106 protein-coding genes and 2 pseudogenes (1 of these 108 only partly in view) are annotated in these 111,294 nt (G+C 63.3%); 51 read left to right on the forward strand and 57 right to left on the reverse strand.

Translation table 11 applies throughout. The features are described from left to right. Window positions 1–111: 111 nt before the first annotated feature. A complete protein-coding gene (locus ACIPW4_RS21715; protein WP_400661369.1) occupies window positions 112–870 on the reverse strand; it encodes a Nif3-like dinuclear metal center hexameric protein in 759 nt (252 codons plus the stop codon). Between the two features lie 168 nt (window positions 871–1,038). Here ACIPW4_RS21715 and algW point away from each other — a divergent pair, with 168 nt between their 5' ends. Beyond that, window positions 1,039–2,199 carry a Do family serine endopeptidase AlgW gene (gene algW, locus ACIPW4_RS21720; RefSeq protein WP_400661371.1) on the forward strand — a complete coding sequence of 387 codons (1,161 nt, stop codon included), beginning with the start codon at window positions 1,039–1,041 and terminating at the stop codon, window positions 2,197–2,199. 34 nt (window positions 2,200–2,233) lie between these two features. On the opposite strand, the gene ACIPW4_RS21725 is transcribed toward algW, so the two are convergent. From ACIPW4_RS21725 to ACIPW4_RS21740, 4 genes are all read right to left on the reverse strand, one after another. After that, window positions 2,234–2,998, reverse strand: coding sequence for an amino acid ABC transporter ATP-binding protein (locus ACIPW4_RS21725; RefSeq protein WP_054899237.1), 765 nt, complete (start codon window positions 2,996–2,998; stop codon window positions 2,234–2,236). 10 nt (window positions 2,999–3,008) lie between these two features. Next, window positions 3,009–4,106, reverse strand: coding sequence for an amino acid ABC transporter permease (locus tag ACIPW4_RS21730; protein WP_400661373.1), 1,098 nt, complete (start codon window positions 4,104–4,106; stop codon window positions 3,009–3,011). A gap of 10 nt (window positions 4,107–4,116) precedes the next feature. Continuing rightward, window positions 4,117–5,295 carry an amino acid ABC transporter permease gene (locus ACIPW4_RS21735; protein WP_400661374.1) on the reverse strand — a complete coding sequence of 393 codons (1,179 nt, stop codon included), beginning with the start codon at window positions 5,293–5,295 and terminating at the stop codon, window positions 4,117–4,119. Between the two features lie 67 nt (window positions 5,296–5,362). Further along, window positions 5,363–6,391 (reverse strand): amino acid ABC transporter substrate-binding protein, encoded by a 1,029-nt coding sequence (locus tag ACIPW4_RS21740; protein ID WP_400661375.1) that lies wholly within the window; start codon window positions 6,389–6,391, stop codon window positions 5,363–5,365. Between the two features lie 331 nt (window positions 6,392–6,722). Here ACIPW4_RS21740 and ACIPW4_RS21745 point away from each other — a divergent pair, with 331 nt between their 5' ends. After that, complete coding sequence (locus ACIPW4_RS21745; RefSeq protein WP_400661377.1) at window positions 6,723–7,379, forward strand: alpha/beta hydrolase; 657 nt, start codon at window positions 6,723–6,725, stop codon at window positions 7,377–7,379. A gap of 101 nt (window positions 7,380–7,480) precedes the next feature. Then, a complete protein-coding gene (rhlB, locus tag ACIPW4_RS21750) occupies window positions 7,481–8,956 on the forward strand; it encodes an ATP-dependent RNA helicase RhlB (RefSeq protein WP_400661379.1) in 1,476 nt (491 codons plus the stop codon). Between the two features lie 164 nt (window positions 8,957–9,120). Here rhlB and moaE read toward each other — a convergent pair whose 3' ends face one another. From moaE to ACIPW4_RS21775, 5 genes are all read right to left on the reverse strand, one after another. Next, entirely contained in the window at window positions 9,121–9,567 is a 447-nt protein-coding gene (gene moaE, locus ACIPW4_RS21755) for a molybdopterin synthase catalytic subunit MoaE (protein WP_400661380.1), read from the reverse strand. 2 nt (window positions 9,568–9,569) lie between these two features. Then, window positions 9,570–9,815: a molybdopterin converting factor subunit 1 gene (gene moaD, locus ACIPW4_RS21760; protein ID WP_400661546.1), complete on the reverse strand. Its 246-nt coding sequence runs from the start codon at window positions 9,813–9,815 to the stop codon at window positions 9,570–9,572. After that, window positions 9,815–10,285, reverse strand: a complete 471-nt coding sequence (moaC, locus tag ACIPW4_RS21765; RefSeq protein WP_085675049.1) for a cyclic pyranopterin monophosphate synthase MoaC — start codon at window positions 10,283–10,285, stop codon at window positions 9,815–9,817. Before moaC ends, moaD begins: the two co-directional genes overlap by 1 nt. 224 nt (window positions 10,286–10,509) lie before the next feature. Next, window positions 10,510–11,904, reverse strand: coding sequence for a PhoH family protein (locus ACIPW4_RS21770; RefSeq protein WP_400661381.1), 1,395 nt, complete (start codon window positions 11,902–11,904; stop codon window positions 10,510–10,512). Between the two features lie 280 nt (window positions 11,905–12,184). Continuing rightward, window positions 12,185–13,312 carry a polysaccharide deacetylase family protein gene (locus tag ACIPW4_RS21775; protein WP_400661383.1) on the reverse strand — a complete coding sequence of 376 codons (1,128 nt, stop codon included), beginning with the start codon at window positions 13,310–13,312 and terminating at the stop codon, window positions 12,185–12,187. 137 nt (window positions 13,313–13,449) lie between these two features. Here ACIPW4_RS21775 and yaaA point away from each other — a divergent pair, with 137 nt between their 5' ends. From yaaA to ACIPW4_RS21850, 15 genes are all read left to right on the forward strand, one after another. After that, window positions 13,450–14,229, forward strand: coding sequence for a peroxide stress protein YaaA (gene yaaA / locus ACIPW4_RS21780; protein WP_400661384.1), 780 nt, complete (start codon window positions 13,450–13,452; stop codon window positions 14,227–14,229). An 802-nt stretch (window positions 14,230–15,031) separates the two neighbouring features. Continuing rightward, window positions 15,032–16,348: a nucleotide sugar dehydrogenase gene (locus tag ACIPW4_RS21785; RefSeq protein ID WP_400661386.1), complete on the forward strand. Its 1,317-nt coding sequence runs from the start codon at window positions 15,032–15,034 to the stop codon at window positions 16,346–16,348. Between the two features lie 73 nt (window positions 16,349–16,421). After that, the gene (locus ACIPW4_RS21790; RefSeq protein ID WP_400661387.1) at window positions 16,422–17,903 is read left to right on the forward strand and encodes a glycosyltransferase family 2 protein; all 1,482 of its coding nucleotides are present in this window, start codon (window positions 16,422–16,424) and stop codon (window positions 17,901–17,903) included. Between the two features lie 37 nt (window positions 17,904–17,940). Next, entirely contained in the window at window positions 17,941–19,107 is a 1,167-nt protein-coding gene (locus tag ACIPW4_RS21795; RefSeq protein ID WP_400661389.1) for a PilZ domain-containing protein, read from the forward strand. A 12-nt stretch (window positions 19,108–19,119) separates the two neighbouring features. Beyond that, window positions 19,120–20,547, forward strand: coding sequence for an alginate biosynthesis TPR repeat lipoprotein AlgK (algK, locus tag ACIPW4_RS21800; protein WP_400661390.1), 1,428 nt, complete (start codon window positions 19,120–19,122; stop codon window positions 20,545–20,547). Further along, a complete protein-coding gene (locus ACIPW4_RS21805) occupies window positions 20,544–22,022 on the forward strand; it encodes an alginate export family protein (RefSeq protein ID WP_400661391.1) in 1,479 nt (492 codons plus the stop codon). Before algK ends, ACIPW4_RS21805 begins: the two co-directional genes overlap by 4 nt. A gap of 21 nt (window positions 22,023–22,043) precedes the next feature. Further along, window positions 22,044–23,603, forward strand: coding sequence for a mannuronan 5-epimerase AlgG (gene algG / locus ACIPW4_RS21810; protein ID WP_400661393.1), 1,560 nt, complete (start codon window positions 22,044–22,046; stop codon window positions 23,601–23,603). A 13-nt stretch (window positions 23,604–23,616) separates the two neighbouring features. After that, complete coding sequence (locus tag ACIPW4_RS21815; RefSeq protein WP_400661394.1) at window positions 23,617–25,059, forward strand: alginate O-acetyltransferase; 1,443 nt, start codon at window positions 23,617–23,619, stop codon at window positions 25,057–25,059. Window positions 25,060–25,066: 7 nt separating this feature from the next. Beyond that, on the forward strand, window positions 25,067–26,170 hold the full coding sequence (locus ACIPW4_RS21820) for a mannuronate-specific alginate lyase (protein WP_400661395.1): 1,104 nt from the start codon (window positions 25,067–25,069) through the stop codon (window positions 26,168–26,170). A 214-nt stretch (window positions 26,171–26,384) separates the two neighbouring features. Further along, window positions 26,385–27,842 (forward strand): MBOAT family protein, encoded by a 1,458-nt coding sequence (locus ACIPW4_RS21825; RefSeq protein WP_085675037.1) that lies wholly within the window; start codon window positions 26,385–26,387, stop codon window positions 27,840–27,842. Window positions 27,843–27,852: 10 nt separating this feature from the next. Next, window positions 27,853–29,010, forward strand: a complete 1,158-nt coding sequence (locus tag ACIPW4_RS21830) for an alginate O-acetyltransferase (RefSeq protein WP_400661396.1) — start codon at window positions 27,853–27,855, stop codon at window positions 29,008–29,010. A 20-nt stretch (window positions 29,011–29,030) separates the two neighbouring features. Beyond that, window positions 29,031–29,678: an alginate O-acetyltransferase AlgF gene (locus ACIPW4_RS21835; RefSeq protein WP_400661397.1), complete on the forward strand. Its 648-nt coding sequence runs from the start codon at window positions 29,031–29,033 to the stop codon at window positions 29,676–29,678. A gap of 35 nt (window positions 29,679–29,713) precedes the next feature. Then, complete coding sequence (locus ACIPW4_RS21840) at window positions 29,714–31,168, forward strand: mannose-1-phosphate guanylyltransferase/mannose-6-phosphate isomerase (protein ID WP_400661547.1); 1,455 nt, start codon at window positions 29,714–29,716, stop codon at window positions 31,166–31,168. A 152-nt stretch (window positions 31,169–31,320) separates the two neighbouring features. Next, on the forward strand, window positions 31,321–31,785 hold the full coding sequence (locus tag ACIPW4_RS21845; RefSeq protein ID WP_400661399.1) for a multidrug transporter: 465 nt from the start codon (window positions 31,321–31,323) through the stop codon (window positions 31,783–31,785). A gap of 152 nt (window positions 31,786–31,937) precedes the next feature. Beyond that, window positions 31,938–32,750, forward strand: a complete 813-nt coding sequence (locus ACIPW4_RS21850) for an SDR family oxidoreductase (RefSeq protein WP_400661401.1) — start codon at window positions 31,938–31,940, stop codon at window positions 32,748–32,750. 113 nt (window positions 32,751–32,863) lie between these two features. Here the strand turns inward: ACIPW4_RS21850 and ACIPW4_RS21855 are convergent, their stop codons facing one another. From ACIPW4_RS21855 to ACIPW4_RS21875, 5 genes are all read right to left on the reverse strand, one after another. Next, window positions 32,864–33,658 (reverse strand): SDR family NAD(P)-dependent oxidoreductase, encoded by a 795-nt coding sequence (locus ACIPW4_RS21855; RefSeq protein ID WP_400661402.1) that lies wholly within the window; start codon window positions 33,656–33,658, stop codon window positions 32,864–32,866. A 140-nt stretch (window positions 33,659–33,798) separates the two neighbouring features. Next, window positions 33,799–35,238 (reverse strand): efflux transporter outer membrane subunit, encoded by a 1,440-nt coding sequence (locus ACIPW4_RS21860; RefSeq protein WP_400661403.1) that lies wholly within the window; start codon window positions 35,236–35,238, stop codon window positions 33,799–33,801. Next, window positions 35,235–36,296: an HlyD family secretion protein gene (locus tag ACIPW4_RS21865; RefSeq protein WP_400661405.1), complete on the reverse strand. Its 1,062-nt coding sequence runs from the start codon at window positions 36,294–36,296 to the stop codon at window positions 35,235–35,237. The genes ACIPW4_RS21860 and ACIPW4_RS21865 overlap by 4 nt, the downstream gene beginning before the upstream one ends. A gap of 27 nt (window positions 36,297–36,323) precedes the next feature. After that, on the reverse strand, window positions 36,324–37,850 hold the full coding sequence (locus ACIPW4_RS21870) for an MFS transporter (RefSeq protein WP_400661407.1): 1,527 nt from the start codon (window positions 37,848–37,850) through the stop codon (window positions 36,324–36,326). A 109-nt stretch (window positions 37,851–37,959) separates the two neighbouring features. Beyond that, complete coding sequence (locus ACIPW4_RS21875) at window positions 37,960–38,868, reverse strand: LysR family transcriptional regulator (protein ID WP_400661408.1); 909 nt, start codon at window positions 38,866–38,868, stop codon at window positions 37,960–37,962. Window positions 38,869–39,114: 246 nt separating this feature from the next. On the opposite strand from ACIPW4_RS21875, the gene ACIPW4_RS21880 reads away from it, so the two are divergent. From ACIPW4_RS21880 to ACIPW4_RS21890, 3 genes and pseudogenes are all read left to right on the forward strand, one after another. Then, entirely contained in the window at window positions 39,115–39,561 is a 447-nt protein-coding gene (locus tag ACIPW4_RS21880; protein ID WP_400661409.1) for a universal stress protein, read from the forward strand. A gap of 92 nt (window positions 39,562–39,653) precedes the next feature. Further along, window positions 39,654–39,980 (forward strand): type II toxin-antitoxin system PrlF family antitoxin, encoded by a 327-nt coding sequence (locus ACIPW4_RS21885; RefSeq protein ID WP_400661411.1) that lies wholly within the window; start codon window positions 39,654–39,656, stop codon window positions 39,978–39,980. A 30-nt stretch (window positions 39,981–40,010) separates the two neighbouring features. Further along, window positions 40,011–40,205 (forward strand): annotated as a pseudogene (locus ACIPW4_RS21890) (type II toxin-antitoxin system YhaV family toxin); the annotation flags it as partial. A gap of 57 nt (window positions 40,206–40,262) precedes the next feature. On the opposite strand, the pseudogene ACIPW4_RS21895 reads toward ACIPW4_RS21890, so the two are convergent. The 5 genes and pseudogenes from ACIPW4_RS21895 to ACIPW4_RS21915 form a co-directional block, all read right to left on the reverse strand. Continuing rightward, window positions 40,263–40,601 (reverse strand): annotated as a pseudogene (locus ACIPW4_RS21895) (DUF1016 N-terminal domain-containing protein); the annotation flags it as partial. Window positions 40,602–40,796: 195 nt separating this feature from the next. Continuing rightward, a complete protein-coding gene (locus tag ACIPW4_RS21900) occupies window positions 40,797–41,657 on the reverse strand; it encodes an efflux RND transporter periplasmic adaptor subunit (protein ID WP_400661412.1) in 861 nt (286 codons plus the stop codon). Between the two features lie 10 nt (window positions 41,658–41,667). After that, window positions 41,668–41,868 (reverse strand): DUF1656 domain-containing protein, encoded by a 201-nt coding sequence (locus tag ACIPW4_RS21905; protein WP_008097766.1) that lies wholly within the window; start codon window positions 41,866–41,868, stop codon window positions 41,668–41,670. After that, complete coding sequence (locus tag ACIPW4_RS21910; protein ID WP_400661414.1) at window positions 41,858–44,035, reverse strand: FUSC family protein; 2,178 nt, start codon at window positions 44,033–44,035, stop codon at window positions 41,858–41,860. The genes ACIPW4_RS21905 and ACIPW4_RS21910 overlap by 11 nt, the downstream gene beginning before the upstream one ends. Beyond that, window positions 44,032–45,561: an efflux transporter outer membrane subunit gene (locus ACIPW4_RS21915; protein WP_400661416.1), complete on the reverse strand. Its 1,530-nt coding sequence runs from the start codon at window positions 45,559–45,561 to the stop codon at window positions 44,032–44,034. Before ACIPW4_RS21915 ends, ACIPW4_RS21910 begins: the two co-directional genes overlap by 4 nt. 180 nt (window positions 45,562–45,741) lie before the next feature. Here ACIPW4_RS21915 and ACIPW4_RS21920 point away from each other — a divergent pair, with 180 nt between their 5' ends. Next, complete coding sequence (locus ACIPW4_RS21920) at window positions 45,742–46,689, forward strand: LysR family transcriptional regulator (protein WP_400661417.1); 948 nt, start codon at window positions 45,742–45,744, stop codon at window positions 46,687–46,689. 80 nt (window positions 46,690–46,769) lie between these two features. Beyond that, entirely contained in the window at window positions 46,770–47,744 is a 975-nt protein-coding gene (locus ACIPW4_RS21925) for a 2-hydroxyacid dehydrogenase (protein ID WP_400661419.1), read from the forward strand. A 119-nt stretch (window positions 47,745–47,863) separates the two neighbouring features. Here ACIPW4_RS21925 and ACIPW4_RS21930 read toward each other — a convergent pair whose 3' ends face one another. From ACIPW4_RS21930 to ACIPW4_RS21945, 4 genes are all read right to left on the reverse strand, one after another. Then, window positions 47,864–48,802, reverse strand: coding sequence for a glycosyltransferase family 2 protein (locus ACIPW4_RS21930; protein WP_400661420.1), 939 nt, complete (start codon window positions 48,800–48,802; stop codon window positions 47,864–47,866). Next, window positions 48,799–49,167, reverse strand: coding sequence for a GtrA family protein (locus tag ACIPW4_RS21935; RefSeq protein ID WP_400661422.1), 369 nt, complete (start codon window positions 49,165–49,167; stop codon window positions 48,799–48,801). Before ACIPW4_RS21935 ends, ACIPW4_RS21930 begins: the two co-directional genes overlap by 4 nt. Continuing rightward, on the reverse strand, window positions 49,164–50,594 hold the full coding sequence (locus ACIPW4_RS21940) for a glucosyltransferase domain-containing protein (protein ID WP_400661423.1): 1,431 nt from the start codon (window positions 50,592–50,594) through the stop codon (window positions 49,164–49,166). Before ACIPW4_RS21940 ends, ACIPW4_RS21935 begins: the two co-directional genes overlap by 4 nt. Before the next feature lie 150 nt (window positions 50,595–50,744). Then, a complete protein-coding gene (locus tag ACIPW4_RS21945; RefSeq protein ID WP_400661425.1) occupies window positions 50,745–51,644 on the reverse strand; it encodes a DMT family transporter in 900 nt (299 codons plus the stop codon). Between the two features lie 184 nt (window positions 51,645–51,828). Here ACIPW4_RS21945 and ACIPW4_RS21950 point away from each other — a divergent pair, with 184 nt between their 5' ends. Beyond that, window positions 51,829–52,704 carry a helix-turn-helix domain-containing protein gene (locus ACIPW4_RS21950; protein WP_400661427.1) on the forward strand — a complete coding sequence of 292 codons (876 nt, stop codon included), beginning with the start codon at window positions 51,829–51,831 and terminating at the stop codon, window positions 52,702–52,704. A gap of 74 nt (window positions 52,705–52,778) precedes the next feature. On the opposite strand, the gene ACIPW4_RS21955 is transcribed toward ACIPW4_RS21950, so the two are convergent. The 6 genes from ACIPW4_RS21955 to ACIPW4_RS21980 form a co-directional block, all read right to left on the reverse strand. Further along, window positions 52,779–55,169 (reverse strand): TonB-dependent siderophore receptor, encoded by a 2,391-nt coding sequence (locus ACIPW4_RS21955; protein ID WP_400661428.1) that lies wholly within the window; start codon window positions 55,167–55,169, stop codon window positions 52,779–52,781. 102 nt (window positions 55,170–55,271) lie between these two features. Continuing rightward, window positions 55,272–56,252, reverse strand: a complete 981-nt coding sequence (locus tag ACIPW4_RS21960; RefSeq protein ID WP_400661430.1) for a FecR family protein — start codon at window positions 56,250–56,252, stop codon at window positions 55,272–55,274. Next, on the reverse strand, window positions 56,249–56,800 hold the full coding sequence (locus ACIPW4_RS21965) for an RNA polymerase sigma factor (protein WP_400661431.1): 552 nt from the start codon (window positions 56,798–56,800) through the stop codon (window positions 56,249–56,251). Before ACIPW4_RS21965 ends, ACIPW4_RS21960 begins: the two co-directional genes overlap by 4 nt. Window positions 56,801–56,804: 4 nt before the next feature. Beyond that, on the reverse strand, window positions 56,805–57,131 hold the full coding sequence (locus ACIPW4_RS21970) for a DUF3325 domain-containing protein (protein ID WP_400661433.1): 327 nt from the start codon (window positions 57,129–57,131) through the stop codon (window positions 56,805–56,807). Then, a complete protein-coding gene (locus ACIPW4_RS21975) occupies window positions 57,131–58,705 on the reverse strand; it encodes a PepSY-associated TM helix domain-containing protein (RefSeq protein WP_400661435.1) in 1,575 nt (524 codons plus the stop codon). Before ACIPW4_RS21975 ends, ACIPW4_RS21970 begins: the two co-directional genes overlap by 1 nt. Then, the gene (locus tag ACIPW4_RS21980; protein ID WP_400661436.1) at window positions 58,702–59,007 is read right to left on the reverse strand and encodes a DUF3649 domain-containing protein; all 306 of its coding nucleotides are present in this window, start codon (window positions 59,005–59,007) and stop codon (window positions 58,702–58,704) included. Before ACIPW4_RS21980 ends, ACIPW4_RS21975 begins: the two co-directional genes overlap by 4 nt. Before the next feature lie 162 nt (window positions 59,008–59,169). Between ACIPW4_RS21980 and ACIPW4_RS21985 the strand changes: the two genes are divergently transcribed. The 5 genes from ACIPW4_RS21985 (at window position 59,170) to ACIPW4_RS22005 (ending at window position 64,042) form a co-directional block, all read left to right on the forward strand. Then, on the forward strand, window positions 59,170–59,664 hold the full coding sequence (locus ACIPW4_RS21985) for a sigma-70 family RNA polymerase sigma factor (protein ID WP_400661437.1): 495 nt from the start codon (window positions 59,170–59,172) through the stop codon (window positions 59,662–59,664). Next, window positions 59,661–60,590, forward strand: coding sequence for a FecR domain-containing protein (locus ACIPW4_RS21990; RefSeq protein WP_400661439.1), 930 nt, complete (start codon window positions 59,661–59,663; stop codon window positions 60,588–60,590). Before ACIPW4_RS21985 ends, ACIPW4_RS21990 begins: the two co-directional genes overlap by 4 nt. 81 nt (window positions 60,591–60,671) lie before the next feature. Next, a complete protein-coding gene (fecA, locus tag ACIPW4_RS21995) occupies window positions 60,672–63,002 on the forward strand; it encodes a TonB-dependent Fe(3+) dicitrate receptor FecA (protein ID WP_400661440.1) in 2,331 nt (776 codons plus the stop codon). Window positions 63,003–63,267: 265 nt separating this feature from the next. Continuing rightward, a complete protein-coding gene (locus ACIPW4_RS22000; RefSeq protein ID WP_400661442.1) occupies window positions 63,268–63,615 on the forward strand; it encodes an HPF/RaiA family ribosome-associated protein in 348 nt (115 codons plus the stop codon). Window positions 63,616–63,739: 124 nt separating this feature from the next. Next, window positions 63,740–64,042 carry a DUF3509 domain-containing protein gene (locus ACIPW4_RS22005; protein WP_400661444.1) on the forward strand — a complete coding sequence of 101 codons (303 nt, stop codon included), beginning with the start codon at window positions 63,740–63,742 and terminating at the stop codon, window positions 64,040–64,042. A 3-nt stretch (window positions 64,043–64,045) separates the two neighbouring features. Here the strand turns inward: ACIPW4_RS22005 and ACIPW4_RS22010 are convergent, their stop codons facing one another. Then, on the reverse strand, window positions 64,046–64,516 hold the full coding sequence (locus ACIPW4_RS22010; protein ID WP_400661446.1) for a phosphate-starvation-inducible protein PsiE: 471 nt from the start codon (window positions 64,514–64,516) through the stop codon (window positions 64,046–64,048). 294 nt (window positions 64,517–64,810) lie between these two features. Between ACIPW4_RS22010 and ACIPW4_RS22015 the strand changes: the two genes are divergently transcribed. Continuing rightward, entirely contained in the window at window positions 64,811–65,077 is a 267-nt protein-coding gene (locus tag ACIPW4_RS22015; protein WP_400661447.1) for a YebG family protein, read from the forward strand. Between the two features lie 24 nt (window positions 65,078–65,101). Here the strand turns inward: ACIPW4_RS22015 and ACIPW4_RS22020 are convergent, their stop codons facing one another. Further along, complete coding sequence (locus ACIPW4_RS22020; protein ID WP_400661448.1) at window positions 65,102–65,359, reverse strand: hypothetical protein; 258 nt, start codon at window positions 65,357–65,359, stop codon at window positions 65,102–65,104. 234 nt (window positions 65,360–65,593) lie between these two features. Between ACIPW4_RS22020 and ACIPW4_RS22025 the strand changes: the two genes are divergently transcribed. Next, the gene (locus ACIPW4_RS22025) at window positions 65,594–66,469 is read left to right on the forward strand and encodes a WYL domain-containing protein (protein ID WP_400661449.1); all 876 of its coding nucleotides are present in this window, start codon (window positions 65,594–65,596) and stop codon (window positions 66,467–66,469) included. Window positions 66,470–66,487: 18 nt separating this feature from the next. On the opposite strand, the gene ACIPW4_RS22030 is transcribed toward ACIPW4_RS22025, so the two are convergent. Beyond that, on the reverse strand, window positions 66,488–67,507 hold the full coding sequence (locus tag ACIPW4_RS22030) for a Leu/Phe/Val dehydrogenase (protein ID WP_400661451.1): 1,020 nt from the start codon (window positions 67,505–67,507) through the stop codon (window positions 66,488–66,490). Between the two features lie 127 nt (window positions 67,508–67,634). On the opposite strand from ACIPW4_RS22030, the gene ACIPW4_RS22035 reads away from it, so the two are divergent. Beyond that, window positions 67,635–68,441, forward strand: coding sequence for a SirB1 family protein (locus ACIPW4_RS22035; RefSeq protein ID WP_400661453.1), 807 nt, complete (start codon window positions 67,635–67,637; stop codon window positions 68,439–68,441). Here the strand turns inward: ACIPW4_RS22035 and maiA are convergent. Genes maiA through hmgA form a run of 3 tightly spaced genes read right to left on the reverse strand, consistent with a single transcriptional unit; the run spans window position 68,435 to window position 71,676 of the window. Next, window positions 68,435–69,067: a maleylacetoacetate isomerase gene (gene maiA / locus ACIPW4_RS22040; protein WP_400661455.1), complete on the reverse strand. Its 633-nt coding sequence runs from the start codon at window positions 69,065–69,067 to the stop codon at window positions 68,435–68,437. The genes ACIPW4_RS22035 and maiA overlap by 7 nt on opposite strands. An 11-nt stretch (window positions 69,068–69,078) precedes the next feature. Then, window positions 69,079–70,371, reverse strand: coding sequence for a fumarylacetoacetase (gene fahA, locus ACIPW4_RS22045; RefSeq protein WP_400661457.1), 1,293 nt, complete (start codon window positions 70,369–70,371; stop codon window positions 69,079–69,081). Between the two features lie 3 nt (window positions 70,372–70,374). Further along, window positions 70,375–71,676: a homogentisate 1,2-dioxygenase gene (gene hmgA / locus ACIPW4_RS22050; RefSeq protein WP_400661459.1), complete on the reverse strand. Its 1,302-nt coding sequence runs from the start codon at window positions 71,674–71,676 to the stop codon at window positions 70,375–70,377. A gap of 113 nt (window positions 71,677–71,789) precedes the next feature. On the opposite strand from hmgA, the gene ACIPW4_RS22055 reads away from it, so the two are divergent. Beyond that, window positions 71,790–72,572, forward strand: a complete 783-nt coding sequence (locus ACIPW4_RS22055; protein WP_400661461.1) for an IclR family transcriptional regulator — start codon at window positions 71,790–71,792, stop codon at window positions 72,570–72,572. Window positions 72,573–72,849: 277 nt separating this feature from the next. On the opposite strand, the gene ACIPW4_RS22060 is transcribed toward ACIPW4_RS22055, so the two are convergent. Both ACIPW4_RS22060 and ACIPW4_RS22065 read right to left on the reverse strand, forming a co-directional pair. Further along, window positions 72,850–73,755, reverse strand: coding sequence for an alpha/beta fold hydrolase (locus ACIPW4_RS22060; protein WP_400661463.1), 906 nt, complete (start codon window positions 73,753–73,755; stop codon window positions 72,850–72,852). Window positions 73,756–74,007: 252 nt separating this feature from the next. Continuing rightward, the gene (locus tag ACIPW4_RS22065) at window positions 74,008–74,463 is read right to left on the reverse strand and encodes a flavodoxin (protein ID WP_400661464.1); all 456 of its coding nucleotides are present in this window, start codon (window positions 74,461–74,463) and stop codon (window positions 74,008–74,010) included. A 107-nt stretch (window positions 74,464–74,570) separates the two neighbouring features. On the opposite strand from ACIPW4_RS22065, the gene ACIPW4_RS22070 reads away from it, so the two are divergent. Continuing rightward, window positions 74,571–74,999, forward strand: a complete 429-nt coding sequence (locus ACIPW4_RS22070; RefSeq protein WP_400661466.1) for a PAS domain S-box protein — start codon at window positions 74,571–74,573, stop codon at window positions 74,997–74,999. 60 nt (window positions 75,000–75,059) lie between these two features. Further along, window positions 75,060–75,680, forward strand: coding sequence for a hypothetical protein (locus ACIPW4_RS22075; RefSeq protein WP_400661467.1), 621 nt, complete (start codon window positions 75,060–75,062; stop codon window positions 75,678–75,680). Here the strand turns inward: ACIPW4_RS22075 and ACIPW4_RS22080 are convergent. Beyond that, window positions 75,665–76,597, reverse strand: a complete 933-nt coding sequence (locus ACIPW4_RS22080) for a MerR family transcriptional regulator (RefSeq protein ID WP_400661468.1) — start codon at window positions 76,595–76,597, stop codon at window positions 75,665–75,667. The two genes, ACIPW4_RS22075 and ACIPW4_RS22080, sit on opposite strands and share 16 nt — an antisense overlap. A gap of 199 nt (window positions 76,598–76,796) precedes the next feature. Between ACIPW4_RS22080 and folM the strand changes: the two genes are divergently transcribed. Genes folM through ACIPW4_RS22095 form a run of 3 tightly spaced genes read left to right on the forward strand, consistent with a single transcriptional unit; the run spans window position 76,797 to window position 78,129 of the window. After that, window positions 76,797–77,489 carry a dihydromonapterin reductase gene (gene folM / locus ACIPW4_RS22085; RefSeq protein WP_400661469.1) on the forward strand — a complete coding sequence of 231 codons (693 nt, stop codon included), beginning with the start codon at window positions 76,797–76,799 and terminating at the stop codon, window positions 77,487–77,489. 9 nt (window positions 77,490–77,498) lie between these two features. Next, window positions 77,499–77,795, forward strand: a complete 297-nt coding sequence (locus tag ACIPW4_RS22090; protein ID WP_400661470.1) for a DUF1244 domain-containing protein — start codon at window positions 77,499–77,501, stop codon at window positions 77,793–77,795. Then, window positions 77,788–78,129, forward strand: a complete 342-nt coding sequence (locus ACIPW4_RS22095; RefSeq protein WP_400661471.1) for a HopJ type III effector protein — start codon at window positions 77,788–77,790, stop codon at window positions 78,127–78,129. The genes ACIPW4_RS22090 and ACIPW4_RS22095 overlap by 8 nt, the downstream gene beginning before the upstream one ends. Before the next feature lie 32 nt (window positions 78,130–78,161). Here the strand turns inward: ACIPW4_RS22095 and ACIPW4_RS22100 are convergent, their stop codons facing one another. The 4 genes from ACIPW4_RS22100 to ACIPW4_RS22115 form a co-directional block, all read right to left on the reverse strand. Continuing rightward, window positions 78,162–79,070, reverse strand: a complete 909-nt coding sequence (locus ACIPW4_RS22100; RefSeq protein WP_400661473.1) for an alpha/beta fold hydrolase — start codon at window positions 79,068–79,070, stop codon at window positions 78,162–78,164. Between the two features lie 77 nt (window positions 79,071–79,147). Then, complete coding sequence (fabV, locus tag ACIPW4_RS22105; RefSeq protein WP_400661475.1) at window positions 79,148–80,359, reverse strand: enoyl-ACP reductase FabV; 1,212 nt, start codon at window positions 80,357–80,359, stop codon at window positions 79,148–79,150. 207 nt (window positions 80,360–80,566) lie between these two features. After that, window positions 80,567–81,091, reverse strand: a complete 525-nt coding sequence (locus ACIPW4_RS22110) for a cytochrome b/b6 domain-containing protein (RefSeq protein WP_400661477.1) — start codon at window positions 81,089–81,091, stop codon at window positions 80,567–80,569. Beyond that, on the reverse strand, window positions 81,091–81,357 hold the full coding sequence (locus tag ACIPW4_RS22115; RefSeq protein ID WP_400661479.1) for a PepSY domain-containing protein: 267 nt from the start codon (window positions 81,355–81,357) through the stop codon (window positions 81,091–81,093). Before ACIPW4_RS22115 ends, ACIPW4_RS22110 begins: the two co-directional genes overlap by 1 nt. 177 nt (window positions 81,358–81,534) lie before the next feature. Between ACIPW4_RS22115 and ACIPW4_RS22120 the strand changes: the two genes are divergently transcribed. Continuing rightward, on the forward strand, window positions 81,535–82,713 hold the full coding sequence (locus tag ACIPW4_RS22120; RefSeq protein WP_400661481.1) for an acetyl-CoA C-acetyltransferase: 1,179 nt from the start codon (window positions 81,535–81,537) through the stop codon (window positions 82,711–82,713). On the opposite strand, the gene ACIPW4_RS22125 is transcribed toward ACIPW4_RS22120, so the two are convergent. Continuing rightward, a complete protein-coding gene (locus tag ACIPW4_RS22125; protein WP_400661482.1) occupies window positions 82,714–83,523 on the reverse strand; it encodes a 5-methyltetrahydropteroyltriglutamate--homocysteine methyltransferase in 810 nt (269 codons plus the stop codon). It abuts the gene before it with no gap. Between the two features lie 215 nt (window positions 83,524–83,738). On the opposite strand from ACIPW4_RS22125, the gene ACIPW4_RS22130 reads away from it, so the two are divergent. Beyond that, a complete protein-coding gene (locus ACIPW4_RS22130) occupies window positions 83,739–85,226 on the forward strand; it encodes a methylenetetrahydrofolate reductase C-terminal domain-containing protein (RefSeq protein WP_400661484.1) in 1,488 nt (495 codons plus the stop codon). Here ACIPW4_RS22130 and yjiA read toward each other — a convergent pair. The 3 genes from yjiA to ACIPW4_RS22145 form a co-directional block, all read right to left on the reverse strand. Then, window positions 85,186–86,163 carry a GTPase gene (gene yjiA, locus ACIPW4_RS22135; RefSeq protein WP_400661486.1) on the reverse strand — a complete coding sequence of 326 codons (978 nt, stop codon included), beginning with the start codon at window positions 86,161–86,163 and terminating at the stop codon, window positions 85,186–85,188. The two genes, ACIPW4_RS22130 and yjiA, sit on opposite strands and share 41 nt — an antisense overlap. A 202-nt stretch (window positions 86,164–86,365) precedes the next feature. Beyond that, the gene (locus ACIPW4_RS22140) at window positions 86,366–86,563 is read right to left on the reverse strand and encodes a YbdD/YjiX family protein (protein WP_400661488.1); all 198 of its coding nucleotides are present in this window, start codon (window positions 86,561–86,563) and stop codon (window positions 86,366–86,368) included. A gap of 13 nt (window positions 86,564–86,576) precedes the next feature. Continuing rightward, window positions 86,577–88,643 (reverse strand): carbon starvation CstA family protein, encoded by a 2,067-nt coding sequence (locus ACIPW4_RS22145; RefSeq protein ID WP_400661490.1) that lies wholly within the window; start codon window positions 88,641–88,643, stop codon window positions 86,577–86,579. A 167-nt stretch (window positions 88,644–88,810) separates the two neighbouring features. On the opposite strand from ACIPW4_RS22145, the gene ACIPW4_RS22150 reads away from it, so the two are divergent. Together ACIPW4_RS22150 and ACIPW4_RS22155 are read left to right on the forward strand one after the other, a co-directional pair. Continuing rightward, on the forward strand, window positions 88,811–89,176 hold the full coding sequence (locus tag ACIPW4_RS22150; protein WP_400661491.1) for a PilZ domain-containing protein: 366 nt from the start codon (window positions 88,811–88,813) through the stop codon (window positions 89,174–89,176). 260 nt (window positions 89,177–89,436) lie between these two features. Beyond that, a complete protein-coding gene (locus ACIPW4_RS22155) occupies window positions 89,437–90,954 on the forward strand; it encodes a nucleobase:cation symporter-2 family protein (RefSeq protein WP_400661492.1) in 1,518 nt (505 codons plus the stop codon). 59 nt (window positions 90,955–91,013) lie between these two features. Here ACIPW4_RS22155 and radA read toward each other — a convergent pair whose 3' ends face one another. Then, a complete protein-coding gene (gene radA, locus ACIPW4_RS22160; protein ID WP_060485566.1) occupies window positions 91,014–92,381 on the reverse strand; it encodes a DNA repair protein RadA in 1,368 nt (455 codons plus the stop codon). 176 nt (window positions 92,382–92,557) lie between these two features. Here radA and mscL point away from each other — a divergent pair, with 176 nt between their 5' ends. Next, window positions 92,558–92,977, forward strand: a complete 420-nt coding sequence (mscL, locus tag ACIPW4_RS22165) for a large-conductance mechanosensitive channel protein MscL (protein ID WP_400661494.1) — start codon at window positions 92,558–92,560, stop codon at window positions 92,975–92,977. Between the two features lie 35 nt (window positions 92,978–93,012). Here mscL and ACIPW4_RS22170 read toward each other — a convergent pair whose 3' ends face one another. Next, window positions 93,013–93,789 carry a ferredoxin--NADP reductase gene (locus ACIPW4_RS22170; protein ID WP_400661495.1) on the reverse strand — a complete coding sequence of 259 codons (777 nt, stop codon included), beginning with the start codon at window positions 93,787–93,789 and terminating at the stop codon, window positions 93,013–93,015. A 207-nt stretch (window positions 93,790–93,996) separates the two neighbouring features. Between ACIPW4_RS22170 and ACIPW4_RS22175 the strand changes: the two genes are divergently transcribed. Together ACIPW4_RS22175 and ACIPW4_RS22180 are read left to right on the forward strand one after the other, a co-directional pair. Next, window positions 93,997–94,707, forward strand: a complete 711-nt coding sequence (locus ACIPW4_RS22175) for an autoinducer binding domain-containing protein (protein WP_400661497.1) — start codon at window positions 93,997–93,999, stop codon at window positions 94,705–94,707. Window positions 94,708–94,800: 93 nt separating this feature from the next. Beyond that, complete coding sequence (locus ACIPW4_RS22180) at window positions 94,801–95,925, forward strand: methyltransferase (RefSeq protein ID WP_400661499.1); 1,125 nt, start codon at window positions 94,801–94,803, stop codon at window positions 95,923–95,925. A gap of 33 nt (window positions 95,926–95,958) precedes the next feature. Here ACIPW4_RS22180 and ACIPW4_RS22185 read toward each other — a convergent pair whose 3' ends face one another. The 3 genes from ACIPW4_RS22185 to ACIPW4_RS22195 are packed head-to-tail and all read right to left on the reverse strand — an operon-like array spanning window position 95,959 to window position 98,570. Beyond that, on the reverse strand, window positions 95,959–96,114 hold the full coding sequence (locus ACIPW4_RS22185) for a DUF2474 domain-containing protein (RefSeq protein ID WP_060508707.1): 156 nt from the start codon (window positions 96,112–96,114) through the stop codon (window positions 95,959–95,961). Window positions 96,115–96,122: 8 nt separating this feature from the next. Next, window positions 96,123–97,130: a cytochrome d ubiquinol oxidase subunit II gene (gene cydB, locus ACIPW4_RS22190; RefSeq protein ID WP_400661501.1), complete on the reverse strand. Its 1,008-nt coding sequence runs from the start codon at window positions 97,128–97,130 to the stop codon at window positions 96,123–96,125. Window positions 97,131–97,133: 3 nt separating this feature from the next. Further along, window positions 97,134–98,570 (reverse strand): cytochrome ubiquinol oxidase subunit I, encoded by a 1,437-nt coding sequence (locus ACIPW4_RS22195; protein ID WP_400661502.1) that lies wholly within the window; start codon window positions 98,568–98,570, stop codon window positions 97,134–97,136. A gap of 345 nt (window positions 98,571–98,915) precedes the next feature. Between ACIPW4_RS22195 and ACIPW4_RS22200 the strand changes: the two genes are divergently transcribed. The 3 genes from ACIPW4_RS22200 (at window position 98,916) to trmA (ending at window position 102,666) form a co-directional block, all read left to right on the forward strand. Then, window positions 98,916–100,136: an MFS transporter gene (locus ACIPW4_RS22200; RefSeq protein ID WP_400661504.1), complete on the forward strand. Its 1,221-nt coding sequence runs from the start codon at window positions 98,916–98,918 to the stop codon at window positions 100,134–100,136. Between the two features lie 152 nt (window positions 100,137–100,288). Continuing rightward, window positions 100,289–101,584: an NCS2 family permease gene (locus tag ACIPW4_RS22205; protein ID WP_400661506.1), complete on the forward strand. Its 1,296-nt coding sequence runs from the start codon at window positions 100,289–100,291 to the stop codon at window positions 101,582–101,584. Then, window positions 101,581–102,666, forward strand: coding sequence for a tRNA (uridine(54)-C5)-methyltransferase TrmA (gene trmA, locus ACIPW4_RS22210; protein ID WP_400661508.1), 1,086 nt, complete (start codon window positions 101,581–101,583; stop codon window positions 102,664–102,666). Before ACIPW4_RS22205 ends, trmA begins: the two co-directional genes overlap by 4 nt. Before the next feature lie 123 nt (window positions 102,667–102,789). Here the strand turns inward: trmA and pcaG are convergent, their stop codons facing one another. Next, window positions 102,790–103,395: a protocatechuate 3,4-dioxygenase subunit alpha gene (pcaG, locus tag ACIPW4_RS22215; RefSeq protein WP_400661510.1), complete on the reverse strand. Its 606-nt coding sequence runs from the start codon at window positions 103,393–103,395 to the stop codon at window positions 102,790–102,792. A 10-nt stretch (window positions 103,396–103,405) separates the two neighbouring features. Beyond that, window positions 103,406–104,125, reverse strand: coding sequence for a protocatechuate 3,4-dioxygenase subunit beta (gene pcaH / locus ACIPW4_RS22220; protein ID WP_400661512.1), 720 nt, complete (start codon window positions 104,123–104,125; stop codon window positions 103,406–103,408). A gap of 187 nt (window positions 104,126–104,312) precedes the next feature. Here pcaH and ACIPW4_RS22225 point away from each other — a divergent pair, with 187 nt between their 5' ends. Both ACIPW4_RS22225 and ACIPW4_RS22230 read left to right on the forward strand, forming a co-directional pair. Then, entirely contained in the window at window positions 104,313–105,197 is an 885-nt protein-coding gene (locus ACIPW4_RS22225) for a neutral zinc metallopeptidase (protein WP_400661514.1), read from the forward strand. Window positions 105,198–105,493: 296 nt separating this feature from the next. Beyond that, window positions 105,494–107,413: a methyl-accepting chemotaxis protein gene (locus ACIPW4_RS22230; RefSeq protein WP_400661516.1), complete on the forward strand. Its 1,920-nt coding sequence runs from the start codon at window positions 105,494–105,496 to the stop codon at window positions 107,411–107,413. A gap of 129 nt (window positions 107,414–107,542) precedes the next feature. Here the strand turns inward: ACIPW4_RS22230 and ggt are convergent, their stop codons facing one another. The 3 genes from ggt to ACIPW4_RS22245 form a co-directional block, all read right to left on the reverse strand. Then, entirely contained in the window at window positions 107,543–109,210 is a 1,668-nt protein-coding gene (gene ggt, locus ACIPW4_RS22235) for a gamma-glutamyltransferase (protein WP_400661517.1), read from the reverse strand. A gap of 117 nt (window positions 109,211–109,327) precedes the next feature. Then, window positions 109,328–110,224 (reverse strand): LysR family transcriptional regulator, encoded by an 897-nt coding sequence (locus ACIPW4_RS22240; protein WP_400661518.1) that lies wholly within the window; start codon window positions 110,222–110,224, stop codon window positions 109,328–109,330. Window positions 110,225–110,254: 30 nt separating this feature from the next. Continuing rightward, entirely contained in the window at window positions 110,255–110,845 is a 591-nt protein-coding gene (locus tag ACIPW4_RS22245) for an NAD(P)H-dependent oxidoreductase (protein ID WP_400661520.1), read from the reverse strand. A gap of 170 nt (window positions 110,846–111,015) precedes the next feature. On the opposite strand from ACIPW4_RS22245, the gene ACIPW4_RS22250 reads away from it, so the two are divergent. Next, window positions 111,016–111,294, forward strand: the 5' portion of a protein-coding gene (locus tag ACIPW4_RS22250) for a putative quinol monooxygenase (protein WP_400661522.1). Its footprint extends 36 nt past the window's final position; the window shows 279 of its 315 coding nt (coding positions 1–279); it begins with the start codon at window positions 111,016–111,018; its stop codon lies off the right edge, out of view.

The raw sequence follows: 111,294 nt of genomic DNA on the forward strand, positions 1-111,294 counted from the left end.
AGTTGGCACGGGCTTCGCCCGTGTTCGCGGGCAAGCCCGCTCCCACAGGGGCCGCGCAAGCTTTTCAAATTTCGAGCAAGACAGTTGCTCCCACAAGGTTCCGTGTCGGTCTCAGATCGGATTCGGGCAATCGATGAACAGGTGCTCCAGGGCAAAGCGCCGCGCCAGGTAATCACCCAAAGCCTGCACGCCATAGCGCTCGGTGGCATGGTGCCCAGCGGCCATGAAGCTGACCCCGTTCTCCCGGGCGCTGTGATAGGTCTGCTCTGACGCCTCGCCAGTAAGGTACAGGTCCACCCCCGCCGCAATCGCCGTGTCGATGTAGCCCTGCCCGCCTCCGGTGCACCATCCAACCCGGCGAATCATCTCGCTCCCTTCGACCAGCAACGGCTCGCGGCCCAGCACCTCCTGCACCCGGCGGGCGAAATCGCGTGCGGTCACAGGCTCCGCCAATGAACCCACCAGCCCGACCACCTTGGGGTTTTCCGGGTCCAGTGGCCCTTCGACGGTGATATCCAGCTGCCGCGCCAGCTGCACGTTGTTGCCGACCTCAGGGTGTACATCCAGCGGCAGATGAAACGCCAGCAGGCTGATGTCGTGCTTGAGCAGTGTTTTCAGGCGGCGCTGACGAATGCCGGTGACGCACGGGTTCTCGCCCTTCCAGAAGTAACCATGGTGCACCAGGATCAGGTCGGCCTCGGCTTCGACCGCGGCATCCAGCAGCGCCTGGCTGGCGGTGACGCCGCTGACGATACGACTGACCTGCGGCCGGCCCTCGACCTGCAGGCCATTGGGGCAATAATCCTGGATCTTCGCGCTGCCCAGGTAGCGTTCGGCTTCCTCGACCAGTGTGTTGAGAGCGACGGCCATGAAAATCTCCTCGAAATCTGCGCTTTTCTCGGGCGCAACGCCTGAAGAACGCCCGTATAATGCCGGCCATTATGGGCCGTCGCCGGCATCGGGGGAACCGGTGCATGATCGCGCGCGCTCATGCCCCACTGCGCGGCCACTGGCCCCCGCTCTTTTCAGGACTCGTTCATGTTCAAGGCTTTGCGTTACTTTGGCTGGCCCCTGCTCACCGGTATTCTGATCGCCGTACTGATCATCCAGCGCTACCCGGAATGGGTCGGCCTGCCCAGCCAGGACGTCAACCTGCAGCAGGCTCCGCAAACCTCGCGAATCATGCAGGGCCCGGTTTCCTACGCCGATGCCGTGAGCCTCGCCGCCCCCGCAGTGGTCAACCTGTACACCACCAAGGTGGTGAACAAGAGCGCCCACCCACTGTTCGAAGACCCGCAGTTCCGCCGCTTCTTCGGTGACAACCTGCCCAAGCAGCGCCGCTGGGAGTCCAGCCTGGGGTCGGCGGTGATCATGAGCCCGGAAGGCTACCTGCTCACCAACAACCACGTCACCAGCGGCGCCGACCAGATCGTCGTGGCCCTGAAAGACGGCCGCGAGACCCTGGCGCGGGTGATCGGCAGCGATCCGGAAACCGACCTGGCGGTACTGAAGATCGACCTGAAAAGCCTGCCGGCGATCACCATCGGCCGCTCCGACACCATTCACATCGGCGACGTGACCCTGGCCATCGGCAACCCGTTCGGTGTCGGCCAGACCGTGACCATGGGCATCATCAGCGCCACTGGCCGCAACCAGCTGGGCCTGAACAACTACGAAGATTTCATCCAGACCGACGCGGCGATCAACCCGGGCAACTCCGGCGGTGCGCTGGTGGATGCCAATGGCAACCTGGTCGGTATCAACACGGCCATCTTCTCCAAGTCCGGTGGCTCCCAGGGCATTGGCTTCGCCATCCCGGTCAAGCTGGCGCTGGAGGTGATGAAGTCGATCGTCGAACACGGCCAGGTGATCCGTGGCTGGCTGGGCATCGAAGTGCAGCCGCTGAGCCAGGAACTGGCTGAATCGTTCGGCATGCAAGGTCGCCCAGGCATCGTGGTGGCCGGCATCTTCCGCGATGGCCCGGCGCAAAAGGCCGGGTTGCAGCTCGGTGATGTGATCCTGAGCATCAATGGCGAGCCAGCCGGTGACGGGCGCAAGTCGATGAACCAGGTGGCGCGGATCAAGCCGAACGAGAAAATCACCATCGAGGTGATGCGCAATGGTCAGCAGCTCAAGCTGATTGCCGAGGTGGGGCTGCGCCCACCGCCCGCGCCTGCTCCGGCGAAAGATGAGAAATAATGAAAAGGGGCCGCATTAGCGGCCCCTTTCTGCATCAGTGCAGGATCTGGCTGAGGAACAGTTTGGTCCGGTCGCTGCGCGGCCGGTCGAAGAAGTCATCCGGCGCCGCCTGCTCGACGATCTCCCCCTTGTCCATGAAGATCACCCGGTTCGCCACGGTGCGGGCAAAGCCCATCTCGTGGGTCACGCAGAGCATGGTCATGCCGTCTTCGGCCAGGCCGACCATGGTGTCGAGCACTTCCTTGACCATTTCCGGGTCCAGCGCCGAGGTCGGCTCGTCGAACAGCATGATCTTCGGCTTCATGCACAGCGCCCGGGCAATCGCCACACGCTGCTGCTGGCCGCCCGACAACTGCCCCGGGAACTTGTGCGCCTGCTCCGGAATACGCACCCGCTCCAGATAATGCATGGCGATTTCCTCGGCCTTGCGCCGCGGCATCTTGCGCACCCACATCGGTGCCAGGGTGCAGTTCTCCAGAATGGTCAGGTGCGGGAACAGGTTGAAGTGCTGGAACACCATGCCTACCTCGCGGCGGATCGCCTCGATCTGCTTGAGGTCGTTGGTCAGCTCCACGCCATCGACCACGATGCGGCCCTGCTGGTGCTCTTCCAGGCGGTTGAGGCAGCGGATGGTGGTCGATTTGCCCGAGCCGGACGGGCCGCACAGGACGATGCGCTCGCCCTGGCGCACGTTCAGGTTGATGTCCTTGAGCACATGGAACTGGCCATACCACTTGTTCACGCCCTGCATCTGGATGATGCCTTCGGGGCCGGCAGGCTGCTTGATCGCTTCACTCATTTCGAAACTCCTAACGCTTGTGGCCAGTGTCCAGCTTGCGCTCCAGGTGCATGGAGTAGCGGGACATACCGAAACAGAAAATCCAGAACACCAGGGCGGCGAACACATAGCCCTCGGTGGCCATGCCCAGCCAGGCCGGGTCGGCGGCGGCTTGCTTGACGCTGTTGAGCAGGTCGAACAGGCCGATGATGATCACCAGGCTGGTGTCCTTGAACAGGGCGATGAAGGTGTTGACGATGCCAGGGATCACCAGCTTGAGCGCCTGCGGCAGAATCACCAGGCCCATCGAGCGCCAGTAGCCCAGGCCCATGGCCGCAGCAGCTTCGTACTGGCCCTTGGGGATGGCCTGCAGACCACCGCGCACCACCTCGGCGACGTACGCCGACTGGAACAGGATCACCCCGATCATCGCCCGTAGCAGCTTGTCGAAGCTCATGCCTTCGGGCAGGAACAGCGGCAGCATCACCGACGACATGAACAGCACGGTGATCAGTGGCACGCCACGCCAGAACTCGATGAAGGTAACGCAGACCACCTTCACCGCCGGCATCCTCGAACGCCGCCCCAGGGCCAGCAAGATGCCCAGCGGCAAGGCGCCGACGATGCCCACGGTGGCGATCACCAGGGTCAGCATCAGGCCGCCCCACTGGCTGGTCGGCACATTTTCCAGCCCCAGCCAGCCGCCATGCAGCAGCGTATAGGCAAGGAATGGGTAGACCACCAGGAAGCCCAGGCCATAGATGGCCTTGCGCGGGAAGCGTTTGATGAACAACGGTGCGGCACCGAGCACGGCCAGCCATACGGTCAGGTCGACGCGCCAGCGCAGCTCGACCGGGTAGTAGCCGTACATGAACTGGCCGAAGCGCTGCTGCACGAACACCCAGCAGGCGCCCTCCTTGGTGCAATCGGCGCGGGTGGTGCCGACCCAGTTGGCATCGATCAACGCCCATTGCACCAGCGGCGGCACGATCAGCCACATCAGGTACACGGCGAACAGGGTCAGCAGGGTGTTGAGCCAGCTGGAGAACAGATTTGCACGCATCCATGCGAGCACGCCGACGGTTTTTACCGGTGGCGGCATGTCAGGTTTGAAAACATGGGCATTCACGGGCGTATCCTCACCGCTCGATCAGCGCAATGCGCTTGTTGTACCAGTTCATCAGCAGCGAAATGCTGATGCTGATGGCGAGATAGACACTCATGGTGATAGCGATCACCTCGATGGCCTGGCCGGTCTGGTTGAGCACCGTACCGGCGAACAGCGAGACCATCTCCGGGTAGCCGATACCGGCCGCCAGCGACGAGTTCTTCGCCAGGTTCAGGTACTGGCTGGTCAGCGGCGGAATGATCACCCGCAGTGCCTGGGGGATGATCACCTTGCGCAGGGTCGGGCCTTCGCGCAGGCCAAGCGAACGGGCCGCTTCGGTCTGGCCATGGCTGACCGAACGGATACCGGAGCGCACGATTTCGGCGATGAACGCTGCCGTGTAGATGGTCAACGCCAGGGTCAGCGCCAGCAGTTCGGGGATCAGCACCCAGCCACCGACGAAGTTGAAGCCCTTGAGCTGCGGCACTTCCCAGTGCACCGGGCTGCCGAACAGCAGCGCGCAGGCGCCGGGAATGGCAATGAGCAGCGCCAGCCCCACCCAGAACTTGTGGAACGGCTCGCCGGTTTCGTCGAAACGCTTGTTGGCGTAACGCACCATCGCCACGATCGCCACCAGCGCCAGCACCAGGGCAACGACGAACGGCCAGAAGCCCTCCGCCATCGAGGCGCCGGGCATGTTCAGGCCACGGTTGCTGATGAAGAAGGTGTCGTCGAGGTTGATGCTGCCCCTTGGCCCCGGCAGAGTCAGGAACACCGCGAAATACCAGAACAGGATCTGCAGCAGTGGTGGGATGTTGCGGAAAGTCTCCACATACACGGTCGCCAGCTTGCTGATCATCCAGTTCGGCGACAGCCGCGCCACGCCGATGATGAAGCCGAGGATGGTCGCGAGGATCACGCCGATGAAGGTCACCAGCAGGGTATTGAGCAGGCCGATGACGAACACCCGCGCATAGCTGTCGGACTCCACATAGGGAATCAGATGCTGGGCGATGCCGAAGCCGGCGCTGCGCTCGAGGAAGTCGAAACCCGAGGTGATGCCCCGGTGTTGCAGGTTGGTCTGGGTGTTGTGGAACAGGTACCAGCCCAGGCCCACCACGAAGACGATGGTCAGAATCTGGAACAGCCAGGCGCGCACACGCGGGTCGTTCAGGGACAGCCCCTTGGGTGCGCCAATTTGATTTTGCATGAAGTGCCCCGAAAAATAGGGATTCGAACAACCTGCGGCGGCGGGATGCCGCCGCAGGGTGCAGCCATCAGCGCACAGGTGGCGCGTACTGGATGCCGCCGTTGTTCCACAGGGCGTTCATGCCACGGTCGATCTTCAGGTCGGTGCTCTGGCCCAGGTTCTTCTCGAACACTTCACCATAGTTGCCGACCTGCTTGACGATCTGCACTACCCAGTCCTTGGGCAGCTTGAGGTCCTTGCCATATTCGCCATCCGCGCCCAGCAGGCGAGCGACGTCCGGGTTCTTGGTGGCCTTGGCCTCGGCCTCGACGTTCTTCGAGGTGATGCCGGCCTCTTCGGCGTTGAGCATGGCGAACAGGGTCCACTTGACGATGCTGAACCACTCTTCATCGCCTTTACGCACCACCGGGCCCAGCGGCTCCTTGGAAATGGTTTCAGGCAGCACCATGTATTCGGTCGGCGCCGCCAGCTTGGAGCGCTGGGCGAACAGCTGCGACTTGTCCGACGTCAGCACGTCGCAACGGCCGGATTCCAGCGACTTGGCGCTTTCGTCAGAGGTGTCGAAGGTGATCGGGGTGTACTTCAGGCCGTTGGCACGGAAGAAGTCCGATACGTTCAGTTCGGTGGTGGTACCGGCCTGAATGCAGATGGTCGCGCCGTCGAGTTCCTTGGCGCTGGAAACACCGAGCTTCTTGTTGACCAGGAAGCCCACGCCGTCATAGTAGGTGACACCGGCAAACACCAGGCCCATGCCGGCATCGCGCGAGCTGGTCCAGGTGGTGTTGCGCGACAGCACGTCGACTTCGCCCGACTGCAGCGCGGTGAAGCGTTCCTTGGCGTTGAGCTGGCTGAACTTGACCTTGGTCGCGTCACCGAACACGGCGGCGGCCACCGCGCGGCACACATCGGCGTCGATACCGACGATCTTGCCTTGCGCATCAGGTACCGAGAACCCTGGAAGACCGTCGCTGACGCCACACTGGACGAAGCCCTTCTTCTTTACCGCGTCGAGTGTGGCGCCGGCCTGGGCGGTACTCACGGCGCCCAGTGCGGCGGCAGCGGTCAGGACTGCCAGGGTGGTTTTCAACATCTTCATTCACAACCTCCAAATCGCTCTTGTTGTACGAGCCGGAATTGCACCGCACCCTTTTGAGGCGCATCCGACCCTTGTTGGCTTGTTATTGGGTCAATTGGCGCAATGGGCTGTTCTATGACAGCCTTCGCTTACAAAGGGTGTTACCGTCACGGCCTGCCCTTTGCATCAATTGAGCAAGTGCAAAGCGCGTACCAGATTTTCCGGCTGTAGCGTTTAAGCGCTCGTCAAGTAGTGAAAGTTGTATCGTTGCGACATTCTTTTACTGACAATCATTTCCAGCGCCTTCTTTTCACGCACGCCATAACAAGTCCCGCACTCTTTCGGAGCAGTCATGACCCACCCGCTGATTCTCGAACCCCAGAAAACCGCCGACGCCTGTGTGATCTGGTTGCACGGTCTGGGTGCCGACCGTTACGACTTCCTACCTGTGGCCGAATTCATGCAGGAGCGCCTGCTCAGTACCCGCTTTGTCATGCCCCAGGCGCCGACCCGCCCGGTGACCATCAATGGTGGCTACGCCATGCCCAGCTGGTACGACATAAAGGCCATGACCCCGGCTCGCGCCATCGACGAAGCGCAACTGGAAGAATCGGCCGAGCAGATCATCGCCCTGATCAAGGCCGAGCAGGCCAAGGGCATCAACCTGTCGCGCATCTTCCTCGCCGGTTTCTCCCAAGGCGGCGCGGTGGTGCTGCACACGGCTTATATAAAGTGGCAGGAGGCGCTGGGCGGCGTGATCGCCCTGTCCACCTATGCCCCGACCTTCACCGACAGCCACCAGCTGAGCGCCTGCCAGCAACGCACCCCGGCCCTGTGCCTGCACGGCGTGCACGACCCGGTGGTGATCCCGTCCATGGGCCGGACAGCGTTCGAGTACCTCGATACCTGGGGCATTGCCGCCCGCTGGCACGAATACCCGATGGAGCACGAAGTGGTGGTCGAGGAACTGAGCGATATCCACGACTGGCTGAGCAAGCAATTGCAATAAGCCAACCCCATTTGTAGTTGTGGGAGTTTTCCGCTACGCCGCGCCCAAATCTTGCATTACACTGCCCGGCGTACATTCCTTAACCAGTTGATGAGACGATCGTGCTCAAGGCACTCAAGAAAATATTCGGCAAAGGAGACGCCGCGCCGCAGGCCGTCGCTCCCGCTGCCAGCGTGACGCCAGCGGCGCCCGCGCCCACCGCAGAGGCCAGGCCCGAGCCCAAACCCGCCGCGCCGCGCGCCAAGCCCGCCGCCAAGCCAGCCACCCAGGCCGAAGCCGCCGCCGATACACCCTCGCCTGCCGACAAGCCGGCCAGGGACAAACCACGTCGCGAACGCAAGCCCAAGCCCCAGGCGAGCCTGTGGAAGCCGGAAGACTTCGTGGTCGAGCCGCAGGAAGGCAAGACCCGTTTCCACGACTTCAAGCTTTCCAACGAGCTGATGCACGCCATCCATGACCTCGGGTTCCCTTACTGCACGCCGATCCAGGCGCAGGTACTGGGTTACACCCTGGCAGGCCAGGACGCCATCGGTCGCGCCCAGACCGGTACCGGCAAGACCGCGGCGTTCCTGATTTCGATCATTTCCCAGCTGCAGCAGACGCCGCCGCCGAAAGAGCGCTACATGGGCGAGCCGCGCGCGCTGATCATCGCGCCGACCCGCGAACTGGTGGTGCAGATCGCCAAGGACGCCGTTGCCCTGACCAAGTACACCGGCCTGAACGTGATGAGCTTCGTCGGCGGCATGGACTTCGACAAGCAGCTCAAAGCCCTGGAAGCGCGCCACTGCGACATCCTGGTTGCCACCCCGGGCCGCCTGCTGGACTTCAACCAGCGCGGCGAAGTGCACCTGGACATGGTCGAGGTGATGGTGCTGGACGAAGCCGACCGCATGCTCGACATGGGCTTTATCCCCCAGGTGCGGCAGATCATCCGCCAGACCCCGCCGAAGAGCGAGCGTCAGACCCTGCTGTTCTCCGCCACCTTCACCGAAGACGTGATGAACCTGGCCAAGCAGTGGACCACCAACCCGGCGATCGTCGAGATCGAACCGGAGAACGTCGCCAGCGAAACGGTCGAGCAACACGTCTACGCGGTGGCCGGCAGCGACAAGTACAAGCTGCTGTACAACCTGGTGACCCAGAACAAGTGGGAACGGGTGATGGTGTTCGCCAACCGCAAGGACGAGGTGCGGCGCATCGAGGAAAAACTCGTGCGCGACGGTATCAATGCCGCGCAGTTGTCGGGTGACGTGCCGCAGCACAAGCGTATTCGTACCCTTGAGAACTTCCGTGAAGGGCGCATCACCGTGCTGGTGGCAACCGATGTGGCCGGGCGCGGGATTCACATCGATGGCATCAGCCATGTGATCAACTTCACCCTGCCGGAAGACCCGGACGATTACGTGCACCGCATCGGTCGCACCGGGCGTGCGGGCGCTGAAGGTGTATCGATCAGCTTTGCCGGTGAGGATGACTCCTACCAGCTACCGGCGATCGAAGAGCTGCTGGGGCGCAAGATCAAGTGCGAGATGCCGCCGGATGAATTGCTCAAGCCGGTACCGCGCAAGCATCACTGATCTTTGAGTGTGTCACTGCCCCCCCTGTAGGAGCGGCCTTGTGTCGCGAAAGGGCCGCGAAGCGGCCCCAGGACTTCAGCATTAATGCACAGATTGCAGGGGCCGCTTTGCGGCCCTTTCGCGACACAAGGCCGCTCCTACAATAGTGGCCAGTCCAGCCTTGGCTACCAGCGTTCGGCAGCATCCTGGTCACTCTGCCTGCCTTCCACCCATCTAGGCCCTTCCTGGGTATTTTCCTTCTTCCAGAACGGCGCCCGGGTCTTCAGGTAATCCATGATGAAGTTGCAGGCATCGAACGATGCCTGTCGATGGGCACTGGCCACACCGACGAACACGATCGGCTCGCCCGGCTCCAGCGCACCGATGCGGTGCAGCACCTCGACCTTGAGCAACGGCCAGCGCTGCTCGGCCTCGACCACGATCTTGGCCAGGGCCTTTTCGGTCATGCCCGGGTAATGCTCGAGGAACATCCCCGCCACTTCCCGACCCTCATTGAAATCGCGTACATAGCCGACGAAGCCGACCACGGCGCCGACGCCGACATTGGCGGCATGCATGGCATTCAGCTCGGCCCCAGGGTCGAACGCCCCATGTTGCACTCGCACTGTCATGTTCAGCCTCCGGTCACCGGCGGGAAGAACGCCACTTCATCGCCCTCTTCCAGCGGCTCGTCGAGCTTGCACAGCTCTTCGTTGCGCGCACACATCAGGTTCTGCTCGGCCAGCACCGCGTACTGCCCGCCCTTGGCCACCAGGGCCTGGCGCACATCTTCGACAACCTTGAACTCGCCTTCCAGGCGCTCGGCATCGACGCCCAGCAGCTCGCGGTAACGGGCGAAGTACATCACCTTGACCTTCATCATGCCTCCACCTTGTAGTGCCCGCTCTTGCCACCGACCTTTTCCAGCAGCCGCACCTGCTCGATGACCATGCCCTTGTCCACGGCCTTGCACATGTCGTAGATCGTCAGCGCAGCGACGCTGGCGGCGGTCAGTGCTTCCATCTCGACGCCGGTCTGCCCGGCCAGCTTGCAGCGGGCGACGATGCGCACCGCATCCTGGCCTTCGGCGCTCAGCTCGACCTTGACGCTGGTCAGCATCAGCGGGTGGCACAGCGGGATCAGGTCGCTGGTCTTCTTCGCCGCCTGAATCCCGGCAATCCGCGCCACGGCGAACACATCGCCCTTGGGATGCTCGCCGTCGACGATCATCTGCAAGGTCTGCGGCAACATGCGCACCCGCGCCTCGGCCACGGCCTCGCGCTCGGTCACGGCCTTTTCAGTGACGTCGACCATGTTGGCGCGCCCCTGGGAATCAAGATGTGTCAGCACTGCTCTGCTCCTGTGAAGGGAACAGAGAGTGTAAACCCGTGGGTCAGGTTTGCGCAGTGGAATGTATCTGACAGTAATACGCGACCCATTTGTGGGAGCGGCCTTGTGTCGCGAAAGGGCCGCGAAGCGGCCCCAGGTTTTCAGCAGTGATGCTCAGTTTGCTGGGGCTGCTGCGCAGCCCTTTCGCGACGCAAGGCCGCTCCCACACGGCCCGCCGTTGATGTTTACAGGTGAGACTCGGCGTACTCGGCCAGCACCGAGCGTGGCACACCCTGCAAGGTGATGTGCACGCCATGGGGGAAGTCCTTGAAGCGCTCGGTCAGGTAGGTCAGACCGGAGCTGGTCGCGGACAGGTAGGGCGTATCGATCTGTGCCAGGTTGCCCAGGCACACCACTTTGGAGCCGGAGCCGGCCCGGGTGATGATGGTTTTCATCTGGTGCGGCGTGAGGTTCTGACACTCATCGATCAGGATCAGGCTCTGCTGGAAGCTGCGCCCACGGATGTAGTTCAGCGACTTGAACTGCAGCGGTACGCGCTCGAGGATGTATTCGACGCTGCCATGGGTGCTTTCGTCATCCATGTGCAAGGCTTCGAGGTTGTCGGTGATGGCACCCAGCCAAGGCTCCATCTTCTCCGCCTCGGTTCCCGGCAGGAAGCCGATCTCCTGGTCCAGCCCCTGCACGCTGCGGGTGGCGATGATGCGCCGGTAGCGCTTGCTGACCATGGTCTGTTCAATGGCTGCTGCCAAGGCCAGGATGGTCTTGCCGGAACCGGCAGCACCAGTCAGGTTGACCAGGTGGATATCCGGATCGAGCAAGGCGAACAACGCCAGGCTCTGGTGAATGTCCCGCGGCTTCAGGCCCCAGGCTTCCTGGTGCAGCAAGGGCTCCTGATGCAGGTCGAGCAGCAGCAGTTCGTCGTTGCGGATGCCTTTTACCCAGCCGACAAAACCCTGCTCGTCAATGATGAACTCGTTGATGTGCACCGCTGGCAGATTGTCGATCATCTGCACCCGATGCCAGGTACGGCCACGCTCCTGGCGGGTGTCGACCTTGCTGACGCGGTCCCAGAAGGACCCCGTCACCGAGTGATAACCTTTGGACAGCAAAGACACGTCATCGACCAGTTGGTCGGTGCTGTAGTCCTCTGCCGCGATGCCACAGGCACGCGCCTTCAGGCGCATGTTGATGTCTTTGGTGACCAGTACCACGTCCAGGTCGGCGCGGCGGGTACGTACTTCGAGCAGGGTGTTGATGATGATGTTGTCGTTGAGGTTTTCCGGCAACAGCTTGCTGGGTTCGTTGCGCGGGCTCATCAGGATCGACAGGTAACCTTTGGGCCCGCTCTTGCCACGCTGGATCGGCACGCCCTGCTCGACATCGCTGGGCGAAGCGTCACCGAGGGTCTGGTCGATCAGGCGGATGGCCTGGCGACATTCGGCGGCGATGGTCTGTTTACCGGTCTTGAGCTTGTCGAGTTCCTCCAGCACCGTCATCGGAATGGCGACGTGGTGCTCCTCGAAGTTGAGTAATGCGTTGGGGTCGTGAATCAGGACGTTGGTATCGAGCACATAGAGGATTGGCTTGCTGGAGGAAGGGTTGCGTCCTTGGTCATCCATACTCGGTCACCTTATATCGAAGCCACACGGCACGCTCTGTGGTGCCGCAGAGTGACTGCCGTTCTTCCCGTATCCGCGTTGCTACGGGCGGGAAGCGTACCTGGCAAGGTGGGCTGGATGACGCCACCTGTGCTGCAGGAATCGGCTGTCTGCTTTCTTCATACCGCAAAAACGATGACCGAAAAAAGCATTTTTACGTGTTTTTGAAGTTTATTTTTCCGATTGACGATGAGCGCTTGGCGGCAAGGCCAGACGGGGCTACATTCAGAAGTCACACCCTCTATTCACGGTATGCGTAATCGCGGCAATCCTCCCAGCCGATCCCGCTTTGCACCGTGCTGTGCAGCAGCCATTCGACCGCCACCTGTGCCTTGGGAAGGCTGTCATGGAACTGGATCACCCCTTTGCGCCATAGCAGCATCAAGGTCATCACACGTTGGGCCGAAGCTTCGGCAGTCAGCGGGCCATCATCCTGAGCATCGATGTCCCATAGCGACACCCGCAACTGCTGGCTGGCCATGAACGCTTCACCGTCGGCTCGCCGCTGGCCATAAGGCGGGCGGAACAGCGGCACGTATTGCGCCGGCAGGTCGGCCTGGACCCGGGCTTGAGCGCGCTTGATGGAATCCTGCCAACCCTGCCACTGGGCATGAGAGCGATACTCCCAACCCTGGATACCGACGCATTGGCCGGCGTAAAGCTGCCCCAGCGCATTGGCCGCGCCGGTATCGCGCCGTTGCTGCAGGCGATTGCCCAATACGAAGAAGGTGCCCTGCAGCTTCTGCTTGCGCAGGTATTGGGCAAGCATGTCGGTGCTACCGCCGTCGGGCCCGGGGCCACCGACGAAGGTCAGCAGGAACATACGGTCGTTCAGTTCATCGCCATTGCGTTCGCGGCTGGACAGGCGTTCGACCTCGCTGCTGGTCTGCGGCAGCAATGCTGCCTTGCGCAGTTGCTCGTCCAGATACCGAACATGGAACTGATGGCTGGGCTCGATCCAACCCGTGTAGAACGTGCCGACATCGGTAGCGAATGTCGCCGCTCTGGTACGCAAGTCGGCCATGGATTCAAGCAGGTAGCAGAACGAGGCATCCTGCTCGCAGCTGCGCTGGGCCTGCTGGTAGGCCTGCCACAAACGCTGCCACATCTGCGCGCGCACAGCGCGAACCTTCTGCAGGTTGATCTGGCGCAACCCCAACCGCCCGGCCAACGCGCCATCGTCGAGCAGCTCGCTTTCATGCAGCACTTGGGCAAAGGACAGGATCTCGGCCCGCGAGGCGACGTCGAACAGCACCGGGCTGTCCAGCTGCTCGGGCCACTGGCTGCGGTCCAGGCTGGCCGGTGGCAGGGGGGCGGCCTGGGCGGCCAGGCTCAACAAGGTGGCCAGCAAGGCCCCGGCGATGCGCACGATCGGTCTCTCCGTGACAGCCAAAACGGGCACTATAGCGCCTGCTTCGGCGATGGTCTGTGTCTATTGTCGCCATAGTTTGGCGTTACCGGCCCCGATCCGTAGAATTCACCGCAACGATTCCAGGAGCCGACCCGATGCTGACGGTGATTTCCCCCGCCAAGACCCTCGATTACGATACCGCGCCGGTGACCGAGCGTTTCACCCTGCCGCAATACCTGGACGATTCCCAGGAACTGATCCTGCAGCTGCGCGAGCTGTCGCCGGCGCAGATCAGCGAGCTGATGCACCTGTCCGACAAACTCGCCGGCCTCAATGCTGCGCGCTTTGGCAGCTGGACCCCGGACTTCACCCCGGCCAACGCCAAGCAGGCGCTGCTGGCATTCAAAGGTGACGTGTACACCGGCCTGGATGCCGAAACCCTCGGTGAGGACGACTTCAGCTACGCCCAGGAACACCTGCGCATGCTTTCCGGCCTGTACGGCCTGCTGCGCCCACTGGACCTGATGCAGCCCTACCGCCTGGAGATGGGCACCAAGCTGGCCAACGGCCGCGGCAAGGACCTGTATGCCTTCTGGGGCACCCGCATCAGCGAATGGCTGAACCAGGACCTGACCGACCAGGGCGATGACCTGCTGCTGAACCTTGCCAGCAACGAGTACTTCAGCGCAGTCAAACGCAGCGCGTTGAAGGCTCGGGTGATCAATATCGACTTCAAGGACCTGAAAAACGGCCAGTACAAGATCATCAGCTTCTACGCCAAGAAGGCCCGCGGCATGATGAGTCGGTTCGTGATCCAGGAGCGGGTCAATGATCCGGAACAGCTCAAGCAGTTCGATGTGCAGGGCTACTACTACAGTGCCGAGCAGTCCAAGCCGGATCATTTGGTGTTCCTGCGCGACCACCCGTCCGAGTAAACCTGTCACGGCCATTCGCGGGTTTACCCGCGAAGAGGCCAGTAGCCGCAACAAACCTGTCACGCCCTGCAACGGGGCAGGCTTCAAATAGCCACCAAGTCATTATTCTGGCGCCATAAAACCATCACTCACCCACTTATCGCCAAACGCCATAAGACCGTTCGTACTTTTTTGACGAATTTTGAAAAATATTTTTCCATGATGGCATAAAAACATCTGCGCTCAGGCGCGCCCTTTATATACAGGGGTGAAACCGCGGTGTGCTATCAATTTGAAACTATTTGCCACTGAAGAATTATTTAGAAATCTTTCATCCACCCCGATGCCACCCAGGAACTTAACCCACGACCTATCGCTCATAGTGCCGTAACGAATTTCATGCCACAGCGGCGTACGAGATGACTTACAGATGACAACCAGCCGTTAACGAATACCGGCTTCAACAACTTCTACAGGTGCAACGGGTAAGCCCGACCGCCCTGTATACGCAGGAGCGACGCGCCCTTCAAAATCGTCCTAGTGGTTGATTTCAAAGGATTTATCCACTTGAAAGAACAAGCACAGCAAGGCGCCAAGTAGCGCTCTGCAATAAAGACGGCTGCATTTCAGGGCACGCCTCTTAATAGATGGCCTTTAAATGCCAACTTTGAGTGCATAACTTTTTCGCACTCGATTTATTCATGCCTGCGCTCGGTGAAGTGTGCATTCGCCATGGGATCCGTGCGCCTTAAAACTGTTGTTAATCAACCCAGTCCGGCTCTTCCCGGAGGAGCTGGCGTGATAAACACATGAGGTGATAGCGATGCGTATCAGCATCTTTGGTTTGGGTTATGTGGGTGCGGTCTGTGCAGGCTGCCTGACGGCGCGAGGCCATGACGTGATTGGTGTGGACGTGTCCAAGACCAAGATCGACCTGATCAATCAGGGCAAGTCGCCCATCGTCGAACCTGGCCTGGAAGCACTGCTGCAACAAGGCATCGCCAATGGCCGCCTGCGTGGCACCACCGACTTCGCCGAGGCCATCCGCGCCAGCGACGTGTCGATGATCTGCGTCGGCACCCCGAGCAAGAAAAACGGCGACCTGGGCCTGGAGTACATCGAGTCGGTATGCCGCGAAATCGGCTACGTCCTGCGCGACAGCGAGCGCCGTCACACCATCGTGGTGCGCAGCACCGTGCTGCCAGGCACCGTGAAGAACGTGGTGATCCCGATTCTCGAGGACTGCTCGGGCAAAAAGGCCGGTGTCGACTTCGGCGTTGCCGTGAACCCCGAGTTCCTGCGTGAAAGCACCGCGATCAAGGACTACGACCAGCCGCCAATGACCGTCATCGGTGAACTGGACAAGGCCAGCGGCGACGTGCTGCAAGCCCTGTACGAAGAACTCGACGCGCCGGTCATCCGCAAGCCGATCGAAGTGGCCGAGATGATCAAGTACACCTGCAACGTGTGGCACGCCACCAAGGTGACCTTCGCCAACGAGATCGGCAACATCGCCAAGGCGGTCGGCGTCGATGGCCGTGACGTGATGGACGTGGTCTGCCAGGACAAGGTGCTGAACCTGTCGCAATACTACATGCGCCCAGGCTTCGCCTTCGGCGGTTCGTGCCTGCCGAAGGACGTGCGCGCCCTCACCTACCGCGCCGCGTCCCTCGACGTGCGTGCACCGCTGCTCGACTCGCTGATGCGCAGCAACGAGTCGCAGGTGCAGAACGCCTTCGAACTGATCGAAGCCCACGACAAGCGCAAGGTCGCCCTGCTGGGCCTGAGCTTCAAGGCCGGCACCGACGACCTGCGTGAGAGCCCACTGGTGGAACTGGCCGAGCGCTTGATCGGCAAGGGCTACCAGCTGGACATCTACGACGAGAACGTCGAGTACGCCCGCGTCCACGGGGCGAACAAAGAGTACATCGAGTCGAAGATCCCGCACGTCTCCTCGCTGCTCAATGCCGACTTCCAGAAGGTCATCGACAACGCCGACATCATCGTCCTGGGCAACCGTGACGAGCAGTTCCGCGCGCTCGCCGAGCAAGCGCCGGCCGGCAAGCAGGTGATCGACCTGGTCGGCTTCATGGGCAAACCGACCTGCACCACCAGCCGTACCGAAGGCATCTGCTGGTAAGCCCTCGGCCGGGCAGCGGAGGTTCCCCAGCTCCGCTGCCCACCCTTTCCCGAATTCTCGACGGATGCTGAACATGCAAAGGCTCCAGACAGTGCTGTTGCAGTGCGCCGGTTGGCTGCTCTACATGAGCCTGCTCATGCTGATCGCCCTGGCCCTGCCAGCCGATATCTTCGACTCGCAGTCGAAGCACTTCATCTTCCTGGTCGGCGCAGTCGGCATCTGGCGCTATTCCATGGGCGCCACCCATTTCATCCGCGGCATGATCTTCCTCTACGGCGTTTACCCGTACCTGCGCCGCAAGGTGCAGAAAATGGGCGATGCCGCCGCACCCTCGCATGTCTACCTGATGGTCACCAGCTTCCGTATCGAAGCGCTGACCACCGCTCAGGTGTACAGCTCGGTGATCCGCGAGGCGATCGAATGCGGCTACCCCACCACCGTGGTCTGCTCGCTGGTGGAGATGTCCGATGAACTGCTGGTGAAGAGCCTGTGGGCCCGCTACAACCCGCCCGCACACGTCAAGCTGGACATCGTGCGCATCGCCGGTACCGGCAAGCGCGACGGCCTTGCCTACGGCTTCCGCGCCATCTCGCGGATGCTGCCGGACGAGAACGCCGTGGTCGCGGTGATCGACGGTGACACCGTGCTGGGCGAAGGCGTAGTGCGCAAGACCGTGCCATGGTTCAAGCTGTTCCCCAATGTCGGTGGCCTGACCACCAACGAATTCTGCGAAGTGCGCGGCGGCTACATCATGAGCGAGTGGCACAAGCTGCGCTTCGCCCAGCGCCACATCAACATGTGCTCGATGGCGCTGTCCAAGCGCGTGCTGACCATGACCGGGCGCATGTCGATGTTCCGCGCAAGCGTGGTGACCAACCCCGAGTTCATCGCCGACGTCGAAAGCGACTCGCTGATGCACTGGCGCCTGGGCCGCTTCAAGTTCCTCACCGGTGACGACAAGTCCAGCTGGTTCAGCCTGATGCGCCTGGGCTACGACACCTTCTACGTGCCGGATGCCGCGATCAACACGGTCGAACACCCGCCGGAGAAGAGCTTCCTAAAGGCCAGCCGCAAGCTGATGTACCGCTGGTACGGCAACAACCTGCGGCAGAATTCCCGCGCCCTGGGCCTTGGCCTGCGCCGCCTGGGCCTGTTCACCAGCATCGTGCTGTTCGACCAGCGCGTATCGATGTGGACCAGCCTGCTCGGCCTGACCGTGGCGGTGATCGCCAGCCTCAAGTTCGGCATGGCCTACCTGCTGGTGTACCTGCTGTGGATCGGCATCACCCGCCTGATCCTCACCATCATGCTGCTGTGCTCGGGCCACAACGTGGGCCCCGCCTACCCGCTGATTCTCTATTACAACCAGATCGTCGGCGCGCTGATGAAGATCTACGTGTTCTTCCGCCTCGACAAGCAGTCCTGGACCCGCCAACCGACTGCCCTCAAGCGCGACCTCGCCAGTTTTCAACAATGGTTCAACACCTGGTCCTCGCGGACCATGACCTTCTCGGCTGCCAGCATCTTCGTCGCTGTGCTGTTCATGGTCGTGTGAGCCCAACCCGGATCGGAACTAACAGGAACAAACCAAGATGAATACCGCCGTGAACGTCAACGTCGTGCATGAGTCCGAAGCCCAGCGCCAACACGCCCGGGTGCGCATCCCGGCCAAGCTGCGTTTCCTCGACAAAGAGCGTCAGGCCCACGATGTGAAGGTCGACGACCTCTCCGCCGGTGGCCTGAGCTTCCACACCAAACAGCCACTGTCGATCGGTGAAGTGCTGCGCGGTCGCCTGCAGTTCACGGTCGACAACCTCGGCCTGTCGATGGACATCGAGTTCCAGGTACGCGGCTACAACAGCGGCAGCGGCCGCACCGGCGCGCAGTTCCAGAACCTCGAACCGCGCGACATCGCCACCCTGCGCCACATCATCACCACCCACCTTTCGGGTGAGCTGATCACCGTGGGCGACGTGCTCAGCACCCTGCAGCGCGACAACTTCACCAAGGCGCGCAAGCAGAAGGACGGCGGTTCCGGCCTGTCCGCCTTCGGCCGCCTGAAGGCAGTGACCGTGACCCTGGGCGTGTTCGTGGTCGGCGTGGCCGCCTTCGGCTTCGTCGCCAAGTCGCTGTACGGCATGTACTTCGTCAGCCATGCCGAAGCTGGCGTGGTCGCCGTGCCGACCACCACCGTCACCATGCCGCGCGACGGTACCGTCAACAGCCTGGCAGAAACCGGTGGGCAGATCGTCAAGGGCGCGCCGCTGGCAAGCTTCACCACCAGCATGCTGGACATGCTCAAGGGCAACCTGGACGACTCGCAACTGGAGCCGGCAAAGATCGAGGAGCTGTTCGGCAAGCAGCTCTCCGGCACCCTCACCAGCCCTTGCGATTGCGTGGTAGCCCGCCAGCTGGTGGACGACGGCCAGTATGCCGCCAAGGGCCAGCCGATCTTCCAGCTGGTACCGCGCACCACCACGCCGATGGTCGAGGCACGCTTCAGCTACCGCCAGTTCGACGAGGTCAAGCCAGGCACCCGGGTCAACTTCCAGGTGGCCGGCGAAGACGACGTGCGCACTGGCCAGATCGTCAGCAGCGCCAGCCTCAACAGCGATGACCTGGCCTCCGATATCCGCGTGCAGATCAAGCCCGACAGCGCCATGCCGGCTGAGCTGGCCGGGCGCCCTGCCTCGGTCAACAGCGACCGCGGCCCTTCGCTGAACTGGCTGATCGACAAAGCCGTGGCCCGTGGTCTGTAAGAGGATCAGGTGATGATTTCCCATAAGAAAAGCGCAAGCCTGGGCCTCTGTGCCCTGGCTGCGGCGGTCGCCCTGGCCGGCTGTGCGGGCCTGCCCGACCAGCGCCTGGCCAACGAAGCCCTCAAGCGCGGCGACACCGCGCTGGCCGAGCGCAACTACAAGGCCTTGGCCGACCTGGGTTACAGCGACGCGCAAGTGGGCCTGGCCGACATCAAGGTGGCTACCCGTGACCCGGCGAAAATCCGTGAAGCCGAAGCCACCTACCGCGCAGCAGCCGCCACCTCGCCGCGGGCCCAGGCACGCCTTGGCCGCCTGCTGGTGGCCAAGCCCGACAGCACCCAGGCCGAGCGCGAGGAAGCCGAAACCCTGCTCAAGCTCGCCGCCAAGCAAGGTGAAAGCAACACCCTGATCCCCCTGGCGATGCTCTACCTGACCTACCCGCAGAGCTTCCCCAAGGTCAACGCGCAGCAGCAGATCGACCAGTGGCGCGCTGCCGGCAATCCGGAAGCGGGCCTGGCCCAAGTGCTGCTGTACCGCACCCAAGGCACCTACGACCAGCACCTGGGTGAGGTCGAGAAGATCTGCAAGGCCGCGTTGAACACCACCGACATCTGCTACGTCGAGCTGGCCACCGTGTACCAGAAGCGCGCCCAGGCCGACCAGCAAGCCGCCCTGCTCGGCCAGCTGAAATCCGCCTACGCCCGTGGCGCGGTGCCGGCTACCCGGGTCGACAGCGTCGCCCGGGTGCTGGCTGACCGCAGCCTCGGCCAGACCGACGAGAAAACCGCCAAGGACCTGCTCGAGCAGGTCGCCCCGGCCAACCCGGCCTCCTGGGTCAGCCTGGCGCAGTTGGTTTACGACTTCCCTGAACTGGGTGATACCGACCAACTGATGGCCTACATCGACAAGGGCCGCGAAGCCGAACAGCCGCGCGCCGAGCTGTTGCTGGGCCGCCTGTACTACGAAGGCAAGACCTTGCCCGCCGATGCCGTGAAGGCCGAGCAGCACCTGCAGGCCGCCGCCGACGCTGGGGAAATCAGCGCCCACTACTACCTCGGCCAGCTGTACCGCCGTGGCTACCTGGGCAACGTCGAGCCGCAGAAAGCCGTCGACCACCTGCTCGCTGCCGCCCGTGGCGGCCAGAACAGCGCCGACTACGCCCTCGCCCAGTTGTTCAGCGAAGGCCACGGCATCCGCCCGCAGCCGGGCAACGCCTGGGTGTTCGCCCAGCTGTCGCAGGTCAACCCGACGCCGCAGTCCAGCGAACTGCTGCAACAACTCGACCAGCAACTCACGCCTGACCAGCGCAGCCAGGCGCAGAGCCTGCTGGCGCAGGAGAAGCAGGCCCGCGGCAGCATGAGCCAGGGCGCCAACAGCACCCTGGCCCTCGAGGCCCTGCAAGACGATGAAAAAGAAGTAGAAGGTGAGGACTCGCTATGACGCTCAATCCATTCGTGAAAGCCGGCATAGGCCTGAGCTTCGCCCTGCTGTGGTCTTGCCCGACCCTGGCGGAAATGACCGCTGAAAAGAACTTCGGCCTGGATGTGAAGATCACCGGCCAGTCGGAAGACGACCGTGACCTGGGCACCCGCTCCGGCGGCGACGTCAACGGCCTGGGCCTCGACCTGCGCCCATGGGTGTACGGCGAGCGCGGCAACTGGAGCGCCTACGCCATGGGCCAGGCGGTCGCGGCCACCGACACCATCGAAACCGACACCCTGCGCCAGAACGACGATGGCACCACCACCGACACGGGCGACGACAGCCGCAAGCCCGACAAAAGCTACCTGGCCATGCGCGAGTTCTGGGTCGGCTACAGCGGCCTCACCGCCTACCCGGGCGAGCAACTGCGCTTGGGCCGCCAGCGCCTGCGCAGCGACGACGGCATGTGGCGCGACACCAACATCGAAGCGCTGAACTGGACCTTCGACACCACCCTGCTCAAGGCCGACCTTGGCGTGGCCCAGCGCTTCAGCGAGTACCGCACCGACCTCACCGAACTGGCGCCGGAAGACAAGGACCGCACGCACCTCTACGGCAACGTCGCCACGCAGTGGACCCCTGGCCACTGGGTCGGCGTGCGCGCCCACCACACCCATGACAGCGGCAGCCTGAAGAACCCCGGCGAGACCGTCGACGCGCTGGACAAGACCCGCACCGGCGACCTCACCTGGCTGGGCCTGGAAGCCAACAGCGACGCCTACAACTGGCGCAACGACCACACCGTCAACTACTGGGGCAGCGTCACCTGGCTGACCGGTGACCGCGACAAGCTGAGCACCGAGCTGGTCGGCGACGACCAGGTCGCCACCGGCAAGCAGAGCGGCGACGTCAACGCCTGGGCCACCGACCTCGGCATCCGCCTGCGCCTGGACCCGCAGTGGCAGGTCGGTGCGGCCTACGCCCGCGGCAGCGGCGGCGGTGGAGACGACGGCTCGAACAACTTCGAGCAGACCGGCCTTGAGAGCAACCGCTCCAACTTCACCGGCACCCGCTCGCGCGTGCATCGCTTCGGCGAAGCCTTCCGCGGCGAGCTGGGCAACCTGCAGGCGGCCACCCTGTTCGCCTCCTGGCAGCTGCGCGACGACTACGACGCCAGCCTGATCTACCACAAGTTCTGGCGTGTCGATGGCCACCAGAACATCGGCTCCAGCGGCATCAACGCGGCGGTCGACGACAACGGCGTGAACCGCCAGCTGGTCGACGGCGAAAAAGACCTTGGCCAGGAAATGGACGTGGTCGTCACCAAGTACTTCAAGCAAGGCCTGCTGCCGGCGTCGATGAGCCAGGCGATCGATGAACCTTCCGCCCTGGTGCGCCTGCGCGCCGGTGTGTTCAAGCCGGGCGACGCCTACGGCAAGGAAGCGGACTCGTACATGCACCGCGCCTTCGTCGACGTCATCTGGCGCTTCTGAGGCCGGGAGAGGACCTGAGCAATGAACCTTCACCCGCACATACGTCACAGCCTCCTGGCCAGCGCTCTGCTGCTGGCCAGCGGCCTGGTCGCGGCCGCCGAGCCCCAGGTGATCGCCAAGGAGCTGCAGCAGGCCAAGACCTATACCGTGGCCAGCGCGCCAATCGAGCCGCTGCAGATGGACCCGCCGAAGCTGCCCGACCTGACCGGCTACACCGCCGCTGCAGTGCAGAAGAAGATCGACCGCAGCCATAAGGGCAAGGTCAGCCTGCGCCGCATGTTCCAGGAGGACACCCTCAAGGAATTCGTCGGTGGCGACAACAAGGCCGCCGAATGGGTGCAGCGCCAGCACGGTATTCCCCAGGCGATCTTCGTCGATGACGGCCATGTCGACCTGGTCGAGCTGAGCAAGAAGGTGCCCAAGCAGTACCTCAGCGAAGTCGAGCCGGGTGTTTACCTGGCGCGACTGCCGATCGTGGTCGGGCAGAAGGGCATTCTCGAGATCGACGGCAAGGTCAAGCAGCTGCGCCTGTCCCAGGAAGGCGGTTCGTTCCTGGTCAACGACGGCAAGCTGTTCGTCACCGACACCCAGGTGACCGGCTGGCGCGAGAAGGACAACGGCCCGGCGACCTTCCGCTCGCCCAAGGAATTCCGCCCATTCCTGCTGTCGTGGGGCGGTACCGAGACCTACATCGTCAACACCAAAATGGCCAGCTTCGGCTACGCCAAGTCCAAGTCGTACGGCGTGAGCATCTCGCAGTACACGCCGAACATGGCCAAGCGCATGGGCCGCGCCGAACCGACCGGCTGGATCATCGGCTCGGAATTCAGCGACATGTGGTACGGCTTCTACTGCTACGAGACCTCCGACTTCGTGGTCAAGGACAGCACCTACCGCGACAACATCGTCTACGGCATCGACCCTCACGACCGTTCGCACCGCCTGATCATCGCCGGCAACACCGTGTATGGCACCAAGAAGAAGCACGGCATCATCGTCTCGCGTGAGGTCAACGACAGCTGGATCATCAACAACAAGAGCTATGACAACAAGCTCTCGGGCGTGGTGATCGACCGTAACAGCGTCAACAACCTGATCGCCTACAACGAGATCTACCGCAACCACACCGACGGCATCACCCTGTACGAAAGCGGCGACAACCTGATCTGGGGCAACAAGCTGATCAACAACCGTCGCCACGGCATCCGCGTGCGCAACAGTGTGAACATCCGCCTGTACGAGAACGTCGCCATGGCCAACGGCCTGGTCGGTGTGTACGGGCACATCAAGGACCTGTCCGACACCGACCGCGACATCGCCCTCGACCCGTTCGACACCAAGGTGTCGCTGATCGTGGTCGGCGGCGAACTGGCAGCCAACGGTTCCGGCCCGCTGTCGATCGACTCGCCGCTGTCGGTCGAGTTGTACAAGGTGTCCATGCTCGCCCCGCGCAAAGCCAGCGGCATCAGCCTCAACGGCATCCTCGGCGAGCGCCAGGACGAAATCCTCGACCTGCTGGTGCGCCAGCAGAAGGCCGTGCTGATCGACCCGGTCGAACGCCAGACCGAAATGATCGATTAAGGAAGCCCAGACCATGACTCCACACCTGATGAAACTGCTGGGCCTGTCCGCCGCCCTCCTGGCCATCAGCCAGGGCGTGCGTGCCGACGACGTGAAGGCCCCGACCTTCACCGCCGAGCCTTGCTGCCAGCTGTGCCCCGAGGCGCATGACGCCAGCCGCTACACCACCCGCTACCAGCAGAACTTCACCACGCTGGTACAGGCCCAGGGCGACTGGCTGTTCCGTACCCGCGAAGACCTGCGCACCGAGTTCAACACCACGCCGTCCGGTTACAAGCGCCTGCAGCAGGTGCACGACGCGTTCAAGAAGCGCGGTGTGGAGCTGGTCGTGGTCTACCAGCCCACCCGTGGCCTGGTGAACCGCAACATGCTCAAGCCCGAAGAGAAAGCCGCCTTCGACTACCAGAAGGCACTGGGCAACTACCAGGCCATGCTCAAGCGCTTCGCCAGCATGGGCTACAACGTGCCCGACCTGTCGCCGCTGACCAACGAGCAACTGGCTGCCGCCGACCAGGGCAAGGACTTCTACTTCCGCGGTGACCAGCACTGGACCCCTTACGGCGCCCAGCGCGCCGCGAAGATCGTGGCCGACACCGTGCACAAGATGCCGGCCTTCGAAGGCATCCCGCGCAAGGAATTCGAAACCCACAAGTCCGGGCGCATGGGCAAGACCGGAACCCTGCACAACGTCGCCGGCCAGCTCTGCGGGACCAGCTACGCGGTGCAGTACATGGACCAGTTCGCCACCGAACCGAAAGGCTCGACCGGCGGCGGCGACGACCTGTTCGGTGACAGCGGCAACGCGCAGATCACCCTGGTCGGTACCAGCCACAGTGGCAAGAACTACAACTTCAGCGGCTTCCTCGAGCAGTACATCGGCGCCGACGTGCTCAACGTCGCCTTCCCCGGTGGTGGCCTGGAAGGTTCGATGATCCAGTACCTGGGCAGCGAAGAGTTCCAGAACAACCCGCCGAAGATTCTGGTATGGGAGTTCTCGCCGCTGTACCGCCTCGACCAGGAAACCATCTGGCGGCAGATCCTCGGCCTGCTCGACGACGGCTGCGACGCGCGCCCGGCACTGATGAGCGCCAGCACCACGCTCAAGCCTGGCAAGAACGAACTGATGGTCAATGGCAAGGGCGGCGTGATCAAGGACCTGGTCAACCGCAACCTGCAAATGGACGTGAAGTTCGAGGATCCGTCGGTGAAAGTGCTGCAGGCCACCCTGTGGTACCTCAACGGCCGCCATGAAGACATCAAGCTGGAAAAACCGGAGACCTCCGACACCGACGGCCGCTTCGTCTTCCAGATGCGCGAAGACGAAGACTGGGCCAGCCAGAGCCTGCTGGCCTTCGAGGTCCAGGGGCCGGAAAGCGGCACCCAGAAAGTCGAGGCCAAGCTCTGCAAACGCAACAACTTCGCCGTGCCCGCGCAAACCGCGCAGGCCGGCCAGTGAGGCGACCATGACCATGCTCAAGCGAATCTTCCGCCCAACGCTCCTCGCACTCGCCCTGTTCGGCGGCGCGGCGCATGCTGCGCTGGTGCCACCGCAGGGTTACTACGAAGGGATCGAGAAGCTCAAGACCAGTGATGGCAACTTCCGCTGCGAAGCCCCCCCCAAGCCCTACACCGGCGCGCTGCAGTTCCGCAGCAAGTACGAGGGTTCGGACAAGGCCCGGGCGACGCTGAATGTGGCCTCGGAAAAGGCCTTCCGTAAATCCACCGAGGACATCACCACGCTGGAGAAAGGCGTGAGCAAGATGGTCGGCCAGTACATGCGTGATGGCCGCCCGGCGCAGCTCGACTGCACCCTGACCTGGCTCGGCAACTGGGCCCGTGCCGGTGCACTGCTGTCCACCGACTACAACCACACCGGCAAGTCCATGCGCAAATGGGCGCTGGGCAGCATGAGCGGGTCGTGGCTGCGCCTGAAGTTCTCCAATTCGCAGCCGCTGGCCGCGCACCAGGCCGAGGCCGAGCTGATCGAAAAGTGGTTCGCCCGCCTCGCCGAGCAGACCGTGCGCGACTGGAGCGACCTGCCGCTGGAGAAGATCAACAACCACAGCTACTGGGCGGCCTGGTCGGTGATGGCCACCGCCGTGGCCACCGACCGCCGCGACCTGTTCGACTGGGCCGTGAAGGAATACAAGGTGGGCGCCAACCAGGTCGACGACCAGGGCTTCCTGCCCAACGAGATCAAGCGCCAGCAACGTGCCCTGGCCTATCACAACTATGCCTTGCCGCCACTGTCGATGATCGCCAGCTTCGCCCAGGCCAATGGCGTGGACCTGCGCAAAGAGAACAACTTTGCCCTGCAACGCCTGGGCGAAGGCGTGCTGTACGGCGCGCGCGACCCGCGTCATTTCGCTGAACGTGCCGGCAAGAAACAGGACATGAAGGACCTCAAGGTCGACAGCAAGTATTCCTGGCTCGAGCCGTGGTGTGCGCTGTACCACTGCGTCGGCGACACCCTTGAGCGCAAGCATGACATGCAGCCGTTCAACAGCTTCAGGCTCGGCGGCGATGTGACACGGGTCTACGACCCGAACGCGGAAAGCAAGAAATAGGTGTCGCCTGGGTTGGGGCCGCTTTGCGGCCCATCGCGACACAAGGCCGCTCCTACAGGGACGGCGCTGGTTCTGTAGGAGCGGCCTTGTGTCGCGAAACGAGGGCGAAGCCCTCGCCAGCAATATTGAAGTGACAACGGTTTCCTCCGGTCTTGCGCTGGGGGGTTTGGGGGGCGCTTTGCCCCGGATGCTGTGAACAATTAGGAGAACCGGGATGGTCTTCTCGTCCAACGTGTTCCTGTTCCTGTTCTTGCCGATCTTCCTCGGCCTGTACTACTTGAGCGGGCAACGCTATCGCAACCTGCTGCTGCTGGTCGCCAGCTACATCTTCTACGCCTGGTGGCGGGTCGACTTCCTCGCCCTGTTCGCCGGCGTGACCCTGTGGAACTACTGGATCGGCCTGAAAGTCGGCGCCGCCGGCGTGCGCACCAAACCGGCCCAGCGCTGGTTGCTGCTCGGCGTCGGTGTGGACCTGGCGATCCTCGGCTACTTCAAGTACGCCAACTTCGGCGTCGACAGCCTCAACGCGATCATCAGCTCGTTTGGCCTGGAGCCATTCATCCTCACCCACGTGCTGCTGCCGATCGGTATCTCGTTCTACATCTTCGAGTCGATCAGCTACATCATCGACGTGTACCGCGGCGACACCCCGGCCACCCGCAACCTGATCGACTTCGCGGCGTTCGTGGCGATCTTCCCGCACCTTATCGCCGGCCCCGTGCTGCGCTTCAAGGACCTGGTCGACCAGTTCAACAACCGCACCCACACCCTGGACAAGTTCTCCGAAGGCTGCACCCGCTTCATGCAGGGCTTCATCAAGAAAGTGTTCATCGCCGACACCCTGGCAGTGGTCGCCGACCATTGCTTCGCCCTGCAGAACCCGACCACCGGCGACGCCTGGCTCGGCGCCCTGGCCTACACCGCGCAGCTGTACTTCGACTTCAGCGGCTACAGCGACATGGCCATCGGCCTGGGCCTGATGATGGGCTTCCGCTTCATGGAGAACTTCAAGCAGCCCTACATCAGCCAGTCGATCACCGAGTTCTGGCGGCGCTGGCACATCAGCCTGTCGACCTGGCTGCGCGACTACCTGTACATCACCTTGGGCGGCAACCGCAAAGGCACCTTCAACACCTACCGCAACCTGTTCCTGACCATGCTGCTGGGCGGCCTGTGGCACGGTGCCAACTTCACCTACATCATCTGGGGCGCCTGGCACGGCATGTGGCTGGCGATTGAGCGGGCGCTGGGCATCGACACCAACCCGCAGCGCTTCAACCCGGTCAAGTGGGCCTTCACCTTCCTGCTGGTAGTGGTCGGCTGGGTGATCTTCCGCGCCGAGAACCTGCACGTCGCCGCGCGCATGTACGGCGCCATGTTCAGCTTCGGCGAATGGCAGCTGTCGGAACTCAACCGCGCCCAACTCACCGGCCTGCAGGTAGCGACCCTGGTGATCGCCTACCTCACCCTGGCGTTCTTCGGCCTGCGCGACTTCTACCGCAACGCCAAGCCGACCGCCAAGGCCACCCCCGTGCAGGTGAATGCCGACGGCTCGATCGGCCTGGACTGGACCCGGGTGATGACCCGCGCCCTGATCCTGCTGCTGTTCGTGGCTTCGATCCTCAAGCTTTCGGCGCAGAGCTACTCGCCGTTCCTGTACTTCCAGTTCTGAGGTGGATGACATGACCCGGACATTACGCGTCACCTATTCCCTGTCGTTCCTCGGCCTGCTGGTGGGCATGGGCGCCTGGTCCACCGGTGGCTTCGACAGCTTCCACCGTACCGAGCAGATGACCCTGCTCAACGGCAAGCTGGCCAAGGCCGCCGAAACCCACTACGACGACCAGTTCCCGATCAAGCGCCTGGGCACCAACCTCTGGGCCGCGCTGGACTTCAAGCTGTTCAACGAAGGCCGTCCCGGTGTGGTGCTGGGCCGCGACCAGTGGCTGTTCAGCGACGAGGAGTTCAAGCCCACCGCCGGTGCGGATCAGTTGATGCAAGACAACCTGGCACTGATCCGCGGCGTGCGCGACACCTTGCAGAAGCATGGCAGCCAGCTGGTGCTGGCGATCATCCCGGCCAAGGCGCGGGTGTATTCCGAATACATCGGCAAGGAGCAGCCCGCCAGCCTGCATGACGACCTGTACAACCAGTTCCATGCCCAGGCGCGTCAGGCCAACGTGTTCGCCCCCGACCTGATGGCAGCGATGGAACAGGCCAAGGCCCGCGGCCAGGTGTTCCTGCGCACCGACACCCACTGGACGCCGATGGGCGCCGAAGTGGCGGCGCAGGCGCTGGCCGAAGCGGTCAGCCGCCAGAGCCTGCTCAATGGCGAGCCGCAGACCTTCATCACCGAAGCCGGCAACACCGCCCCGTACAAGGGCGACCTGACCAACTTCCTGCCTTTGGACCCGCTGTTCAGCAACCTGCTGCCGACCCCGGACAACCTGCAGCAACGCAGCACCCGTCCTGCCGAGGCCGAAGGCGATGGCGGCGACGCGCTGTTCGCCGACAACCAGATCCCGGTCGCCCTGGTGGGCACCAGCTACAGCGCCAACCCGCACTGGAACTTCCTCGGCGCGCTGCAGCAGGCGCTGCACAGCGACGTCGCCAACTACGCCGAAGACGGCCACGGCCCGCTGCTGCCGATGCTCAAGTACCTGCAGAGCGATGCCTTCAAGAACGCCGCACCACAGGTGGTGGTGTGGGAATTCCCCGAACGTTATCTGCCAATGACCAACGACCTCAGCAGCTTCGACCCGCAGTGGATCGCGCAGCTGAAGAACGCCCGTAAATCCGAAGAAAACCTGGCCTTGTCGTCCACCCGGACGAATCACTGATCGATAGAGAGGAAATGCACATGACTACCAAGACTTCCATTGCCAAAGCCCTCACCCTCGCGGCCGGCCTTTCCCTTGCCTCCATGCAGGCCTTCGCCGGTGCCGACGCCGCGCTGTATGGCCCGAGCGCGCCGAAAGGCTCGACCTTCGTGCGCCTGTACAACGCCGCCAGCGCCCCGGCTGCGGCCAGCGTCGGCAACACCCAGATCAAGCAGGTTGGCGCCCAGGCCAGCAGCGACTTCAGCTTCCTGCCAGGCGGTGACTACACCGCCCAGGTCGGCGGCAAGAGCGTGCCGGTGAAACTGGCCGCGGACAAGTACTACACCTTGGTCAACAGCAGCAGCGGCACCCCGCAGCTGATCGAAGAACCGCCGTTCAAGAACAAGCAGAAAGCCCTGGTGCGCGTGCAGAACCTCAGCGACCAGGCGGTGACCCTGAAGACCGCCGACGGCAAGACCGAAGTAGTGCCGTCGGTGGCCACCAAGGGCCGTGGCGAGCGCGAAATCAATCCGGTCAAGGTCAACCTGGCCTTGTTCGAAGGCAACAAGAAAGTCAGCGACCTGAAACCGGTCGCCCTGGAGCGTGGCGAAGCGGCCGTGCTGTACGTAACGGGTTCCGGCAGCAACTTGTCGCCGGTGTGGGTAACTCGCCCCGTGGCTAGCAACTGATCCCCCTGCCTCATAACGACTATTGGAGAAACATGATGATCCCGGTAATTCTTTCTGGTGGTAGCGGTTCCCGTCTGTGGCCTCTGTCGCGCAAGCAGTTCCCCAAGCAGTTCCTGGCGCTGACCGGTGAACACACCCTGTTCCAGCAGACCATCGAGCGCCTGCGCTTCGAGGGCATGGACACCCCGATCGTGGTCTGCAACAAGGACCACAAGTTCATCGTCCAGGAGCAGCTGGCTGCCCTGAAACTGGAAACCCAAGGCATCCTGATGGAGCCGTTCGGTCGCAACACTGCGCCGGCGGTAGCAATGACGGCCATGAAACTGGTCAATGAAGGCCGCGACGACTTGATGCTGGTGCTGCCCGCCGACCATGTGATCGATGACCAGAAGGCCCTGCAACGTGCCCTGGCCCTGGCCACCGTGGCTGCCGAGCGCGGCGAGATGGTGCTGTTCGGCGTGCCGGCGACCAAGCCGGAAACCGGCTACGGCTACATCCGCTCCAGCCAGGACGCACTGCTGCCTGAAGGCGTGGCCCGTGTCGCCCAGTTCGTCGAAAAGCCCGACGAGAAGCGCGCCGCCGAGTTCGTCGCCGCCGGCGGCTACTTCTGGAACAGCGGCATGTTCCTGTTCCGCGCCAGCCGCTTCCTCGAAGAGCTGAAGAAGCACGACGCGGACATCTACGACACCTGCGTGCTGGCCCTGGAGCGCAGCGATGAAGACGCCGATGTGCTGAGCATCGACGAAGCCACTTTCGCCTGCTGTCCGGACAACTCCATCGACTACGCCGTCATGGAAAAGACCCAGCGTGCCTGCGTGGTGCCGATGTCGGCCGGCTGGAGCGACGTGGGCTGCTGGTCGTCGCTGTGGGAAGTGCACGATAAGGACGCCGACGGCAACGTCACCAAAGGCGACGTGGTGGTACAGGACAGCCGCAACTGCATGATCCACGGCAATGGCAAGCTGGTGTCGGTGATCGGCCTGGAAAACATCGTCGTGGTCGAGACCAAGGACGCGATGATGATCGCCCACAAGGACAAGGTCCAGGGCGTCAAGCAGATGGTCAAGACCCTCGACGAACAGGGCCGCAGCGAAACCCAGAACCACCTGGAAGTGTATCGCCCGTGGGGCTCGTACGACTCGGTGGACATGGGCGGCCGCTTCCAGGTCAAGCACATCACCGTAAAGCCGGGCGCCAGCCTGTCGCTGCAGATGCACCACCACCGTGCCGAGCACTGGATCGTGGTGTCCGGCACCGCCGAGGTGACCTGTGACGAGAACGTGTTCCTGCTCACCGAGAACCAGTCCACCTACATCCCGATCGCCTCGATCCACCGCCTGCGCAACCCGGGCAAGATCCCGCTGGAGATCATCGAGGTGCAGTCGGGCAGCTACCTGGGCGAGGACGACATCGAGCGCTTCGAGGATGTGTATGGGCGTACCTCGACCCCTGTCGAGCGTGGCGTGTCGGTGAAGACCATCGCGCAATGAGTTAGGCCCGGTGGCCGCTTCCACAGGATCATGCGTTCCCCTGTGGGAGCGGCCTTGTGTCGCGAAAGGAGGGCAACGCCCTCCCGCTTTTGAGCCAATACCCATTTAAGGCTACGATGGTCAGACCTGCGCAACCAAGGTCTGCCTGCCCCATGATCATCGGTGCCTTTCTCATCCTCACCTGGCTGGTGCTGCTGTTGCGCTACCCGGCCAAGGCCTTGCCGATTTCCCTGGCCGCTGTCTGTGGCCTCGGTCTGGTCGCACTGATGGTGATCTGGCAGGACACCCGCGAAGCCTCGCAGCTGGCACGCCTGGACCTGCGCCTGACCTACGCCCCCGAACACTGCCCCGCCGACCGTGCCCTGCAAGTGCGCATGAAGAACGGCAACCAGGCACCCCTGACCGAACTGCGCTGGCGCGTGGCGGCCTATGCGCCGGGCGATACCGTGAACCTCGCAGAAAACACTTACAACGCACCGCGCTACCGTGGCCCGGGTGAACTGCAGCCGGGGGCCGAGTGGAAGGACTGCCTGCCACTGCCGCCGCTGCGCTCGGGGTACCGCCCACAGACATTGGAATTCCGTGCAGAGCATCTGCAAGGTACATTTGCCAACTAATCCAGCGCCTGTTCCGGCCCTTTCGCGGGCAAGCCCGCTCCCACAGGTACAGCGTTGCCCTCAGGCTCGGCGCGGTCCCTGTGGGAGCGGGCTCGCCCGCGAAGAGGCCGGCACAGGCTAAACAAACCCCACCTGCAAAACAGGCCTCAAACATGCCCACCGTCCTGATCACCGGTTGTTCCAGCGGCATCGGCCGCGCCCTGGCCGACGCCTTCCGCGATGCCGGCCACCACGTCTGGGCCACCGCCCGCAAAGCTGAGGATGTCGAGCGCCTGAACGCCGCCGGCTTCAACGCCCGGCAACTGGATGTGAACGACAGCGAGGCCCTGGCCCGTCTGGCCGAGGAGCTTGAAACCCTCGACATCCTGATCAACAACGCCGGCTACGGCGCCATGGGCCCGCTGCTCGATGGCGGCGTCGATGCCCTGCGCCAGCAGTTCGAGACCAACGTCTTTGCCGTAGTGGGCGTTACCCGCGCATTGTTCCCGCTGCTGCGCCGCGCACGCGGGTTGGTGGTGAACATCGGCAGTGTCTCGGGTGTGCTGGTCACGCCGTTTGCCGGGGCCTACTGCGCATCCAAGGCCGCCGTGCATGCACTGAGCGACGCCCTGCGCCTGGAGCTGGCGCCGTTCGGTATCCAGGTGATGGAAGTGCAGCCTGGGGCGATTGCCTCGCAGTTCGCCAGCAATGCCCAGCGCCAGGCTGACCAGGTGCTGGCGGCGGATTCGGCGTGGTGGCCACTGCGCGAGCATGTGCAGGCGCGGGCGCGGGCATCGCAGGACAAGCCGACATCGGCGGCGGTGTTTGCCCAAGGGGTGTTGGCAGCAGTGGGCAAGTCGCCAGCACCGGCAGTGGTGCGGTTGGGCAATGGCAGCACGGCGTTGCCGTTGATGGCCCGCCTGCTGCCGCGGCGGTTGCTGGACTGGGCCCTGCGCAAACGCTTCGGGCTGCTGCGCCCGCTTTGAGTCGTTCGTTGCCTGTACCGGCCCTTTCGCGGGCTTGCCCGCTCCCACAGGTATAGCGCTACCCCTGTGGGAGCGGGCAAGCCCGCGAAAGGGCCGGTACAGGCAGCATGAAATCAAGCGATGGAGCGCAGCACCCCGCCATCCACCCGCAACGCGGCCCCGGTAGTCGCACTGGCCTGCATGGATGCCAGGTACACCACCATGTTCGCCACCTCCTCCACTGTCGCCAGCCGCTTGATCAGCGAAGTCGGCCGGTGCTCGGCCAGGAAGTTGGCCTCCAGCTCATCGGTGGAAACACCCTGCTCCTGCGCCAGCTTGGCGAAGAAATCACCCACCCCTTCCGAACGCGTCGGCCCCGGCAGTACCGAATTCACCGTCACCCCGGTACCGGCCAAGGTCTCGGCCAACCCGCGGGACACTGCCAGCAGAGCCGTCTTGGTCATGCCGTAATGAACCATCTCGGTCGGGATCTGCAACCCCGACTCGCTGGACAGGAAGATCACCCGCCCCCACATGCGCTCGGCCATGCCCTGGGCGTAGTGGCGCGACAGGCGCACGGCGCTGAGCACGTTGACGTCGAAGAAACGCTGCCAGTCGGCATCGTCGATCTCGAAGAATGGCTTGGGCTCGAAGATGCCGAGGTTGTTGACCAGGATATCGGTGTGCGGCACCTGCTCGAACAGCTGCTGCGCACCTTCCTGCGTGCTCAGGTCGGCGGCGATGCCGATGATGCGCGCTTGCGGCAATTGCTCGCGCACGGCCTTGAGGGCCTCGTCGACACGGGCCTGGGTGCGGCCGTTGAGTACCACTTCGGCGCCCGCCGCGGCCAGGCCGATGGCGATGGCCAGGCCGATGCCGGCGGTGGAGCCGCTGACGATGGCGCGCTTGCCGTTCAAGGAAATATGCATCTGTGCCTCCTCATCTGTCTGGGAAATCGCCGGGCTGCTTCGCAGCCCTTTCGCGACACAAGGCCGCTCCTACAAGGGACCGCGATCTCCTGTAGGAGCGGCCTTGTGTCGCGAAAGGGCCGCAAAGCGGACCCAGCCTTTCATGCGTTCAGGTCGAATGCCTGCCAGCCACCGCCCAAGGCCTTGTACAGCCCCACCAGGGCCTGGGACACCGCGGCTGAACTGTCGATCCACTGCTCTTCGCTGGCCAGCAAGGCACCTTGCACGGTCAGCACGTTGAGAAAGTCCACCGCCCCTTCCACGTACTGGCGCTGGGCGGTCTCCAGGGCGATGCGGTTTTGCCGCACCGCCTCGGCCAGGTGATCGCGACGCAACTGGCTGGCGTTGTAAAGGCGTAGCACATCGTCGATTTCGTGCCAGGCGCCGAGCACCACCTTGCGGTAGTTCAGCGCCGCTTCCTGTTGCTGCGCCTCGCGCAATTCAAGGGTGCCCTTGAGCCGACCACCCTCGAAGATGGGCAGCGAAAGCTGCGGGCCAAAGGCGAAACGACGCGAATCCCAGCTGCCAAAATCAGCCAGCTGCATGGCCTGGAAGCCGACGCTGCCAGACAGACGGATGCTGGGATAGAAATCGGCCTTGGCGACACCAATGCTCGCGGTGGCAGCATGCAGGCGTGCCTCGGCCTGGCGGATGTCCGGGCGCCGCTCGGCCAGTTCGGACGGCAGGCCGATAGCGAATTGCTGCTGCGGCGCGGGCAACTCGCCGCCTTGCAGCAACTCGGCCTGCAAACTGCGCGGCGGCTCGGCAGCAAGCAGGCTGAGGGCGTTGATCAGGTCGTCGCGCCGGGCTTCAAGGCTCGGCAAGCGGGCCTCGATGGATGCCACCTGGGCGCTGGCCTGGGCCACGTCGAGACGAGTGGCGACACCTTCGGCCTGACGATCCTGCGATAGCTTCAGGCTGTGTCTGGCGACCTTGAGGTTGTCGCGGGTCACGTCCAGGGTGTGCTGCACGGCACGCAGTTGAATGTAGTTCCCAGCCGTTTCCGAGAGCAGCGCCAGCAGCACGCCACGGCGGTCGTTCTCGGCCACTGCCACGCTGGCATCGGCCGCTTCCACCTGGCGCCGTACCCGGCCCCAGAGGTCCAGTTCCCAGCCTGCGACCAGATCACCCTGCCACAGGTTGAAGGCCGATTTACCGGCGTTGCCGGAAGGGTCGCTCAGGCCTTCGGCACTGTTGCGGGCGCGGCTGTAACCGACATTGGCATCGACCGACGGTGTTTCATCGGCCGCCACCGTGCTGCGCAGGGCACGGCTTTGCAGCAGACGGGCACTGGCCATCTGCAGGTCGAGGTTGTTGTCGGCCACGCGCTGGATCAAAGCGCTCAGGCGCGCATCGTGGAAGGTTTCCCACCAGCGCAATTCCAGCGGCTCGGCCTGTGGCTGGCTCGTCGCGGCTTCACCTTGCAGCGCTGCCCATTGCTGCGGCGCCTGGCTGTCCGGGCGCTGGAAGTCCGGTCCGAGGGTGCAGCCGGCCATCAGCACGGCCAGCAGCAGCGGGCTCAAGCGTACGGCAGGTTTCATCGGGCGGTCACCTCTTTGCCGGCCAGCGTATCGCCCTGGGTGTCGATGATCGCCTCGACCGACATGCCCACGCGCAGGCGTTCGAGCAACGGTTGGCCATCATCGAAGACGATCTTCACCGGAATGCGTTGCACCACCTTGGTGAAGTTGCCGGTAGCGTTGTCCGGTTTCACCGCAGCGAAGGTCACCCCGGTAGCCGGAGCGATGCTTTCGACATGACCCTTGAGGGTTTCACCTGAGAAGGTGTCGACGCTGATGCTGACCGGCTGGCCTGGCTGCACATGGGTCAGCTGGGTTTCCTGGAAGTTGCCGACCACATAGGCATGTTGCAGCGGCACCACCGACAGCAAGCGTGCGCCCGGGTTGACGAAGGCGCCGACGCGCAGCGCCCGCTCGCCGACCATGCCGTCTACCGGCGCGGTGATGCGGGTATAGGACAGGTCCAGCTGGGCCTTCTCCAGGCCGGCTTCGGCACGCTTGAGCTGGCCATCGGCACTGGCCACCTGCGCCGTGAGGATGTCCACCTGCTTGCGGGTTGCCACCAGTGCCGCCTGGGCGTTGGCCAGCCGTGCGCGGGCCTGGTCGACCCGGCTGCGCGCCTGCTGGGCGTTCTGCACCGTGCCGGCGCCCTGCTCGGCCAGGCGGCTGTAGCGGTTGACTTCATGGTCGGCGAACGCAGCTTCAGCCTGAGCCGCCGTCACCGCCGCCTGGGCCTGGGCAATCAGTGCGGCCTGGCGCTCCAGGGTGGCGCGGGCATCGGCGCTCTGCGCCTTGGCCACCAGCAACTGGGCCTGGGCGGCATCCAGCGCGGCCTGATAGTCACGAGCATCGATGGTCGCCAGCAACTGGCCGGCCTGCACCTGCTGGTTATCTTCGACCAGTACTTCCTTGATGAAGCCGGCGACCTTGGGTGCGACCACGGTGTAGTCGGCGATCACGTAGGCATCGTTGGTGCTCTGCCGGTGGTCGCTACCGAACAGCCAGGGGCCGACGATACCGGCCAGCACGGCCACGGCGAGTATCGAGCCGATGAAAAGGGTTTTGCGGTTGTTGGTCATGTTCAGTGTCTCGAATTCATCCAGGGTTCAGGCCACCGCGCGCGGCGGATAGACCCGGGTAGGCACGAAAGGAATCAGGCAGATCAAGGCCACGGCGATGCAGGCCATGACCAGGTACAGGTCGGCCGAGGTCAGCACCAGCGCCTGGTCATGGATACGCTTGGCAAGGCCCACGGCGTTGTCGTCGATCAGCGGGGCGTTGCCCAGGCCGTCCACCAGGTGGTTGGAATGGAAGTGCCGGCGCAGGGTGCCCAAGGCATCCAGCAGGCCACCGGCAACCACTGCGGCCAGGCCTTTGACGGTGTTGAACCAGCTGGAGGCGAACGGGCCTTCCTGCGGGGTCATGCCATTGGTGGAAAGCATCAGCAACGGCAGCACGGCCATCGGCTGGCCGAACACCTGCAGCAGGTAGAAGGGATAGAAATCGCCGCGGATCCACTCGCTGGTCAGCAGGCTGCTGCCCGCGCACGACACCGCCAGCATCGCCAGGCCGATCGCCAGCACCCAGCGGCAGTCCACCGCCCGGATGTTGCACAGCGCTGCGGTCAACGGCAGGGCGATCAGCTGCGGCATGGCCACCAGCATCATCAGCGGGCTGGTCTGTGCCGGGCGGTAGCCCTGGATCTGCGCCAGGTATGCCGACGGAATGCTGCCCACGCCAGACAGCACGATCAGCACGCCGGCCAGGGTCACCAGGGCAAAGCTCAGGTTGCGCCGCTGCAGCATGCGCAGCTGGAAGAACGGCAGCGGCTCGGACCATTCGTTGTACATGAACAGCACCAGCAACATCACGCCACCGCCCAGCAGCCAGCAGATCAGCGGCGAATCTAACCAGCCCCAGCGGTCCCCCAGCGACAGGCCGAGAACGATGCAGCTGATCGCCGGCAAGCCAAGCAACACGCCGCGCCAATCGAACTGCTTGAAGCGCTCGAGGCGCAGCGGGTCTTGGGGCAAACCCCAACCCACGCAGAACATGGCCAGCGCCGAGGGCAGGATGATCTGCCAGAACGCCCACTGCCAGCCGACGTACTCGGTCCACAGGCCAGCCAGCGGTGTGCCGAGGTTGGGCCCGAAGGTGGCGGTCAGGGCGTAGCAGGCCAGGCCATAAACCTTGATGCCGGGTGGCAGGAAGCGCAGCGCCACACTCATCAGCATCGGTGGCAAGGCGCCCGAGGCGAAACCCTGCAGGACCCGCAGCAGCATCAGGCTATGCAGGTTGGGGGCGAACGGTTGCAGCAGCCCGAGCACGGCAAACAGGCCGACCGCGCTCATGGTGAAGCGGCGCAGGGAAAAGGTCGTGGCCAGCCACGGGGCGAAGGCCATGGCCGACACCGAGGCGGCGCTGTACACCGCCAGCAGCCAGGCGCCTTCGTCGGCACCAATGCCCATGGCCCCGCGGATGTCGGCAAGGGAAATCTTGGTCACCGACTCGTTGAGGCCGGCACACAGCACCGCTAGCAGCACACCGAACAGCCCGACCACCACCCGCAGGCCGAACGCCGTCTGCGCAGGCGCGGCAGCAATAGCGGCAGTGGGGGCGGACAGGGAATTCATGGGCAGACATCTCCAGCAACAAATTTGCGACTGGGGCAGTCTAAGAAGATCGAATGCTTACGAAAACTGACTTATTGGCAGTTTCAAGTTGCGCGAGACGCAATCCGGCTCAAGGGTCGACGCTGCAGCAGGCCTTCATGGTCTGCCGCAGCCACCGATGTGCAGGGTCGTTATGAAAACGGGGGTGCCAGGCCTGCAGCACCGTCACCCGTTCCAGCGGCACCGGGATCTCGAATGAACGCAACGGCAGCCCGAGCTTATGCACGCTATTAAGGATGTTGGCCGGCATCGGCAGGATCAGGTCGGATTCCGGCAGCGAAAACAGTGCAGAGTGAAAACTCGGGGTAATCAGCGCCACCCGCCGCTGTACTTTGAAATTGGCCAGCTCGACATCGATCGGCCCGTTGGCCCTGCCGCGACGGGACACGCTGATCTGTGGATAACTGGCAAAGCTGTTCGGCGTGATCGGCTGGTCGAAGATCGGATGGTCGCGTCGGGCCAGGCCCACGTAGTAGGTCTGAAACAGGCTCTGCACCTTGATCTCCGGGCCCAGGTCGACGGTCGAGCTGATGATCAGGTCGGTACGCCCATCGCGCAGCACGCTGTCGTCATCGCCACCGGGGCTTTCCGGCACGAAACGCAGCACCGTGCGGGGTGCCTGTTCATGCATGCGCCGCAGCAACTGGGCGCCATACAACGCGATGAACAGGTCATTGGTGCGAATGTTGAAGGCGCGGTCGAGCCTGGGCAGGTCGACGTCATCGGCGCTGCGGAACACCTCGCCGGCCTGCTCCACCAGCGCCGCCACCTGCTCGCGCAAGGCCAGCGCCCGTGGCGTCGGCACCAGGCCACGGCCGGCACGCACCAGGATCGGGTCACCGAGGGCATCGCGGATACGGCCCAAGGTGCGGCTCATCGCCGCCGGGCTCAGGTTCATGCGCTGCGCGGCGCCGACCACGCTGCCTTCATCGAGCAGGGCATCGAGGGCGACGAGCAGGTTCATGTCCGGGAGTTGCATGGCCGTTTTCCGTTACAGCTGTGGGGAAAGGCGATGGTAGCAGGTTGGTCGATTGCATCAGACGCAATGCGCTCGTGCGTGGCGGGGCATTTATTCACTGGCCATGTTCGGCCTTAAATGAACTTTTGGCAGGCCCGGCCCTTTCGCGGGTAAACCCGCTCCCACAGGGACCGCACAGAATTCGGATGCTGTGATGTACCCGCGAAAGGGCCGGGCCTGCAAGCACATATCAGCCAAGGATTCCGCATGCCCAGCCCCGTCCTGATCGCCATCGACGCCTCCCCCGCGTCCACTGCTCTGCTCACCCTCGCCTGCCGCTATTGCCGCCCCAACGAACACGAACTGCACGTGTTGCTGGCAATCGACTCGACCTTCGCCGTGCACGACAAGCCCGCGCCCTATACCGCCGAGGAACTGGAGGAATACCCCGCCGCCTGCGAGGAGCAACGCCTGGGTGATCGCGCCGTGGGCGAAGCCGTTCAACTCCTGCAAAAGGCCGGCTTCAGCAGCCAGGGCTGCATGGTCGCCGGGCAGCCGGTCGAGGCGATTATCGCCAAGGCGCAGGAACTGAACTGCGAGCTGATCATAATGGGCCACCGCCACTTGTCGCGGCTGGGGCGGTTGCTGGACCCATCGATCAGCGCCAAGGTGATCGATCGGGTTGAGGTGCCGGTGTTGGTGGGCGTCGCTTGAACCGTTGATCATCAGGTAATGCAATTGCATTGAACTGGTAATGCGATCGCATTACCTTGATCAGCATCGTTGTAGCTCTATGGACACCACCCATGGCTACCACATTCGAAGTCGAGTCCACGCTCACGGATCGCTACCAGACTACCGTTCCTGAAACCGTTCGCCGTGCTCTGGGTTTGAAAAAGCGTGACAAGATTCATTACTCGATTCGCCCTGACGGAGGGGTAATACTCACCCGCGCAGAGACAACCGAGGACGATCCCGTGCTAGGCCAATTTCTGAATTTTCTGGCCAACGATATCGCAACCAATCCCCAGCGGCTGCAGGTTGCCGATGCCGACCTCATCGCTCGCCTCGACAAGCTCGTGGGTGATGCAGAGGTCGACCTGGATCAACCTCTGTCGGCGCAGGATGAATGAATGATGCGAACAGGAAGCCACTTGTAATTCATGGATGGACGGTATTTGCCCACCCGCTGTTCTTCGCCAGGCTATAGGCGCTTGGCATTTGATGTGATCCCCCAGGACCCGACCAGGGTGGAGTATCGGCAGGGCTCAACGCTTGGTGGTGACCACAAGTACTGGTTCAGGGCGAAGTTCTTCCAGCAATACCGGTTGTTCTTCCGCTTCCACAGCGCCAGTCGGATCATCGTGCTGGCGTGGGTCAATGACGAATCAAGCAAACGCGCCTACGACAGCAGTGACCAGATTATGGCCCCAAGGCAATTGTCCAACAGCCTGTTGGACAATTGCCTCATCTGGCCAAGCTTCAGCAAACGCTCGCATGTACATCAGATTGGCTCGCGAAAAACCCTTCATCGCGGGAAAGGCAGTTTTCAGGTCATGAGCCAGTCGCCCTATGACCTTGGCTCCCCAACCTTGAGCTGCTTGGCGGTCGATAATATCTCGCCCAAGACGCCAATAAAGGCTTACCAGCTCCCGATTCACGGCAAGGCTGGCCTTTTGCTGGGCTTTTTGAATACGGACTTTCAGATCAGCTAGCCAAGTACTGTAACCCTGGGGCGTATCGATCAGGGCCAAAGGTTAATCGGCATGGGGGAGGCTTCCTCGAACAGGCGACGGATTGCTTTGATGGCGTCCCAGACTGCTCCCCTGGAAATACAACGCCAATAGCTGCCCCCATCGACTTTTCCTTGATTCAAGTAGGCTTTTTCCTAAATCCCTCCGAGCCCTCTGTAACGAACAACGTCTACACGGCATTCCATGTGATCAGCTTTATTCCTCGCCCGGCTTCACCACCACCGTACAGGTCGTCCCCGCCGCCAGCAGAAATCCGTCGGGCACCTCATCGATGTGAATCCGCACCGGCACCCGCTGCGCCAGGCGCACCCAATTGAAGGTCGGGTTCACATCGGCGATCAATTCACGGCTCTGTGGGTTGTCGCGGTCGTAGATACCGCGGGCGATGCTCTCCACATGCCCCTTGATACGCTCACCGCTCATCATCTGCAGCTCGGCCGGGTCGCCGACCTTCACATGGGGCAGCTTGGTTTCCTCGAAGAAGCCGTACACCCAGAACGACTGCTCGTCGACCACCGCCATCACCGCCTCGCCGGTGCGGGCATAGTCACCCTTGTGAATATTCAGGTTGGTCACGTAACCGTCCACCGTGGCGACGATGTGGGTGCGCTTGAGGTTCAGCTCGGCCGCCGCCAGTTCAGCCTGGGCCTGCTGGTAATCGGCCAGGGCGGCGTTGGCGATATTGCTGGCGTCGTCGCGGTTTTCCCTGGAGATCACCAGGTTGTCCATGTCGGCGCGGCGCTTGGCATTGACCTTGCGCATTTCCCAGGTGGCCTTGCGCGAAGCGACCATGGCCTTGGCCTGGTCGACCGCCAACTGGTAGTGCGCGGGGTCGATCTGGATCAGCAGGTCGCCCTTCTTCACCCGCTGGTTGTCCTTCACCGGGACGTCCACCACATAGCCGGGCACATCGGCGGCGACGTTGATGATGTCGGCGCGCACGCGGCCGTCGCGGGTCCACGGCGTGGTCATGTAGTGCAGCCACAACTGGCGACCAATCACCACGGCTGCGGTCAGCACCAGCAAGGTGGCGATCAGGCTGAAGAACTTTTTCATCGAAGGTTTCTCACCAGTAGAGCGACAGCGCCAGGGCGCCGAACAGGCAGACGAACAGGCTCAGGCGCAACAGCGCCGGGTGCCAGAAGAAGCGGTAGCCATCATGGCTGGCGATGAACCGGTCCAGGCCCCAGGCCAGGCCCAGGGCGAACAGGAACATCAGGGTCATGGTGGGCATGTACACGCCATGGAAGGCGATTTCACGGGGCATGATGCATTCCTTTCACCGGTGCCAGCGGCGACTGTGGGTCCAGCAGGGATGAACGAATGAAGTGCAGGTAGCTCTGCGCGCGGCGCAGCACCGAGGTGTCGAAGTGCCGGGCAAAGGGTTCGTCGGTGGCCTGTACCCGAGCGATGGCATGGTCCACCGCCACCAGGGCGCGCTCGTGGTTGCTGGCATTGGGCTGCAGGAGCAGCCGGGCCAGGGCACGGCCCATGACACGAATGGCCTGGCGCCACGGCTGCGATTCTGCGTAGGCCGGGTGGATCGGCGCGCGGGCCTGTTCCTTGCGCAGCTCGATGATCGCGTGGCCGATCTCCAGCACGGTGAACATCCAGCCCATCAGCTGGCTCTGCACCTGCGGCTTGCCGGCGGCCAGGCCATAGGCTTGGTGCAACAGGTCGCGGGTACGGCTCTCGAAGGCCGAGCCGATGCCGCGCAGGCGCCCGCTGATGGCGAACAGCACCTGCTCGCGCAGTTCCTGTTCCAGGCGGCTCCACAGCCAGCGGCTGTTCGGCGGCAGGATGATCGCACCCGCCGCCGCGCAGACGAACATGCCGATGACCATGCCGATGTAATCGTTGATGAAGCTGTACGGGTCGTAGACGGTCAGGTTGTTCGGCACCGAGCCGATGGCAAAGAACACCAGCAGGCCGATGCCGTAACCGGCGTAGGCCGGCCGCGACGACAGGAAGGCACCGAGCACGAACACCGGCGCCAGGACCATGCACAGCAACGGGAAACCGTCGATCCAGGGGAACACGAAGAAAGTTTCGAAGAAGCCGACGAAGGCACCGATCGCCGTGCCGCAGGCCATCTGGAACGACATGCGCTTGGGGTTCGGCGAAGCGGCCGAGAGGCCCACGGTGACCGTGGCGATCAGGGTCATCATGGCGCCGCTGGGCCAGTCGCTCATCAGCCAGTAGCTGCCCAGCAGCAACAGCACCGCCGAAGCGCGCACACCGGCGGCCAACGACACCAGCCAGCTGGTCTGCGCCACGTAGGGTTCGTCCCACTGCTCGCGCTCGTGCTTGTGCGCGGCCAGCGAGGCGTGGGTTTCGGCGTAGCTGTACATCTCGTCGACGAAGCGGTAGAGCAGCTCGAACGCGGTGTGGAAATCGAGCAGGTCGGACTCGCTCGGCTGGGTTGCCACATAGTCGCCACGCAAGCCACGCACCTGTGCCTGCAGGCCTTCTTTGTAGGCCGCCAGCTCCAGGGTCAGGCGCAGCGCATCGGCGTCGGTCAGCGCCCGGCCGACATAGGGCTGCAGCAGTTCCACCAAAGTGTTCAGGCCCGGCTCGATGGCGCCGACGATCTGCAGCGGGCCACGGGCGCGCAGGCGCTCCAGCAGGCGGTGCAAGGCGTTGAAGCGCGTGGTGATGGCCATGAACTCGCTGTTCATGCGCACCAGGCGACCCGAGCGGCGACGCATGTGCGGGTCTTCGAAAGCGGTGACGTTGCGCAGGCTCTCCAGCCCTACCGCTTCGGCGACGAAGCGCACGTTGCTGGTTTCGAAACGGTCGCGCTGGCTGTCGCCGCGCAGCGCTTCCACTACCACCCCGGCGAATACGCCAAAACGCTGGTACAAGGCGTTGCGCATGGCGGCACTGGCCGACTGCGGCAGGATCGCGGCGCTGACGAAGGTCGACACCAGAATGCCCAAGGCGATTTCCAGCACCCGCCACACCGCCGCCATGAATGCCTGGTCCGGGTGTTGCAACACGGGCAGGCCGATCATCGCTGCGGTGTAGCCTGCGAGCACGAAGCCATAGGCGCGGAAGGTGCGGTAGCGCATGGCACCGGCCGAGCACAGGCCGACCCACACCGCCAGGCTGGGCAGAAACAGTTCGGTGTTCTGCGGGAAGATGGCAATCAGCGCGACCATCATCGCCGAGCCGGCCAAGGTGCCGAGCACCCGGTAGAAGCTCTTGGCGAACACGTGGCCGCTCTGCGGCTGCATGACGATGAACACGGTGATCATCGCCGTACGCGGTTGCGGCAGTTCCAGGCGCATGGCCAGCCACAGGGTGATGAACGCTGCCGCCAGCACCTTGAAGATGTAGACCCAGGTCACGCCGTCGGTGCGCGCCCAGGCGAAGAAGCCCCGGCGCCATTCCAGATGCTGCAGCCAGCGCACGGGCAAACTGGAAGTGCTCATTCGGCGTTATCCGGCTTCTTGTCGAAAATGGCCAGGGTGCCCGGGGTTTTCGGCGCTGCCTGGCGTTCTTCCTTCGGCACGTCCTGGCCAGCCTGCAGGCCGCCACCCAAGGCGGTGACCAGTTCGGCATGGACGATCAGGCGTGCAGCCTGCACCTGCTGCTGCACCTGCTGCTGGCGGAACAGCAGGGTCTGCGCATTGAGTACGTTGAGGTAGTCGGTCAGGCCGCGCTGGAAGGCCACCGTGGCGATGTCGTAGGTCTTTTGCGCAGCGGCCACCGACTCGGCGGCGAAGTGCGACTGTTGCTTCATCGACTCACGGCGGATCAGCTGGTCGGAGATGTTCTTCAGCGCACCGACCACGGTCTGGTTGTAATGCGCCACGGCCACGTCATAGCCCGCGGAGGCAACGCCGAGCTGCGAGCGCAGGCGGCCGCCGTCGAAGATCGGCAGGCTGATCGCCGGGCCGACGTTGTAGTTGAACTTGCGCCCGGTGAGGAATTCCAGCGGACCACCGCCAGTGGCCATGAAACCCAGGCTGCCGACCAAATCGACGTTGGGGAAGAAGCCCGCGTGGGCGACATCGATGCCACGGGCCTGGGCCGCCACCTGCCAGCGGCTGGCAACCACGTCGGGGCGCTGGCCGACCAGTTCGGCGGGCAGGTTCGATGGCAGCTTCAGTGGCGCTGCCAGGCTCAGGGTCGGGCGCTGCAATTGTGCGCCCTCCCCCGGGCCCTTGCCGGCCAACGCTGCCAGCTGGTTGCGGGTCAGGGCGATTGCTTCATCGAGGCTGTCGAGCTGGCGATGGGTTTCGGGCAGCGGTGCCTCGGCCTGGCTGACCTCGAAATGGGTGCCTATGCCACCGTCCAGGCGACGCTTGGCCAGGGCCAGGATCTGCTCCTGCTGTTCGAGCTCGGCCTTGACGATGTCGCGCCGGGCGAAATGCAGGCTGAGCTGAATATAGGCACGTACCACGTTGTTCTGCAGTTCCAGCTGCGCCTGGCGGGCCTCGGCCACGCTCATGTGCGCCTGGTCCACGGCCTGCTCGCTAGCGTTGCGTTCGCGCCCCCACAGGTCAAGCGCGTAGCTGAAGCCGATGGCGGCGTTGTTGTCCCAGGTGTTGGCGCCTGACAGCGCGCCAGGGCCGTAGAACTGATCCTCGGGCCAGTTGTGCCGCTTGAGCGCGGCGTCACCGTTGACCTGGAGCTTCTCCGCCGACTCGACCACACCGGCCATGGCCTTGGCTTCCCGCACACGCGCCGCCGCCATGGCCAGGCTCGGGCTGCCGGCCACGGCCAGGTCGATCCAGCGGTCGAGCTGCGCGTCCCCATAGGCATGCCACCAGCGCTGCTCAGGCCAGTGCGCGTCGCTGGCCGCTTCGCCAATGGCCGCGTCGGTGCTCAGGGTATTGGCTTGCAGGGTCTTGCTCTGCGGGGCGATGCCCCAGGTTCCGATACAGCCGCTCAAGGTGAGACTAAGGGCACAGGCACTGAACACTTGAAGCGTTCTGATGATGCGACGCGGCACAGCTGCGATTTCCCGAGGAAGAGGTGGAGGGGCCGGGCAATTCTAGGGGGCCGCCGCACTGGCGATAAGCGCATATTCCTGCGAATCTTTGTTACTGAAAAAGCGATAATCCGGCTTTGGTCGAACGCACATCCGCATTACTTCGTGACACAATTTTGTCCTCTACCTTGAGAGTGACCCATGGACACCCTGCAAAACATGCGTGCTTTCAGTTGCGTAGCCCAGCTAGGCAGTTTTACCGCTGCCGCGGCGCAACTGGATACGACCACCGCGAACGTGTCGCGGGCGGTCTCCAACCTGGAAGCCCATCTGCAAACCCGGCTGCTCAACCGCACCACCCGGCGCATCGCCCTGACCGAGGCCGGCAAGCGTTACCTGATGCGCTGTGAACAGATCCTCACCTACGTCGAAGAAGCCGAAGCCGAAGCCAGCGACGCCCATGCCCGGCCTGCAGGCCAGCTGAAGGTGCATTCGATGACCGGGGTCGGCCAGCACTTCGTGGTCGATGCCATCGCCCGCTACCGCGAGTCGCACCCGGACGTGACCTTCGACCTGACCATGGCCAATCGCGTACCCGACCTGCTCGACGAGGGTTACGACGTGTCCATCGTGCTGGCCACCGAGCTGCCGGACTCCGGGTTCGTCTCGCAGCGGCTGGGCATCACCTACAGCATTGTCTGCGCCTCGCCCGAGTACGTGGCCAGGCACGGCTTTGCGCACAAGCCGGTCGACCTGCTCCAGCATGCCTGCCTGCGCATGGTCAGCCCGGTAATCCCGCTGGAGAAATGGCTGTTCGACGGCCCGGAAGGCCAAGAGCTGGTGAACATCACCAGCTCGCCGTTCCAGGTCAACTCGGCAGACGCGATGAAAACTGCGATCCGCAGCGGCATGGGCATGGGCGTGCTGCCGATCTACTCGGTGATCGATGGCCTGCGCGACGGCAGCCTGGTCCGGGTGATGCCGGAGTACCGGCTGCAGGAGCTTAACCTGTATGCCATCTACCCTTCGCGCCAGTACCTGGATGCCAAGATCAAGACCTGGGTCGAATACTTGCGCAACTCGCTGCCGGACATTCTGGCAGCCCACGAAGCCGACCTGAAAACCCATGAATTGCTGATCGCCAACTGAAAAAGCTGCTGCACGGCGGCGGTGGACAATGGTAGGTTGCTAACCAATCAACCCCAGCCACCGCCTTGAGAAGTTGCCCGATGAAAAAGACCGTCCTGGCCTTCAGCCGCATCACCCCGGCCATGGCCGAGCGCCTGCAGCAAGACTTCAACGTGATCGTGCCGAACCCCAAGCTCGGCGACATCAGTGCCCAGTTCAACGAAGCCCTGCCCGAGGCCCACGGCCTGATTGGCGCCGGCCGCAAGCTCGGCCGCGCGCAGCTCGAAGGCGCGGGCAAGCTCGAGGTGGTGTCCAGCGTCTCGGTCGGCTACGACAACTACGACGTCGACTATTTCAACGAGCGCGGCATCGCCCTGACCAACACCCCCGACGTGCTCACCGAAAGCACCGCCGACCTGGGCTTCTCGCTGATCATGGGTTGCGCCCGCCGCACCGCCGAGCTGGACGCCTGGACCAAGGCTGGCAACTGGCAGGCCACGGTGGCACCGACGCACTTCGGTAGCGATGTGCATGGCAAGACCTTGGGCATCGTCGGCCTGGGCAACATCGGCGCCGCCATCGCCCGCCGTGGCCGCTTCGGTTTCAACATGTCGATCCTGTATGCCGGCAACAGCCGCAAGACGGCGCTGGAGCAGGAACTGGGTGCGCAGTACCGCAGCCTTGAGCAACTGCTGGCAGAGGCCGACTTCGTCTGCCTGGTGGTACCGCTGTCCGATGCTACGCGCAAGCTGATTGGCGCCCGCGAGTTGAAGCTGATGAAACCGAGCGCGTTTCTGATCAACATCGCCCGCGGCCCGGTGGTCGACGAGGCGGCGCTGATCGAGGCGTTGCAGAACGGCACCCTTCGCGGCGCAGGGCTGGATGTGTATGAGAAGGAGCCGCTGAGCGAGTCGCCGCTGTTCCAGCTGCCCAATGCGCTGACTTTGCCGCATATCGGCTCGGCGACTGCAGAGACCCGCGAGGCCATGGCCAACCGGGCGATGGAGAACCTGCGGGCGGCGTTGCTCGGCGAGCGGCCGCGGGATCTGGTGAACCCGCAGGTGTGGAAAGGTTGAAGGTTCTCTAGCGCCTGTACCGGCCTCTTCGCGGGCACGCCCGCTCCCACAGGCTCAAGCCTGTGGTGATCCTGTGGGAGCGGGCGTGCCCGCGAAGAGGCCAGTACTAACAACAGATCTTACCTAGGCTGACGCCGACGCCCCAACACCTTGCGCACCACATACCGCGGCCGATGCTTGGTCTCCTGGTAAATCCGCCCGATGTACTCCCCCAATATCCCGATGCCGATCAACTGCACGCCACCCAGGAACAGGATCGCCGTCATGATCGATGGATAGCCCGGCACATCGTTGCCGTGCACCATCTTGTCGAACAGCATGTACACCGCAAAGGCAAAAGCCAGCAGCGATACCCCGGCGCCTACGTAGCTCCACAGCCGCAGCGGCACGGTGCTGAACGAGGTGATGCCGTCCAGTGCCAGGTTCCACAAACGCCAGAAACTGAACTTGCTGTTGCCTGCAGCACGCTCCGGCCGGTCGTACTCGACGATGGCGGTGCGAAAGCCCACCCACGACAGCACGCCCTTCATGAACAGCTGCTGCTCGGGCAGCTGGCGGATCGCGGCCACCACCTTGCGGTCGAGCAGGCGAAAGTCTCCTACGTTCTCTTCGATATGGGTCGAAGCGATGCGATTGTGCAGGCGGTAGTACAGGCGAGCGCTCCAGCGCTTGAGCGGCGTATCGGCATCACGGCTGCGGCGCTTGGCCAGGACCACATCAGCGCCCTCCTGCCAGAGCGCGATCATCTGGGCAATCACGTCGATCGGGTCTTGCAGGTCGACATCGATCGGCACCACGGCATCGCCTTCGGCATATTCGAGGCCGGCGAACAGCGCCGACTCCTTGCCGAAATTGCGCGAAAAGTTGACCACCGTGACCCACTCGTCCCGCGCCGCCAGCTCGGCACAGATGTCTTCGCTGGCATCGCTGCTGCCGTCGTTGACGAACAGGATCTCCACCGTCACGCCGTTCAGCGTCGGCTCGTTGCGCACCGCGTCATGGAAGCGCTTCAAGGTGTCCTGCTCGTTGTACACCGGCACTATCAGGGTAATGTTCATGATCCCCTCCGTTTGAACACCACGGTGTGCGAAAAGCAGTAGCCCGCCACCAGGCTGGTTGCCGAGAAGGTCAGCAGGGTCAGCCAGGGCGAAAGACCAGCCCAGTCTGAAAGCCCACCCAGTGCCAGGCTGAGGCTGCCCATGCCCAGCAGGAACAGCAGGTAGCGCTCGCCGGTCGGCCTGACAGCGAAGGTGTAGTGGGCGTTGACCTGATAGGAGACGGTGGCTGCCACGGCGAAAGCCAGCAGGTTGCTCGGTGCCTGCTTCAGGCCCAGCGCCAGGTGCAGGCCAAGGAACACCAGCCAGTGCACCAGTGTGTTGCCAATCCCGACCAGCCCATAGCGGGCGAAATGACGCCAGGTCACTGGCCATAACCCTCGGGGGCCTTGACCAGCACGTAGACGTCGTCGCCAACCCGGTGGATATCATAGAGCCGGCTGGAAACCTGTGGCGTGGGGCTCAGGGCCAGCACCTGCTGCCGGTCCAGTGGAGGGCCCTGGTAGAACGTGTGCAGGTCGTCGATGCCGACACGGGGCAGCATCTCCGGCAGCACCACGTAGTGGTAGGCATGGATCACTGCCATGGCCGGCATACGCTGCAATGTACCTGCAGCGGCCGGAATCCACGGGCGCTTGAGCCAGAAGTCGAGCACGTAGTAATGCCGGGCACCATTGAGCGGTGGCCGCGACAGATCCTGCGCCAGCGCCTGAGCGTTGGCCTGATGCAGCACTTTCTGCAGCACCATCACCCGGCCATAGGCGAACGAGAATGACAGCATGAACAACAACGGAACGGCCAGGGCGAGCACGCGCAGGCGCGGCCACCGCGCCAGCGCCCTGTGGTTGAGGTAGAGCAGTAACGTCAAGAGCACGCCCAGCCCCATCAGTACGCGCACCGTCTGTTCGAAATGCTCCAGCAGCAGGATGAAGCCAGGCACGCAAAGCACAATCACCGCCACCGAGATCAGCACGATGGCCATCCTTGCCAGCCGCTCACCTGCGCCAAGCGGCGGCTGCCATACCCTCGACAGTTCACGCAACAACACCAGCAGCGCACAAGGCAGCAGCGCCACGAACAGCCAGGCATTGCCGGGCGTGATCAGCAGGCCGACCACCTGGAACGTCGCCCGCAGGCGCAGCTGGATCTCTGTCAGCCACTGCCCGTCAAGCGCCAGCATGCTGGAGCGGGCCGAGGTCACCATCCAGGCGCTACTCACGTAGTACAGGGCCACAGCCACCAGCAACTGGCCGAAGCGAATGGCCGCGTGCCGATAGAGCTCACCTGCCCTGCCGTCTTCAATGGCCCGGCGTATCACCTCCAGTGCGCACAACCCGACGAACACGTTGACGCTGGGCTGGTAGAGCGCCGCCGCCGCCGCGATCAGCAGCATACCGCCCAGCCAATGGCGCCAGCAGCCAGTATCTGTGGTAACGGCCCAGATCACGGCGGCCAGTGACAACGCCATGGTCGCGCTGTCGTACTGATACGAGAGGTTTTGCAGGAAGTACGGCTGAAACCACAGTGGCAGCACCACCAACACACTACTGAGCGTCGGTTGCGTAAACCACTGGCGTACCAGACGCGTCAGCGCCAGTGCAGTGACCAGCACGGCCAGCAGCAATGGCAAGGGGTAAAGGTTGATGGCACCTGAAGCAAAACTGAGCGCGGCAAACACCACCACCATCAGGGGCCGGCCAACGTCCGCCCAGTCGTTGCGCGCCAGTTGCTGGCGCGCATAATCATCGAGAACCGGATGGTCGGCCATCAGCAATGGCAGGATGTGAAGGGCCAATGCTGCAACACACAACAGCCAGAGCTGAATCTGCGTCAGTGGTCTGTTCCATGTAGACACGACTGCCATCTGCCTTCCCCGGCCAAGGACTCACGGCCAAGTCTAGCCAGCCCGTCAGGACACGCACCTGGCATTTCTGCCAGTTGCGTTTCAGCTGCGGGCCAATGCAGCAGAGGCCTTGATGGCAGGCTTGCGAAACACCAGCACATTGCCCGCCATTACCGCCACAAGGCCCAGCAACGCCGGTGGCGTCCATTGATAGCCTTCGGCGAAGGCCGATACGTTCAACGCCACCAGCGGGAACAGCACGGTGCAGTAGGCTGCACGCTCCGGGCCCATGCGTCCGACCAGGGTCAGGTAGGCCGTGAAGCCGATCACCGAGCCGGGGATGACCAGGTACAGCAGCGAGCCGATGTAGCGGCTGTTCCATTCCATAACGAACGGGATACCGTTGACCAGGCAATACACCGCCAGCATCGCCGCGCCATAGAGCATGCCCCAGGCATTGGTGGTCATGGGCTTGAGCCCGGCCTTCTGCTGCATGCTCGAAAGCATGTTGCCCGCCGAGAAACACAGCGTACCGAGCAGCGCCAGGCCCAGGCCATAGAGCGTTTCGCGGCTGGCCGCGTGGTGCGCAAGCTCGGGCCAGAACAGCAAGCCGAGGCCGAGCAAGCCAAGCGCACCGCCAGCGAGGACATTGCTGGCGATCTTCTGGCCGAAGAATATCCGCGCATTGAGGGCATTCCACAAAGTGGCGGTCGAGAACACCACAGCAATCAGGCCACTGGCAACCCACTGGCTGGCGGTGAGGAAGCACATGAAGTTGACGCAGAACAGGCACAGGCCCTGGGCCACGCAGATCAGGTGGCCGCGCCGGTTCATCGGCTGCAGGCGGCGAGTGAGCAGGAGCATGGCGAACAGGACCAGGCCGGCCAGGGCAAAGCGGTAGACGATCGACACCGGGATGGCGACCACGCCCAGTTGCAGTTTCAGGGCGATCCAGGTGGTGCCCCAGATCAGGACGGTGAGCAGGTACAGGGACAGGTTCATGACGACGGTTCCTTGGGCCTTTCGATATCGGCGTCTGGCTTTTCGCGGGCAAGCCCGCTCCTACAGGGATCATCAGTGTTCTGCCGATTGGCGTTTACCTGCTTGCACAAACTTGCGCTTTTCCTGCCCAGGGTGATGTCACCGGTACCCAGCCGCAGTAGGATGACCCCCAGAGGAACCGCCCATGACTCCACTCACCCAGTTGCAAGTGTTCAACGCCATGCACGCCTCGCCCAACGCCCGGCTGGAACTGAGCGCGCACCTGGCCGACGGGCTGGCGGCGGCGTTGTGGAGCAACCGCGACGACGCCCGTGACTACCAGGCGCCGAGCCATCACACGCTGTCGTGCTACATCGCCGATGGCACCGGCACCTTCCGCCGCCAGCGCCCGGCTGACAAAGGCGCGCCGGACAAGCTGTGCATCATGCCGGCGGGGCACGAGTCGAACTGGGTGGTGAACGGCGCGATCCGCCTGGCCCACCTGTACATCAGCGAAGCGCAGTTCGCCTTGGGCTGCGTGCGCCTGCTTGACCGCGAGCCCCGCGAACTGCAGCTGCAGGAAGCCACCTTCCTCGACGACCCGCAGCAATCCGTGCGCTTTCGCCAGTTGATCTGCCTCGACTGGGATGAGCCCGCCGAGCGGCTTCAGGCCAGCAGCCTGGCCCACGAGATCGTCGACCATGCCGTGCTCAGCCAGGTTGGCCTGCGCCAGGGGTTGCGTCTCAAAGGCGGGTTGGCGCCGAGCCTGCGCCGGCAATTGGTCGAGTACATCGAGGCGCACCTCGACCAGCCGATCACGCTGGGTGAACTGGCTCTGCGCTGCAACCTGTCCGAATACCATTTTGCGCGGATGTTCCGCACCAGTTTCGGCCTGCCGCCGCATCAGTACCTGCTGGCGCGGCGGCTGCACCGGGCTTGCCAGCTATTGCGCCTGGGACAGTTGCCGTTGGGCCAGGTGGCGCTGCTGTGCGGGTTCGCCAGCGCCAGCCATTTCAGCAACCGCTTCCGCCAGGCATTCGGTGCAACCCCTGGCGAGTACCGTATGGCCATTCGCGGCTAAAGCCGCTCCCACAGGTAATGCGCCGTCTCTGTGTGGCTTTAGCCGCGAAGAGGCCGGCACAGGCTGCACAAGGTTCAGAACTCGAAAGTGCTCGACAGGCTCACCTGCCGCGCATCGCCAATGGCGACGAAATACTGGTTCACCGCCGAGCTGTAGTACACCTTGTCGAACAGGTTCTTCACGTTCAGTTGCAAGCGCACGTTGTGCTCGTCCAGCCTGGTCTCGTAGGTAGCGAACGCGTCAGCCACGGTATAGCTCGGCAGGTCGAAGGTATTGGTCGAGTTCCCCGGCCGCTCGCCCACGTACCGTGCCCCAGCGCCGAAACGCAGGCGGTCGCCGCCGAACAGGCTACCGAAGTCATACACCGCCGACAGCGAACCGGTATGCCTGGCCACGTTCTGCAGGCGGTTGCCTTCCAGGTCGGGATCCTTGGTCACCTTGGCATCGGTATAGGCGTAGCTGCCGATCAGGCTCCAGCGTTCGCTGAGCTGCCCGGTCAGGTCGAGTTCGACGCCACGCGAGCTGACTTCCCCTGCGTTGCTGTAGACCGTCTCACCGGTGCCACTGTCGAAGTTGGCGACCAGCACGTTGCGCTTGGTGATGTCGAACAGCGCCAGGGTACCGGTGAGGCTGCCCGGCATGTCCAGCTTGGCGCCCAGCTCCCAGGACTTGCCCTCCTCCGGCGCCACCGACGCATCCAGCACCACGCCGCCGGTCAGCGGGGCGATGCTGGAGTTGGGCTTGAACGACTCGCTGTAGCTACCGTAGAACGACAGCTGGTCATCGACCTTGTAGACGATGCCCGCATGGGGCACCCAGGCCTGGCCGCTGGTATCGGTATTGGCCTTGAACGGGCGGCCGCGGCCGGCGTACTGGTCGTATTGCTGGTAGCGCGCCCCCGCCACCAGGATCCAGTGGTCGTCCAGGTGCAGCGCGTCCTGCACGAACAGGGCGTCGGTGCGTAGCTTGTCGGTCTGGTCGCTGTCGCTAGCACGCACAGTGGTGCCCTCCACTTCCTGGCCATACACCGGGTTGACGTAACTGAAGGAGGATTGCGCGGTCTGGCGGATCAGGTCGCCGCGAAAGATCTTGCGGTCCTCGTGGTCGATGCCGAACAGCAGGTCGTTCTGCATGCCGGCCAGCTCGACAGTGCCATTGAGGCTCAAGGTGGCGAACTGATCGCGACTCATGGCGTTGTGCGTGCCATCGATGCTGCGCGTCAGGGTGCCCTTGGCCTCGTTCACGCCGGTGACGCGCACCTGGCTGGCATCGTAGGTCTCGCGGTTGAAGCTGTAGCCGAAGTGCAGTTTCCAGTCCTCGGCCAGCTGGTGGTCGACTTCCAGGCGGTACAGGTCCGAACGGCCTTCCATGTCGTTGAACGGCTCGTCCAGCCTGCGGGTAGCCGGAATGTCCAGTGGGTGGCCATTGCTGCCGAATGCCGTGCCACGGTCGAACGGGTAGAGAAATTCGCGGTGCTCGTAGGCCAGCACCACCTGGGTGTCTTCGCCGAGCCAGGCCAGCGACGGCGCCACCAGCGACTCGCGGTGCACGCCGTAGTTGCGCCAGTAGTCCTCGTCTTCGTGATCGACGATCAGGCGGTAGGCGAACTGGCTGTCGCCCAGCGCGCCGGTGCTGTCGAAGCCAGCGCCGCTGCCGTTCTTGCCGCTGCCATAGGTGGAGCCGCGCACGTTCAGGGCGTTGTACTGCTGCAGTTGCGGGCGCTTGCTGACCACGTTGATCACCCCGCCCGGGTCCTGGATGCCATACAGCAACGAGGCAGGCCCCTTGAGCACTTCGACCCGCTCGGTGCTGGCGTTGAGGCTGCGGCCCTGCACCAGCGGCATGCCGTCGCGCATGATCGAGCCGTCGCGGTTGTCACCGAAGCCACGCTTCATCACAGTGTCGGAAGTGCCACCAAAGTTGTTGCCCTGGGTGATGCCGCTGACATTGGCCAGGGCATCGTCCAGGTTGCGTGGGGCCTGATCGCGGATGACCTGGGCCGGCACCACGTTGATCGCCTGGGGGATATCCTGGGACGGGCCCTGGCCGCGCATGATCGAAGCGCTGGCCGGCGGTTGATAGCTGTAGCTGTCCATTTGCGAGGTCACCGTGGTGGCCTGCAGGCTAAGGGCGCCAGCGTTATCCACAGGTTCGAGGGTCAGGGTGCGTGCGTCAAGGCGGCGCCAGGTCAGCCCGCTGTTGCCCAGCAACTGCTGCAGGGCTTGTTCCGCGCTGAACGAGCCATTCAGGGCCGGCGCCTGCACACCCGGTAATTCGAGGGTGTAGACGACACTCTGCCCCGTGGCACGGCTGAAGGCATTCAGCGCTTGCGCCAGCGGCTGGCTGGGCTGGGCGAACGCGTGCAACTGCATTTGCTCGGCGGCCATCAGGCCTGGGGCAGCGGTGATGGCCGAGCAGGCTGAAAGGCCGAGCCAGAGGGGAACGCAACGCGGGGTGAACTTCATGGACGCTGACCTGTGAGAGGGATATTACTGCGAATGAATCGCACTTCCACTCATTACACGGATGCCACCTCCCGTTACCTCATCCATTTTTAAATTTTTTTCTCAGCGGATCACGGTCAACCGGCCCATCAGCGTTTGCCGCGAGAAACCGAGCACTTTGCCCAACGAATCCAGCGCCAGCAGCGGCTCATCTGCAGGGAAGCTGCCGCTGACCTTGCGTTGCGCCAATTCCCCATCGAGCAGGACGATGCGCCCTGGGTAGTAGCGGCCCAGGTCCGCCACCACTTGCGCCAGCGGCACCTGGTAGTAGTTCAGCCAGCCTTGGCGCCAGGCCAGGCGGCTGTCGCTGTCCACACTCGACAGCTCGCCCGCCTGCCCGTCGGCATAGGCCAGCTGCTGGTTGGCCGTCAGTACCTGACCGGCCTGCCCCGGCACCGGGTCAACCGCCACGCGCCCGCTGCGCACGACCACCTGCGCGCCCTGCCCCTGGTCACGCACTTCAAACTGCGTACCCAGCACCCGTACTTCGCCGCCAGCCGCCTCCACCACGAATGGCTGGCCCGTATGGGTCACCTGGAAGTAGGCAGCGCCATGCAGCAGACGCACGCGGCGTTCTCCATGCTGGAACTCGACGGCGATGGCGCTGCTGGCATCCAGGGTCACCTGCGAGTGGTCCGCCAGGGTCACCTGGCGCAGCGCAGCGCCGCTGCTGAAATCGGCCTGCAGGTTCAGCAGCCAGTCACTTGGCCGAAAGCCGCCCGCCATACCGACCGCCAGCACCAGGCAAGCCGCTGCCAGCGCCATGCCGGCACGCCGCCAGGCGCCTTTGTCTGACGGTTTGGCCATGGCCTGCAAGTAACGCTGCAAGTCTGCATGTTCTTCCTCGGCCAGGCGCGCTGCCGGTGCTTCACTGAGTTGCCACAGCAACTGGGCCTCGGCGTAGGCTTCGCGGTGCCTGGGGTCGGCCAGCAACCAGCGCTTGAACGGCGCGCTGCTGGCAACTGCCGGCTGTTCGTTGATCCGCATCAGCCATTGCAGGGCCGCCTCCGACTGGGCAGCGGTGATCGGATCTGGATCGTTCATCGGCGGGCGCTCCCAGGCCTGCGGGTAAAGGGCGCGGGCTCGGCAACACTGGCCTTGCACGCTTCGAGGGCGCGCATCATATGCTTTTCCACGGCGCTCTGGGAAAGCTGCATGGCCTTGGCAATTTCGCCGTACTTGCAGCCGTGGATACGGTTGAGCAGAAAGATCTGACGCGTACGCTCCGGCAGGGCACGCAGGGCGGTTTCGATGCGCTGCAAGTCGTGGTCGATTGCCACGGCCTGCTCTGGCGCCTGGGCCAGGCTTGTTTCATCCACCGGCAGCGATGCCTCGGCAACGCGCTCACGGCTGCCCTCACTGCGCAGGTGATCGATGGCGAGGTTACCGGCACAGCGCAACAGGTAGGTGTCCAGCGCTTCGACCTTGACCTCGGGGCGGCGCCAGAAGCGCAGAAACAGCTCCTGCACCAGGTCGGACGCAGTGGCACGGCAGCCTACCCGGCGGCTGACCAGCGCCTCCATACGCGCACGCTGGGCCAGGAACACCTCGACGAAACGCGCGCGGGTACTGTCGCTGTCGCTTTCGCTCAAGGCATCACCCGGCAAACGCGGCCAACAGCGGGCCGAGCACCAGGCTCACAGCCGCCAGGCCCAGCAGCAGGCGCGGCTGGTAGGGCAAACCGAACACCCACAAGATGGCCCCCGCCATCAGCATTGCGATCCACTCCACAAGGCCATGCGCCCAGCCACGCCAGTGCACCGCGAGTACCAGCGACAGCATCAGCAATAGCCAGCCGCCGATGCGCAGCACGCCCACTTCAGTTGCGCCAGGTTTGCGCTTGAGCAGTTCGCTGAAGTGTTTTTCCATGGCCAGGCACAATGCGGCGAAACCGGCGAAACCGATCAGGGCAATACTCAGCATCACTGTACCTCGACCATTTCAGGCGAAGCCTTGGCCGCCTTCGGCGCACGCTTTGCGGCGGGCTTGGGAGGGCGCAGCATCTTGCCTGCGGCCCAGGCCAGAAACAGTCCGCACGCCAGGGCGGTCAGGTCGAACCCGGCCATGGCCCAGTCACCCGCAGGTACCGAGACGTTCAACCCTTGGCCGGTGCTCAGGGCGTTGAGCAGCGGCAACAGGGCAAAGGCCAGTGCGCCCAGCGCCAGCTGCTCGCCCCAGGCCTTGCGCCCCGGGCGCAGCACGGCGTGCAGCAATGACGCCAGCCAGACCAGGAAGAACGCGTTCACCTCCCAGTCGGCCCGGCCTTGCAGCGCAACGGGCAGCAGCCGGTTGGCCCAGAAGAACCCGGCCACGGCCAGGATCAGGCCACTCATGCTGGCGATGTTGAGCACTTCGACCAGGCGCAGTTCGCCCGGCAGGCGTTCGCTCTTGGCATGCTTGAGCTGGCGCTTGCCCAGCCACATCACCAGGCCGGTACCGATCACCGCGGTCCCGGCAAGCCCGAAGGCGAAGTACAACCAGCGCAGCCAGGGCCCGGCGTAGTTGCCCATGTGCAGGCCGGCGAAACTGAACGAGGTCATCATCGTCGCGCTTTCCGCAGCACCCTGTTTCAGCAGTTCGCCGGTGGCACCGTCGAAGGTCCAGTTGGCGCTGCGCTTGTAGGCGACGTTGTCCGCCGACGACTGGGTGAAGGTGACACGGGCGTTGCGGTCGCCAGCGTTCTGGACCTGGATGAAGCCCATGCGCGCGCCCGGCACCTGCTCCTGGACCTTGGCATAGAGGCTCGCCAGCGGCACCAGTGGCGTGGCGACATGAGCCACCTTGGGCACCTCGTCGCGGCCGAACAGGTCATTGAAGTAATCGTTGGTGTTGCCGCCGTAGCTGGCCAGGATGCCCGCCGGCATGACCATGTACATGAACAGCACCAGGCTGCTGTAGCTGATCATCAGGTGGAACGGCAGCACCAGCACGCCGATGGCGTTGTGGCCGTCCAGCCACGAGCGCTGGCCCTTGCCGGGGCGGAAGGTGAAGAACTCCTTGAAGATCTTCTTGTGGGTGATGATCCCGGTGACCAGCCCCAGCAGCATGATGAAGGCGCACAACGTGGACAGCCAGCGGCCCCATGGGTAGGGCATCTGCAGTTCGAAATGGAAGCGGTAGAAGAACTCGCCGCCACGGCTGTCACGCGCCTCCACCGGCTGCCCGCTCTGCGCGTCCAGGTCCTTTCTGACAAACCCCCGCCGCCCGCCCTCGGGGTCGCGCCAGCCCACGTTCAAGGCAGCGTCGCGCTCGCTGGGCAGGCGAATCATCCAGCTGCCCGAATGCGCGGCGTTGCTCTCCAGATAGCGCTGGGCCAGCCCCAGGCTCGCCACATCGTCCAGGGCATGACGGCGCACTTCCGGCTGCGCCCAGTGGCTGACCTCCTCCTTGAAGTACGACAAGGTGCCGGTAAGGAAGATGGCGAACAGCAGCCAGCCAAAGATCAGGCCAGTCCAGGTGTGCAGCCAGGCCATGGCCTGGCGGAAGCCTTCCTTCATGGGTTTTTCATCCAGTAGGCGAACCCGCCGAGCAGCCCCAGCACCAGGCTCGGCAGCAGCATGCCAAGCCAGGCACGCCAGGCGCTGCGGCAGGCGAAGCACCAGATGAAGGCCAGCAGGTAGAACACGAACGAGAGCATCAGGCCAGTCAGCGTGGCATCGACCTGGGGCAACGGCAGCAGCAACGCAACGCAGACGCTGACCAGCGACGCCAGCAGATAGCCACCCAGCAATGCGGCCAGGCTGCGTGAAACCACGGCCAGGCGATAGCTGAGCGGAAGTCCGGCGGCGGAGCGCTTCATGGCGTGTGTCCGGGGGAATGGGGGTGCAATAGTAATGATTTCAATTCTCATAAGCAAAGTTTGAAAGACGGGATGCCAGAGGATTGCCGGAGCCTGTCCGTCGCCCTATAATGCGAACAATTCTTACTACCAGTTGCGCTACCTGGCGCCGGAGTATCCTCGGTGTCCAGCGCCCTCTCTTCCACGGTCGAAGGCCTCTATCATGCCCATCATCACTGGCTGACCAGCTGGCTGCGCCGTCGTCTGGGCTGCCCGCAAAGCGCCGCCGATCTGGCCCAGGACACCTATGTACGCCTGCTGCAGGCGCGCGAAACCCCGCAACTGGTCGAACCACGGGCATTCCTCGCCACCGTGGCCAAGCGCGTGCTCTGCAACCACTTCCGTCGCCAGGAGCTCGAACGCGCCTACCTCGAAGCGCTTGCCCAGACGCCAGAAAGCGTAGCTCCGAGTGAAGAGCAGAAAGCGATCATCTTCGAGACCTTACTGGAGCTCGACCGCTTGCTCGATGGCCTGCCGCCGCTGGTCAAGCGCGTGTTCCTGCTGGCTCAGGTCGATGGCATGGGCCAGACCGAAATTGCCCGCGAGCTGGGCATTTCGCTGGCTACGGTAAAACGCTATCTGAACAAGGCAGCCCTGCGCTGCTACTTCGCCCTGTGAACACGTCGTTTACGCCCCAGATTGCCGAACAGGCCGTGCACTGGCTGATCGAGTCCCAGAGCGACGATTTCGATCAAAGCCAGCAACAGGCGCTGCAGCATTGGCTGCAGGCAAATGACGAACATCAACGTGCCTGGGCCCATATCCAGCAGGTCAACCAACGCCTGCGCGGGGTCGCCTCGCCTGTGGTGCACGCCACGCTGCAGGCGCCACCGTCCCCTGCCCGCCGTCGCGCACTCAAGGCGCTGTTGCTGTTCGGCGTGGCCAGCGCCACGGGCCTGGGCCTGCATTCGCACAATCCGTTGCCGGGCCTGATGGCCGACTACCGCAGCCCGCTTGGGCAACGGCGGCGGATGCAGCTGGACGATGGCAGCTTGCTGCAACTCAATACCCGCAGCGCCGCCGATGTGCGCTTCGACGGCCAGCAGCGCCTGGTGCGCCTGCTCGAGGGCGAACTGGCGCTGGACGTGGCCCGTGACACACGCCCCTTGCAGCTGCGCACCGGCCAGGGCGCGCTGCGCCTGGACAGCGGCCGCTTCAACGTGCGGCAGTTCGACGACTTCAGCCTGGTTTCGGTGTTCAGCGGCCAGGCCAGCTTTGCCGGCCACGCGCTGCTCGCCGGGCAGCGCGCCCGCTTCACCGCACAGGGCTGGCAAGCCATCGCCCCCGTGGATCGCAACAGCGGCGCCTGGGTCGACGGCATGCTGGTGGCGTCGCAGATGCGCCTGGTGGACTTCCTCGCCGAGCTTGGCCGCTACCGCCAGGGGCAGCTGGGCTGTAGCGAGACGGTCGCCAACCTGCTGGTTTCCGGCTCGTACCCGCTGGATGACAGCGAACAGATCCTGCACATGCTGGAAGTGACGCTGCCCGTGCGGGTGCGGCGCTTCACCCGCTACTGGGTCAACCTCGAACCACGCCTGGGTTGAAAAACTGTTCAATCACCTGAGCCAATTCCGCACCCTCGCGTGACAGAGAAGGCAGAACCCCTTCTCACAGGACCCCTGTCGATGCCCCTGCGCCCTCATCCGCTCGCCCACGCCCTGCTGCTGGTCACCAGCCTCGGCTTCACCAGCCCAGCCCTGTTTGCCGCCGAAGCACGTACCTACCACATCGCCGCCGGCTCGCTGGAAGAGGCCCTGAACCAGTTCGGCCGCGAGAGCGGCGCGTTGATCTCGTTCCCTTCACAACTGACCCAGGGCCTCGACAGCCAAGGGCTGGAAGGCCAGTACGAGACGGCTCAAGGCCTCGATGCGCTGTTGCGTGGCAGCGGTCTGCAGGCTCGCCTGCAGTCCGACAACGCCTTCAGCCTGCAACCGGTTGCCGCGTCGGCCCCGGGCGCTGCCGTGGAGCTCGGCGCCTCGACCGTGGTTGGCGACTGGCTGGGCGAGGCCCGGCAGGACAATGTCTTCGAGCACCCCGGCGCACGTGACGTGATACGCCGCGAGGAATTCGAACGCAGCGGCGCCAGCACCGCGCGTGAAGTGCTCAACCGCATCCCCGGCGTAAACGCCCCGGACAACAACGGCACCGGCAGCCACGACCTGGCCCTGAACTTCGGTATTCGCGGCCTGAACCCGCGCCTGGCGTCGCGCTCGACGGTGCTGATGGACGGCATCCCGGTACCGTTCGCGCCGTATGGCCAGCCGCAGCTGTCGCTGGCGCCGATCAGCATGGGCAACATGGACGCGGTGGACGTGGTGCGCGGCGGCGGCGCCGTGCGCTATGGCCCGCAGAACGTCGGCGGCATCGTCAACTTCGTGACCCGCGCCATCCCCGAAGAGGCGACTTTCAAGGCCGCCATGCAAAACCAGATCAGCCCTTCTTCGAGCCAGGATGGCTTGAAGAACAGCGCCAACCTGCTGGTCGGCGGCACCAATGAAAACGGCCTGGGCGGCGCCCTGCTGTATTCCGGTGTGCGCGGCAGCGACTGGCGCGAGCACAGCGATACACAAATCGACGACCTGATCCTCAAAGGCAAGCTGCAACTGGACGACGCCAACAGCCTGCATGCCATGGCTCAGTACTACGACGGTGAAGCGCAGATGCCTGGCGGCCTGAGCACGGCCGATTTCGATGAAGACCCGTATCAGTCGACGCGCCTGAAGGACAAGTTCTGGGGGCGTCGCACGCTGTTCAACCTTGGCTACGACTACAAACAGGACGACCGGCAGTTCAGCGTCAACAGCTTCTTCACCAAGACCCTGCGCAGCGGCTACCTGGACCAGGGCAGCTTCGTTTCATTGTCGCCACGCGAATACTGGGTACGGGGTATCGAGAGCCGCTTCTCGCAAGGTGTCGCCCTGGGTGACAGCTGGCACGAACTGGGCATCGGCTACCGCTACATCAACGAGGCCGGGCACGAACTGCGCTACCGCGAACCGACCAGCGCCGACCGCCTGCCGACCACTGCCAGCCGCAACGACCGCGACACCCGTGGCAGCACCGAGGCCCATGCCATCTACCTGGACGACCGCATCGACATCGGCCGCTGGACCATTACCCCGGGCGTCCGCTACGAGATGATCGATTCCGAGCAGAGCAACAAGATCAGTGGCCAGCGCTACCAGGGCAGCTACAACACCGCCCTGCCAGCGCTGAACGTGATGTACCACCTGACCGACCAGTGGAACCTGTATGCCAACACCGAAGGCTCGTTCGGCAGCGTGCAGTACAGTCAGATGCCCAACCGCGTCAGCAGCGGCGAAGTGAAACCGGAGAAGGCGCGTACCTGGGAGGTCGGTACCCGCTACGACAGCGGCGACTTGCAGGCTGAGGTCGGGGTGTTCCTGATCAACTTCGATAACCAGTACGAAAGCAACCAGACCAACGATTCGGTGATTGCCCGTGGCGAGACCCGCCACCAGGGCGTCGAGACCAGCGTGCGCTATGCGCTCGATGGCCTGAACCCGGCACTGACCGGTTTCGATGTGCATGCCAGTTATGCCTTTGTTGACGCGACTATCCGTGAAGATGGACCGAACAAGGGCAATCAGGTGCCGTTCTCGTCGCGGCACAAAGGCAACCTGGGAGTGGGCTACACCGACGGCGCATGGCAACTGAACCTGGACGCAAGCTTGCAGAGCAGCCAGTACGCCGACAACGCCAACACCAGCGCCGAGAGCGCAGATGGCAGCACCGGGCGCATCCCCGGCTACATGCTGGTCAGTACCCGCGCCGGCTATGACTTCGGGCCACAGCTGTCGAATCTGATGGTGGCGGTGGGGGTGAAGAACCTGTTCAACCGTGAGTACTACACGCGGTCGTTTGATGACAACAACAAGGGCAAGTATGTGGGTGAACCGCGGACGTTGTATGTGCAGACGTCGGTGGCGTTCTGAGGTAGGTACCAGCGGGCATTTTCGTCGCCAGTGAGATCGAGCGCCGCGCGGGCGGCGCTCGGTCTCATAGGCGCTGCAAGGCTCACGGCGAACCCATGGTGGCCCGCAGTCCTCTCCTGAATTTGCAACAGAAAATTTATTTTCAACAAGGGGTTGAATTCCCCCCGCCGTTGCCTGACCTTAGAGTCAAGAGGCGCAGAAATACCAAGGCCCTCAATGGCCTAGGCACGCCTCCATGCGAGCAAGCTGAATAAGGATTGGAATCATGCAAATCCAGGTCAACAGCAGCAACCATATCGAAGGCAACATCCGTCTCGACGAGTGGGTCCGCAGTACGCTGGAAGCCACCCTCGAACGCTTTGACGACGACCTCACCCGCATCGAGGTCCACCTGCGTGACGAGAATGGCGCCAAGCCCGGCCCACATGACAAACGCTGCCAGTTGGAGGCTCGCCCGAAAGGCCATCAGCCGATTTCCGTGACCCACACGGCTACTTCGCTGGACCAGGCGGTCGACGGTGCCGCCAGCAAGCTGAACAATGCGCTGGAACACTTCTACGGCAAGCTGCGCAGCAAGCGCGGTGTACTGGAGCTGAGCGACCCCGACGCCTGATCGGCAGCTTGAACAACAACGCCCGGCCTGTGCCGGGCGTTTTCGTTTGCCCCGATCGATGGGGCTGAACCAACCTGGGGGTTGCCCGGTCAACTTCTGCAGTCATTCATTGCAGATCCCGACCATGAACAACCCATTCGACCAGATCAGCGCCGCCTTCGCCCCCGAGTACCGGGTCAACCTGAGCATCGAACGGCTGGACGGCAGCATCATGCTGACCCTTTCCGACGATGCCGGCGTGGTCGCCAAGCGCCTGATCAGCCAGGCCCAGCGCAACGACCCGGTGCGCCTGCAACGGGTCATCGACAGCATCCGCCTGGGCCTGGCCATCGAGCTGGGGCAGAACCCGTTGCAGGTCCTCGCCGCCCTGACCCGCGACAGCCGCCAAGAGCCACGCCAACTGGCAGCCGTCGGCCTGGCCAACTGAGAGCTACTTGCCCTCATCCACTTCCTTGCCGCTGGCGTCCAGCACCTTGGTCGAGGGGTAGCGGTACGAGGCGTAGCGCACCACCAGGATCGAGAACGCCAGCAGCAGGATGCCGCCACACACATACAGCAACCCGGCATCCGGCGCCTTGTGGTGCGACACATCGCCGATCAGCAGGCGCGTCAGCGCGGTGATCGCCACATACAGCAGAAAGCGGATCGGCATGTGGTTGGTCTTGAAGTAGATACCGACCATTGCGCCCAGCTCCAGGTAGATGAACAGCAGCAGGATGTCATCGACGCTGACCCCACCCTTGCCGAGCATGTCCAGAAAGGTCACCACCGCCGCATACGCGGTAATCGCGCCAATACCGAACAGCGCCAGGTAGTGGAACGCCTCCACACACAGGTTGCCCAGCGAGTCGGCCGAGCCGTGCAGGCCCTTGCGCAGTTTTTCTGCCCATTTGATGTCCACGATGTGCGATTCCCCAATACGACCTGAAGGATGATGCGTCACGCCTGTGACGCTTGTGCCATGCAGTTAAAGGGCCAGGCCCCTGCCTTGGAAGGCGACCGATTGCCGCAAGGCACGCACGGCATGCGATTTCAGCGCAGCTACAATTTCCGGTTGCGAAATGACCGACTTGCCATTACTGTATATCGATACAGTATTCAGTGACGGCAATCTGCCTGACTGCCTGGATAGCAACTGAACCGCAAAGCAGAGAGCGCACGACGCTCCCCGCTACCACTGACCGAGAGGCCTCGTATGGCTGTTGAGATTCTTTACCGCAGCACGCGCGATTTGGAGACCACGTTCTTGGACCGCAAACTCGCAGACGCCCATGACCAGATGCTGGAACTGGCCGAGGTGCTTACCCAGGTACTGATGAAAAACGTACCTGGGCTGGATGAAAACATGGCCGAAGAGGCAAGCATCTTCATGGCCAAGAACCGGGCGGTGTTCGCCGCGGCGTTCAAGAACAACGCGGCAGCGTTGGCTGATCTGGATTCACAGGAGAACGCCAGCGAGTAAGCAGCACGCGTTGATGCCCCGCCCTCACCCTTGCACCGGGATCAGTTCCTGCAGGATCACCAGTTTCCTCTGCAACTGATCGATCTGTGCCTTCTCTGCTCGCAGGGCGGAGCGTAACTCGCGGTTTTCGGCCTCCCAGATCTTCGCCCAGCGCGCGTTCTTCTGGCAGGCAAGCCCCAACTTCCACAGTTCGTGCAACCTCAAGCACTGATACAGCAGCACCAGCAGAATGACGCTGATCACCACAACCGCACCTGTCGCAATCACTTCCCACATACCCATTTCCTTTTCCTTGAGTGAGCCAATGTGCCCTGAAGACGAGGGAAATATATGTAGAGTTTCACGACAGATCTAGAATGTAGACTTATACAGGTAAAGTAGTCATGCAGGTTGACACCCTTCAAGGGCAGGTATTTCAGCCAGATTGACAAGAATCCCCATTGGACATGACCTTAAACTTTACACATACTCCAAGATTCGAGGTGTCGCCCGGGCATCCCCGTCTCAGGAGAGGTCATGAAACGCAAGCAAACCGTCGAGCAGGTACGCTGGGACCTGGCACTACGCTACAAGCTGATCGAGACCGTCGCCTGGTGGGAGGGCCGCCTGACCACCGGCCATCTGATGCAGAGTTTCGGCATCAGCCGCCAGCAAGCCTCCAAGGACATCAATACCTACATCACCGAGCATGCGCCGAAGAACCTGGCCTATGACAAGCAGCTCAAGGGCTATGTGCCCGGCAAACAGTTCAAGCCCAGGTTCATCGAGGACAGCGCCAGCGCCTACCTGCACCTGCTGTATCAGAACGGTGAACGCGCCCCGCACATTGACGGACTGGCGCTGGCCTACGCCCATACCAAGGTGCTGGAAGTGCCGGATCGGCCTATCCGGCCTGAGGTGCTGCGCCCCCTGCTCAAGGCGTGCCGTGAAGGCCTGCGCCTGGAAACCGAGTACGTGTCACTCAACACCCCGAACGTGGAAGTGCGCCTCATAGCTCCGCACACGCTGGTCTACACCGGCATGCGCTGGCATGTGCGGGCGTACTGTGAAAAAAACGCTCAGTACCGCGACTTCGTGCTCAGCCGTTTGCGCGGGCAGCCGGACTTGCTGGGTGAGTCACCCAACACTCGAGAGCAGGACGAAGACTGGAATGCCGAGATCGCGGTGATCTTCGAGCCCGACGGGCGTTTGAACGAGGCGCAGAAAGCGATCATCGAAACTGACTTCGGCATGGTCCGGGGTCAGTTGCGGGTGCCCAGCCGCAGGGCGCTGGTGAAATATGTACTGCAGCGTTATCAGATCGATCCGCGCAACGTGGCGACCAGCCCGGAAGCGCAACAGATCGTGGTATCCAACCTCAAGGAACTGCGGCCATGGCTGATGCATGACTGACGCAAGCGGCCCAGGTGCTCACCCGTAAAGCAAACGTTCGGCCAGCATCTGCGCCACCCTGGCCGGCGAGCGCTTTTCTGCCTGGGCATGGCCGAACACCTCGGTCAGCCGCGTGGGTATCCGCGCCAGGTGCGCGGTGATGGTGCCCAGATCCTCCCCTCGATGCTTCAGCGCCACGTAGATCAGGCCTCCGGCATTGATCACATAATCGGGGGCATAGAGGATGCCGCGCGACTCCAGTTGGTCAGCCACCTGCAGCGTGGTCAGCTGATTGTTCGCCGCCCCCGCCACCGCCGCGCAACGCAACTGCATCACCGTCTGGCCATTGAGCACCGGCCCTACGCCGCAGGGCGCGAAGATATCGCAAGGGGTGCTGATCAAGGCGTCATTGGTCACCGGGTGAGCATTGAACTGCTCCATCGCCAGGCGCACACGGCCTGGGTCCAGGTCGCTGACCAGCAATTCCGCGCCCGCCGCGTGCAGTTGCTCGGCCAGGGCATAGCCGACATTACCCAGCCCCTGCACAGCCACGCGCAAACCTTCGAGGTTGCTGCTGCCCAGCCGTGATTGCGAGGTGGTGCGGATGCCGGCGAACACACCCATGGCAGCGTGCGGTGACGGGTCACCGGAGGCCGTGGTGCTGGTGACATGTGGGGTGCTCTGGGCGATGCAGTCCATGTCCAGGGTCGAGGTGCCACTGTCCACGGCAATGATGAAACGCCCTTGCAGGGTATCGATGAAGCGGCCGAACGCCTCGAACAGCGCCGCGCGGTTTTCCACATGGGGGTTGCGCAGGACAACTGCTTTGCCGCCCCCCAATGGCAAGCCCGCCAGCGCCGCCTTGTAGCTCATGCCCTGGGCCAGGCGAATGGCGTCGGTCATTGCGCTCTCGTCATCAGCGTAAGGCAGATAGCGACAGCCGCCCATCGCGGGGCCCAGCGTCTCGCTGTGAATCGCCACCACGGCCTTGAGGCCGGTAGGCGGGTCAATGAACAGGTGCAGTGACTGGGTACGGGTGCTTTGCATCAGCGCGAACATCGACTGGCTCCCCAACGAGGTGCTCCTAGCAGTATAGGCACGCTTCAGAAGCAGGCTCTGCGCGCGGACCACTGGACGAAACCGCGCCCTCCAGCTAATACTCAAACGTGTGTGGAGAGCCCCCCCCATGAAGCCACGTCAAGCCTGCCTGGCCTGCCTGGAACGCGAGCCGGTCGCCCTGCTGGAAGCTGCGCTGTGGATCGCCGTCGAGCATGACCGCACTGTCGAGCCCGCAGCCTGCCTAGGTGCACTGCACATCCTGCAAGGGCAGATCAGTGCCAGCCTGCCGATGCTGCCGTTGGCCGAACTTGCCCAGCCGCTGTTGCGCCAGCTCAATGCACTGGGCTTCCAGCAGGACGAGTACCACCCGCTACGCCCGCAAGCAGCACTGCTGGACAAGGTACTGCAACGCCGCCGTGGCCAACCCCTGGCATTGGCCATCATTGCCCTGGAACTGGCCCTGCGCTTGTCCATACCGCTGGAGGGCGTGGCCTTCCCGGGGCATTTCCTGCTGCGCGTTCCCGGGGCCGATCACCTGCTCGACCCCTGTGGTGGCCGGCGCCTGTACACCAACGATTGCCGCGAGCTGCTGGCGCGCCAGTTCGGCCCGCATGTGCCGCTGACGGCCGAACACCTGCGCAGCGCCAGCGCCACGCAGATGCTGCAGCGCCTTTCGCGCAACCTGCGCCAGCTGCATATCAGCAATGACGACCACCTGGCCGCGCTGATCGACGCCGAACGGGTCATGCAGCTGGGCCCGGTGCAGGTCAGTGACTACATGACCCGCGCGACGCTGTACCAAAACCTGAATTGCCCCCAGGCCGAACGTTTCGACCTGGAACATGCCCTGCTGCTGACCGACGACCCGGTCCAGCGCCTGAAGCTATCCGAACGTATCGGCAAGCTACCGGCGGTGAACCGTTCGATTCACTGAGCCGGCGTATCCGCCTGGCAGGACGGATGCGCCTTGGCGAACGCCGGATGCCCCTTGGCCAGTGCAGCAACCCGGGCAATGCGCGGGTAACCGCCAAGGTCGATGTTGAAACGCTCGGCCGCATACACCTGTGGAATCAGGTAGACATCCGCCAGCCCCGGCTCATCGCCAAAGCAGTATCCGTGATCACCGATCAGCTGCTCGACGGCGGCCAGCCCTTGGCCGATCCAGTGGGCGATCCACTGATTGACCTGCGCCTCGTCATGGCCCAGCTGGCGCAGCTGGTTGAGCACGCTGACGTTGTGCAGCGGGTGCACATCGCAACCGATGATCGCCGCCACGCCACGCACCCTGGCGCGCATTGCAGCACCCGCCGGCAACAGTGCCGGCTGTGGGTACACCTCTTCCAGGTACTCGATGATCGCTGGCGACTGCACCAGCAGGTCACCGTCATCGGTGCGCAAGGCCGGCACCCGGCCTTGCGGATTCACCGCAACGTAGGCATCGCCGCGCTGGTCGCCCTTGAGCAGGTTGACCGGCACCGCCTGGAACTCCAACCCCTTCAGTGCCAGGGCAATGCGCACCCGGTAGGAAGACGTGGAACGGTAATAGGTGAACAGCTCCATGGTCGACGCCCTCAGTTGGCTGCGATGATCTTGCCGCGGCATTCGCCGAAGCCGATGCTGGCCACACCATCACGCTTGCAGCGGGCGCGCAGGATGATCTCGTCACCGTCCTCGAGGAACTTGCGGACTTCGCCGCTGGCCAACTCCACTGGCTGCTTGCCACCCACGGTGGTTTCCAGCAGGCTGCCGTACGCGTCTGGCGTAGCACCGGACAGGGTGCCGGAGCCGAACAGGTCGCCGGGCTGCAGCTGGCAACCGTTGACGCTGTGGTGAGCAATCAGCTGGGCCACAGTCCAGTACATGTTCAAGGTGTTGCTCAACGCCAGACGATGAGCCGGCAAGCCCTGCTCGCGCATGCGCTCGGTGAGCAACAGCACTTCCAGCTCGATGTCGAAGGCACCTCTGGCCTGGTCGCGCGGGTCGAGCAGATAGGGCAGCGGCTGCGGGTCGCCCTCCGGGCGGGCCGGCTGGGCGCAGCGGAATGGCTCCAGGGCTTCGGCGGTGACCACCCAGGGTGAAATGGTGGTGATGAAGCTCTTCGACAGGAATGGGCCCAGTGGCTGGTATTCCCAGGCCTGGATATCCCGCGCCGACCAGTCGTTGAGCAGGCACAGGCCGGCCATGTGATGCTCGGCCTCGGCAATCGGGATGGCCTGGCCCATGTCATTGCCCTGGCCGATCCAGATGCCCAGCTCCAGCTCGTAGTCCAGGCGTGCACAAGGGCCGAAGCTCGGCTCGGTGTGGCCGGCCGGCAGGGTCTGGCCTTTCGGGCGACGAACCTCGGTGCCGGATGGGCGCAAGGTCGAAGCGCGGCCGTGGTAGCCGATTGGCACGTACTTGTAGTTGGGCAGCAGCGGGTTGTCGGGACGGAACAGTTTGCCGACGTTGGTGGCGTGCTGGATGCCGACGTAGAAATCGGTGTAGTCGCCGACCTTGGCCGGCAGGTGCAACTGGCACTCGCTGGCCGGATACAGCGCACCCTCGAGCGCGGCCTGATGTTCGCCGTGTTCACCCAACAGCGCCAGCAGCCGCTCACGCAGGGCCACCCGGGAAGCACGGCCCAGCGCGAAGAAGGCGTTCAACCCACCGCCACGGGTGGCCTCTACCGCAGCCTTGGCCTGGCCATCGAACAGGCCCGCAGCCAACACGGCTTCCAGATCGAGGATGGCATCGCCGATGGCCACGCCACAGCGCAGCGCTTCGCCGGGGCGACTGAAGATGCCCAGCGGCAGGTTCTGCAGCGGGAAGTCGCGGTGCCCGTTGGCGTGCTCGACCCAGCTACGGGCAATGGCGGTCTGGTTCATGGGTTATCTCCGGTTCGGGTTGAAGGTGCTCGGCAAGGTGGCCCAGCAACTATCGTAGTCGGCCTGCAATTGCGGGCTGTCGAGTGCCTGCAGGCTCGGGCGCAGCACCTGGCTGGTCTCGAACATGAAGGCCATGGTGTTGTCGATCTTGTGCGGTGCCAGCTCGGCGGCGATGGCCTTCTCGCAGGTTTCGGCGTCCGGCCCGTGGGCGCTCATCACGCCGTGCAGCGAGGCACCGCCCGGCAGGAAGCCTTCGGCCTTGGCATCGTAGGCTCCGCTGATCAGGCCCATGAACTCGTTCATCAGGTTGCGGTGGAACCACGGTGGACGGAAGGTGTTCTCGGCCACCATCCAGCGCGGCGGGAAGATCACAAAATCCATGTTGGCCAAGCCGTGAACGCTGGTCGGCGACGTCAGGACGGTGAAGATCGACGGGTCCGGGTGGTCGAAGCTGACCGTGCCGATCGTGTTGAAGCGGCGCAGGTCGTACTTGTACGGCACGTTGCTGCCGTGCCAGGCGACCACGTCCAGCGGCGAATGCTGCAGCTCGCAAGCCCAGTGCTCACCCAGGAACTTCTGCACCAGCTGCACGGGGCCCTCGACTTCTTCGTAGTGCGCCACCGGGGTGAGGAAATCCCGTGGGTTGGCCAGGCCATTGCTGCCGATCGGCCCCAGGTCAGGCAGGCGCAGCGGGGCCCCGTGGTTTTCGGCGATGTAGCCGCGTGCCTGGCCATCGGGCAGCTCGACGCGGAACTTCATGCCGCGCGGGATCACGGCGATTTCCATAGGCCCGACATCCATCACGCCCAGTTCGCTGGCGATGCGCAGGCGGCCCTGTTCCGGCACCAGCAGCAGCTCGCCATCAGCGTTGAAGAACACGCGCTCCATGGAGCGGTTGGCGCGGTAGATGTAGATGCTTACTCCGGCCGGTTTTTCAGCAGCCGAGTTGGCCACCATCGGCAGCCAGCCTTCGATGAAATCGGTAGGCTCACTGGGAATTGGCTGGGGGCTCCAGCGCAGGCGGTTGGGCGTGGCTGCACCCGGCGGGCCGCTCAATGGCTCGCGCTGCAGGCGCTCGAAGCGCGGGTGCAGGGCCGATGGGCGGATGCGGTATAGCCAGGTGCGGCGCAGTTCGCTGCGGGTCATGGTAAATGCCGTGCCCGATAGCAGCTCGGCATACAACCCGTAGGGCGCTTTCTGTGGCGAGTTTTGCCCGACTGGCAGAGCACCAGGCAGGGCTTCGCTGGCGAATTCGTTTCCAAAACCGCTCAGGTACTGAAGGTCGGGGGACGTATCGTGGTTCATCGAAACCTCCGGATTTTGTTTTTATCGTAATCAGATTACGAATAACGTAATTTGCTCCGGTCAAGGCGTCAAGCTATAAAGGCCCACTTGAACAATCCGGAACCCCGAAGTCCATGGTCAAAGCCAGCTCCCCCGCCGACAACGGCAAGCAGAAGGTCCGTTCGGCGGAAGTCGGCACCGATATCCTCAAAGCGCTCGCCGAACTGTCACCGTCCACGTCGCTGTCGCGCCTGGCCGAACATGTGCAGATGCCGGCGAGCAAGGTCCACCGTTACCTGCAGGCGCTGATCGCCAGCGGTTTTGCCGAACAGGATGCTGCCACCAACCACTATGGCTTGGGCCGTGAGGCATTGCGTGTGGGGCTGGCGGCGCTGGGCAGCATCGATGTGCTGAAGGTGGCGGCGCTGCCGCTGTCGCAACTGCGCGATGACCTCAACGAGAGTTGCTTCCTGGCGGTATGGGGCAACCAGGGCGCCACCGTGGTAAACATCGAACCCGCCGTGCGGGCGGTTACGGTGGTGACCCAGATCGGCTCGGTGCTGCCGTTGCTCAGTTCCTCCACCGGCCTTGTGTTTGCAGCCCATTTGCCCGAGCGCGAGACCGTGGAGCTGCGTGACCGCGAGCTGACTGTGCTGCAGCAGAGCGCCAGTGAATACGAAGGCTTGCTGGCTGGTATCCGCGAACAGGGCCTGCACCATGTGCACGGCCTGTTGATGCCAGGGGTGGATGCGTTGTCTGCACCCGTGTTCAACGCCATGGGGCAAATCGCGGCGGTGATGACCGTGGTCGGTCCGACTTCGATCTTCCATGCCGATGAACATGGCCCGGCAGCCCAGCGCCTGCTGGCTGCAGCGCGGGACTGCAGCTGGCGCATGGGCTACTCGCCTGCAGCCTGAGATGCCTGCCGGGCACTGTTGCCCGAAACGTAAAGGTGAATGTCACAAGCGGCTATTTTTCCCACAGGATCAAGCGCTTATTCTTACGTCACTGGCCGGCATGAAGGGCTCTACCCCCCGCCTTTCAGGCCCGCGAGGTTCACCGACGTTGATTTTGAAGCTCCTTGATCTAACGTCTCGATTGGCCGCTGCGTTTGCAGCGGCCTTTTTTATGGGCGAGTGCAGGTTTGACAGGTGTAGTGCCTGTGACATCCGTTGCAATCACCTGATCACCCGCTCAGGACCAGGCAACGCTCTGCGGCAGGTAGCTCAGCAGCTGTTGGCGAAAGGCCAGGTAGTGGCGCAATACCTGCACCGGCGCTTCGGTGTGCGGATAATGGCCGATGCCCTGCAATTGCACGGTGTCGGGGTTGGGCACGAGCTGCCGATAGCGCTCGACCATATGCGCACCGGACAGAGGATCAGCGCTGCCATTTATGAACCGCAGCGGCACTCCATCGCGCTGCAATGCCCCGACCCAGCGCTCGCGGTACTGTTTGCGCTCAGGCTGGTAACCCACCAGTTTGTGCAGGATGCGCGTACCCTGGTTGGCGGCGATCAGGCTCCAGCAATCGTCCAGCGCGCTTTCGCTTGGATGGGTGCACGGGCCGTAGATCTGGGTCACATTGCGCACCAGGTCGTCGCGCCCGAACGAACGCCCCACCAGCCAGCCGAGGCGGCTGAGCAGCAGCTTCTGGACCAGGGGTATCTGGCAGCTTTCCGGGAACAGTCCACTGTTGAGGAACACGCAGCTGGCGATGTCGACGCGCTGTTCATGATGCCGCGACAGCAGCTCCTGAGCCACGCTGCCACCGTAGTCGTGCGCCAGCAGATGCACCGGCTGGTCGACCTGCAGCTGCGCCAGCAGCGCCTGTTGCAGGTCTGCTTGCTCCATCAGGCTATAGCGGTGGTTGAGCGGCTTGGCCGAATCGCCAAAGCCGAGCATGTCGCAGGCAATCACCCGGAAGCGTTGGGTCAGCGGTGCCCACAGGTAATGCCAGTCCCAGCTCGCGGTGGGAAATCCATGCAACAGAAGCAGGGGCTCTCCTTGCCCTGCGGTCCAGTAGCGGATGCTCTGGCCCCGAAATGTAAAACTCAACCCTCGGGTACGCCAGACGCGCAATGGAATCTCGGCCAGAGGCATCAGAGTCGTCCCGGTGGGTTGCTGTTGACGGTATAGGGCAAGGCTGCGTTCATTGCATGTCACCTCGGCACTTACATGTGCTCTCTATGTCGAGGTTGAGTGTAAGCAGCAGCCCGTCATGTGAAAATTGCGTTAACAGCCAGCTTGATGACCGAGCGAGTCAGTGGCACGTTGAGTCACTGCAGCAACGGCGCGACGAGCAGGTTGAGCAGGCCTTCATGGACCATGACCAGCCCGGCCACGAGCGTTGCCTCAGGCTCGCAGGGCTTGGGCGAACTCGGCCAGCCAAGGCTCGGCATCGGTTTCCGGGGTCACTGTTTCACTGGCATCGAGCTTGAGCATCGGCAGCACTTCGCGCACCCCCAGCTCGGCAAACAGCTCGCGCATCTGCTCGCCACCGCCACAATAGGTATCGCCATAGCTCGAATCACCCAGGGCGATCACCGCGCCCGGCAGCCCGCGCCAGGCAGCTGGGAGGGTGTCGCGAATGCTGCTGTACAGCGGCATGAGGTTATCCGGCAATTCACCCATGCCGGTGGTCGACGTCACCGCGAGCAGTGCCTGGGGGGCAAAACCTTCGAGATCCGGCTGGGTTGCGCGGGCAGCATGCCAGGCTTCAAAGCCTGCAACCTTGAGCAACGACTCGGCATGACGGGCGACTTCTTCGGCGGTGCCGTACACCGAGCCGGAAATAATGACGACTTTCATCAGGAAGAGGATTCCGAAACTGAGTGAAAACGTAGGATACTAGCATCCGACGCTGGCAAAAGGCCGCCTCGACCAAAGTCCCCTTCATCACCCCCAATGGTCCGTACATGATCAACGCGCAGCTGTTGCAATCGATGGTCGACGCATCAAACGACGGGATCGTGGTCGCCGAACAGGAAGGTGACGACACCATCCTGATCTACGTGAATGCGGCCTTCGAACGCCTGACCGGCTACAGCCGTGACGAAATTCTCTACCAGGATTGCCGCTTCCTGCAGGCCGATGATCGCGATCAGCTGGGCCGGGCACGCATTCGCAAGGCGCTGAGCGAAGGCCGTCCCTGCCGTGAAGTACTGCGCAACTACCGCAAGGACGGCAGCGCATTCTGGAACGAGCTGTCGATCACCCCGGTGAAGCACGATGCCGATCAGCGCACCTATTTTATCGGTATCCAGAAAGACGTCAGCCGCCAGGTCGAACTAGAGCGCGAGCTGGCAGAACTGCACGCTCGTCGGAATTCCGACGAGCGTCGCTGAACGAAGTGCCCTGAGCATGGTCAATTGCCGTTGAAGAAATCGTCATCACCGAGTTCGATCATGCAAGCCAACGCACTCCTGACTCAGGACGAACTGGATTTCATCCAGGATATGCAGCATTCCCCGCAATTGAACCTGGCCGACCCCATGTCGAGCCTGCTGGTCAATGGCGATCGCCGCATCCAGTCCCTGCTCGCTCGCCTGGTGGCCAACGAACAGGTGACCCTGCAGGCTCAGTTCAACAACCAGCAGATCAGCTTCCCGCTGCAGTTGGTGGAGGACGAGTTCCACGCCGTGCACCTGCAGATCGGCTCACCTGAAATCTACGAAGACGACGGCCCGATGCTGCGCCCTTGGCGTTTGTCGATGGAGCAGCCCAGCGCCCTGCTGGATGCCCAAGGCAAGGCCAGCGGCCTGCTGGTCAGGGAGATTTCGTTCAAAGGTGCGTTGCTCGAAGTACGTGGCCTGGCCATGGCCCCTTCCCGCTTCGACCTGCATTTCGCCCCGGACGGCATCAGCCCGATAGGCCTGCATGGCCGGCTGCGTCGGCGGATTGGCCCGGACCTCGCCGCCTATGACCTGAGCCGCAGCCCCGCAGGCGAAACTGACCGGCTGCGCGAATACATCCTCCAGGCCCATCGCCGCGCCCACCCAGAGCTGCACGATCAGGTATCGAGCTGACCGGCAAGGTACTGTCGCAAGCGTCGCCGCATCAGTCCGACCTCTGCGCCAAGGCACGCCACCGGGCTCCCCGCCAAGCCATCCTGGGCGCCTTCAGCCGCTTCGCCGGCCAGCAGCAACGGGCACTGCAGCCCTGCCGCCAGGCGCGTCAGCCGTTTGCCCAGCCCGCCGCTCGGTGAGTGATTGGCAAACAGCACCAATGCATCCGGCCTGAGCCGCTCGCACACCAGCGGCAACTCTTCCAGCAACTGCCCGGGCAGGAGCAAGCGCACGCCAACCTCATCGCTGGCCAACAGCAAGCCAGTGACCAGCAGTTCCAGTTCCAGGCAGGGACCAGGCAACGGCGCCAGCAACACATTGCGGCCACGCGGCAGAGAAGCGAGCTGCAATCGAACGAACACCCGCCTGCGCAGGAACTGGTCGAGGAACAGCCATTCACTGGCCAGGCCAAAAGCCCCCTGCCCCGCCGCCAGGTCATGCCATACGGGCATGAACACTTCATCGAATACCTGATCCTGGGTGATTGCCGCAAACACCTGGTCGAACAGGCTATCCAGGGCCTCGGCATCGAAGCGATGCACCGCCTCGCGCACCTGGGCCTGCCAGTGTGCCATGCAATCCGCCAGCACCGCATCATGGGCGAGCATCTGGTCACGGGCCAGGATGCTGCCGACCTTGCTCACGGCCACGCCACGCTCGAGCCAACCGAGAATGCGCCGGATTACTTCGATATCTGCCTGGCCATACAGACGGTGACCGCTGTCGGTGCGTGTGGGCTGGATCAGCCCGTAGCGGCGCTCCCAGGCGCGCAAGGTGACGGCGTTGACGCCAGTCAGGCGGGACACCTCACGGATCGGTAACAAGTCCTGGTGTGGTAGGCCCGCGTTGAAGGCCGAGCTACGTCCCTGTTTGTTCATCTGCACTGAGCAACCTGTGTGCGGAATTTGAGTGCGCATTCTACTACGACAATACAGGCCACGAGCCAGCAACCGTTTGCGAGCAATTGTTAACGCTCGGCATGTTCCCTGCGCAGCCGTTCAGGCGAGGTCATACAAGCCGAAACAGTTCGGGTATGCTGGGCAGCAACGACAGGACAGACAAGTTGACCGCCCGCACATGAACAGCCCAATACTCGTCACCGGCGCCAGCCAGCGCGTCGGGCTGGCCCTGGCCCTCGAACTGGCTGAGGCCGGCCATACCGTAGTCAGTGCCAGCCGCAGCCACACGCCGCAATCCGCGCACCCGAACATCGTGCAGTTTCAGGCCGACCTCTGCATCAAGGCCGACCGTGAAGCGTTGATCGACCACCTGCAGCGCCACTACGTCGGCCTGCGTGCGATCATCCACAATGCCTCGCTGTGGCTCGACGACGACCTCGACAACCTCGAGACCATGTTCCGCCTGCACGTCGAAGCGCCGTACCACCTCAACCTGGCCCTGGGCGAGCTGCTGAACAAGGTCGACAAGGCCGACATCATCCATATCTGCGACGAAACCGCCTCGCGCGGCAGCAAAGGCCACATCGGCTACGCCGCGACCAAGGCCGCGCTGCAGAACATGGTGCTGTCGTTCGCCGAAAAGTATGCACCCAAGGTGCACGTCAACGGTATCCTGCCGGGCCTGCTGATCCTCAAGGAAGGCGGTGACGAGGCCTACCGCCAGCAGACCCTGAAAAAGGCTTTGCTGGAATTCGAACCCGGCGCCGGGCCACTGATCGAGACGGTGAAATACCTGCTCGCCAGCCAGTACAGCACCGGCAGCCAGGTGGTCATCAACGGTGGCCGCCACCTGAAGAACCGCATGATCTGAGAGACTGCCATGACTGAACATCAACAGCTCGAACTTGAAGCCGCCGCGTTCCGGCGCCTGGTCGAACACCTGCAGAAACGCACCGATGTGCAGAACATCGACCTGATGAACCTCTCCGGCTTCTGCCGCAACTGCCTGTCCAAGTGGTACAAGGCCGCCGCCGACGAGCGCCAGGTCGACATCAGCCTGGATGACGCCCGCGAAGCGGTGTACGGCATGCCCTACGCCGAGTGGAAAGCCCAATACCAGAAAGAAGCCAGCGCCGAGCAGCAAGCGGCGTTTGAACAAGGAAAACCTCGTGACTGATCTGAACACCCTGCGCACCAGCCTGGCCAGCGGCCAACACGCCTTTGCCGATACCCTGGCGTTCATCGCCGGCAATTACAGCTACCAGCCCCAGGCTTTCAACAACGGGGGCGTGGAAAACGCCGCCGGGCAGAACGAAGGCTCGTGCAAGACCTTGGGCCTGGCCCTGCTGGAAGGCCTGAGCGACCAGGAAGCGCTGTTGGCCTTCGGTGAACATTACCGTGATGTGCTGGCCACGCCTGAGGGCAGTGACCATGGCAATATCCGTGCGCTGATCAAGCATGGGCTGGCGGGCGTGAAGTTTGCCGAGCAGCCGCTTTCGCGCAAGGCTTGAGAATGCTGGGGCCGCTGTGCGGCCCCAGAATTTCAACTGATCGTCGTCCCCGGCACACCATTTTCCAGCCCGCCCTGTTGCAACCACTGCAACGCAATCGGCCACAGGCTTTCGCGAAACCGGTCATGGAAGAACGCGAAGTGGCCAATCTCATCGACCGAGATATCCACAGGTGCAATGCGCAAATGCCGCCGCTGCGCCGCAGGCAGATACCCCAGCAAACGCTCGGTCGCCGCGACCGTGCCGAATGGATCGTCGGTCAAGCTGATGGCCAAGGTCGCCGCCTTGACCTGGGAGAAAGGCAGCGTTGCCAGGCCGCGCCCACTGGGGCGCTGTTCATAGCGCGGCGTGCGTGTGGTCCAGTCCTGCACCACACCGGATGGCGTGTCCTCCAGCCAACCCAGGCGCTTGCCAGGAAAGTAGCCAAACATTCGGGTCAACAGCGGCATCACCACGTGCCATTTGCCCAATAGCTGCCAGCGCTGGTCGGCAGCATAGTCGCGCCAGTAGGCGAACTGCGCACCCACCATCACCACTCGGCGTATCTGCCCTGCCGACGGTGCAAGGCCTACTGCACATCCGCCAAAGCTGTGTCCCACCACGTCCACCGGCTGGCCGGGGAAATGTGCTGCCGCATGCACCAGCATGGCTTCGAAATCCAGCCGGCCCCAATCGCTCCACGATGCCTGGAAGCCGCGCAGCGAATGCGGGCGTGATTCACCGATACCGCGATAGTCATAGGTCAGCACATCGCAGCCCTGGGCAAACAGGAAGTCGGCAAAGCGCGAGTAGAAGCGGCAGCGTACCGAGGTGGCCGCATTGATGATCACCAACGGGCGTTGGCAATCTGCCTGGGCGTGGCGCCAGCAGAAGCCGCCGAGGCTGTAACCGTCGGCCGTGGCCTGGCGAAAGGCGGTGGCGGGTTGGGTGAGGCTGCTCATGGCGCGCTTCCTGTTGTTGTGCGCCAAAGCTAGCAAAAAAATGGGGGCCTGTATCGGCCCCCACTTTTTACATCGACTTACAGCTCGACGCAGTCGAACTTCACATCGGTCGCCACGTCTTCGTCGTAGTTGACGTCAGCGCGCTCGAAGCCGAACAGGTTGAGGAACTGCTTCTTGTAACCGGCGTAATCGGTCAGCTCGAACAGGTTCTCGGTGGTCACCTGAGGCCACATGGCCTTGCAGGCATCCTGCACGTCGTCGCGCAGTTCCCAGTCGTCCAGGCGCAGGCGGGCTTTCTCGTCCACCTCGGCCGGGGCGCCATCGGTGCGGTACAGGCGATCGCGGAACATGCGGTCCAGCTGGTCCTGTGTGCCTTCGTGCACACCCTTTTCCTGCATGATCCTGAAGACCATCGACAGGTACAGCGGCATCACCGGGATGGCCGAGCTGGCCTGGGTGACCACCGACTTCAGCACTGCCACGTTGGCACCGCCCTTCACTTCGCCGGCCAGTTTCTTGTCCAGGCGCAGTGCGGTCTCGTCCAGGTCCTGCTTGGCCTGGCCCAGCGCGCCGTGCCAGTAGATCGGCCAGGTAATCTCGGTACCGATGTAGCTGAAGGCCACGGTGCGCGCGCCTTCGGCCAGCACGTCGGCACCCGCCAGGGCGTCGATCCACAGCTGCCAGTCCTGGCCGCCCATGACGGTGACGGTGTCGGCGATTTCCTGCTCGGTGGCCGGCTCAATGCTGGCCTCGATGATGGTGTCCTTGTTGGTGTCGATGGCAGTCGACTTGTACGGCTGGCCGATCGGCTTGAGCGCGGAACGGATCAGTTCACCGGTCTGTGGCAGCTTGCGCACAGGGGACGCCAGCGAGTAGATGACCAGGTCGACCTTGCCGCCCATTTCGTTCTTGATCAGTTCGATGACCTTGGCGCGGGCTTCGTCGGAGAAGGCGTCACCATTGATCGACTTGCTGTACAGGCCCTCGGCTTTGGCGAACTTGTCGAAGGCAGCAGCGTTGTACCAGCCGGCAGTGCCGGGCTTGGTCTCGGTGCCTGGCTTTTCGAAGAACACGCCCAGGGTGTCGGCCTTGAAACCGAAGGCCGCCGTGATGCGGGCTGCCAGGCCGTAGCCGCTGGAAGCGCCGATGACCAGGACCTTCTTCGGGCCATCCTCGCGCAGGCCCAGCTTGCGGGTGGCTTCGATCTGGTCACGGACGTTGAGCTCGCAGCCCTTCGGGTGAGTCGTGGTGCAGATGAAACCGCGAACCTTAGGATGAATGATGGCCAATGTCTGTACCTCGTCAGGTTTATGCCGGAGGAAGCGCCGCAGGGGCGATTCCGATTGATCAGAGGGTGAGACTACCCCCGCAGGTTATCCGACACATATTACGGGGTGATCAGGGCGATGCAAAACCGGGGATCGCCTGTACTGGCCCTTTCGCGGCTAAAGCCGCTCCCACAGGGCCCGCGCAGGCCTTGACCCTGTGGGATCGGCTCATCGCCGACGGCGCCCGGTAACCATCGACAGCGGCAGATTTTCGCGCAAGCGCACGCTCTCGACCACCGCTGCCAACAAATGCACACAGACCAGTGCCAGCAAGGCATCGGCGATGAAACTGTGGATATCCAACGGCCAGTCCGCGCCCCACAGCGCATCCACCTCCTCCATCAAAAAGCCGGTCAGGCCCAAGGCCGCAAGGCAGGTCAGCATCAGCACCATCACCAGCGCGCCAATCGGTGAATGGCCAAGGCGATGGAATGGCTTGCCTTGCAGCAAAGCCCGCCCATGTGCGGCCAACCTGGCCCGGGTAGGCCAGAAGTCGGCCCAGCGCGCACTCTGCGGCCCGACAAAGCCCCACACCAGGCGCACCAACACGCAGCCAACGGCGTAATACCCCAGCCAGCGGTGCCAGCCATCACCCTCTTCGTTGAAGAAGTAATTGGCAAAGAACACCGTGGCGAACGACAGGTGACACAGCCGCAGCAGAGGGTCCCAGAGCCGCACCATGGCGGCTGGCATCAGTCTTCGATCTCGCTCTTGACTGCCTTGCCGGTGACCGGGTCATGGTAGATCTCGACCTTCTTGCCGTCCTTGTTGAAACCGTAGATCTCGTAACAGTTGCCTTTGGTGACCTTGAACTTGTTGATCTTGTAACCCTGCTCCTTGAGCTGTGCCTGGAACTTGTCCGGGTCTTGCCAGGTGCTTTTGTCGGCGTTGGTACATTGGGTGGCGGCGAAGGCGGCGCCGCTGGTGATGAAAAGCGCGAGCGTCAGGAGAAAACGCATGGCAATAGGCTCCAATCTGTTGAGAGGAACAGCACAGTGCGGGAGGCAACCCGCTGAGCTTAGCCCACAGCCGATTGATTTGCTTTTCACATCAATGACAAAGAAAAACAAACTTAACAAATCAACCAAAGCCACCGATGCTGGCAGCACTACGCCCATTGCCCGGAGAACAACAACATGAACGATGTGGTCATCGTCGCCGCAACCCGTACCGCCATCGGCAGCTTCCAGGGTGCCCTGGCCAATGTGCCTGCCGTCGACCTCGGTGCGGCGGTGATCAGGCAGCTGCTGGAACAGACCCGGCTGGACCCGGCCCAGGTCGACGAAGTGATCCTCGGCCAGGTGCTCACCGCCGGGGCCGGGCAGAATCCGGCCCGCCAGGCCGCGATCAAGGCCGGCCTGCCCTACAGCGTGCCGGCGCTGACCCTGAACAAGGTCTGCGGCTCGGGCCTGAAGGCCCTGCACCTGGCGGCCCAGGCGATCCGCTGCGGTGACGCCGACGTGGTGATCGCCGGTGGCCAGGAGAACATGAGCCTGGCGCCCTACGTAATGCCGTCGGCACGGACCGGCCAGCGCATGGGCCATGGTCAGCTGATCGACAGCATGATCAGCGATGGTCTGTGGGACGCCTTCAACGATTACCACATGGGCATCACTGCCGAGAACCTGGTGGAAAAGTACGGCCTTGGTCGTGAGCAGCAGGATGCCTTCGCTGCCGAATCGCAGCGCAGGGCCGTGGCGGCAATGGAAGCGGGCCGGTTCAAGGACGAAATCACTCCGATCGTGATGCCGCAGAAAAAAGGCGAGCCGAAAGTCTTCGACCGTGACGAACAACCCCGTCCGGATACCACCGCCGAATCGCTGGCCAAGCTGCGCCCTGCATTCAAGAAAGACGGCAGCGTCACCGCCGGCAATGCCTCCAGCCTGAACGACGGCGCTGCCGCAGTGTTGCTGATGAGCGCCAGCAAGGCTCAGGCCTTGGGGCTGCCGGTACTGGCGAAAATTTCCGCCTACGCCAGCGCAGGCGTGGACCCGGCAATCATGGGCATCGGCCCGGTGTCGGCGACCCAGCGCTGCCTGGACAAGGCCGGCTGGCAGCTGGCTGACCTTGACCTGATCGAGGCCAACGAAGCCTTTGCCGCGCAGGCACTGGCGGTGGGCAAGGCGCTGGAGTGGGATGCAAGCAAGGTCAACGTCAATGGCGGCGCGATTGCCCTGGGGCATCCGATTGGTGCTTCCGGATGCCGGGTGCTGGTGACCCTGCTGCACGAAATGATCAAGCGTGATGCCAAAAAAGGGCTGGCCACCTTGTGCATTGGTGGTGGCCAGGGTGTCGCGCTGGCGATTGAGCGTTGATCAGGCCGTAGCGCGCAACTCGCGGGCAGCCGCTTCATTGACGCCCCTGACCAGCAGCGCGGCTTCCTGGCACTTGTGCACGGCCTGCTCCACCGGGCTGTGCAGCAACGGACAGGCTGTGCTCACCCACAGCCGATCGCCCAGACGGTCGTGGGCATCGCGCAGCAGGTCCAGGGTATTTTCCAGGTCGCAGGGCGAGGCGTTGCGGCCGTCGACCAGGCCGAGCGACAGCACCTTGTAGGCCGGCAGCCGGTCGAGGATGGTCTGATACTGCTCGGGGGCCTGTACCAGGTCGACGTGCAAGCCATCGACCGGCAGGTTGACGGCCAGGCCGAGGTTGCCTTCCAGGCCACCGAAGTAGGTGGCGATCAGCTTCTTCAGCGGTGCACGCTGAAGGATGTTGTAGACACGTTCAAACGCGTTTTTCCAATCCTGCGGCAGTTCCTGGGCCAGGATCGGCTCATCGATCTGCACCCATTCGGCGCCTAGGGCAGCCAGACGATTCAGACTCAGGTCATACAGCGGCAGCAGGTGTTCCAGCTCGTCGAGGTCAGCGTTGCCTTTGCTGGCCTGCCACAGGTAGGTCAAAGGGCCGGTCACCACCGGTTTGACTGCATGGCCCAACGCCTTGGCTTCTGTTACTTCGTCGAACAGTTGCTCCCAGCATTGGGCAAACGGCTGATGGCACCAGGCGAAATCGCCAACTGGCAGCAGCTCAATGCCGGCATCTTTCTGCACTTGCCAGTGGCGGGCACGCAATTCGCGGTCACTGCCAAAGCGTGGAAAGCCCAGGTTGTGTGCCAGTGCCATGTCTTGTCCCTTGAGTCCTGAAATGAATGAGGGCATTTTCCGGCCAGCCATCTCCTGAGACAAACTCATTAAATTTGAGATGAACTCAAAAAATTCTCATGATCCCGATGAGCCTGAATGTCTCGTTCAGAGCAGCAACCTACGTATTCAGACATGAGCCCAACCGCCAACCTGCCGCACACTGCCAACCTGAATACTCCAGGTGCCCTCGAGCCATGAGCCTGCTGAAAGCTGCGCTGTGCGATAAACATTTCGTCTGCGTCATGGAATTCGTCCCCAAGCCCTCGGCAGAGCGCTTTGCGGCAATGGAGGCGATGATGGCCCGCGGGCAATTGTGTGGCTGGCCGATGACCGTCGCCATCGGCGACCGCGTGGGCAGCCCGCTGGACATGTCGCCCCTGGACGCCCTCGCCTCCTTCAGCACCCCACCGCCCGCCTTGCCGCACTTTTCCGGCAAGGACCGCGAGCGCCATCATCTTCTGGCTCAATTGCAGCGCATGGACGCAGCCGGGCTCGATCAATTGCTGCTGCTTACCGGTGACCGCCTGCCCGGCCACCAGCCCGGTGCACGCCCGGTACGCTACCTGGAGTCGGTCGCGGCCTTGATGATTGCGCGCCAGGCCTGCCCGCACTGGTTGCTCGGCGCGGCACTGAACCCCTTCAAGTATCACGAGGAAGAAGGCGGCGCACAGTACTTCAAGGCCGAGAAGAAACTCGCTGCCGGCGCCGATTTCCTTACCCTGCAACTGGGCTTCGATGCCAGCAAGCACCAGGAAGCCATGCACTGGATGCAGCGCCAGGCTTCGCCCAAACCGATGCTGGCCTGCCTGATGAGCCTGACTCACGGCCGCGCTACGATGCTCGAACAGGTGGCGGGGGTAACCGTCTCGCCCTCAATGCGCGACCTGCTTGAAGCCGAAAGCAAGGTATCCAAGGCTTTCGCCCAGGCGCGCAGCGTCGACCGCCTGGCCTTGCAGATCATCGGTGTGAAGCTGATGGGTTATGCAGGCGTGCACCTGTCGGGGATTCACGAACTCAAGCAACTGCTTGCACTGGAGGAGCGCCTGCAGCACTGGCAGGCGCAGATCCACACGCTGGAACACTGGGCACCCGCCTGGGCCGACAGCTGGCAGATGCCGGGCCTGCCAATCGTTGCGTTCCATCCGCCACAGGGCAACTGGCGCCAGGGCGAATCGACCGTCAATGCCTCGGGGAGGGAAAAAATCCGTTATCACCTGCTGCACAGCGCCCATTCGCTGCTGTTCAGCCGCACCAACTGGCTGAGCAAGGTGTTCGGCTGGACCGTGCGCCAGCCACTCTGGGCAACGACGCGCGGCGCCCGTGTGCTGCATGGGCTGGAACGGGCGATCAAACGCCCGCTCACTGGCTGCGACACCTGCGGGCGCTGCCGCCTGGAAGACACCCTCTACACCTGCCCGGAAACCTGCCCCAAGGGCCTGGCCAACGGCCCTTGCGGCGGCACGGCACTGAACCGCTGCGAGTTTGGCGACCGAGAGTGCGTCCACAGCGTCAAGTACCGCACCGCCAAGGCCGTGCGGCAAACTGCTGTGCTCACCGAACGACTGATCCCGTGCATCGAAGTCGAAACACGCCACCGCAGTTCCTGGCCGCAATGGTTCGAGGCCCAGTCGCCCCGTCGGCTCAACCCGCAGCCAGCGCCTCGAACCCAGCCCGAATCTTAGCTTCGGGCAGTTCATCGGCAATGAATACCATCACGCTTTCGCGGTTCTCGTCTGCCGCCCATTCGGCATCCCAGTCGAAACCGTACAGCTTGAGCACCCCCTGGAACACCAGACGACGGTCCTCACCGGCAATGTTCAGCACGCCCTTGTAGCGCAGCAACTGCTGGCCGTGCGCTTCAAGCAGTTCATTCATGAAGTCGCTGAGGCGGTCGATGTCCAGCGCGGTATCGGTGCGCAGCACCAGGGTGGAAATCCGGTCAGGGGTGGCCGGCTTGAGCAACGGGCGCAGGCTCGGCTTGAGGTTGGCGCCCAGGTCCGGGTTCAGGTTGAAGCCGCGCACATCGAGCAGTTCGGCCAGGTCGATACGGCCATGCTCGACCACACGGATGGCCGCCCGACCATTGATGCGCGCCAGGCGCTCACGCAAGGCCTCCACCACAGCCGGCTCGACCAGGTCGGTCTTGCTCAGCAGCAGGCGATCGGCAAAACCGACCTGGGCCTGGGCGATGGTCTGGCTCAGGTGCACGTCGGCGTGTGCGGCATCGACCAGGGTGATGATGCCGTCGAGGATGTAACGATCACGCAGTTCTTCGTCAACGAAGAATGTCTGTGCAACGGGCGCTGGGTCGGCCAGGCCGGTGCATTCGATCACCAGGCGGTCGAAGGCGATCTCGCCGGCATCCAGGCGCTCGAGCAGCAGATACAGAGCACGGGTCAGGTCGCCATGGATGCTGCAGCACACACAGCCGTTGGCCAAGGTCATGACCTGTACCGGCTCGTCGCCAAGCAGCTGGCTGTCGATACCGGCCTCGCTGAATTCGTTCTCGATCACGGCGATCTTCAGGCCGTGCTCGGCCTTGAGCATGTGCTTGAGCAAGGTGGTCTTGCCGGCACCGAGAAATCCGGTAAGAACAGTAACGGGAATGGGCGTCTGCACGCAGAAATCTCCTGTGCGGTAGAAAAGTGATGGGGAGATCAGCGATCAATGTGGGAGCGGCCTTGTGTCGCGATGGGGCCGCATAGCGGCCCCGGCACTTTCAGCGGCGAAGCTGAAAACCTGGGGCCGCTTTGCGGCCCAATCGCGACACAAGGCCGCTCCCACAGAAAAAGTGCGCCGGCAGCTAGGGCCGGCGCAGTGTTCAACAGCACTTGGGCCCGGACTTGCCACCGTAACGCGCTTCCTGGCGTTCGCGGAAGAACGCCTCGTACGACATCACCGGCTTGTCCGGGTGCTTGTTGCGCATGTGCTCGACGTAGTTGTCGTAGTCGGGCATGCCGACCATCAGGCGGGCTGCCTGCCCCAGGTATTTACCCAGTCGACCCAGGTCGTTGAACATCACTGCAGTCCTCTCAAGCGTCAGGCAGGGCCTGGAACGGGGTTTCCTTGTCGGTACGCTCTTTTCGGCCGAGGGCGGCATAACCGACCTTAAGGGCGAAGAACAGCACACTGAACACCACCAGCAGGAACAGAATGGTCAGGCCGGCGTTGGTGTAGGCGTTGAAGATCACGTGTTGCATCTGGCTGATGTCCTTGGCCGGGGCCAGCACCTGACCAGCATCCAGCGCAGTGCTGTACTTCTTGGCCAGGGCCAGGAAGCCGACCGCCGGGTTCGGGTCGAACAGCTTGATCAGGCCTGCCGCAGTGGTGCAGATCAGCAGCCAGGCAGCCGGCAACAGGGTGACCCAGATGTAGCGCTCGCGCTTCATCTTGATCAGGACCACGGTGCCGAGCATCAGGGCGATACCGGCCAGCATCTGGTTGGAGATACCAAACAGCGGCCACAGGGTGTTGATGCCACCCAGCGGGTCGATCACGCCCTGGTACAGCAGGTAACCCCACAATGCCACGCAACCGGCGGTGCCGATCAGGTTGGCGGTCCACGACTCGGTGCGCTTGAGGGCCGGCACGAAGCTGCCCAGCAAGTCCTGCAGCATGAAGCGACCGGCACGGGTACCGGCGTCCACTGCGGTGAGGATGAACAGCGCTTCGAACAGGATCGCGAAGTGGTACCAGAAGGCCATGGTGTTCTCACCCGGCAGCACCTGGTGCAGGATCTGCGCGATACCCACCGCCAAGGTCGGCGCACCACCGGCACGGGCGAGTACGGTGTGCTCGCCGATGTCGCGGGCCACCGCTTCGAGCTGCTCAGGGGTGATCATGAAGCCCCAGCTGCTGACCGTCTGCGCCACCGACGCAACGTCGGCACCGACCACCGCGGCCGGGCTGTTCATGGCGAAGTACACGCCTGGCTCGATCACCGAGGCGGCAACCATGGCCATGATCGCGACGAACGATTCCATCAGCATGCCGCCGTAGCCGATGTAGCGGGCATTGGCTTCGTTGTCCAGCAGCTTCGGCGTGGTCCCCGAGGAGATCAGCGCGTGGAAGCCAGACACCGCGCCACAGGCGATGGTGATGAACAGGAACGGGAACAGGGTGCCCTTCCACACCGGGCCGGTACCGTCGGTGAACTGGGTCAGCGCTGGCATTTTCAGCTCGGGCATGGTCACCAGGATGCCGATCGCCAGGGCGATGATGGTACCGATCTTGAGGAAGGTCGACAGGTAGTCACGCGGCGCCAGCACCAGCCACACCGGCAGCACCGCAGCAACGAAGCCGTAGCCGACCAGCATCCAGGTGATCTGCACGCCCGTGAAGGTGAACGCCGGGCCCCAGACCGGATCGGCAGCAATCTGGCCCCCCAGCCAGATCGACGCCAGCAGCAACACCACGCCAACCACCGAGATCTCGCCGATGCGGCCCGGGCGGATGTAGCGCATGTAGATGCCCATGAACATCGCGATCGGGATGGTCGCCATCACCGTGAACATGCCCCATGGGCTCTCGGCCAGGGCCTTGACCACGATCAGCGCCAGCACCGCGAGGATGATGATCATGATCAGGAAGCAACCGAACAGGGCGATGGTCCCCGGGATACGGCCCATCTCCTCGCGCACCATGTCGCCCAGCGAGCGGCCGTTGCGGCGGGTGGAGAGGAACAGGACCATGAAGTCCTGCACCGCGCCGGCCAGCACCACACCAGCGATCAGCCACAGCGTACCGGGCAGGTAGCCCATCTGTGCGGCGAGCACCGGGCCGACCAGCGGGCCGGCGCCGGCGATGGCGGCGAAGTGGTGACCGAAAAGAATGTGCTTGTTGGTCGGAACGTAGTCCAGACCGTCATTGTTGAGCACCGCGGGGGTGGCTCGGCGTGGGTCGAGTTGCATCACCTTGGTGGCGATGAACAGGCTGTAGTAACGGTAGGCGACCAGGTAGATGGCCACCGCCGCGACCACGATCCACAAGGCATTGATCGCCTCGCCGCGACGCAGGGCAACCACACCCAGCGCGCAGGCCCCTATGACTGCCAGCGCCAGCCACGGAATGTGGCGTAGCAGGCTATTATTGTTGTTCATGGTTTGCTTCCAGCTGGTGGATTGGAAAAGACCGCCCATCGAGTCTAGGGCGTGTCATCGCGCATTGCCACACTTGCTTTGGTCTAGAGCCTCTGCGGCCAGATTGCGGTACCTGATGCACATACCCCACTAACTATAGTCAGGATGTCACCCGAGGAGCTGCCACCATGAGCGATCACGACGAACGCCGACGCTTCCAGCGCATTGATTTCGACGCTCCTGCCGAATTACGCCAGGGCGACCGCCGTTGGCCGGTAAAACTGTTGGATGTGTCGCTCAAGGGGATTCTGGTCAAACGCCCCGAGCCCTGGGACGCCGACCTCACCCAGGATTTCGATGCGATCATCCACCTCGACAGCGATGTCCGCGTGCAGATGCAGGTGGAACTGCGCCATGAGGAGCCCACCCGCCTGGGGTTCATCTGCCTGTACATCGACGTGGAATCAATGAGCCATTTGCACCGTCTTGTGGAATTGAACCTGGCCGATGGCACTGAAATGATGCGTGAGCTGCGCGAACTCATCGAAGAATAGAATCTCTTAGCTAGCTAACAGCTCCCCCACCCTCTGTTTCCTGTCTACCCAGACAGCTTCAAGTCTGGGTATCGACACCTTGTACACACCTCTCTAGCACAGCCTTGAGCCACTTGGTACGCGATCTGCATTGCGTATCTGCACACATTTCAAGGCTAGCTGTTCGCGCTCCGATCAAAATATTGTATACAATTCATGTAGCAATCATTTGTAGGAAATGTCTACAGTAGTGCCACAACAATAAACAGAGAGCCTGCTCCATGACTACGTCCCCTAGCACGTCTCCCGCCAAGCGCCCCGAGGATGAAAACCTCGGGCTTGGTGCCAACCTGGCCTATGGTCTGCAGCATGTGCTGACCATGTATGGCGGGATCGTCGCGGTACCCCTGATCCTGGGCCAGGCAGCCGGCCTCAACGGTGCCGAGATCGGCATGCTGATCGCCGCCTCGCTGTTTGCTGGTGGCCTGGCGACCTTGCTGCAGACGCTGGGCATCCCGTTCTTCGGTTGCCAGTTGCCGCTGGTGCAGGGCGTTTCGTTCGCCGGCGTGGCGACCATGGGCGCCATCCTCAGCAGCGAGGGAGGTGGAGGCTTGCCGGGTGTGCTCGGCGCGGTCATGGCGGCTTCGGTGATCGGTTTCCTGATCACCCCTGTGTTCTCGCGCATTACCAAGTTCTTCCCGCCGCTGGTGACCGGCATCGTCATCACCACCATCGGCCTGACCCTGATGCCTGTCGCAGCACGCTGGGTGATGGGCGGCAACAGCGCTTCGCCGGAGTTCGGCAGCGTGGCCAACATCGGCCTGGCCGCGCTGACCTTCGCTATCGTCCTGCTGCTGAGCAAGCTCGGCAGCGCGACCATCTCGCGACTGTCGATCCTGCTGGCCATGGTGGTCGGCACCCTGATTGCCTGGGCGCTGGGCATGACCGACTTCAGCAAGGTCAGCGAAGGCCCGATGTTCGCCTTCCCCACGCCGTTCCACTTCGGCATGCCTGAGTTCCACATCGCCGCGATCCTGTCGATGTGCATCGTGATCATGGTGACCCTGGTGGAAACCTCGGCCGACATCCTCGCCGTGGGTGAGATCATCGACACCAAGGTCGACTCCAAGCGCCTGGGCAACGGCCTGCGCGCCGACATGGCGTCGAGCATCCTGGCGCCGATCTTCGGTTCGTTCACCCAAAGCGCCTTCGCCCAGAACGTCGGCCTGGTGGCCGTGACCGGGGTCAAGAGCCGCTATGTGGTGGCCACCGGCGGCGTTATCCTGGTGGTGCTCGGCCTGCTGCCGGTCATGGGCCGGGTTATTGCCGCCGTACCGACCCCGGTACTGGGTGGCGCGGGTATCGTGCTGTTCGGCACCGTGGCCGCCAGCGGTATCCGTACCCTGTCGAAGGTCAACTACAAGAACAACGTCAACCTGATCATCGTCGCCGCCTCGCTGGGCTTCGGCATGATCCCGATCGCAGCGCCGAACTTCTATCACCACTTCCCGAACTGGTTCGAGACCATCTTCCACTCGGGCATCAGCTCGGCAGCGATCATGGCCATCCTGCTGAACCTGCTGTTCAACCACTTCAAGACAGGCAACTCGGAGAACCAGTCGGTATTCGCCGCCGCGTACGAACGCACCATCCAGTACTCGGACATCTCGTGCCTGCGTGATGGGGACTACTTCAAGGACGGCAAGCTGTTCGATGCCGAGGGCAACGAAGTGCCGGTGATGGAACTGGACGAGCACGGCAATCAGGCGCCCAGGCGCAGTGCGGTTGCCGAACATTGACCGCTGACTGAGTGGTGAGGTGGGGGAGCCGATGCGCATCGTCGGCTCCCCTTTTTCGTTTATTCGAACAATGCGTCCAGGGCCTGCTCCAGGCGGGTCACGGCAATCACCTGCAACCCTGCAGGCGGCTCTTTCGGCGCATTGCCCTTGGGCACGATGGCGCGCTTGAAGCCATGTTTGGCCGCCTCTTTCAGGCGCTCCTGGCCACTGGGCACTGGCCGCACCTCACCCGACAGGCCGATCTCGCCGAACACCAGCAGCCCATGGGCCAACGGCCGGTTGCGCAGGCTGGACATCACCGCCGCCAGCAATGCCAGGTCCGAGGCTGTCTCCAGCACCTTCACCCCACCGACCACGTTGAGGAACACGTCCTGATCATGGGTGGGGATGCCACCATGCCGGTGCAATACCGCCAGCAACATGGCCAGGCGGTTCTGGTCCAGGCCCAGGGTGACCCGCCGGGGGTTGGCCAGGTGGCTGTCATCGACCAGCGCCTGCACCTCCACCAGCATCGGCCGGGTGCCTTCCCAGGTGGCCATGACCACACTGCCCGGCACTTCTTCCTGGGTACGGTTAAGGAAGATCGCCGAGGGGTTGGAGACCTCTTTCAGGCCACGGTCGGTCATGCCGAACACGCCCAGTTCGTTGACCGCACCGAAGCGGTTCTTCACGGCCCGCAAGAGGCGCAGGCGGCCATCGGACTCGCCCTCGAAATACAGCACGGTATCGACCATGTGCTCCAGCACCCGCGGCCCGGCCAGCGAGCCTTCCTTGGTGACGTGGCCGACCAGGAAGATCGCAGTGCCGCTCTGCTTGGCGTAACGCACCAGCAGGGCCGTACTCTCGCGCACCTGGGCCACGCCGCCGGGGGCCGATTGCAATTGCTCGGTGAAGATGGTCTGGATCGAATCGATCACCATGACCCGGGGCTTTTCCACCCGCGCGGTGGCGATGATGGTTTCGATGCAGGTCTCGGTCATCACCTTGAGCTGGTCCTGGGGCAGGCCCAGGCGCCGCGAGCGCATCGCCACCTGTTGCTGCGACTCTTCACCCGTGACGTACAACGCCGGCAAGCCCACGGCGATGTTGCACAAGGTCTGCAGCAGGATGGTCGACTTGCCGATGCCCGGGTCACCGCCGATCAGCACGACAGAGCCATCGACCAGGCCACCGCCGAGCACGCGGTCGAGTTCGGTGCTGCTGGTGGTAAAGCGCGGGATTTCTTCGACGCTGACTTCGGCCAGGGTCTTGATCTGTGCCTGCTGCCCGGTCCAGCCGGCACGGCCGCTCGGTGCCGCCGCACCGCCGCTCTCGATCATGGTTTCGACCAGGGTGTTCCAGGCCCCGCAGTCGGCGCACTGGCCGGCCCATTTGGGGAAGGTCGCGCCGCACTCGGTGCAGCCATACAAGCGCTTGGCCTTGGCCATGGGCAGGGTCTCCTGGAAAAAACCGCCATGATAGCCGAGGCCGACGTGTCTCGAACCCGTCGAGATGCGACAAAACTATTCGTTCTAACCGCAGTCACTACCCCTGAAGCTAACGCATGAAGCGTTCTAGTGGCTTACACTGCTTTAATCTCACCATTTGTTACAAGGAACCAGACATGGGCATGATCAGTGAGTTCAAGGCCTTCGCGGTCAAAGGCAACGTCGTCGACATGGCGGTCGGTATCATCATCGGCGCGGCCTTCGGCAAGATCGTCTCGTCCTTCGTCGGTGACGTGGTCATGCCGCCTTTGGGCCTGTTGATCGGCGGTGTCGACTTCAGCGACCTGGCCATCACCCTGAAAGCTGCCGAAGGTGATGTACCGGCCGTGGTGCTGGCCTATGGCAAGTTCATCCAGACCGTGATCGACTTTCTGATTGTCGCCTTCGCCATCTTCATGGGTGTGAAGGCGATCAACCGTCTCAAACGCGAAGAGGCCGTGGCACCGACCACGCCACCCGTCCCTACCCCGCAGGAAACGCTGCTTACCGAAATCCGCGACTTGCTCAAGACGCAGAACCAGAACCGGTTGCCCTGAAAAATGGCTGGGGCCGCATTGCGGCCCCTTTAGCATTACCAGTAGTTTTCCACCGCCACCTGCCCCGGCCGCTTGCTCAGGCTCAGTTGCAGGTCACGCGCCTTCAGCACCTTGCGCGTCTCGTCGATCATCTCGGGGTTGCCGCAGAGCATGATCCGCGAATGCTCGGGCGACAGCGCAAGCCCCGCCGCCTTTTCCAGTTCGCCATTTTCGATCAGCGTGGTGATGCGCGCATTCAACGCCCCTGGGTGCGGCTCACGGGTCACCACCGGGATGAACTGCAGCTTGCCAGCAAACTCGGCCAGATAATCACGCTGTTCCAGCCCGGCGATGTCATCCACATACGCCAGCTCTTTTGCCTCACGCACCGAATACACCAGCTTGATGTTGTCGAAACGCTCCCAGGCTTCGAAGTCCTGCAGGATCGACATGAAGGGCGCAATGCCAGTGCCGGTCGCCAACAGCCACAGGTCGCGGCCGCCGACGAAGCGGTCGAGGGTCAGGTAGCCGAATGCCTGACGGTCGATCAACAGGCTATCGCCCGCCCCCAGGCGACTCAGCTCGCTGGTGAACTCCCCCCCTGGTACCACGATTGAAAAGAAGTCGAGGTGTTCGTCATGGGGGGCACTGACCATCGAATAGGCACGCCAGACCACGCTGCCATCCGCCTTGGTCACACCCAGACGGGCGAACTGGCCGGCCCGGAAGCGAAACCCGGAATCGCGCGAAACCCGCAGGCTGAACAGGTTCGGCGTCAGCGGCTGGACGTCGAGCAGGGTCTGGCGGGTAAATTTTTCGGCACTGGCGGTCATGACGGGCTCCATCGATAGCGTGCGCACAGTGTCGCGCAAAGCGCACCGGATAAAAACCGCTGGAGTGTAGGGACACAGCAGATGGCTCTCATTAATTGTTTGTGAAACCATGACCGCTATAACAAAAAATCCCAACAAAACGGTCAGTCTTTTCCTACAATCATGCCGGTATGCAAACGGATGAGCGCAAGTCCGAGGGAGAAGCACATGCTTCAATGGAACCACGAACATCTTCACAAGCTGGTCAGCGAAAGTACGCCGCAGAAGGTGTTCGACCTTGCAGTGCACCTTGCCCAGGACATGGACATGGAATACCTCGGGTTGAAGGTGCGCATTCAACTGGCTGCCCAGTCGCCCCGGCTGTACCTTTACAGCAACTATCCAGTCGAATGGATAGAGCGCTACCAACGCGACGAATTCTACAAGCAGGACGCCGCTGCGACCCTCAGCCACAGCTCTACCATGCCGGTGTTGTGGACCGACGACCTGTACCGCGACGTGCCCCACTACCGCGAACAAGCCTGCGCCCATGGCCTGCGCCACGGCTGGACGCAATCGCTGCATGACCTTCAGCACAACGAAAGCCAGGTCACCGTATGCCGGCCACTCGGCGAAGTGAACATCGCCGAGCTTTATGAGAAGGCCGGAAAGGTGCAGTGGTTGTGCCACACCCTGCACGCGATCATCAGTCAATATCACCTGGCCAAGCTCAGTGCACCACTGAGGATGAGCGACCGCGAAATCGAAGTGTTGAAGTGGTCGGCCGCGGGCAAGACCGCTGCCGACGTGGCCTGCATCCTGTCGTTGTCGCAAAGCACGGTGAACTTCCATATCCGTAGCGTGATCACCAAGACCAACGCCGCCAACAAGGCCGGCGCCGTCGCCATTGCCATGATGCGTGGCCTGATCGAAGAGTAGCCAGGCCTGCGGCCTCGGGCAAAGCCCTGTAGAATCGCCCAGCAAAGCTCGTGGCGAACCGCTGTGGGCAGATTCGTTCCCGAGCCAGACGCCATGCCTTTGTTCACCACCCCCTACGCCGCACTCGACCTGATCCGCCAGCCGGACCAGGCCAACGACTCGCTGCAGGCCTTCGATGCCGCCGATGAATACCTGCTCGGGCAGCTGCATGGGCAAGGCCTGCAAGCCGGCACTCGCGTGCTGGTGCTCAACGACAGCTTCGGCGCCCTGGCTGCCAGCCTGGCCGGGCACTTGCAAGTGGTCAGCAGCGGCGACTCGCACCTGGCGCGCATGGCCCTGGAGAAGAACCTGGCCCGCAATGACATGGCATTCGACAGCGTGCCCTTCGTGCCGGCCAGCGAACACTGGCAAGGCCCGTTCGACCGGGTGCTGGTGCGCGTACCCAAGACCCTGGCACTGCTCGAAGAGCAACTGATCCGCCTGCAAGGCCAGCTGGCACCCGGCGCCCAGGTGATTGCAGGAGCCATGATCAAGCACCTGCCGCGGGCTGCCGGTGACCTGATGGAAAAGTACATCGGGCCGGTGCAGGCGTCCCTGGCGCAGAAAAAGGCCCGCTTGCTGACTGCCACGGTCGCCGACCGCCCTGGCGCAACGTCGCCCTACCCGACCCGCTACCTGCTCGACACGCCGGCACTGGAACTGCTCAACCATGCCAATGTGTTCTGCCGCGAGGGCCTGGATATCGGCACCCGTGCCTTCCTGCCCCACTTGCCACGCAACCTGGGCAACGCCCGCGTTGCCGACCTGGGCTGCGGCAACGGCGTGTTGGCCATTGCCAGTGCGCTGGCCAACCCGGATGCCCAGTTCACCCTGGTCGATGAATCGTACATGGCGGTGCAATCGGCGCTGGAGAACTGGCAGGCTGCCCTGGGTGAGCGGCCGGTCACGGTGATGCCGGGGGATGGCCTGGCCGCGCTGGAAAAACAGTCGCTGGATGTGGTGCTGTGCAACCCGCCGTTTCACCAGCAACAGGTCGTGGGTGACTTCCTCGCCTGGCGCATGTTCCAGCAGGCGCGCGAAGCGCTGGTGGTGGGCGGTGCACTGTACATCGTCGGCAACCGCCACCTGGGCTATCACAGCAAGCTCGCGCGGTTGTTCCGGGGTGTCGAGCAAGTGGCGGCGACGCCGAAGTTCGTGATCCTGAAAGCCCGAAAGTAAAGCCTTGGGGGCTGCCTTGCAGCCCCAGCTATCTCAATGGGTGGTGAGGCCAGCGGCCCCCATGAACAACCGCATCACCCAGGCCGCCACGCCCAGGGCCGCCACGCTCATCGCCCAGATCAGCACCAGCCAGCCCAACCGCTGCCACAGTGGCTTCTTGTCTTCCAGCCCATGTTTACCGGTCATCATGCAGCCTCCTAGTGATAGCCGTCTTCATGGGTCACCTTGCCGCGGAACACGTAGTAGCTCCAGAAGGTGTACATGAGGATGAACGGCAGGATGAACAACGTGCCCACCAGCATGAAGCCCTGGCTCTGTGGCGGCGCTGCGGCATCCCAGATCGAGATCGACGGCGGGATGATGTTCGGCCACAGGCTGATGCCCAGCCCGCTGTAACCCAGGAAGATCAGCACCAGGGTGAGCAGAAACGGCGTGTAGTGCGCATTGCGTGCCACCGCCTTGAGCAAGCCATAGAACGTCACGAGCACCAGTAGCGGTACCGGCATGAACCAGAACAGGTTGGGCATGCTGAACCAGCGGTCGGCAATCTGCGGATAAGCGATCGGGGTCCACAGGCTGACGATGCCGATCACGGCCAGCAGCACCAGCGCCAGCGGGCGGGCGAGATCGTGCATCCTCAGTTGCAGATCGCCCTCGGTCTTCATGATCAGCCAGGTACAGCCCAGCAGGGTGTAGGCGACGATCAGGCCAAGGCCGCAGAACAGGCTGAACGGTGTCAGCCAGTCGAGCGTGCCGCCGGCGAAGTGCCGGTCGACCACCTTGAAGCCTTCGAGGAAGGCACCCAGGGCCACGCCCTGGAAGAAAGTCGCGATCAGCGAGCCCCAGATGAACGCCTTGTCCCAGATGTGACGCTTCTCGGCGGTGGCCTTGAAGCGGAACTCGAACGCCACGCCACGAAAGATCAGCCCGATCAGCATCAGGATCAACGGCAGGTAGAGTGCTTCGAGCACCACGGCGTAAGCCATCGGGAAAGCGCCGAACAACCCGGCGCCGCCCAGCACCAGCCAGGTTTCGTTGCCGTCCCATACGGGGGCGACGGTGTTCATCATCACATCGCGGTCATGCTCGCCCTTGACGAAGGGGAAGAGCATGCCGATTCCCAGGTCGAAGCCGTCCATCACCACGTACATCATGATGCCGAAGATGATGATCACGGCCCAGATCAGCGGAAGGTCGATACCCATGGCTCAGTTCCCCTTGCTCAGGCGGGTGGAGTTGGCATCAGCGCTGTCATCGGCAGCGGACAGCGGCCGCGCCGGCGTGCGTTGAGTGCCGGGGCCACCGGGGTTCGGCTCATCGCCCTCGCCGGTCTGCGGGCCTTTGCGCACCAGACGCAACATGTAACCGAGGCCGGTACCGAACAGGGCGAAGTACACCACGACGAAGGCAACCAGGGTAAAACCAAGCTGTGCATAACTGTGGTTGGACACGCCATCGGCGGTACGCATCAGCCCATACACCACCCACGGCTGGCGGCCGATCTCGGTGGTGAACCAGCCGGCGAGCAGCGCGATCAGCCCGGAAGGCCCCATCCACAGCGCCACATGGAGGAATGGCCGCGAGGTGTAGAGCGTGCCGCGCTTGCGTAGCCACAGGCTCCACAGGCCGACGAAGATCATCAGGAAGCCGAGCCCGACCATGACCCGGAACGACCAGAACACGATGGTCGAGTTCGGCCGGTCTTCAGGCGGGAACTCCTTCATCGCCGGCACCTGCTTGTCCAGGCTGTGGGTCAGGATCAGGCTGCCGAGCGCCGGGATCTCGACCTTGAAGCGGGTGGTTTCGGCCTTCATGTCGGGGATGCCGAAGAGGATCAGCGGGGTCGGCTCGCCGGGCACATTCTCCCAGTGGCCTTCGATGGCGGCAATCTTGACCGGCTGGTGCTTGAGCGTGTTGAGGCCGTGGAAGTCGCCGATTACCGCCTGGATCGGGGCGACGATCAGCGCCATCCACATGGCCATCGACAGCATCTTGCGCACCGCCGGGTTGTCACGCCCGCGCAGCAGGTGCCAGGCCGCCGAAGCGCCGACGAAGAAGGCCGTGGAGACGAACGCAGCGGTGGCCATGTGCATCAGGCGATAGGGGAACGAGGGGTTGAACACCACCGCAAACCAGTCCACCGGCACCACCCGGCCATCGATGATCTCGTGGCCCTGGGGGGTCTGCATCCAGCTGTTGGAGGCGAGAATCCAGAAGGTCGATACTAGGGTGCCGAGCGCGACCATCACCGTGGAAAAGAAGTGCAGGCCACGGCCGACACGGTTCCAGCCGAACAGCATGACACCCAGGAAGCCTGCCTCGAGGAAGAAGGCAGTAAGCACTTCATAGGTCAGCAATGGGCCGGTAATGGCACCGGCAAAGTCGGAAAAACGGCTCCAATTGGTACCGAACTGGTAGGCCATGACCAGGCCGGAGACCACGCCCATGCCAAAGTTGACGGCGAAGATCTTGGACCAGAAGTGGTAGAGATCACGGTAAACCTGCTGGTGGGTCCGCAGCCAGAGGCCTTCGAGGACTGCCAGGTAACTTGCCAGGCCGATGGTAATGGCCGGGAACAGGATGTGGAACGACACGGTAAAGGCAAACTGCATTCGGGCGAGCTCTAAGGCCTCTATTCCGAACATGGTGCTTCCTCTTCAGATAATCCGGCGTCCGGGCTTGTGGCCCCGTCGCCCACTGCCCCCACGGTAGTCGAGTGCGGCACGTTGGAATTGTTCTGTTCGATCGCAGGGATTCCGGCCCGAGGGCCAATTCGTTACATCTGGAACGATTGATCCAGGTCAACGATTGCTAGTGAGCATAGTCCCGAATGGCCCGCCGGGACGTGTGGTTGTTTGCCGCGTGACCGGTTGCCCCACCCTCTTTCACGGAACGTGAAAAAATGCCGATCACGGCAAACAGTAACTGTTTGTTACAAACAGATGATACGCTGCGGGCCCCTCTACTGCGCCGAGGCCAACAGGTTTCCGATGTCCGATTCCGCACCGCAGTTGTTGTGTCATCACCGCCCGTTCATCGCCTTCTGGCTAGCCCGGGTGTTCACCGCCAGCGGCTTCCAGATGCTCACCGTGGCCATTGGCTGGCACCTCTACCAGTTGACTGGCAACGTGCTCGACCTGGGCCTGGTCGGCCTGGTGGAGTTTGCCCCGCGGGTGCTGTTCATGCTGCACACCGGGCACGTTGCCGACCGCTATGACCGGCGCAAGGTCGCGGCGCTGTGCCAGACCTTGCAGGGGCTGATCGCCCTGGCGCTGGTCGTGGGCAGCGCCACCGACAACGTCAGCCGCGAACTGATTTTCGCCCTGGCCTTCCTGCTCGGTGCCGCTCGCTCGTTCGAGATGCCCGCGACCCAGGCGCTGCTGCCCAACGTGGTGCCGCCCGGGCTGTTCCCGCGGGCGGTAGCGGCCTCGGCCTCGGCGACACAGGCGGCCACTATCGTGGCTCCGGCCGTGGGCGGTTTCCTGTACGCCTTCGGCAGCATCTGGGTGTACGGCCCGACCGTCGCCCTGTACGCCATCGCCTGCCTGCTGATGCTCAGCCTCGACTCGCGCCAGCAGGTGCCGCAGAAAGGCCGCGCCAGTATCGAATCGTTGATGGCCGGGATCCGCTTCATCCGCAGTCGGCCCGACATCCTCGGGGCCATCTCGCTCGACCTGTTCGCGGTACTGCTCGGTGGCGCCACCGCTTTGCTGCCAGTATTCGCCAAGGACATCCTGCTCACCGGCCCGTGGGGCCTGGGCCTGCTGCGCTCGGCGCCAGCCGTGGGGGCACTGCTGATGTCGCTGTGGCTGGCGCGCTTCCCAGTGGAGCGCAAGGTCGGCCGGACCATGTTCACCGCCGTCGGGGTCTTCGGCGTGGCAACCATCGCCTTTGGCCTGTCGACCTCGTTCTGGTTCTCGCTGGCGGTGCTGGTGGTGCTGGGCGCAGCGGACATGATCAGCATGGTCATCCGTGGCGCCTTCGTGCAGCTGGAGACCCCGGACGAGATGCGCGGACGGGTGAGCGCGGTGAACGGGTTGTTCATTGGCGCTTCGAACCAGCTGGGTGAGTTCGAGTCTGGAGTCACCGCGCACTGGTTTGGCACGGTGCCAGCGGTGGTGCTGGGTGGCGTGGGTACGCTGGTGGTGACCGGTGTGTGGATAAAACTGTTCCCCACATTGGCCAAACGGGACCGCTTGCACAACGGTTGATCGTTCGCCAACGGCAATAGGCCCCCGCCGAGCATGCTGGTATGATGCGCGGCTTTTTTCCGCCCTACACAAAAGCACGGCATCTGGTATGGACTGTGCTTTGCTGATGGGGTCGATACATTCACGGCGCGAGGGCGTCCTGGGGAGCGGGCATGCTGGACAGGCTGTTTCAACTAAAAGCACACAACACCAACGTGCGCACCGAGATTCTCGCGGGCGTCACCACCTTCCTGGCAATGGCCTACATCCTGTTCGTCAACCCGAGCATCCTCGGCGAGACGGGCATGGACAAGGGCGCGATCTTCGTCGCCACCTGCCTGGCTGCGGCCATCGGCTCGACCACCATGGGTTTGATCGCCAACTACCCGATCGCCCTGGCGCCGGGCATGGGCCTGAACGCCTTCTTCACCTACACGGTGGTCCTGCACATGGGCCACACCTGGCAGGTGGCACTGGGCGCGGTGTTCCTTTCGGCGGTGATGTTCTTCCTGCTGTCGATCTTCCGCATCCGCGAATGGATCGTGAACAGCATCCCGCTGCCGCTGCGTTCGGCGATTGCCGCAGGTATCGGCCTGTTCCTGGCGTTGATCGCCCTGCATAACGCTGGCATCGTCGTCGATAACCCGGCGACCCTGGTGGGCCTGGGCGACCTCAAGCAACCGGCACCGATCCTCGCCACCCTGGGCTTCTTCCTGATCGTCGGCCTCGAGTCGCTGAAGGTGCGTGGCGCGGTGCTGATCGGCATTCTGGCCGTGACCATCGCCTCGATCCTGATGGGCGTGACACCATTTGGCGGGGTGGTCTCGATGCCACCCTCGCTGGCCCCGACCTTCCTGCAGCTGGATATCAAGGGCGCCCTCGACGTCGGCCTGGTCAGCGTGATCTTCGCCTTCCTGTTCGTCGACCTGTTCGACAACTCCGGCACCCTGATCGGCGTGGCCAAGCGTGCCGGCCTGATGGGCAAGGACGGCCACATGCCGAAGATGGGCCGTGCCCTGATCGCCGACAGCACCGCGGCCATGGCCGGTTCCCTGCTGGGCACCTCGACCACCACCAGTTACATCGAATCCGCAGCTGGCGTGAGCGCCGGGGGCCGTACCGGCCTGACTGCCATCGTGGTCGCCGTGTTGTTCCTGCTGGCGCTGTTCTTCGCCCCGCTCGCCGGTAGCGTGCCAGCCTTTGCAACCGCCCCGGCGCTGCTGTTCGTTGCCGTGCTGATGGCCTCGGGCCTGGCGGAAATCAACTGGGACGACGTCACCGAAGCCGCCCCGGTGGTGGTGACTGCGCTGGCCATGCCGCTGACCTATTCGATCGCCAACGGCATCGCCTTCGGCTTCATCTCCTGGACCGCCGTCAAGCTGATCTCCGGCCGCCACCGCGACCTGAACCCGGCCCTGGTGATCCTTTCCATCCTGTTCGTCATCAAGCTGGGCTGGTTCAACGCATGAGTGCTGTCTTCGACCCCACCGCCTACGACACCCAGCTGGAGGGCAAAGTTGCCCGGCTGCGCGAGCTGCTGGCGCCCTTCGGTGCGCCGGAACCGGCTGTTTTCGACTCGCCGCGCGAGCATTACCGCCTGCGCGCCGAGTTCCGCCTGTGGCGCGAAGACGGCCAGCGCCACTACGCCATGTTCGCCCCGGGCGACAAGCACCAGGCGATCCTGATCGACGATTTCCCCATCGCCAGCCAGCGTATCAATGAGCTGATGCCGCGCCTGAAAGCCGCCTGGCAGGCCAGCGAGGCGCTGAGCAACCGCCTGTTCCAGGTGGAGTTCCTCACCACCCTGGCCGGGGATGCCATGGTCACGATGTGCTACCACCGCCCGCTGGACGAAGCCTGGGAAGTGGCAGCCCGGCAGCTGGCCGAAGACCTCGGCGTGAGCCTGATCGGCCGCTCGAAGGGCAAACGCCTGGTGATCGGCCGCGACTACGCCGTGGAAAAGCTCGATGTCGCCGGCCGGGTGTTCAGTTACCGCCAGCCGGAAGGCGCGTTCACCCAGCCCAACGGCGCGGTGAACCAGAAGATGCTGAGCTGGGCCTTCGAGGCCATCGGCGAGCGTGAGGACGACCTGCTGGAGCTGTACTGCGGCAATGGCAACTTCACCCTGCCGCTGGCCACCCGCGTGCGCCAGGTGCTGGCTACCGAGATCAGCAAGACCTCGGTCAATGCTGCACTGAGCAATCTCGACGAGAACGCTGTGGATAACGTGCGGCTGGTGCGCCTGTCGGCGGAAGAGCTGACCCAGGCGCTGAACGAGGTGCGTCCGTTCCGTCGGCTGGAAGGCATCGACCTGAAAAGCTACGACTTCGGCACGGTGTTCGTCGACCCGCCGCGTGCCGGGATGGACCCGGACACCTGCGAGCTGACCCGGCGTTTCGAGCGGATCCTGTACATCTCGTGCAATCCGGAAACGCTGGCGGCGAACATTGCCCAGTTGCAGGACACGCACCGCATCGAGCGCTGTGCGTTGTTTGACCAGTTCCCGTATACCCACCATATGGAAAGTGGCGTCCTGCTGGTTAGGCGTTGACCAACAGATCGCTGGGGCTGCTTTGCAGCCCTTTCGCGACGCAAGGCCGCTCCTACAGGGGTACGCAATCTCCTGTAGCGGCCTTGTGTCGCGAAAGGGCCGCAAAGCGGCCCCAGGCTTGACTCAGAAGTCGAAGAAGACCGTCTCCCCCTCCCCCTGAATACGGATATCGAAACGATATGCCGTCTTCCCATCTACCTCGCAACGCTTGGCAACCAAGGTCTCGCGGCGCTGCGGCTGCTCGATCAGGTTGAGCACCGGGCACTTGGCGTTGGCCTCGGCCTCGTCATCGAAATACAGGCGCGTGTGCAGGTGAATGTTGATCCCCCGGGCAAACAGGCTGATGTTGATGTGCGGCGCCATCGGCACGCCCGCGGCATTGTTCACCACACCTGGCTTGACCGTGTGCACGGTCCACTCACCGGCATCGAAGGTGGTGGCGGTGCGGCCAAAACTGTTGAATGCATTTTCCAGGTCATAGGCGTCCTGGTACTGGCCATTGGCGTCAGCCTGCCACAGTTCCAGGAACGAATCGCGCACCAGGTGGCCGTTGCCGTCATACACCTGGCCGATCAGCAGGATCTGTTCACCTGGCGCATCCGGCTTGGCCATGCAGTTCCAGATTTCCTGGTCGCGGGTCGGGTTGCCGGCCGCTTCCAGGGCCAGGCCGATGTGCACGTAGGGGCCGGCGGTCTGCGAAGGGGTTTCCGGCAGCAGTTCGATAGGCATGGCGGGGTCCTCAGCAGTTTTCGAAGTGGGTCTTGCGCTGGCCGCGCAGCACGATGTCGAAGCGGTATGCCAGGCTGTCCATCGGGTTGGCATTGCCCATGTCGAGCTTGGCGATCAACTGCTGCACGGCTTCGGGGTTGGCAATCGACTTGACGATCGGGCACAGCGGAATCAGCGGGTCGCCCTCGAAGTACAGCTGGGTGATCAGCTTGGTGGCAATCGACGGGCCGCTGACGGCGACGTGAATGTGCGCCGGGCGCCAGTCGTTCGGGCCGTTGCGCCATGGGTACGGGCCCGGCTTGATGGTGCGGAAGCTGTAGTAGCCGTCGCGGTCGGTCAGGCAGCGGCCGACGCCACCGAAATTCGGATCCAGCGGCGCCAGGTAGCGATCATTCTTGTGGCGGTAACGGCCACCGGCGTTGGCTTGCCAGATCTCCACCAGGGTACTGGGTACAGGCTTGCCGTACTGGTCGACGACGCGGCCGGCAAGGATGATGCGCTCGCCGATCGGCAGGCCACCGTTGTTGAAGTTCAGCAGCAGGTCGTGGTCGTGGGCACCGAAGCCCAGGTGGGAAAAGTCCGGGCCGGTGGTTTCGCTGATCGATTGCGGGATGCTGACCAGTGCCTGGCGCGGCGAGCGGGCAATCGACGTCTTGTAGTCAGGCGTCAGGGCCTTGGGGTGCCAGTTGCGATCACGGATCACGAAGCGGCTGGTGTCCTGGGCGGGCATGCCGGATTCCTCTCTTGGAATTATCAGAACGCCTGTCACGGCAGGCGGACTTGCAGTTTCAGGCAGGTCGCGCGGGATGAATATTGAAATCAGCCGTCAGATGCATAACCAAATGGTTATGCATTAGTGCCTTTGGCCAGGGTGATCTAATCTTTGTCTCTATGTTTCACGCTCTGGAGAGCACCTCATGGAATGGCGAAAAGGCCGGCGCAGCGACAACGTGGTCGATGCTCGTGGCGAAGGTGGCGGCGGTGGCGGTATGCGTTTTGGCGGCGGCAAGGGGCTGGGCCTCGGCGCGATACTGCTGATCGTCGGTATCGGTTGGCTGACCGGCCAGGATCCGCTGCAGATTCTTGGCCAGCTCACCGGGCAGATGCAGCAACAGCAGGCCCCCAGCGGCGCGGACAACAAGGCGCCAGCGGCCAATGATGAGCAAGCCCAGTTCGTCGCTTCGATCCTGGGCGACACCGAAGACACCTGGAAGGCTCTGTTCGCCCAGGCAGGCAAGCAATACCGCGACCCCAAGCTGGTGCTGTTCAGCGGCCAGGTGAATTCGGCCTGCGGCTTTGCTTCTGCCGCAGTCGGGCCGTTCTACTGCCCGGCGGACCAGCGGGTCTACCTGGACATGTCGTTCTTCCGCGAGATGGAAACCCGATTCGCCGCAGCGGGTGATTTTGCCCAGGCCTATGTGATCGCCCACGAGATCGGCCATCACGTGCAGACCTTGCTGGGCGTGTCGGCCAAGGTCGATGCGGCCCGGCGCGGCGGCCAGCGCATGGAAGGCGACAACGGCCTGCTGGTGCGTCAGGAGCTGCAGGCTGACTGCCTGGCCGGGGTGTGGGCGTATCAGGCGCAGAAACGGCTGAACTGGCTGGAGCCGGGTGATATTGAAGAGGCGCTGAATGCGGCCAATGCCATTGGTGATGACCGGCTGCAGCAGCAGGGCCAGGGCCGCGTGGTGCCCGACTCGTTCACCCATGGCACCTCGGCGCAGCGGGTGCGCTGGTTCAAGGCCGGGTTTGCCCAGGGTGATGTGAACAGCTGCGATACCTTCAGCGCGCGTAGCCTTTGAGATTTCAGGGCCGCTTCGCGCCCCATCGCAGGCAAGCCAGCTCCCACAGGTATAGCGCTGGCTTCAAGAGCTCCGCCATACCTGTGGGAGCTGGCTTGCCTGCGATGGAGCGCGACGCGGCCCCCTGCTATCTCCAAAAAGCAAACGTTTTCACATAGTTACAAATCAACTGAAAAAGCGATTCAGCTTTCCCTATGTCGTGCCGATAACACCTGCACGAATCAGCGGGCTCCCCAGAACAACAACGCCCTGCGATCGACGATCAAGTGAGCGAATGAATTTTCTGGAGAGCGTGCATGAACAGCTGGTTTGCCAATATCAGCGTCAACCTCAAACTCGGGCTGGGCTTCGGCCTGGTGCTTTTTCTGACCGGCCTGCTGGCCCTGACCGGCTGGACCAGCCTGGGCAGCCTGATCGACCGCAGCAACTGGATGGGCGACATCGGCCAGCTCAACAAGGACCTGACCGACCTGCGCGTGGCGCGCCTGCAGTACATGATCGCCAATGGCGATGATGCCGCCGCCGCCAATACCCAGGCCAAGCTCGACGCCTTCAGCAAGCAGCAGCAATACCTGGTCAGCACCTTCACCAGCCCGGCCAACGTCGTGCTGCTCAAGGAGCTGGGGCAGACCATCAGCGAATACAAGGTGTCGCTCAACAAGATGCGCGCCGGCTACAAGAATTCGCAGGCAGCCCGTGACGCGATGAACGTGTCGGCGGTCAAGGCCGATGAAGCCATGGAGTCGCTCAGTCAGGACGTCATGTCGCGCCCGGAGGAAGACGCTGTGCGGCTGGCCCAGTACCAGCTGATCAGCAAGGCACGCCAGCAACTGCTGCAAGTGCGCATCGATGTGCGCGGCTACATCGCCGACAACACCGCCGCCAACGAGCAGGCCGCCCTGCGCCAGCTGGAGGGTGCGCTGGCCGACATCGACAACCTCAAGCGCCAGCTGCCGGCTGAAGCCAACCGTGTGCAGCAGTTCGAACAGTCGGTACAGGCTTATCGCGATGCGGTGCGCCAGTTCCGTGATGCGGTCGCCGATATCACCACCTCCCGTGCCGAAATGACCGTGCAAGGGGCTGACATCGTCAAGCGCAGCGACGCGCTGTACAAGATACAGATCGAGCGCCGCGACGCCGAAAGTGCCCAGGCGCGCAGCCTGCAGACCATCGCCACGCTGCTGGCGCTGCTGGCTGGCGTCATCGCCGCAGTGATCATCACCCGCCAGATCACCGGCCCTCTGCGCGACACCCTGCAAGCCGTGGAGCGCATCGCCGGTGGCGACCTGACCCATGACCTGCGCGTCACCCGCCGCGACGAGATTGGCGTGCTGCAACAAGGCATCGCGCGCATGGGCACCACCCTGCGCGAGTTGATCAGCGGCATCCGTGACGGCGTCACGCAGATCGCCAGTGCTGCCGAAGAGCTGTCGGCGGTGACCGAGCAGACCAGCGCCGGCGCCAACAGCCAGAAGGTCGAGACCGACCAGGTGGCCACCGCCATGCACGAAATGGCTGCCACCGTTCAAGAGGTGGCGCGTAACGCCGAGCAGGCTTCGCATGCGGCCACCGGTGCCGACGACGAGGCCCGTGCCGGTGACCGCGTGGTAGGCGAGGCGATCAGCCAGATCGAGCGCCTGGCAGAGGAAGTGCACCGCTCCACCGAGGCCATGAACCTGCTGCAGCAGGAAAGCCAGAAGATCGGCAGCGTGATGGACGTGATCAAGTCGGTCGCCGAGCAGACCAACCTGCTGGCGCTCAACGCCGCGATCGAGGCGGCCCGTGCCGGTGAGGCCGGCCGCGGCTTCGCGGTGGTGGCCGACGAAGTGCGTGGCCTGGCCCAGCGCACGCAGAAGTCCACCGAAGAGATCGAAGAGCTGGTGGCCAGCCTGCAGCATGGTACCCAGCAGGTGGCCAATGCCATGCAGGGCAGCCGCACGCTGACCGACAGCAGTGTCGAACTGGCGCGCAAGGCCGGCTCCTCGCTGGAAAACATCACCAGCACGGTGTCGAGCATCCAGTCGATGAACCAGCAGATCGCGGCGGCGGCCGAACAGCAGAGTGCAGTGGCTGAAGAGATCAGCCGTAGCATCCTGAATGTGCGGGATGTGTCGGAGCAGACCGCCGCAGCCAGCGATGAGACGGCGGCGTCCAGCGTCGAGCTGGCGCGCCTGGGTGGGCAGTTGCAGATGCTGGTCAGCCAGTTCCGCGTCTGACCTTGAGCCCCTGGGGCCGCTTTGCGGCCCTTTCGCGACACAAGGCCGCTCCCACAGGAATCGCGTTCCCTTGTAGTAGCGGCCTTGTGTCGCGAAAGGAGGGCAAAGCCCTCCCGGCAATCTCGAATATTACTTGACGATCATCCCCACCCCACGCCCACGCGGATCCGAAGCGGTCTCAAGCTGCGCCCCATTCACCCGGATCGCCTGGATATCGCCCATCTCCCAACCCTGATCCTCCAGCACATAGCCCATTTTCTTCAGCTCATCCGCCACCGGCCCGGTCAGCGGCGCGTAGCTGTCGAAGTAGATCGTGTCCTTGGGCAGCAACTGATGGTGCACTCGCTGCGCCGCCACGGCCTTCTCCAGCGGCATGCTGTAGTCGTACAGGTTGTTCATCACCTGGAAGATCGAAGTGAAGATCCGCGAACCACCCGGGGTACCGATCACCAGCTCGACTTTGCCATCGCGGGTCATCAGGCTCGGGCTCATCGACGACAACATGCGCTTGCCCGGTTCGATGGCGTTGGCATCACCGCCGACCACGCCAAAGGCATTGGCTGCCCCCGGCTTGGCGCTGAAGTCGTCCATCTCGTCGTTGAGCAGGAAGCCCGCCCCCTTGACCACCACGCCGCTGCCGTAATCGAGGTTGAGGGTGTAGGTGTTGCTGACTGCGTTGCCTTGCTTGTCGACGATCGAGAAGTGCGTGGTCTGGTGCGGTTCCAGGCCTGGCTTGACCTTGTCGGTTTCGGAAATGGCCTTCGGGTTGACCTGCGCGGCACGCTTGGCCAGGTAGTCCTTGGCTACCAGTTGGTCGACCGGCACTTTGGTGAACGCAGGGTCGCCGAGGTAGTCGGCACGGTCGGCGAACACGCGCTTTTCGATCTCCGAAAGCAGGTGGATGTACTGCGCGGAGTTGTGCGCCACACCCTTGAAGTCTGCCGCCCGGTCTTCCTTGATGCCCAGCAGCTGGGCCAGGGCCACACCACCCGAGCTTGGCGGTGGCGCGGTGTAGACCACATTGCCGCGCCAGCTGATGGCGATCGGCTCACGCCATACAGCCTTGTAGTCCTTGAGGTCTTCCTTGGTGATCAGCCCCTTGTCGGCCTGCATCTGCGCTACCAGCAGGTCGGCGGTCTTGCCCTGGTAGAACTCGCTAACGCCTTTGTCGGCAATGCGTTCGAGGGTCTGGGCCATTTCCGGCTGTTTGAACAGCTCACCGACCTTCATGTTGCCGAAGTAATCGTTGAAGTTGGTCGCGGTCTTGAACATGCCTTGGGCATCGTTGCGGTACTGGTACTGCTTTTCGGCGACCTTGAAGCCGTTTTTCGCATAGCCGATGGCCGGGGTGAGGAGTTCGCTCCAGGGCAATTTGCCGAATTTCTGGTGGGCCTCCCACAGCCCCATCACCGTGCCGGGCACGCCAGCAGCGCGCACGCCGACCAGGCTCAGGTTCTCGATCACCTCGCCCTTGTCGTCCAGGTACATGTTGCGCGTGGCGGCCTTGGGCGCCACTTCGCGGTAGTCGAGGAAGTACGGTCTGCCGTCGACGAACAGGGTCATGAAGCCACCGCCGCCGATGTTGCCCGCCTCGGGGTAGGTCACCGCCAGGGTGAAGGCCGTGGCCACCGCCGCATCTACCGCGTTGCCGCCCTTCTTGAGAATGTCGGCGGCCACCTGTGCACCATATTGATCGGGTGCGGCCACAGCACCGCCTTCCAACGTGGCGGCATACGTCGAGGAACAGCTCAGGATCGCGGCTGCCAGAGCCAGGTACTGGAACGGGACAATACGCATGACACTTCCTTGGTGTTGTTTTTGTTGAGCAGTCAGTAAGGCCGAAGCGCTCTGACTGTGCAATCAGACGTAGGAAGTTTCGCCGCCTGTGGACAGGACCTGTCGCGTTCAGGCAACTCAGCAGGCGTACATGGCCAGCTTGCGCTGGATGAAGTCGAGGAAGCACTGGATGCGCAGGGCCAGCTGCGTGTTGCGGTAGTACACCGCGTGGATCGGCTGGCGGTAGCCATTGTTGGCGTCGCTCAGCAGCACCTTGAGGCGGCCGGCGCGGATGTCTTCGTGGGTCATGAAGTGCGACAGGGCGACGATGCCCTCCCCGGCCAGCGCCAGCTGGCGCAGGGTCTCGCCGCTGGAAGCGATCAATGCCGGGCGGATGCCCCAGCGGTCACCTTGAGCGTGGCGCAATGGCCACTGGTTGAGCGACTCGGGCTGGCTGAAGCCGAGCAGGGTGTGACTGTTCAGGTCTTCGACCTTTTCCGGTGTGCCGTGTTGTTCCAGGTACGCCGGGCTTGCCAGCACCTGTACCGGGCTGCAGCCGAGGGAGCGGGCATGCAGGCTGGAGTCGGCAAGGTCACCAATGCGGATGGCCACGTCGGTGCTCTGCTCCAGCAGGTCGATGATCAGGTCATCGGTGTTGAGTTCCAGCTCGATGCCGGGGTACTGGCGGCGGAACTCACCGATCCACGGCAAGATGGCGTGCAGCATGAACGGCGCCGCGGCGTTGATGCGCAGGCGCCCGGATGGCGTCTGGCGGTTCATCGACAGGCGCTCCTCCATCTCGTCCATCTGCTCCAGCACCAGGCGCGAACGCTCAAGGAAGAAACGGCCTTCTTCGGTGAGGTCCATGCGCCGGGTGGTGCGGTTGACCAGCGTGGTGCCGAGCTTGCCCTCCAGGCGTGACAGCGTGCGGCTGACGGCCGACGGGGTCTGGCCCATCTGCTCGGCAGCGGCGGAGATCGAGCCGCAGTCGATGACGGCGACGAACACCTGGAGTTCTTCGGATCGGGTTTTCACGAGCGCGCCTGTGGCTGGTCCATGCAGGGATTAGATCGCCTTGCCGAACACCTTGTCCAGATGCGCTTCATAGGCCGCCAGCGCCGCCGGCACGTCCGGGCGCTTCATCACATCCACCGCCAGGAAGGTCGGCAGCCCGGTCATGCCGAGAAACTGGTTGGCCTTGTGGAACGGGAAGTACACCGCATCCACACCTTTGCCCTCGAAGAAGTCGGTCGGGTCATCGAATGCCTGCTGCGGTGCGTTCCAGGTCAGCGACAACATGTACTGCTTGCCCTGGATCAGGCCACCGCTGCCGTACTTCTGCGAGTGGTCGGAACGGGTGCGGCCATCATTGGCGTAGAGGCTGCCGTGGCCGACGGTGAAGACGTCGTCGACGTACTTCTTCACGGTCCAGGGCGCACCCATCCACCAGCCCGGCATCTGGTAGATGATCACATCGGCCCAGAGGAATTTCTCCACTTCGGCCTGGGCGTCGTAGCCGCCGTCGATGAAGGTCTGTTGCACGTCGTAGCCGGCGCGGTCCAGGTGGGCCAGGGCGGCGTCGTGCAGGGTCTGATTGAGGCGGCCGTCGGAATGAGCGAACTGTTTGCCACCGTTGAGCAGAAGGATCTTTTTCATGCTGGGCCTCCTGGGCCGAGTCAAAAATTCAGGGCCGCAGGTTAGACGTTCGCGGGGGCGGGATACAGCAGGCGAAGGGCAAAATACAATTGACCTGAAGTCAAAGATAATAAAGGCATTATTGCCGTAGAATCGTTTCACCATCCCTTTGCCATTGCGAGAACCGATCCATGAGCGAGCAGCACGCATTCATCCTCAAGGCCAAGACCCGTCCGGAAATGGCCGAAGCCTTCGAAACCCTGTTCCGCGCCTATGTCGAACCAAGCCGCCAGGAACCGGGCTGCATCGAATACCACATGCTGCGCGACCAGCAGGACCCGAGCCTGTTCGTGTTCTATGAGGTGTGGGCCGACAAGGCAGCGCTGGACGTGCACTCGGCGCTGCCGCACATGGCCGAGTTCTTCGCAAAGCGCATGGACTACCTGGAGCGCGATTTCGACATCCAGCCG

The sequence above is a fragment of the Pseudomonas sp. NPDC089996 genome (assembly GCF_044748405.1).
Classification (GTDB): Bacteria; Pseudomonadota; Gammaproteobacteria; order Pseudomonadales; family Pseudomonadaceae; genus Aquipseudomonas.

What these genes read in the sequence shown, in the direction of transcription:
- ACIPW4_RS21715 (WP_400661369.1), bottom strand. Translation starts at nt 870, where the DNA reads ATGGCCGTCGCTCTCAACACACTGGTCGAGGAAGCCGAACGCTACCTG.
- algW (WP_400661371.1), top strand. Translation starts at nt 1,039, where the DNA reads ATGTTCAAGGCTTTGCGTTACTTTGGCTGGCCCCTGCTCACCGGTATT.
- ACIPW4_RS21725 (WP_054899237.1), bottom strand. Translation starts at nt 2,998, where the DNA reads ATGAGTGAAGCGATCAAGCAGCCTGCCGGCCCCGAAGGCATCATCCAG.
- ACIPW4_RS21735 (WP_400661374.1), bottom strand. Translation starts at nt 5,295, where the DNA reads ATGCAAAATCAAATTGGCGCACCCAAGGGGCTGTCCCTGAACGACCCG.
- ACIPW4_RS21740 (WP_400661375.1), bottom strand. Translation starts at nt 6,391, where the DNA reads ATGAAGATGTTGAAAACCACCCTGGCAGTCCTGACCGCTGCCGCCGCA.
- ACIPW4_RS21745 (WP_400661377.1), top strand. Translation starts at nt 6,723, where the DNA reads ATGACCCACCCGCTGATTCTCGAACCCCAGAAAACCGCCGACGCCTGT.
- moaE (WP_400661380.1), bottom strand. Translation starts at nt 9,567, where the DNA reads ATGACAGTGCGAGTGCAACATGGGGCGTTCGACCCTGGGGCCGAGCTG.
- moaD (WP_400661546.1), bottom strand. Translation starts at nt 9,815, where the DNA reads ATGAAGGTCAAGGTGATGTACTTCGCCCGTTACCGCGAGCTGCTGGGC.
- ACIPW4_RS21770 (WP_400661381.1), bottom strand. Translation starts at nt 11,904, where the DNA reads ATGGATGACCAAGGACGCAACCCTTCCTCCAGCAAGCCAATCCTCTAT.
- yaaA (WP_400661384.1), top strand. Translation starts at nt 13,450, where the DNA reads ATGCTGACGGTGATTTCCCCCGCCAAGACCCTCGATTACGATACCGCG.
- ACIPW4_RS21785 (WP_400661386.1), top strand. Translation starts at nt 15,032, where the DNA reads ATGCGTATCAGCATCTTTGGTTTGGGTTATGTGGGTGCGGTCTGTGCA.
- ACIPW4_RS21790 (WP_400661387.1), top strand. Translation starts at nt 16,422, where the DNA reads ATGCAAAGGCTCCAGACAGTGCTGTTGCAGTGCGCCGGTTGGCTGCTC.
- ACIPW4_RS21795 (WP_400661389.1), top strand. Translation starts at nt 17,941, where the DNA reads ATGAATACCGCCGTGAACGTCAACGTCGTGCATGAGTCCGAAGCCCAG.
- algK (WP_400661390.1), top strand. Translation starts at nt 19,120, where the DNA reads ATGATTTCCCATAAGAAAAGCGCAAGCCTGGGCCTCTGTGCCCTGGCT.
- ACIPW4_RS21805 (WP_400661391.1), top strand. Translation starts at nt 20,544, where the DNA reads ATGACGCTCAATCCATTCGTGAAAGCCGGCATAGGCCTGAGCTTCGCC.
- algG (WP_400661393.1), top strand. Translation starts at nt 22,044, where the DNA reads ATGAACCTTCACCCGCACATACGTCACAGCCTCCTGGCCAGCGCTCTG.
- ACIPW4_RS21815 (WP_400661394.1), top strand. Translation starts at nt 23,617, where the DNA reads ATGACTCCACACCTGATGAAACTGCTGGGCCTGTCCGCCGCCCTCCTG.
- ACIPW4_RS21820 (WP_400661395.1), top strand. Translation starts at nt 25,067, where the DNA reads ATGACCATGCTCAAGCGAATCTTCCGCCCAACGCTCCTCGCACTCGCC.
- ACIPW4_RS21825 (WP_085675037.1), top strand. Translation starts at nt 26,385, where the DNA reads ATGGTCTTCTCGTCCAACGTGTTCCTGTTCCTGTTCTTGCCGATCTTC.
- ACIPW4_RS21830 (WP_400661396.1), top strand. Translation starts at nt 27,853, where the DNA reads ATGACCCGGACATTACGCGTCACCTATTCCCTGTCGTTCCTCGGCCTG.
- ACIPW4_RS21835 (WP_400661397.1), top strand. Translation starts at nt 29,031, where the DNA reads ATGACTACCAAGACTTCCATTGCCAAAGCCCTCACCCTCGCGGCCGGC.
- ACIPW4_RS21840 (WP_400661547.1), top strand. Translation starts at nt 29,714, where the DNA reads ATGATCCCGGTAATTCTTTCTGGTGGTAGCGGTTCCCGTCTGTGGCCT.
- ACIPW4_RS21845 (WP_400661399.1), top strand. Translation starts at nt 31,321, where the DNA reads ATGATCATCGGTGCCTTTCTCATCCTCACCTGGCTGGTGCTGCTGTTG.
- ACIPW4_RS21850 (WP_400661401.1), top strand. Translation starts at nt 31,938, where the DNA reads ATGCCCACCGTCCTGATCACCGGTTGTTCCAGCGGCATCGGCCGCGCC.
- ACIPW4_RS21855 (WP_400661402.1), bottom strand. Translation starts at nt 33,658, where the DNA reads ATGCATATTTCCTTGAACGGCAAGCGCGCCATCGTCAGCGGCTCCACC.
- ACIPW4_RS21860 (WP_400661403.1), bottom strand. Translation starts at nt 35,238, where the DNA reads ATGAAACCTGCCGTACGCTTGAGCCCGCTGCTGCTGGCCGTGCTGATG.
- ACIPW4_RS21865 (WP_400661405.1), bottom strand. Translation starts at nt 36,296, where the DNA reads ATGACCAACAACCGCAAAACCCTTTTCATCGGCTCGATACTCGCCGTG.
- ACIPW4_RS21870 (WP_400661407.1), bottom strand. Translation starts at nt 37,850, where the DNA reads ATGAATTCCCTGTCCGCCCCCACTGCCGCTATTGCTGCCGCGCCTGCG.
- ACIPW4_RS21875 (WP_400661408.1), bottom strand. Translation starts at nt 38,868, where the DNA reads ATGCAACTCCCGGACATGAACCTGCTCGTCGCCCTCGATGCCCTGCTC.
- ACIPW4_RS21880 (WP_400661409.1), top strand. Translation starts at nt 39,115, where the DNA reads ATGCCCAGCCCCGTCCTGATCGCCATCGACGCCTCCCCCGCGTCCACT.
- ACIPW4_RS21885 (WP_400661411.1), top strand. Translation starts at nt 39,654, where the DNA reads ATGGCTACCACATTCGAAGTCGAGTCCACGCTCACGGATCGCTACCAG.
- ACIPW4_RS21900 (WP_400661412.1), bottom strand. Translation starts at nt 41,657, where the DNA reads ATGAAAAAGTTCTTCAGCCTGATCGCCACCTTGCTGGTGCTGACCGCA.
- ACIPW4_RS21905 (WP_008097766.1), bottom strand. Translation starts at nt 41,868, where the DNA reads ATGCCCCGTGAAATCGCCTTCCATGGCGTGTACATGCCCACCATGACC.
- ACIPW4_RS21910 (WP_400661414.1), bottom strand. Translation starts at nt 44,035, where the DNA reads ATGAGCACTTCCAGTTTGCCCGTGCGCTGGCTGCAGCATCTGGAATGG.
- ACIPW4_RS21920 (WP_400661417.1), top strand. Translation starts at nt 45,742, where the DNA reads ATGGACACCCTGCAAAACATGCGTGCTTTCAGTTGCGTAGCCCAGCTA.
- ACIPW4_RS21925 (WP_400661419.1), top strand. Translation starts at nt 46,770, where the DNA reads ATGAAAAAGACCGTCCTGGCCTTCAGCCGCATCACCCCGGCCATGGCC.
- ACIPW4_RS21930 (WP_400661420.1), bottom strand. Translation starts at nt 48,802, where the DNA reads ATGAACATTACCCTGATAGTGCCGGTGTACAACGAGCAGGACACCTTG.
- ACIPW4_RS21945 (WP_400661425.1), bottom strand. Translation starts at nt 51,644, where the DNA reads ATGAACCTGTCCCTGTACCTGCTCACCGTCCTGATCTGGGGCACCACC.
- ACIPW4_RS21950 (WP_400661427.1), top strand. Translation starts at nt 51,829, where the DNA reads ATGACTCCACTCACCCAGTTGCAAGTGTTCAACGCCATGCACGCCTCG.
- ACIPW4_RS21955 (WP_400661428.1), bottom strand. Translation starts at nt 55,169, where the DNA reads ATGAAGTTCACCCCGCGTTGCGTTCCCCTCTGGCTCGGCCTTTCAGCC.
- ACIPW4_RS21960 (WP_400661430.1), bottom strand. Translation starts at nt 56,252, where the DNA reads ATGAACGATCCAGATCCGATCACCGCTGCCCAGTCGGAGGCGGCCCTG.
- ACIPW4_RS21970 (WP_400661433.1), bottom strand. Translation starts at nt 57,131, where the DNA reads ATGCTGAGTATTGCCCTGATCGGTTTCGCCGGTTTCGCCGCATTGTGC.
- ACIPW4_RS21975 (WP_400661435.1), bottom strand. Translation starts at nt 58,705, where the DNA reads ATGAAGGAAGGCTTCCGCCAGGCCATGGCCTGGCTGCACACCTGGACT.
- ACIPW4_RS21980 (WP_400661436.1), bottom strand. Translation starts at nt 59,007, where the DNA reads ATGAAGCGCTCCGCCGCCGGACTTCCGCTCAGCTATCGCCTGGCCGTG.
- fecA (WP_400661440.1), top strand. Translation starts at nt 60,672, where the DNA reads ATGCCCCTGCGCCCTCATCCGCTCGCCCACGCCCTGCTGCTGGTCACC.
- ACIPW4_RS22000 (WP_400661442.1), top strand. Translation starts at nt 63,268, where the DNA reads ATGCAAATCCAGGTCAACAGCAGCAACCATATCGAAGGCAACATCCGT.
- ACIPW4_RS22005 (WP_400661444.1), top strand. Translation starts at nt 63,740, where the DNA reads ATGAACAACCCATTCGACCAGATCAGCGCCGCCTTCGCCCCCGAGTAC.
- ACIPW4_RS22015 (WP_400661447.1), top strand. Translation starts at nt 64,811, where the DNA reads ATGGCTGTTGAGATTCTTTACCGCAGCACGCGCGATTTGGAGACCACG.
- ACIPW4_RS22020 (WP_400661448.1), bottom strand. Translation starts at nt 65,359, where the DNA reads ATGGGTATGTGGGAAGTGATTGCGACAGGTGCGGTTGTGGTGATCAGC.
- ACIPW4_RS22025 (WP_400661449.1), top strand. Translation starts at nt 65,594, where the DNA reads ATGAAACGCAAGCAAACCGTCGAGCAGGTACGCTGGGACCTGGCACTA.
- ACIPW4_RS22030 (WP_400661451.1), bottom strand. Translation starts at nt 67,507, where the DNA reads ATGTTCGCGCTGATGCAAAGCACCCGTACCCAGTCACTGCACCTGTTC.
- ACIPW4_RS22035 (WP_400661453.1), top strand. Translation starts at nt 67,635, where the DNA reads ATGAAGCCACGTCAAGCCTGCCTGGCCTGCCTGGAACGCGAGCCGGTC.
- maiA (WP_400661455.1), bottom strand. Translation starts at nt 69,067, where the DNA reads ATGGAGCTGTTCACCTATTACCGTTCCACGTCTTCCTACCGGGTGCGC.
- fahA (WP_400661457.1), bottom strand. Translation starts at nt 70,371, where the DNA reads ATGAACCAGACCGCCATTGCCCGTAGCTGGGTCGAGCACGCCAACGGG.
- hmgA (WP_400661459.1), bottom strand. Translation starts at nt 71,676, where the DNA reads ATGAACCACGATACGTCCCCCGACCTTCAGTACCTGAGCGGTTTTGGA.
- ACIPW4_RS22055 (WP_400661461.1), top strand. Translation starts at nt 71,790, where the DNA reads ATGGTCAAAGCCAGCTCCCCCGCCGACAACGGCAAGCAGAAGGTCCGT.
- ACIPW4_RS22060 (WP_400661463.1), bottom strand. Translation starts at nt 73,755, where the DNA reads ATGCCTCTGGCCGAGATTCCATTGCGCGTCTGGCGTACCCGAGGGTTG.
- ACIPW4_RS22065 (WP_400661464.1), bottom strand. Translation starts at nt 74,463, where the DNA reads ATGAAAGTCGTCATTATTTCCGGCTCGGTGTACGGCACCGCCGAAGAA.
- ACIPW4_RS22070 (WP_400661466.1), top strand. Translation starts at nt 74,571, where the DNA reads ATGATCAACGCGCAGCTGTTGCAATCGATGGTCGACGCATCAAACGAC.
- ACIPW4_RS22075 (WP_400661467.1), top strand. Translation starts at nt 75,060, where the DNA reads ATGCAAGCCAACGCACTCCTGACTCAGGACGAACTGGATTTCATCCAG.
- ACIPW4_RS22080 (WP_400661468.1), bottom strand. Translation starts at nt 76,597, where the DNA reads ATGAACAAACAGGGACGTAGCTCGGCCTTCAACGCGGGCCTACCACAC.
- folM (WP_400661469.1), top strand. Translation starts at nt 76,797, where the DNA reads ATGAACAGCCCAATACTCGTCACCGGCGCCAGCCAGCGCGTCGGGCTG.
- ACIPW4_RS22090 (WP_400661470.1), top strand. Translation starts at nt 77,499, where the DNA reads ATGACTGAACATCAACAGCTCGAACTTGAAGCCGCCGCGTTCCGGCGC.
- ACIPW4_RS22100 (WP_400661473.1), bottom strand. Translation starts at nt 79,070, where the DNA reads ATGAGCAGCCTCACCCAACCCGCCACCGCCTTTCGCCAGGCCACGGCC.
- ACIPW4_RS22110 (WP_400661477.1), bottom strand. Translation starts at nt 81,091, where the DNA reads ATGCCAGCCGCCATGGTGCGGCTCTGGGACCCTCTGCTGCGGCTGTGT.
- ACIPW4_RS22115 (WP_400661479.1), bottom strand. Translation starts at nt 81,357, where the DNA reads ATGCGTTTTCTCCTGACGCTCGCGCTTTTCATCACCAGCGGCGCCGCC.
- ACIPW4_RS22120 (WP_400661481.1), top strand. Translation starts at nt 81,535, where the DNA reads ATGAACGATGTGGTCATCGTCGCCGCAACCCGTACCGCCATCGGCAGC.
- ACIPW4_RS22125 (WP_400661482.1), bottom strand. Translation starts at nt 83,523, where the DNA reads ATGGCACTGGCACACAACCTGGGCTTTCCACGCTTTGGCAGTGACCGC.
- ACIPW4_RS22130 (WP_400661484.1), top strand. Translation starts at nt 83,739, where the DNA reads ATGAGCCTGCTGAAAGCTGCGCTGTGCGATAAACATTTCGTCTGCGTC.
- ACIPW4_RS22140 (WP_400661488.1), bottom strand. Translation starts at nt 86,563, where the DNA reads ATGTTCAACGACCTGGGTCGACTGGGTAAATACCTGGGGCAGGCAGCC.
- ACIPW4_RS22145 (WP_400661490.1), bottom strand. Translation starts at nt 88,643, where the DNA reads ATGAACAACAATAATAGCCTGCTACGCCACATTCCGTGGCTGGCGCTG.
- ACIPW4_RS22150 (WP_400661491.1), top strand. Translation starts at nt 88,811, where the DNA reads ATGAGCGATCACGACGAACGCCGACGCTTCCAGCGCATTGATTTCGAC.
- ACIPW4_RS22155 (WP_400661492.1), top strand. Translation starts at nt 89,437, where the DNA reads ATGACTACGTCCCCTAGCACGTCTCCCGCCAAGCGCCCCGAGGATGAA.
- radA (WP_060485566.1), bottom strand. Translation starts at nt 92,381, where the DNA reads ATGGCCAAGGCCAAGCGCTTGTATGGCTGCACCGAGTGCGGCGCGACC.
- mscL (WP_400661494.1), top strand. Translation starts at nt 92,558, where the DNA reads ATGGGCATGATCAGTGAGTTCAAGGCCTTCGCGGTCAAAGGCAACGTC.
- ACIPW4_RS22170 (WP_400661495.1), bottom strand. Translation starts at nt 93,789, where the DNA reads ATGACCGCCAGTGCCGAAAAATTTACCCGCCAGACCCTGCTCGACGTC.
- ACIPW4_RS22175 (WP_400661497.1), top strand. Translation starts at nt 93,997, where the DNA reads ATGCTTCAATGGAACCACGAACATCTTCACAAGCTGGTCAGCGAAAGT.
- ACIPW4_RS22180 (WP_400661499.1), top strand. Translation starts at nt 94,801, where the DNA reads ATGCCTTTGTTCACCACCCCCTACGCCGCACTCGACCTGATCCGCCAG.
- ACIPW4_RS22185 (WP_060508707.1), bottom strand. Translation starts at nt 96,114, where the DNA reads ATGATGACCGGTAAACATGGGCTGGAAGACAAGAAGCCACTGTGGCAG.
- cydB (WP_400661501.1), bottom strand. Translation starts at nt 97,130, where the DNA reads ATGGGTATCGACCTTCCGCTGATCTGGGCCGTGATCATCATCTTCGGC.
- ACIPW4_RS22195 (WP_400661502.1), bottom strand. Translation starts at nt 98,570, where the DNA reads ATGTTCGGAATAGAGGCCTTAGAGCTCGCCCGAATGCAGTTTGCCTTT.
- ACIPW4_RS22200 (WP_400661504.1), top strand. Translation starts at nt 98,916, where the DNA reads ATGTCCGATTCCGCACCGCAGTTGTTGTGTCATCACCGCCCGTTCATC.
- ACIPW4_RS22205 (WP_400661506.1), top strand. Translation starts at nt 100,289, where the DNA reads ATGCTGGACAGGCTGTTTCAACTAAAAGCACACAACACCAACGTGCGC.
- trmA (WP_400661508.1), top strand. Translation starts at nt 101,581, where the DNA reads ATGAGTGCTGTCTTCGACCCCACCGCCTACGACACCCAGCTGGAGGGC.
- pcaG (WP_400661510.1), bottom strand. Translation starts at nt 103,395, where the DNA reads ATGCCTATCGAACTGCTGCCGGAAACCCCTTCGCAGACCGCCGGCCCC.
- pcaH (WP_400661512.1), bottom strand. Translation starts at nt 104,125, where the DNA reads ATGCCCGCCCAGGACACCAGCCGCTTCGTGATCCGTGATCGCAACTGG.
- ACIPW4_RS22225 (WP_400661514.1), top strand. Translation starts at nt 104,313, where the DNA reads ATGGAATGGCGAAAAGGCCGGCGCAGCGACAACGTGGTCGATGCTCGT.
- ACIPW4_RS22230 (WP_400661516.1), top strand. Translation starts at nt 105,494, where the DNA reads ATGAACAGCTGGTTTGCCAATATCAGCGTCAACCTCAAACTCGGGCTG.
- ggt (WP_400661517.1), bottom strand. Translation starts at nt 109,210, where the DNA reads ATGCGTATTGTCCCGTTCCAGTACCTGGCTCTGGCAGCCGCGATCCTG.
- ACIPW4_RS22245 (WP_400661520.1), bottom strand. Translation starts at nt 110,845, where the DNA reads ATGAAAAAGATCCTTCTGCTCAACGGTGGCAAACAGTTCGCTCATTCC.